The 115343-nt window shown below is 62.9% G+C and carries 101 protein-coding genes and 1 riboswitch (1 of these 102 running past the window's edge); of the genes, 69 read left to right on the top strand and 32 right to left on the bottom strand.

All coding sequences use genetic code 11. The features are described from left to right. The 8 genes from GQB00_RS20785 to GQB00_RS20750 all read left to right on the top strand — a co-directional run. Positions 1–327: the 3' end of a stealth family protein gene (locus GQB00_RS20785; protein ID WP_165857709.1), read on the top strand. The gene continues 651 nt to the left of window position 1, outside the view; only the last 327 of its 978 coding nucleotides appear in the window; its start codon lies off the left edge, out of view; the stop codon is at positions 325–327. Positions 328–524: 197 nt separating this feature from the next. Further along, positions 525–1580 (top strand): O-antigen ligase family protein, encoded by a 1056-nt coding sequence (locus GQB00_RS20780; protein WP_165857685.1) that lies wholly within the window; start codon positions 525–527, stop codon positions 1578–1580. Between the two features lie 128 nt (positions 1581–1708). Next, positions 1709–2416, top strand: coding sequence for a lipopolysaccharide core heptose(II) kinase RfaY (locus GQB00_RS20775; RefSeq protein WP_165857684.1), 708 nt, complete (start codon positions 1709–1711; stop codon positions 2414–2416). A 123-nt stretch (positions 2417–2539) separates the two neighbouring features. Then, positions 2540–3622: a glycosyltransferase gene (locus GQB00_RS20770; protein WP_165857683.1), complete on the top strand. Its 1083-nt coding sequence runs from the start codon at positions 2540–2542 to the stop codon at positions 3620–3622. Between the two features lie 243 nt (positions 3623–3865). Further along, positions 3866–4333 (top strand): hypothetical protein, encoded by a 468-nt coding sequence (locus GQB00_RS20765; RefSeq protein ID WP_228276973.1) that lies wholly within the window; start codon positions 3866–3868, stop codon positions 4331–4333. Positions 4334–4438: 105 nt separating this feature from the next. Continuing rightward, positions 4439–7531 (top strand): PEP/pyruvate-binding domain-containing protein, encoded by a 3093-nt coding sequence (locus GQB00_RS20760; protein ID WP_165857681.1) that lies wholly within the window; start codon positions 4439–4441, stop codon positions 7529–7531. Position 7532: 1 nt separating this feature from the next. After that, positions 7533–8165 (top strand): gamma-glutamyl-gamma-aminobutyrate hydrolase family protein, encoded by a 633-nt coding sequence (locus GQB00_RS20755; RefSeq protein ID WP_165857680.1) that lies wholly within the window; start codon positions 7533–7535, stop codon positions 8163–8165. Beyond that, positions 8162–8941, top strand: coding sequence for an NTP transferase domain-containing protein (locus tag GQB00_RS20750; RefSeq protein ID WP_111498254.1), 780 nt, complete (start codon positions 8162–8164; stop codon positions 8939–8941). The genes GQB00_RS20755 and GQB00_RS20750 overlap by 4 nt, the downstream gene beginning before the upstream one ends. A gap of 55 nt (positions 8942–8996) precedes the next feature. On the opposite strand, the gene GQB00_RS20745 is transcribed toward GQB00_RS20750, so the two are convergent. From GQB00_RS20745 to GQB00_RS20720, 6 genes are all read right to left on the bottom strand, one after another. Then, complete coding sequence (locus GQB00_RS20745; protein WP_165857679.1) at positions 8997–9917, bottom strand: sulfotransferase; 921 nt, start codon at positions 9915–9917, stop codon at positions 8997–8999. Continuing rightward, positions 9914–11068 (bottom strand): glycosyltransferase, encoded by a 1155-nt coding sequence (locus GQB00_RS20740; RefSeq protein ID WP_165857678.1) that lies wholly within the window; start codon positions 11066–11068, stop codon positions 9914–9916. Before GQB00_RS20740 ends, GQB00_RS20745 begins: the two co-directional genes overlap by 4 nt. 19 nt (positions 11069–11087) lie before the next feature. Beyond that, complete coding sequence (locus GQB00_RS20735; RefSeq protein ID WP_111498251.1) at positions 11088–11927, bottom strand: glycosyltransferase family 2 protein; 840 nt, start codon at positions 11925–11927, stop codon at positions 11088–11090. 101 nt (positions 11928–12028) lie between these two features. Further along, complete coding sequence (locus GQB00_RS20730; protein WP_165857677.1) at positions 12029–13150, bottom strand: glycosyltransferase family 4 protein; 1122 nt, start codon at positions 13148–13150, stop codon at positions 12029–12031. 107 nt (positions 13151–13257) lie between these two features. Further along, a complete protein-coding gene (locus GQB00_RS20725; protein WP_165857676.1) occupies positions 13258–14163 on the bottom strand; it encodes a lysophospholipid acyltransferase family protein in 906 nt (301 codons plus the stop codon). Positions 14164–14237: 74 nt separating this feature from the next. Further along, positions 14238–14903, bottom strand: coding sequence for a YrbL family protein (locus GQB00_RS20720; protein ID WP_165857675.1), 666 nt, complete (start codon positions 14901–14903; stop codon positions 14238–14240). A gap of 72 nt (positions 14904–14975) precedes the next feature. On the opposite strand from GQB00_RS20720, the gene GQB00_RS20715 reads away from it, so the two are divergent. After that, positions 14976–15650 (top strand): SGNH/GDSL hydrolase family protein, encoded by a 675-nt coding sequence (locus GQB00_RS20715; RefSeq protein WP_165857674.1) that lies wholly within the window; start codon positions 14976–14978, stop codon positions 15648–15650. Here the strand turns inward: GQB00_RS20715 and GQB00_RS20710 are convergent. The 4 genes from GQB00_RS20710 to lpxL are packed head-to-tail and all read right to left on the bottom strand — an operon-like array spanning position 15613 to position 19724. Further along, complete coding sequence (locus tag GQB00_RS20710) at positions 15613–16686, bottom strand: glycosyltransferase (protein WP_165857673.1); 1074 nt, start codon at positions 16684–16686, stop codon at positions 15613–15615. The genes GQB00_RS20715 and GQB00_RS20710 overlap by 38 nt on opposite strands. Beyond that, positions 16683–17801 (bottom strand): glycosyltransferase family 4 protein, encoded by a 1119-nt coding sequence (locus GQB00_RS20705; protein WP_165857672.1) that lies wholly within the window; start codon positions 17799–17801, stop codon positions 16683–16685. Before GQB00_RS20705 ends, GQB00_RS20710 begins: the two co-directional genes overlap by 4 nt. A gap of 16 nt (positions 17802–17817) precedes the next feature. After that, complete coding sequence (locus GQB00_RS20700; protein ID WP_165857671.1) at positions 17818–18750, bottom strand: ELM1/GtrOC1 family putative glycosyltransferase; 933 nt, start codon at positions 18748–18750, stop codon at positions 17818–17820. Continuing rightward, positions 18747–19724, bottom strand: a complete 978-nt coding sequence (lpxL, locus tag GQB00_RS20695; protein WP_228160716.1) for an LpxL/LpxP family Kdo(2)-lipid IV(A) lauroyl/palmitoleoyl acyltransferase — start codon at positions 19722–19724, stop codon at positions 18747–18749. Before lpxL ends, GQB00_RS20700 begins: the two co-directional genes overlap by 4 nt. A gap of 196 nt (positions 19725–19920) precedes the next feature. Here lpxL and waaA point away from each other — a divergent pair, with 196 nt between their 5' ends. Then, positions 19921–21180, top strand: coding sequence for a lipid IV(A) 3-deoxy-D-manno-octulosonic acid transferase (waaA, locus tag GQB00_RS20690; RefSeq protein ID WP_165857670.1), 1260 nt, complete (start codon positions 19921–19923; stop codon positions 21178–21180). Between the two features lie 31 nt (positions 21181–21211). On the opposite strand, the gene GQB00_RS20685 is transcribed toward waaA, so the two are convergent. Next, complete coding sequence (locus GQB00_RS20685; protein WP_165857669.1) at positions 21212–22594, bottom strand: TolC family outer membrane protein; 1383 nt, start codon at positions 22592–22594, stop codon at positions 21212–21214. A gap of 198 nt (positions 22595–22792) precedes the next feature. After that, a riboswitch (TPP riboswitch) is annotated at positions 22793–22895 on the top strand. Between the two features lie 170 nt (positions 22896–23065). Here GQB00_RS20685 and thiC point away from each other — a divergent pair. The 7 genes from thiC to GQB00_RS20650 all read left to right on the top strand — a co-directional run bounded on the left by thiC (position 23066) and on the right by GQB00_RS20650 (position 29550). Continuing rightward, complete coding sequence (gene thiC / locus GQB00_RS20680; protein WP_165857668.1) at positions 23066–24946, top strand: phosphomethylpyrimidine synthase ThiC; 1881 nt, start codon at positions 23066–23068, stop codon at positions 24944–24946. Positions 24947–25050: 104 nt separating this feature from the next. Next, positions 25051–25680, top strand: a complete 630-nt coding sequence (gene nudF / locus GQB00_RS20675) for an ADP-ribose diphosphatase (RefSeq protein ID WP_165857667.1) — start codon at positions 25051–25053, stop codon at positions 25678–25680. Beyond that, positions 25680–26168: a DUF1249 domain-containing protein gene (locus tag GQB00_RS20670; RefSeq protein WP_111498238.1), complete on the top strand. Its 489-nt coding sequence runs from the start codon at positions 25680–25682 to the stop codon at positions 26166–26168. Before nudF ends, GQB00_RS20670 begins: the two co-directional genes overlap by 1 nt. 142 nt (positions 26169–26310) lie before the next feature. Beyond that, positions 26311–27141, top strand: coding sequence for a 3',5'-cyclic-AMP phosphodiesterase (cpdA, locus tag GQB00_RS20665; protein WP_165857666.1), 831 nt, complete (start codon positions 26311–26313; stop codon positions 27139–27141). A 47-nt stretch (positions 27142–27188) separates the two neighbouring features. Further along, positions 27189–27779: a YqiA/YcfP family alpha/beta fold hydrolase gene (locus GQB00_RS20660; RefSeq protein ID WP_165857665.1), complete on the top strand. Its 591-nt coding sequence runs from the start codon at positions 27189–27191 to the stop codon at positions 27777–27779. A gap of 75 nt (positions 27780–27854) precedes the next feature. Further along, positions 27855–28247, top strand: coding sequence for a glycine cleavage system protein GcvH (gene gcvH, locus GQB00_RS20655; protein WP_111498235.1), 393 nt, complete (start codon positions 27855–27857; stop codon positions 28245–28247). Positions 28248–28356: 109 nt separating this feature from the next. Further along, complete coding sequence (locus GQB00_RS20650) at positions 28357–29550, top strand: class I SAM-dependent rRNA methyltransferase (RefSeq protein ID WP_165857664.1); 1194 nt, start codon at positions 28357–28359, stop codon at positions 29548–29550. A gap of 24 nt (positions 29551–29574) precedes the next feature. Here GQB00_RS20650 and GQB00_RS20645 read toward each other — a convergent pair whose 3' ends face one another. Next, entirely contained in the window at positions 29575–30681 is a 1107-nt protein-coding gene (locus tag GQB00_RS20645; RefSeq protein WP_165857663.1) for an imelysin family protein, read from the bottom strand. A gap of 3 nt (positions 30682–30684) precedes the next feature. Beyond that, positions 30685–31341: an HAD family hydrolase gene (locus GQB00_RS20640; RefSeq protein ID WP_165857662.1), complete on the bottom strand. Its 657-nt coding sequence runs from the start codon at positions 31339–31341 to the stop codon at positions 30685–30687. Between the two features lie 247 nt (positions 31342–31588). Between GQB00_RS20640 and GQB00_RS20635 the strand changes: the two genes are divergently transcribed. From GQB00_RS20635 to GQB00_RS20625, 3 genes are all read left to right on the top strand, one after another. Further along, positions 31589–32110, top strand: coding sequence for an RNA pyrophosphohydrolase (locus tag GQB00_RS20635; protein WP_111498231.1), 522 nt, complete (start codon positions 31589–31591; stop codon positions 32108–32110). A gap of 6 nt (positions 32111–32116) precedes the next feature. Then, a complete protein-coding gene (ptsP, locus tag GQB00_RS20630) occupies positions 32117–34438 on the top strand; it encodes a phosphoenolpyruvate--protein phosphotransferase (protein ID WP_165857661.1) in 2322 nt (773 codons plus the stop codon). A 109-nt stretch (positions 34439–34547) separates the two neighbouring features. Further along, positions 34548–35789, top strand: a complete 1242-nt coding sequence (locus tag GQB00_RS20625) for a patatin-like phospholipase family protein (protein ID WP_165857660.1) — start codon at positions 34548–34550, stop codon at positions 35787–35789. A gap of 3 nt (positions 35790–35792) precedes the next feature. On the opposite strand, the gene GQB00_RS20620 is transcribed toward GQB00_RS20625, so the two are convergent. From GQB00_RS20620 to GQB00_RS20595, 6 genes are all read right to left on the bottom strand, one after another. Next, a complete protein-coding gene (locus GQB00_RS20620; protein WP_165857659.1) occupies positions 35793–36182 on the bottom strand; it encodes a gamma-butyrobetaine hydroxylase-like domain-containing protein in 390 nt (129 codons plus the stop codon). Between the two features lie 62 nt (positions 36183–36244). Beyond that, the gene (gene hslU / locus GQB00_RS20615) at positions 36245–37573 is read right to left on the bottom strand and encodes an ATP-dependent protease ATPase subunit HslU (RefSeq protein ID WP_111498227.1); all 1329 of its coding nucleotides are present in this window, start codon (positions 37571–37573) and stop codon (positions 36245–36247) included. Positions 37574–37584: 11 nt separating this feature from the next. Further along, positions 37585–38115: an ATP-dependent protease subunit HslV gene (gene hslV / locus GQB00_RS20610; protein WP_111498226.1), complete on the bottom strand. Its 531-nt coding sequence runs from the start codon at positions 38113–38115 to the stop codon at positions 37585–37587. Between the two features lie 179 nt (positions 38116–38294). Continuing rightward, a complete protein-coding gene (locus GQB00_RS20605; protein ID WP_111498225.1) occupies positions 38295–38948 on the bottom strand; it encodes an SPOR domain-containing protein in 654 nt (217 codons plus the stop codon). A 31-nt stretch (positions 38949–38979) separates the two neighbouring features. Next, positions 38980–40665: an arginine--tRNA ligase gene (gene argS / locus GQB00_RS20600; protein WP_165857658.1), complete on the bottom strand. Its 1686-nt coding sequence runs from the start codon at positions 40663–40665 to the stop codon at positions 38980–38982. 109 nt (positions 40666–40774) lie between these two features. After that, positions 40775–42946, bottom strand: coding sequence for a primosomal protein N' (locus tag GQB00_RS20595; protein ID WP_165857657.1), 2172 nt, complete (start codon positions 42944–42946; stop codon positions 40775–40777). A 208-nt stretch (positions 42947–43154) separates the two neighbouring features. On the opposite strand from GQB00_RS20595, the gene rpmE reads away from it, so the two are divergent. Beyond that, the gene (gene rpmE, locus GQB00_RS20590; RefSeq protein WP_111498222.1) at positions 43155–43373 is read left to right on the top strand and encodes a 50S ribosomal protein L31; all 219 of its coding nucleotides are present in this window, start codon (positions 43155–43157) and stop codon (positions 43371–43373) included. Between the two features lie 339 nt (positions 43374–43712). Next, complete coding sequence (locus tag GQB00_RS20585) at positions 43713–44978, top strand: malic enzyme-like NAD(P)-binding protein (RefSeq protein WP_111498221.1); 1266 nt, start codon at positions 43713–43715, stop codon at positions 44976–44978. A gap of 75 nt (positions 44979–45053) precedes the next feature. Here GQB00_RS20585 and GQB00_RS20580 read toward each other — a convergent pair whose 3' ends face one another. After that, positions 45054–47519: a penicillin-binding protein 1A gene (locus GQB00_RS20580; RefSeq protein WP_165857656.1), complete on the bottom strand. Its 2466-nt coding sequence runs from the start codon at positions 47517–47519 to the stop codon at positions 45054–45056. A 190-nt stretch (positions 47520–47709) separates the two neighbouring features. Between GQB00_RS20580 and GQB00_RS20575 the strand changes: the two genes are divergently transcribed. From GQB00_RS20575 to GQB00_RS20520, 12 genes are all read left to right on the top strand, one after another. Next, on the top strand, positions 47710–48777 hold the full coding sequence (locus GQB00_RS20575; protein ID WP_165857655.1) for a pilus assembly protein PilM: 1068 nt from the start codon (positions 47710–47712) through the stop codon (positions 48775–48777). Continuing rightward, positions 48777–49340, top strand: a complete 564-nt coding sequence (locus tag GQB00_RS20570; RefSeq protein ID WP_111498218.1) for a PilN domain-containing protein — start codon at positions 48777–48779, stop codon at positions 49338–49340. The genes GQB00_RS20575 and GQB00_RS20570 overlap by 1 nt, the downstream gene beginning before the upstream one ends. Beyond that, a complete protein-coding gene (locus tag GQB00_RS20565; RefSeq protein ID WP_165857654.1) occupies positions 49340–49951 on the top strand; it encodes a type 4a pilus biogenesis protein PilO in 612 nt (203 codons plus the stop codon). The genes GQB00_RS20570 and GQB00_RS20565 overlap by 1 nt, the downstream gene beginning before the upstream one ends. A 2-nt stretch (positions 49952–49953) precedes the next feature. Continuing rightward, a complete protein-coding gene (locus GQB00_RS20560) occupies positions 49954–50505 on the top strand; it encodes a pilus assembly protein PilP (protein WP_111498216.1) in 552 nt (183 codons plus the stop codon). Positions 50506–50570: 65 nt separating this feature from the next. Then, positions 50571–52643, top strand: coding sequence for a type IV pilus secretin PilQ (gene pilQ / locus GQB00_RS20555; protein WP_323127312.1), 2073 nt, complete (start codon positions 50571–50573; stop codon positions 52641–52643). Positions 52644–52784: 141 nt separating this feature from the next. Continuing rightward, positions 52785–53351, top strand: a complete 567-nt coding sequence (gene aroK / locus GQB00_RS20550; RefSeq protein WP_111498214.1) for a shikimate kinase AroK — start codon at positions 52785–52787, stop codon at positions 53349–53351. Beyond that, positions 53344–54432 (top strand): 3-dehydroquinate synthase, encoded by a 1089-nt coding sequence (gene aroB, locus GQB00_RS20545; RefSeq protein ID WP_165857653.1) that lies wholly within the window; start codon positions 53344–53346, stop codon positions 54430–54432. The genes aroK and aroB overlap by 8 nt, the downstream gene beginning before the upstream one ends. A 36-nt stretch (positions 54433–54468) precedes the next feature. Continuing rightward, on the top strand, positions 54469–56190 hold the full coding sequence (locus GQB00_RS20540) for an AAA family ATPase (RefSeq protein WP_165857652.1): 1722 nt from the start codon (positions 54469–54471) through the stop codon (positions 56188–56190). A 270-nt stretch (positions 56191–56460) separates the two neighbouring features. Next, positions 56461–60909 carry a glutamate synthase large subunit gene (gene gltB / locus GQB00_RS20535; protein WP_165857651.1) on the top strand — a complete coding sequence of 1483 codons (4449 nt, stop codon included), beginning with the start codon at positions 56461–56463 and terminating at the stop codon, positions 60907–60909. Between the two features lie 71 nt (positions 60910–60980). Then, positions 60981–62399 carry an FAD-dependent oxidoreductase gene (locus tag GQB00_RS20530; protein ID WP_165857650.1) on the top strand — a complete coding sequence of 473 codons (1419 nt, stop codon included), beginning with the start codon at positions 60981–60983 and terminating at the stop codon, positions 62397–62399. A 32-nt stretch (positions 62400–62431) separates the two neighbouring features. Then, positions 62432–63496 (top strand): uroporphyrinogen decarboxylase, encoded by a 1065-nt coding sequence (gene hemE / locus GQB00_RS20525; protein ID WP_111498209.1) that lies wholly within the window; start codon positions 62432–62434, stop codon positions 63494–63496. A 116-nt stretch (positions 63497–63612) separates the two neighbouring features. Next, on the top strand, positions 63613–63978 hold the full coding sequence (locus GQB00_RS20520; RefSeq protein ID WP_207950901.1) for a PilZ domain-containing protein: 366 nt from the start codon (positions 63613–63615) through the stop codon (positions 63976–63978). Between the two features lie 34 nt (positions 63979–64012). Here the strand turns inward: GQB00_RS20520 and radA are convergent, their stop codons facing one another. Further along, the gene (radA, locus tag GQB00_RS20515; protein WP_111498207.1) at positions 64013–65392 is read right to left on the bottom strand and encodes a DNA repair protein RadA; all 1380 of its coding nucleotides are present in this window, start codon (positions 65390–65392) and stop codon (positions 64013–64015) included. Between the two features lie 70 nt (positions 65393–65462). Then, complete coding sequence (gene ettA, locus GQB00_RS20510; RefSeq protein WP_111498206.1) at positions 65463–67124, bottom strand: energy-dependent translational throttle protein EttA; 1662 nt, start codon at positions 67122–67124, stop codon at positions 65463–65465. Between the two features lie 277 nt (positions 67125–67401). Between ettA and glyA the strand changes: the two genes are divergently transcribed. From glyA to GQB00_RS20470, 8 genes are all read left to right on the top strand, one after another. Then, complete coding sequence (glyA, locus tag GQB00_RS20505) at positions 67402–68658, top strand: serine hydroxymethyltransferase (protein ID WP_165857648.1); 1257 nt, start codon at positions 67402–67404, stop codon at positions 68656–68658. A gap of 60 nt (positions 68659–68718) precedes the next feature. Continuing rightward, a complete protein-coding gene (gene nrdR / locus GQB00_RS20500) occupies positions 68719–69237 on the top strand; it encodes a transcriptional regulator NrdR (protein ID WP_111498204.1) in 519 nt (172 codons plus the stop codon). A gap of 51 nt (positions 69238–69288) precedes the next feature. After that, positions 69289–70392: a bifunctional diaminohydroxyphosphoribosylaminopyrimidine deaminase/5-amino-6-(5-phosphoribosylamino)uracil reductase RibD gene (gene ribD, locus GQB00_RS20495; RefSeq protein ID WP_111498203.1), complete on the top strand. Its 1104-nt coding sequence runs from the start codon at positions 69289–69291 to the stop codon at positions 70390–70392. An 82-nt stretch (positions 70393–70474) separates the two neighbouring features. Then, positions 70475–71587, top strand: coding sequence for a bifunctional 3,4-dihydroxy-2-butanone-4-phosphate synthase/GTP cyclohydrolase II (ribBA, locus tag GQB00_RS20490; RefSeq protein WP_111498202.1), 1113 nt, complete (start codon positions 70475–70477; stop codon positions 71585–71587). Positions 71588–71630: 43 nt separating this feature from the next. Then, entirely contained in the window at positions 71631–72107 is a 477-nt protein-coding gene (ribE, locus tag GQB00_RS20485; RefSeq protein ID WP_111498201.1) for a 6,7-dimethyl-8-ribityllumazine synthase, read from the top strand. Continuing rightward, a complete protein-coding gene (nusB, locus tag GQB00_RS20480) occupies positions 72107–72586 on the top strand; it encodes a transcription antitermination factor NusB (protein WP_111498332.1) in 480 nt (159 codons plus the stop codon). The genes ribE and nusB overlap by 1 nt, the downstream gene beginning before the upstream one ends. A 38-nt stretch (positions 72587–72624) precedes the next feature. After that, a complete protein-coding gene (gene thiL / locus GQB00_RS20475; protein WP_165857647.1) occupies positions 72625–73584 on the top strand; it encodes a thiamine-phosphate kinase in 960 nt (319 codons plus the stop codon). Positions 73585–73596: 12 nt separating this feature from the next. Continuing rightward, positions 73597–74124, top strand: coding sequence for a phosphatidylglycerophosphatase A (locus GQB00_RS20470; protein WP_111498199.1), 528 nt, complete (start codon positions 73597–73599; stop codon positions 74122–74124). Between the two features lie 12 nt (positions 74125–74136). Here GQB00_RS20470 and GQB00_RS20465 read toward each other — a convergent pair whose 3' ends face one another. Beyond that, a complete protein-coding gene (locus tag GQB00_RS20465; RefSeq protein WP_165857646.1) occupies positions 74137–74340 on the bottom strand; it encodes a DUF6316 family protein in 204 nt (67 codons plus the stop codon). Between the two features lie 76 nt (positions 74341–74416). On the opposite strand from GQB00_RS20465, the gene GQB00_RS20460 reads away from it, so the two are divergent. Both GQB00_RS20460 and GQB00_RS20455 read left to right on the top strand, forming a co-directional pair. Continuing rightward, positions 74417–74728 carry a hypothetical protein gene (locus tag GQB00_RS20460; protein ID WP_165857645.1) on the top strand — a complete coding sequence of 104 codons (312 nt, stop codon included), beginning with the start codon at positions 74417–74419 and terminating at the stop codon, positions 74726–74728. A gap of 58 nt (positions 74729–74786) precedes the next feature. Further along, complete coding sequence (locus GQB00_RS20455) at positions 74787–75389, top strand: DUF2057 family protein (RefSeq protein ID WP_165857644.1); 603 nt, start codon at positions 74787–74789, stop codon at positions 75387–75389. 74 nt (positions 75390–75463) lie between these two features. Here GQB00_RS20455 and GQB00_RS20450 read toward each other — a convergent pair whose 3' ends face one another. Both GQB00_RS20450 and GQB00_RS20445 read right to left on the bottom strand, forming a co-directional pair. Further along, a complete protein-coding gene (locus tag GQB00_RS20450; RefSeq protein WP_165857643.1) occupies positions 75464–77002 on the bottom strand; it encodes a WS/DGAT/MGAT family O-acyltransferase in 1539 nt (512 codons plus the stop codon). A gap of 134 nt (positions 77003–77136) precedes the next feature. Beyond that, the gene (locus GQB00_RS20445) at positions 77137–78078 is read right to left on the bottom strand and encodes a LysR family transcriptional regulator (RefSeq protein WP_165857642.1); all 942 of its coding nucleotides are present in this window, start codon (positions 78076–78078) and stop codon (positions 77137–77139) included. A 138-nt stretch (positions 78079–78216) separates the two neighbouring features. Between GQB00_RS20445 and GQB00_RS20440 the strand changes: the two genes are divergently transcribed. Beyond that, complete coding sequence (locus GQB00_RS20440; protein ID WP_165857641.1) at positions 78217–79218, top strand: glutathione S-transferase family protein; 1002 nt, start codon at positions 78217–78219, stop codon at positions 79216–79218. A gap of 14 nt (positions 79219–79232) precedes the next feature. Here GQB00_RS20440 and ispB read toward each other — a convergent pair whose 3' ends face one another. Next, positions 79233–80201 carry an octaprenyl diphosphate synthase gene (ispB, locus tag GQB00_RS20435; RefSeq protein WP_165857640.1) on the bottom strand — a complete coding sequence of 323 codons (969 nt, stop codon included), beginning with the start codon at positions 80199–80201 and terminating at the stop codon, positions 79233–79235. 309 nt (positions 80202–80510) lie between these two features. Here ispB and rplU point away from each other — a divergent pair, with 309 nt between their 5' ends. The 4 genes from rplU to proB all read left to right on the top strand — a co-directional run bounded on the left by rplU (position 80511) and on the right by proB (position 83646). Further along, complete coding sequence (rplU, locus tag GQB00_RS20430; protein ID WP_111498192.1) at positions 80511–80822, top strand: 50S ribosomal protein L21; 312 nt, start codon at positions 80511–80513, stop codon at positions 80820–80822. A 31-nt stretch (positions 80823–80853) separates the two neighbouring features. Further along, positions 80854–81114 (top strand): 50S ribosomal protein L27, encoded by a 261-nt coding sequence (gene rpmA, locus GQB00_RS20425; RefSeq protein ID WP_111498191.1) that lies wholly within the window; start codon positions 80854–80856, stop codon positions 81112–81114. Positions 81115–81249: 135 nt separating this feature from the next. Continuing rightward, positions 81250–82443 (top strand): Obg family GTPase CgtA, encoded by a 1194-nt coding sequence (gene cgtA, locus GQB00_RS20420; protein WP_165857639.1) that lies wholly within the window; start codon positions 81250–81252, stop codon positions 82441–82443. A gap of 78 nt (positions 82444–82521) precedes the next feature. Then, positions 82522–83646, top strand: a complete 1125-nt coding sequence (proB, locus tag GQB00_RS20415; protein WP_165857638.1) for a glutamate 5-kinase — start codon at positions 82522–82524, stop codon at positions 83644–83646. An 85-nt stretch (positions 83647–83731) separates the two neighbouring features. Here the strand turns inward: proB and rpsT are convergent, their stop codons facing one another. Continuing rightward, a complete protein-coding gene (gene rpsT, locus GQB00_RS20410) occupies positions 83732–84001 on the bottom strand; it encodes a 30S ribosomal protein S20 (protein ID WP_111498188.1) in 270 nt (89 codons plus the stop codon). 237 nt (positions 84002–84238) lie between these two features. On the opposite strand from rpsT, the gene murJ reads away from it, so the two are divergent. The 12 genes from murJ to GQB00_RS20350 all read left to right on the top strand — a co-directional run bounded on the left by murJ (position 84239) and on the right by GQB00_RS20350 (position 98417). Further along, positions 84239–85819 carry a murein biosynthesis integral membrane protein MurJ gene (gene murJ, locus GQB00_RS20405; protein ID WP_165857637.1) on the top strand — a complete coding sequence of 527 codons (1581 nt, stop codon included), beginning with the start codon at positions 84239–84241 and terminating at the stop codon, positions 85817–85819. Between the two features lie 94 nt (positions 85820–85913). Beyond that, on the top strand, positions 85914–86864 hold the full coding sequence (gene ribF / locus GQB00_RS20400) for a bifunctional riboflavin kinase/FAD synthetase (protein WP_165857636.1): 951 nt from the start codon (positions 85914–85916) through the stop codon (positions 86862–86864). A gap of 54 nt (positions 86865–86918) precedes the next feature. Next, a complete protein-coding gene (gene ileS / locus GQB00_RS20395) occupies positions 86919–89738 on the top strand; it encodes an isoleucine--tRNA ligase (protein WP_165857635.1) in 2820 nt (939 codons plus the stop codon). Between the two features lie 2 nt (positions 89739–89740). After that, positions 89741–90259, top strand: coding sequence for a signal peptidase II (lspA, locus tag GQB00_RS20390; RefSeq protein ID WP_165857707.1), 519 nt, complete (start codon positions 89741–89743; stop codon positions 90257–90259). 5 nt (positions 90260–90264) lie between these two features. Beyond that, the gene (fkpB, locus tag GQB00_RS20385; RefSeq protein ID WP_111498184.1) at positions 90265–90717 is read left to right on the top strand and encodes an FKBP-type peptidyl-prolyl cis-trans isomerase; all 453 of its coding nucleotides are present in this window, start codon (positions 90265–90267) and stop codon (positions 90715–90717) included. 36 nt (positions 90718–90753) lie between these two features. After that, positions 90754–91707 carry a 4-hydroxy-3-methylbut-2-enyl diphosphate reductase gene (gene ispH, locus GQB00_RS20380; protein ID WP_111498183.1) on the top strand — a complete coding sequence of 318 codons (954 nt, stop codon included), beginning with the start codon at positions 90754–90756 and terminating at the stop codon, positions 91705–91707. Between the two features lie 239 nt (positions 91708–91946). Continuing rightward, positions 91947–92405, top strand: coding sequence for a GspH/FimT family pseudopilin (locus GQB00_RS20375; RefSeq protein WP_165857634.1), 459 nt, complete (start codon positions 91947–91949; stop codon positions 92403–92405). A gap of 11 nt (positions 92406–92416) precedes the next feature. Further along, positions 92417–92827 (top strand): type IV pilus modification protein PilV, encoded by a 411-nt coding sequence (gene pilV, locus GQB00_RS20370; protein WP_165857633.1) that lies wholly within the window; start codon positions 92417–92419, stop codon positions 92825–92827. Beyond that, complete coding sequence (locus GQB00_RS20365) at positions 92824–93900, top strand: PilW family protein (protein WP_165857632.1); 1077 nt, start codon at positions 92824–92826, stop codon at positions 93898–93900. Before pilV ends, GQB00_RS20365 begins: the two co-directional genes overlap by 4 nt. A 1-nt stretch (position 93901) precedes the next feature. Continuing rightward, on the top strand, positions 93902–94444 hold the full coding sequence (locus GQB00_RS20360) for a pilus assembly PilX family protein (protein ID WP_111498179.1): 543 nt from the start codon (positions 93902–93904) through the stop codon (positions 94442–94444). 3 nt (positions 94445–94447) lie between these two features. Beyond that, entirely contained in the window at positions 94448–97885 is a 3438-nt protein-coding gene (locus GQB00_RS20355; RefSeq protein ID WP_165857631.1) for a pilus assembly protein, read from the top strand. Positions 97886–98003: 118 nt separating this feature from the next. Continuing rightward, positions 98004–98417 carry a type IV pilin protein gene (locus tag GQB00_RS20350; protein ID WP_111498177.1) on the top strand — a complete coding sequence of 138 codons (414 nt, stop codon included), beginning with the start codon at positions 98004–98006 and terminating at the stop codon, positions 98415–98417. A gap of 19 nt (positions 98418–98436) precedes the next feature. Here the strand turns inward: GQB00_RS20350 and GQB00_RS20345 are convergent, their stop codons facing one another. The 3 genes from GQB00_RS20345 to GQB00_RS20335 form a co-directional block, all read right to left on the bottom strand. Next, positions 98437–98994 (bottom strand): GspH/FimT family protein, encoded by a 558-nt coding sequence (locus GQB00_RS20345; protein WP_111498330.1) that lies wholly within the window; start codon positions 98992–98994, stop codon positions 98437–98439. 138 nt (positions 98995–99132) lie between these two features. Then, complete coding sequence (locus GQB00_RS20340; protein WP_111498176.1) at positions 99133–100512, bottom strand: sigma-54-dependent transcriptional regulator; 1380 nt, start codon at positions 100510–100512, stop codon at positions 99133–99135. A gap of 55 nt (positions 100513–100567) precedes the next feature. Next, positions 100568–102199, bottom strand: coding sequence for a sensor histidine kinase (locus GQB00_RS20335; protein WP_407657900.1), 1632 nt, complete (start codon positions 102197–102199; stop codon positions 100568–100570). Between the two features lie 97 nt (positions 102200–102296). Between GQB00_RS20335 and GQB00_RS20330 the strand changes: the two genes are divergently transcribed. Beyond that, positions 102297–103952, top strand: a complete 1656-nt coding sequence (locus GQB00_RS20330; RefSeq protein WP_165857630.1) for an NAD+ synthase — start codon at positions 102297–102299, stop codon at positions 103950–103952. Positions 103953–104001: 49 nt separating this feature from the next. On the opposite strand, the gene GQB00_RS20325 is transcribed toward GQB00_RS20330, so the two are convergent. Then, positions 104002–104835, bottom strand: coding sequence for an outer membrane protein assembly factor BamD (locus GQB00_RS20325; protein WP_111498174.1), 834 nt, complete (start codon positions 104833–104835; stop codon positions 104002–104004). Between the two features lie 100 nt (positions 104836–104935). On the opposite strand from GQB00_RS20325, the gene rluD reads away from it, so the two are divergent. The 3 genes from rluD (at position 104936) to clpB (ending at position 109417) form a co-directional block, all read left to right on the top strand. After that, entirely contained in the window at positions 104936–105907 is a 972-nt protein-coding gene (gene rluD / locus GQB00_RS20320) for a 23S rRNA pseudouridine(1911/1915/1917) synthase RluD (protein ID WP_165857629.1), read from the top strand. Continuing rightward, complete coding sequence (gene pgeF / locus GQB00_RS20315) at positions 105904–106644, top strand: peptidoglycan editing factor PgeF (protein ID WP_165857628.1); 741 nt, start codon at positions 105904–105906, stop codon at positions 106642–106644. Before rluD ends, pgeF begins: the two co-directional genes overlap by 4 nt. A gap of 190 nt (positions 106645–106834) precedes the next feature. Further along, positions 106835–109417, top strand: a complete 2583-nt coding sequence (gene clpB / locus GQB00_RS20310; RefSeq protein WP_165857627.1) for an ATP-dependent chaperone ClpB — start codon at positions 106835–106837, stop codon at positions 109415–109417. 108 nt (positions 109418–109525) lie between these two features. Here clpB and GQB00_RS20305 read toward each other — a convergent pair whose 3' ends face one another. After that, positions 109526–109972, bottom strand: a complete 447-nt coding sequence (locus tag GQB00_RS20305) for a DUF4124 domain-containing protein (RefSeq protein ID WP_165857626.1) — start codon at positions 109970–109972, stop codon at positions 109526–109528. Positions 109973–110502: 530 nt separating this feature from the next. On the opposite strand from GQB00_RS20305, the gene GQB00_RS20300 reads away from it, so the two are divergent. The 4 genes from GQB00_RS20300 (at position 110503) to pssA (ending at position 114785) form a co-directional block, all read left to right on the top strand. After that, positions 110503–112221: an acetolactate synthase 3 large subunit gene (locus GQB00_RS20300; RefSeq protein ID WP_111498169.1), complete on the top strand. Its 1719-nt coding sequence runs from the start codon at positions 110503–110505 to the stop codon at positions 112219–112221. A gap of 5 nt (positions 112222–112226) precedes the next feature. Continuing rightward, positions 112227–112718, top strand: a complete 492-nt coding sequence (gene ilvN / locus GQB00_RS20295) for an acetolactate synthase small subunit (RefSeq protein WP_111498168.1) — start codon at positions 112227–112229, stop codon at positions 112716–112718. Positions 112719–112784: 66 nt separating this feature from the next. Next, positions 112785–113801, top strand: coding sequence for a ketol-acid reductoisomerase (gene ilvC / locus GQB00_RS20290; protein ID WP_111498167.1), 1017 nt, complete (start codon positions 112785–112787; stop codon positions 113799–113801). A gap of 150 nt (positions 113802–113951) precedes the next feature. Further along, positions 113952–114785, top strand: coding sequence for a CDP-diacylglycerol--serine O-phosphatidyltransferase (gene pssA, locus GQB00_RS20285; RefSeq protein WP_111498166.1), 834 nt, complete (start codon positions 113952–113954; stop codon positions 114783–114785). Positions 114786–115343: the final 558 nt, after the last annotated feature.

Genomic DNA, 115343 nt, shown 5'->3' with positions numbered 1-115343 from the left:
AGCGATTACTTTGCCAGTCACCCCCAGCCGATGCGTCGCAATGCCTCTTATCCATTGCGCAACATCAGGCAGTTCTGGACGGTGGCTCTGGCCAATAATCTGGAATGGCTCAAGGGAACGGCCAGACTGTCGGAAACGCCCGAGTCCCTGTATTTGGGATCGGCACCAGGGGCACGGGAGATCGAACTGGTGGAAAGTATTGATGAGCGTCCCGAATGCCGTTTTTTATGCGCTCAGAGCTTGGATGGGGCCAGTGAAGAATTCATGGCGTTCTGGGTGTCGTGGATGGATCGAACCGTTGGCCGTTTTCAGGGGGATCAGTATTGAGTGAAGTGAGCCTGCCGTGGGCGGGGCGTCGGGGTGTTTCAGGGAGTCTCCGAGCTCCGCGTTGGGTCAACGTATCCCTGCTGCTTTTCCTGTCTTTTTCGTTGTTACTACCCTGGAAGGCCGTTTACGGCGTTTTTCTGTTCGCGGGTGTGTTTCCTGGCGTCCTCTGGGTTTGCATCGCGCCCCGGACGCGGCGGTTGGTCAACGACAGAACGATCTGGCTGGCCCTCGCCATGCTTGGCTACATGACGGTGAGCACTTTTCTGCCGGATGGCCTGAAGCAAGACGAGCAGTTTCAGGTTGTGCGCTGGGCACTGAGCACGTCGATCTTCATGCTGGCGGTTTTCGTGGCCGCACAGCGATGGCTCGATCAACCCCGTTACCATGCCCGCCTGATCGTGAGTGTTGCGTTTGTGGCGTCCCTGCTGGCCATTGCCCATTATTTCTGGGCGGGCCAGTATCCATCCCGGATCAGCGGTTTTGGCTATTTGAGCCATCCCATTCTGGGGCCGTCGGCGCTGATTGCCTTCTGGGCGGTCGGCATGGTGACGTACCGCCTGGATGAAACCCGCGAGCGCTTTGACCACCTCGTCATGGGGCTGTCGGCCCTGAGCATCCTGATCCTGGCGATTCTCTCGCAGAGTCGTGGGCCGCTGGGGGCGCTGCTTGCCTTTATGGTGCTTTACTCGGCCTCGGTACTGCTGGTGAGTCGCCGCGCCCGGGCGCGTCAGTACCTGGTCGGCGGCGTGATTCTCGCGCTTGTGTTCGCAGCGGCGGCCTATCCCTTTCTCAGTGACCTGCTGGCGGGCATGGTGGCGCGCGGGTTTTCCCATCGTCCGCAGATCTGGATGACCGTGATCCAGAACCCGCCTGAATCCATCTGGATCGGCGCCGGAGCGGCTTCCGATTTCAGGAATTCCGAGGCGGGCCTGTTGCTCCATGAGCAGATGGGCGTTGCGATCAAGCACCCTCACGACCTGCTGCTCAGCGCCTGGCACTACTCCGGGTTCATCGGCGCCGGCCTGTTGCTGCTGCTACTGGGCTGGGTGCTGGTGCGCATCGTGAAGCAGCTGGGCACGGCGCATCGCCGCCTCGTGCCGTTCGCCCTGTTGCTGCTCCTGCTGATTGGCCTGCTCAACCTGACCGACGGCCACATGGTGATTGCGCCGCCCAGTCCCGACTGGCTGTTTTTCTGGCTGCCACTGGCGTATCTGATGGCACTCGCCCGATGCTGCGAGTCTCGTGGCGAGTGAATCGGGTAGGGCGGCCCGCCTGTATGACGAAGAGCGCATCAGCCCGCTGGGGCTTTCGTCCCTGTAACGGCGCTGGCTGGTGTCGCCGCCCATTCGCTTCCAGGCCTTTTGCTGGCTAAGGTTTTGATATGTCCCTTTCCTTTGATCACGGGGAGTACCGGGTTGTTTCCCGTTTGAACGAAGCCCAAAGCGGCCGGCTGGTTGAGACCGTGGTGGCGGGAGACGTCGATCGCGAGACGGTGTTTCGCGATAACTGGCGCACCCTGAGCGCCCGCGTGCGGTTTGAAAACCAGTCTTTGTTGCTGAAAGTGCCGAGGGCACGGAACGGACGGCGTTGGGAACGTTTCCTGACGCGGTTTCGCGGAAGCGATGCGGTGCGGACGTTCCGGCATCTCGAGCGCATGGCCGCGATGGGGTTTTCGGCACCGGAGCCGGTGCTGGCCTGCGAGCAGAGACAGGGAGGCGCTGTGGTCGATTCCTTTGTCTGCTACCGGTTTGTCGATGGGCGTCCGGCGCGGCCGGAAGATGCGCCGAAGGTCATCGCGGCTCTGCAGGCCCTGCACCAGAAAGGGTACCTGCGGAGCGATGCGCAGATGGCCAACTTTATCGTGAACGGGGAGCGCATCACCTTCATCGATTTTAGACTGAAGAAACCCCGGTTCCTGCCCGCCTTGCAGAAAGCGCGAGAGCTGGACCGCTTCCTGAGGAGCTGTCCCGAGGCAAGGCGCAGCCTGGACCCATCGCTGGCGTCGTCGGGATGGCTGAGGCTGGCCACGCGATTGGAAGATGCCCGGTTTGCCCTGAGAAACGTGAAGAGACGGCTCCGGAAGCGATAGGTTCGATCGTCAGGACGCCAGAGCGGATCGTGGAAAAGACGGATACTGGAAGCGACAGCCAGCGAATAAAAAGGGTGGTGAATGAGACCCCAGTGGATAGACCCGGAAGGACCCTGATTGGCCATGAAAAAAGCGGTATTGTTTTGCCCGTCCCGTGTTTGGGGCGGCATCGAAAAAAACGTACTCCTGAGAGCCCGTTTTCTGGCTGAGACCGGTGTTCAGGTCTACGTGATTCTGCTCAAGGGGTCGTTTGCCGAGCGTTTCGCCGGTATCCCCAATGTCGATGTTGTCGAGGTCAAGTCCAGGGGCGGGGATTTCAATCTCTCGGTGGTGACGAACTACGTCCGGATTCTGAAGCGCATCCGGCCGGATGTTGTTTTCGCGGCGCTGAAGAAAGACTGGTGGCTGGTCTCGCTGGCCTCGACCTTGGCCGGTGTCGATCGCGTGATCCTCTACCTGGGTATTTCCCGGCGCGTCAAAAGCCCGATCAAGTACTTCGCGATCTTCCGGCTGATGAAGTCGGTGCTGATGGTCAACAGCGACTCCCTCAAGCAGGAGATGCTCAAGCATCGGCTGTTTTTTCACGACGGCAATGTGTTCCGGGTTTATAACGGATTCGACGTCGACGCGAAGACGCCGGACCGGACGGATTACCGCAGGCTGTTTGACCTGCCGGACGATGCCGTGATCGTTGGTTGTGCCGGACGTTTCAGCCCCCAGAAAGGGTTTGATCAGTTGCCGGATGTGTTGGCGGCACTGCCCGGCAACGTCCATATCGTGCACGCCGGGGAAGGGGAGTACGAGGACGAGATCAAGGCAGGGATCATGGCCCGTGAGGAAGCGAGCCGGATTCATTTTCTGGGCTACCAGAAAGACATGGCGTCGTTTTTCAGCGGAATCGACCTGTTCCTGCTGTGTTCGCGTAATGAGGGCATGGCCAATGTGCTCAATGAGGCCATGAGTTACGGCAAACCGGTTGTCTCGACACGGGTACCGGGCAGTGAAGAACTCCTGGCCAATGGTCGCTACGGCATACTCGTCGATATTGACGACGTGCCGGCCATGGCCGCCGGAATACGATCGCTCGTCAACCGTGAGCAATCGTTTGACCCGTCAGGCCTGCAGGCGTGGATTCGCGAAGAGTTCGGCATGCAGAAGATGGTTCGCGAGACCAACCGGCTCTTTTTTGAAACGGATCTGGGGTGATGTCGAGTTTGGGCGTGTGGGCGTAGCCCGGACATCACGGTTATTGGGCGCCTCTCGATATACGGGGTTGTTTTGGCAGTAAAATATCACCTCAGGGCTTTCTGGATAGATTCCTGGAACCGGCTTCGTTTTGGCGCGGATGCGCCGCGTTACGCCGAACGAATCTGGGTGCCCCCCGGCGCCTGCAAACGGTACGTTGAAGCGGCGGACCTGGCGAGTTTCTTTGGCGCACGGGTTCGCCAGATGTCCGGCCGCGTCGTGCGCGATTGGCCGGAGCACCTCGAACAGCCCTTCGAGAATCATCCCAAGCTCACCTATTGCTGGGGGCACTGGCGCGATGGCAAGGACTGGCAGGCGTCCGGCGCTATCGACTTCATGCTCAGCCGGATCGCGGTGTCTCCCACCGGGGTGACGGACAAATGCCGCACGCCTGAAGACGTCGAGCGGCGTTACGCTGCGCTGGATGACATCTGGGACGACGTGCGATCCCGCGGCCGGCTACCCACGCGGCAGGAGCTGGAGCCCGATACCTTCCGTGAAGTGGGCGGCGTTCTCATGCACCTGGGCCCAGGAGGCGAACCGATTTTCTCCGGAGCCGGCTGCCATCGCTTCGCCATGGCGATGCTGCTCGATGCGTCGTTCCCGGCCCAGCTTGGTTGCGTCCACGTCTCCGCCCTGGAACAGATGGCCGAGTGGCGAAGCCAGCGCTGAACCGCGCTGTCGAACCCTTCGCGGATAGGGTTGCCTGAACACAATCGTGTAAACTGGGCGCCGCCCGAAAACCCGGCGGCCGGCCTGCGCTGCAGGCCAGCCCGAATGCCGGACCGTTCACCCTTTGATTCTGGTCACGTTTTGAAAAACGATCTCGCGAAGCTGGTTATCCTGGGAGCCGGTCGCCCGTTCCGGGGCGATCAACACAGTGTATTGCGCAGCGCCTCCGGCCAGAGCCGGGTGCTGGACTGGGTGCTGCAGGCGGCACGTTCCGTTGTGGACGACGTGCACTTCGTGGGCGGCTATCAATTGGACGAAATCTGCCGGGTTTATCCGGACATCCAGTATTCGGTCAACCCCGCCTGGCAAAGTACCGGCGCCGCGGCATCGTTGCTGACCGCGCCCTTGAGCGCGAGCGGACGCTATGTGGTGTCCTACGCCGATGTGCTGTTCCGCTCGTCCTCGATCCAGACCCTGGCGGCCAGCGACGCCGATGTGGCGGTGGCGGTGGACAGCCAGTGGCGACAGCGTTTCGAAGGGCGCTCGCAGGCGGACCTGGAACGCTGCGAGAAGGTGAACCTGCACGGCTCGCAGATTACCCGCCTGGGGCGGGACATCCTCCCCGCCACGGCGGACGCCGAGTTTGTGGGGCTGGTGTCGTTCGGATCCCGGGTGGCGGAGTACCTGGCGGCCCAGGGCGCGTCTTTCCCGGAAGAAATCCGTCGTGGCAACCTGAGCCAACTGCTGGAACTCCTGCGCGTGCGCGGGTTCAGCATTGAGGCGGTCGATGTCGAGGGTGATTGGGCGGAAATGAACGAGCCGCAGGACCTGACACGCTTCATCATGGGCACCAAGGCCCAGACCCTGAGGCGCCTGCAGGGCCTGATCACCCACAGCCGCATTGAGGACCAGGTCAGTTTCACCGTGGCTGAGTGGCAGTCCGAACCACAGGGCGTGCTCGAACGTATCCGGCGCAAACTGGGCGCCCGGGCTTTGGTGGTGCGTAGTAGCGCCTTGACGGAGGATGGCTTTGCCTCGGCCAATGCCGGCGCCTACACCAGCGTTCTGGGTGTGGACGGCGCATCGCCAGAGGCGGTCAAAACGGCGATTGCCGAGGTGGCCGCGTCCTACCCGGATAACGATCCGCGCAACCAGGTGCTGGTCCAGCCCATGGTGGACAAGGTATGCGCCAGCGGTGTGGCCTTCACCCGTACCCTGGCCCATGGCGCGCCTTATTACGTCATCAATTATGACGACATCACCCGCAGCACCGAGTCGATCACCAGCGGCGCGAGCCGCGATCACAAGACGTTGCTGGTCTATCGCGGGGATGGCGTGGAGGGGGCCCGGTTGCCGCGGCCGGTCGATAAACTGTTGCCGGCCCTGCGGGAACTGGAAGGCCTGCTCGATTACGATTCCCTGGATGTGGAGTTCGCCATCAGCGAGGGCGGCCAGGTTCACGTCCTGCAGGTGCGCCCGATCGCGGTGGAGCACGAAGAGAACGACGCCGGAGCGGTGGACGCCGTGCTGCAACAGGCGATGGCCCGTTTCCGCCGGGCCCAGGCGCCGTCGCCGTTCGTCGTTGGTGAGAAGGCCTACTTCGGCGTGATGCCCGACTGGAACCCGGCGGAGATCATTGGCACCCGGCCGGGGCGGCTGGCCATGAGCCTGTACCGCTTCCTGATCATGGACGACATCTGGGCCACCCAGCGCGCCGAATACGGCTATCGGGATGTCCGTCCGCAGCCGCTGCTGACGGCCTTTGCCGGGCATCCTTACGTGGATATCCGCGCCAGCTTCAACTCCTTTATTCCCGCCACCCTGGGCGACGACCTGGCGGGCCGGCTGGTGGATTTCTACCTGGACTGGCTGCGAAAGCACCCGCACCTGCACGACAAGGTCGAATTCGACGTGGTGCCCACCTGCTTCGCCCTGGACTTTGAGCGTTGGCGCCAGCGGCTGACGAACGAGGGCGGTTTCGCCGGCGCTGAGGTGGAGGCGCTGGAATCCGGACTCAAAGCCGTCACGGCCGGTGCGTTTGAACGCACGCCGGCCGACCTGGCCGCGGTGGACACCCTGGAGGCGCGATTCCAGCGCATCACGGAGCGAGACCTGCCGCCGCTGGAGCGGGCCCTGGTGTTGCTCGAAGATTGCCGCAGCCTGGGCACGCGTCTGTTCGCGCATCTGGCCCGCAGCGCGTTCGTCGCGGTGACCTTGCTGCGCTCAGCGGTCAGCGCTGGCCTTCTTGATCAGGAGGCGGTCGACGCCTTCCTCAACTCGATCCGCACGGTCACCCATCGATTCACCGACGATGCGGCGCAGACGGCGTCGGGCGCGTTGGCGTGGGAAACGTTCGTCGAGCGGTACGGTCACCTGCGCCCGGGCACCTACGACATTACGTCGCTGAGCTACGCTGACGATCCGGAGCATTTCCTGCGTCCGGTGGTGGAGCGCGCCAGCGGTGACACCGCCGTGCATGCCGACACCGCCGCCTGGGACCGGTCCCGTTCGGCGTTTGCCGAAGCCCTGGGTACGGTGGGGCTGCCGGGCGATATCGAGGTGGTGGAAGGTTTCATGCGAGCGGCCATCGAAGGGCGCGAGTACGCCAAGTTCGTGTTCACACGCCACCTGTCGGCGGCGCTGGACGCACTGGTCGAGTTCGGCCAGTCCCGCGGGCTGGATCGCGAGGCGCTGTCGCACATCCCGCTGGGGGCCTTCCGGGACGTGTCTGCCGGTACCGTCAGTGAAGTGGACGAAACCGCCTGGCTGACCGGCGAAGCGGAGCGTGGGCGTCATGCCCAGCAGCGGGCCGGCCTGGTGGAGTTACCGCCGCTGCTGTTGGACGAGTCGGATTTTCGGGTGTTCCTGTACCCGTCCAGTCAGGCGAACTTCGTCGGCAGTGGTCGCATCACCGCGTCCTGCCTGGCGCTGAACAAGACGTCCCCCGAAAGCGGTGCGCTGGAAGGCAGGATCGCCCTGATTCCCCAGGCGGATCCGGGCTACGACTGGCTATTCGGCCAGGGCATCGCCGGCCTGATCACCATGTACGGCGGCGCCAACTCGCATATGGCGATCCGGGCCGCGGAGTTCGGCCTGCCGGCGGCCATCGGCGTGGGTGAGGCCCGCTACGAGGCATTGGCGGTCGCCTCCGTGCTGGAACTCGATGCCGCCAACCGCCGTATCCAGGTGGTGCGCTGAGATGCGGATCGGGATCACCCAGCGTGTCGAGGTCGTGGCCAGCTATGGCGAACGCCGCGACTGTCTGGACCAGGCCTGGACGGTGCTGCTGGGGCGTCTGTCGCTGGTGCCGGTTCCCGTGCCCAACAGCCTGGAGCGCATCGACGACTGGCTGCTGGCCAACGACCTGGACGGTTTCGTCCTGACCGGCGGCAACGACATCGCCTCCCTGCCGGGCGCGCGCAATACCGCGCCGGAGCGGGATCGCACCGAGACGGCCATCCTCGACCACGCCGCCGCCCGCGCCAAGCCGGTGCTGGCGGTGTGCCGCGGTTTCCAGATGCTGGTGCTGCACGAGCACGGCCAGCTGGCACCGGTGGAGGGGCACACCGCCGTGCGTCATCCGGTCCGGCCGGTGGCCGATGAACCTCTGTTCCAGGCGTTTGCTGAGGTCAACAGCTTCCACGACTGGGGCGTGGTCAGCGTGGGCGACCGGGGCCTGGTGGCGACGGCGTTCTGTGACGACGGTACCATTGAGGCGGTCCGCCACCGCCAGCATCCCTGGATCGGCACCATGTGGCACCCCGAGCGGGAACAGCCCTTCGCTGAGGCCGATCTGACACTGATTCACACTCTGTTCCGAGGTCCTTCGTGAGAACCATTATCCTGGCTGCCGGACAAGGCACCCGACTGCGCCCCTACACCGATCACACCCCCAAGTGCATGGTCGAACTGGCCGGCACGCCGTTGCTGCACCGGCAATTGGCGACCCTCGACGCCGCCGGCCTGGGTGACCGGCGCGTACTGGTGGGCGGCTACTGCGCCGACAGGCTCGACGGGCAGGGCGCCGATGTGGTGCTCAACCCCCGCTACGACCAGACCAACATGGTCGCCACCCTGTTCTGCGCCCGCGACAATATGGTCGACGGCGAGGATCTGCTGGTCTGCTACGGCGACATCATCTACGAGCCCAACGTCCTGCAGGCCATCCTCGACGGTGACGCGCCCCTGTGCCTGGCGGCGGACCGGGAATGGCGCCGGCTCTGGCAGCTGCGCATGGAAGAGCCCCTGGACGACGCCGAGACCTTCGTCATGGACGCCGACCGGCGTGTGGCCGAGTTGGGCAAGAAGCCGCAGTCCTACGACCAGGTGCACGCCCAGTACATGGGCCTGATCAAGGTGCGCGGCGACCGGGTCGCCGACTTCAAGGCCGCCTACGATGCCCTGGATCGAGACGCGATCTACGACGGCAAGGACTTCGACAACATGTACATGACCAGCTTCATCCAGCACCTGATCGACAGCGGCTGGGACACCCGCGCCTGTCTGGTGGACAACGGCTGGCTGGAAGTGGATACCGCCGACGAACTGGAGACCTACCAGCGCATGGCGGAGGACGGTTCGTTGCAGGACTACTGCCGGCTGGCCTGATCGGTACAGCGGCCGGCTTTTTGATGGGGGTGTCCCATCCCGAAGGAAGGTCGGGCTAGAGGCGGTCGCGCAGGGCCTGCATGACGGCCAGCCGCTCCCGGTGCGGCGCCAGCAGGGACTGGATCTCTTCGGTCCGGCCGATGCCGATGTTGCGCACGGACTTCGACGGATCGAAGGGGGCGCCCTCGCGCTGGGCATTGTTCAGCCCGAGGAAGCGGCCAATGCGCTCGGCCTCGCGCTCGTGGCGCTGCACGAAGGATTCGAAAGACACTGGCAGCACCAGTGATTCGCCCAGCTGTTCGCGCAGCGCCAGCAGGCTTTCCAGCTTGCGCTGGATGCCGTCCAGCACGTAGGCCACGGGATCACTCATGTCGCCCTGGAAGGCCGGGTCGGATTTGCGCTTGCCCAGCTTGCCCTGGCGCACCACCTCGGCGAACTGGTCCTGCAGATCACGGTGCACCACTATCAGCCTGACTGGCGCAAACACCTGCGGCCAGATATCGGCGTGCTCGCCGACCCAGACTGGCTGGTCCCAGACCACGGCTCGCTTGCCGGGCGCGTAGGCAGTGCCCAGGGCGTGCATCCAGTCGTTCCAGATCGCCGGGTCGCGGTGGTCGCCGCCCCGCGCCAGATGGCGCCGGTAGCGGTTGATGTAGTCGCGCTTCAGGCGGTTGTGGTGAACCTGATTCTTCAGCGGCAGTTTGCCGGTGTCGGCACCCCGCCACTGTTTCAGGTAGGCCTGGGGCAGGCGGCCGAACACCGTTTCGATCCACAGCAGTCGGGCCATACGCCGCGCGCTGGCTCGATCGGGTGCCGACAGCATGCTGGCGATGCGGCCGTGACGTTTGAAATCGGTGAATTCGCCGCGGAAGGCGACGCAGTCCGGGTGGCCCTTGAGGTAGTCCACCACCGCGCCGGAGCCGGACCAGTAGATGCCGGCCACCAGAATGTTGGCGGGACTCGCGTTTGCCGTCATGCCGGGCCCCGGTCCTGCCCCAGGAACTGGGCGACGACCGTATCGCTGTTAAACGGCGCCAGCCACTCCGGCTTGACCTCGATGGGCAGTTGCGCCAGCGCCCGGGTCATGCCCTCGGCCAGCCCGCGCGGCGTGCGCGGCGTCAGGTATTGCGCTAAATCGCCCCGGAACACGTCGGTCACGCCGCCGCGGCTTTCCACCGACAGGATCGGCGTGCCACAGGCCAGGGCTTCGGTCAGCACGATGCCCAACCCCTCGTATTCCGAAGCCAGCACGAACAGGTCGGCCTGACGCATCCAGGGGTAGGGGTTGGCGCGTTTGCCGGCAAAGAACACCCGGTCGGCAATACCCAGCTCCTGCGCCCGGGTTTCCAGCGCCGATTGGCGCTCGCCCTCGCCGACAATCACCAGATCCTGCTCTGGCTGGGCCAGGGCATAGGCGTCCAGCAGCAGGTCCTGGCCTTTCTGCGGGACCAGCCGCGCCACGTTCAGAATGTAGGGGCGCTGTGGCAGGTCCGGGTCCTCCTGCCGGGCCAGCTTGCGGATCGCGCCGGTCGGGCAGGGGTTGGTAACCACACGCAGGGACAGCGGCCGGATCCGGCCCTGGGCGAAGGCGTCCTCGGCGGAAGCCTGCACGCCGGAGGAGACGCACACCAGGTGGCGGCGATCGAACACCCGTTTCCATTCCAGGCGTTTCTGCCAGGCGGGCCGGTCGTGGTGGATCACGTTTTCCAGCACGTAGATGTTGCGATCGTCGCGGAAGGACCAGAAGTACTTATAGGTGCCCAGGCCGCGGAAAATGATGCGGTCGAAGCGTCCGTAGCGTTTTTCGATGCGACGGATCCTGCCCTTCAGCAGCCAGCCCAGCAGCCAGCCCACCCACAGGAAATGGGATTTGGGCAGCAGCACGCCCAGCAGCAGCCGCGACAGCAGGAACACGGGAATGCCGATCACCGACTTGAGCAGCGCCTGTAACTGGTCGAAATGATGCAGGATCACTCCCGGCTGGGCGGGCTGCAGGTCATTGGGGCGGTTGCGGCAGGCCATCAGGTGGCTTTCATGACCTTCCTCGGCAAAGGCGTCGGCCAGGTTGACGGCGACCCGTTCCATGCCGCCCATCTTCAGGCTGTGAACGATGACGAGTGTTCTCATCGGATGTCCTGTCCCTGGATCAGTTCTGCGCGGGCGCGCCGTCCTTGCGGATGCCGTTGGCGGCCCAGAAGGTGCGTTGCTCTTTCACCGCCTTGCGGATGGCCTTGTTGCGGGCCCAGATGTCCGGTTTGGAGTAACCCCGGGCGTGATCCAGGTGCAGGCATACGGTGCTGTAGCGGATCTGCTTCGACTTGTGGCCGTAGTTCCAGAGGCGCTCGCCCAGCTCCCGGTCGAGGCCGCCGTACTGCATGTCTTCGTTGAAGCCGTTGACGGCGATCAGGTCGCGGGTCCAGGTGGAGCTGTTCATGCCATTCCAGCTGGCGGCCGCCGGCGTGATGGCGTTGAGCAGGCTGCGCTTGAATTCGCTGGGGGTCAGCTTCCACAGCTTGTGGGTCCGGGGCTGGCCATGGGCGACCAGCCACTCGGGATCGAAGATGGCGCCGGAGCGGATGGCGGCCTCGTCGATGGTCTCGCTGACCGGCATGGTGAGCTTGATGTAGCCCCCGGACAGGAAATAGCCCGGCTCGGCCAGGGCCCGGTGGGTGGCGATGAAGTGCGGCTGTGGGATGCAGTCGCCGTCGGTGAAGATCAGGTAATCGCACTCGGTCTCGGCGATGGCCTTGTTGAGGATCTGGCATTTACGGAAGCCGTCGTCCTCGTGCCACACGTGGTCGATGGTCAGCCTGCCCGCAGCCTTGAACTCGTCGATCAGCGCCCGGGTGTCGTCGGTGGAGCCGTCGTCGGCAACGATAACCCGGAAATCCGGATCGGTCTGGGCCTCATAGCCAATCAGGACCTTGCGCAGCCAGACTGGGGAATTGTAGGTGGTGATAACAACGCCAATGTGTGTCGGGGACATGGAATCGACCAAATTCGTGGGTAATACGGTGGACTCCGGGACGGCCCGGAATGGGCCAGATTATACAGATTTTACGGGGAAAGGGGCGTTTGCCGAGCGTTTCAGGCAGGGTGCCGACGCCGACTGGAGCGTGCCAGACGCGCGGCGCCGGGCCGACCGGCCTGGTGCAGAGGCTGGCAGGCTTCCAGGGTGCGCTCGACGGTGCGTTCGTGGGAGAACAGACGGGCCAGTTGGCGTTGCCCTTCCAGCCCCAGGCGCCGGCGTTGGACGGAATCGCCATGCAGGGTCTGCAGGGTGCGGGCCAGGGCGTCCGGATCGGCGGGCGGGATCAAGGCGCCGCAACGTTGATCGCTGATCAGGTCGCGGTTGCCCGGGATGTCGGTGGCGATGACCGGCACCGCCACGGCCATGGCTTCCTTGATGGCCCGGGGCAGACCTTCCCGCAGCGACGGCTGGATGTAGATATCGGCCCGGTGCAGCCATTGGGCGGCTTCGTGCTGACGGCCGGCCAGGGTGATGGCGCCGGCCGCCGGGCCCTGGGCGACCCACTCTGGGGCTTGCGGGTCATGATCCCCGAGGACGACCAGGTGGGCCCCGGGCAGATTGGCGCGGTGGAAGCCTTCAATCAGCGATTGCAGCCCCTTGTAGGGGCGCCCGGCGGTGTTGCCGATGAACATGCAGACGCAGGTGTCTTCGGGCAGGTTAGCCAGGATTGGATGGCTGGGTGCGGACGCCTCGGGCAGCCAGGCCGGGTCGAAACCCTTGGGGTTGAGCACCAGTTTGCGACGCGGCACGAAGCGGCTCATGTAGTCGTAGACACTGCTGCTGACGCAGAAAATACGGGCCACCCGCGGGTTGAGAATACCCAGCCAGAAGGTGGGGTCGAGTTGGCGGATGCGCGACAGGGTGCCCCGATAGCCCACCACGTGCACGCCGCTGAACAGTGTGGCCCAGAGCGCATTGGCCAGCGACGACGAATCGATGGCGTAGATCAGGGAGATGCGGTCCTCGCGGATAACGCGGCGCATCTGGCGAATCAGGGCGGGGCGCAGTTTGCCCTTGATGGCCGCCATTTCCTCGAACAGCCCGCGGCGCTCCAGTTCCTCTCGTCCCTGAGTGGTCCGCGCCGCCAGTACCCGCACGCACAGCCCCCGGTCATGGAGACTGAGTGCCAGGGCCAGCTCGGACTGGTCCAGGTGGGGTTTGCAGATGAGAATGCGCATGCGGGCCGCTCGATCGGGGATTTGACCCGACTCTGGCCGAACCGTGTGACGCGGCGGTTAAGGTCGCATGACGATTGTTTTGCGAAGCGATCGATTGGCGGGGCGAATTACTTGCAGAGCTTGCCCGGATGGTACGGGTTCGGCAGCCCGGTGGGGCGATGGCGGAAGCGTTTGTATTCCCACTGGTACTGGTCCGGGATACGCCGTACGCAGCGTTCCACCGAGGCGTTCAGGGCGGTTGCCGCGATGACCGGGTCGTTCTCCGCCATACCCGGTTCGCATTCGCGGATCACGATCCTGTAGCCCGCCGCATCCGGCAGCCGCTCGGCGTAGGTGATCAGCACGGCGGCGCCGGATTTCTGCAGCAGCTTGGCGGCCAGGGTCATGGTGCGCACATCCATACCGAAGAAGGGCGCGTAGGCATTGCCTTTGCCGCGCGGGCTCTGGTCCGGGAGGATGCCGGCCACGCCGCCTTCGCGCAGCAGGGTGATCAGGCGCGCCAGCCCGCGGCGGTCGCCGCGTACCAGCTCCGAGCCCAGCCGGCCGCGCACGCGGATCATGTAGTCCTCGAACTCCGGCATGTGAGGCGGGCTGTACAGCGCGGCCATCTTGTAGCGCGAGGAGAAATAGAGCCCGGCCAGCTCCCAGTTGCCCAGGTGCGGCGCCAGCAGAATCAGGCCCTGGTTCGGGTCACGGCGACTGAGCAGCTCTTCGCCGTCAATCTCTTTAATCAGGTCCAGGCAGCGTTCCACCGGCCATTCCCACATCAGCGGGATTTCCATGAAGGTGCGTCCGGTCTGCTTCATGCTGGCCCGGGCCAGGTCACGGCGTTGATCTTCGGGCATGTCCGGGAAGCCAATGCCCAGGTTGATCTCCGTCACCCGCCGGGATTCGCTGCGGCACCACCAGCCCAGCAGGCCCAGGCCGGTGCCCAGAGCCTGGGCGACACGCAACGGCAGCTTGCCGGCGAGCTTGAGCAATGTGGTCAGGATCGAGATTTTCGACAGGGCCATGTGCCTTGCTTCCTGGGTGGGTACGGACAGGGCTGGAAACTACATGATCCGTGCGTTGAGTGCCAGTATCCGGCTCACGGTGAGCGGCGGATGCGCGAAGCGTCCTCCCAGGAGCCGGATCGACCGCCGGCCTCCCAGGCAATGCGCTGGTGGAAGCGGGTGATCTTGCGGTCGATGTAGCGGTCCCGGTAGGCGGGGAGTCGCGCCAGCGCGTTGGGGACCGACGGCGCGCCCAGGCCGTCCACCAGGAACAGCTCCGGCTGGTCGTCGCGGGTGACCACGACCAGGTTGTGAGGCAGCAGGTTACGGGTCAGCACGCCGGTCTCGCGCAGCCAGTCGCAGAAGCGGGCCACGGCGCCGTCGATGGCGGCGGTCTGTCCCCGCTCCTTGAGATACTGCTCCAGGGTCTGGCCGGGGCGGCCGTCTGCCTCGAGAATCAGGTCGCTGACGTTGGCCTCGCCCAGGGAGGTGACCACGCTCGGGTACAGTTTCGGCAGATGGCGCCAGGCTTCGTCTCCGGCGTGCTTCAGGGCGGGTTGCTGGTAGGCCAGCCATTCCTGTCTATTATCATTGATGCGTTGCTTGCCCAGCAGCTTCTTGTACCAGGCTTGCCGGGCGTAGCGGGCGTCGATGTTTTCCGGGCGCAAGACCTTCAGGCAGCGTCGCGGGTCGTCCGGGTGGACGTAGCAGTATCGGTTGAAGCCCGCGGCGAAAGGGGCGAGCTGGCTCAGGTCAATCATTCGGGCGCATCCAGTCAGTGTGCCGCCAATGTACCATGATGGCAGAGGCCTTCGGGCCCGGGAGTTGATCCGATGTCAGGCGCTGGCTGCGTGGCCTACGGCGACTGCAACACCGAAGGTGTCGACGGCTATGCCGGCGCGCTCTGGGCCGGGCTGGTGGCGGATGCATGGGGGCTCCGCCTGACCAACTGCGGCCACACGATGAGCACCACCCGGGAGCTGCGTCGCTACGCTGAGTTCTTTCCGCCGGCGAACTATTCGCTGGCGCTGATCCAGTACGGCCTGGTGGACGCCTGGCTGACCTTCCGCGGCGCGCCCTACGTGCTTTACTACCCGGACAACCCCTGGCGCAGGTTCCTGCGCAAATGGGTCAAGAAGATCAAGAAACGGGCTCGACGTTTCCGGTTGCACGAGCGGCTGGGATCGGTGGAGCAGGTACCCCTGCCCGAGTACCTGGCGCATATCCGTCAGGTGGTGACGTCCGCGCCAGACACCCTGTTCGTGCTTGTGGCCACGGCGCCCAATCGCGATGAGTCGCGCAATCCGCACATCCGGCGCTATAACGCGGCGCTTGAAACCCTGGCGCGGGAACTGGACAACGCCGTCTATGCCGATGCCTACGAAGCGATCTGGGCGCAGCGGGACCGGACCCTTATGGCGGACGGCACCCACCTCACCGAAGCCGGCCACCGCTTGCTGGCGGACCGGGTTATCCGCGCTCTGCGTCAGCGCCAGCAGGCGGCGTGAGGGCCTTGAGGCGTTCGTAGAAGGCCAGGGTACGCTGCACCATGCCATCCAGCGTCAACTCGCGTTCGGCCTTGGCGAAGGCTTCTTGTTGCTGGTCTCGTAGCGCGTCCGGATCGGCCAGCGCGCGGCGCAGCAGCGTGGCGAGCGCCTCGGCGTCGTGTCCCGCCGCCAGTGCCGACTCCGGCAGGAAAGCACCCACGCCGCTGACCGGCGTCGACAGCACCGGGCAGCCCTGCAGCAGCGCTTCGATCAGAATGTAGGGAAACCCCTCGCGCTCGGAGCTGATGATGCAGGCGTCGGCCCGGGCCAGCCAGGGGGCGATGTTGGCCTCGTAACCGGGCAGGGCGATGCGGGCTTGCTGGCCGGTGTCTTCAATCTGCCGGGCCAGGGCCTCGCGCTGACCGCCATCCCCGAGGATGACCAACTGGCCGGCGTCGTCCGGCAGCCGGGCCCAGGCGTCGATCAACGAGTGGAAGCCCTTCACCGGTTCCAGGCGCCCGGCGGCAACGGTCAGCGGGTGTCGTGCCGGAATCGGCCAGGTGGTGCGGGCGTCGGGGCCGGCTGGCGCTGCGCCGTTGTAGATCACGGTGGCGTTGGGATGGTCGAGGCGGGCGGCGAGCTCGTCGCTGACGGCGATGACGCCGTCCATCTTGGCGAAGGCGCGATGGGAGGATTTGGTGCCGTGCAGCGTGCCGACGTAAGTACACTGGGCCGCATCGCGACGGCGCTTGACGTTGCCCAGCAGTTGCGCGGCCTTGTTGCCCTGGGCGTGAACAATGTCCGGGCGAATGCGCCGCAGCAGGCGCCGGATACGCAGGCCCAGCCACGGGTGGCGGCGGCTGAAATGGACCGGGATCGGGTGGACGTGGGCCATCTCCTGGAAGCGTTCGGAATAGTCCGGTGCCGCCAGGATATGGATCTCGTGCCCCGCCTGGGCCAGGCCCCGCGCCAGTTCCAGGGTGTGTTTCTCCATGCCGCCCCAGGTGGTTCCGGGGGTGGCGAGTATGAGAGCGATCCGCCGCGTCGGGCCCGTCACGCGGCCGACTTCCCGTGTCTGGCCAGCAGCTGGCGATAGACCACCAGGGTCGCCTCGGTCTGGGCTTCCAGGCGGAAGCGCTCGGGGATCTGGATGGCCGGCTCCGTTTTGCCCAGCAGTGCCTGGATCTTGTGCACGAAGGCGGTGGTGTCGTCCGGCGGCACCAGGCCGTCGGGAAAACAGGCCTGCAGGGTCTCGGCGGCTCCCCCGCGCTCGTAGGCGACTACCGGCGTGCCGGAGGCCAGGGCTTCGGTCAGGGTGCGGCCGAAGGGTTCGGGCTTGGTGGACAGGTGGCACACCAGGTCGGCAAACAGGTAGAGCTCGTGCATGTCGCTGCGCTGCCCCAGGAAGGTGACGTGCTGTTCCAGCTTCAGGTCGCGCACGCGCTGTTCCAGTTCCCGCATGAAGTGCACCTTGCCGCCTTCCAGTCCGCCGGCGATAACGCCGTGGATACGGTCGTCGTCGCGCACCAGGCGGGCGACGATGTCGAGGAACGTGAGCTGGCCTTTCCAGCGGGACAGCCGACCGGGCATGAGCAGGATCCGGCGGTCATCCAGCTGTGGGTAATCCGCCAGCAACGCGCGACGCCATTCCGGGGCCAGCGGGGCCTCGCGGAAGGTCCGGGTATCCACGCCGCGTTGGATCACGGTGACGTCGTCGGGCTTGACCGGGTAGCTGTCCAGAATGTACTGGCGCACGCAGTCGGACACGGCGATCAGGTGCTCAGCCTTGCTCATGATGGCGCTGTAGCGGTTCACCGAGTACATGCCGTGGAAGGTGCTGACCAGGGCCGGACGCTGCTCCGGAGGCAGCTTTTTCCAGGCCAGGTAGACAATCCACGCCGGCAGGCGCGAGCGCACGTGAATGACGTCCGGCTGCAGTTCCCGGATCAGACGGCGCACCGGTCGCACCTGCTTCAGCGACGCCAGCGACTTGCGGTGCACCGGGCGGGTGATGTGATGCGAACCGCGCGCTTCGAGCGCCTGCACCATGGGCCCGCCGGACGACAGCACGTAGGACTCGTGGCCGCGCTTGACCAGCTCGCTGGCCAGTTCCACGGTGCCACGTTCGACGCCGCCGCTGGTCAGGGCCGGCAGAACCTGGAGGATCCTCATGTCCCGCCTCCCAGCATCATGGTCGGGCTCCGTCCGCTTGCGACAACAGCCAGCGTGCGGCGCGGTCGGCCTCCCAGAGGGGCTCAGGCTGCGCTGCGCCCTCGGTCATGATGGACGGGGCCCGCGTAAAGGGCGCAACGCGATGCTCGTCCAGTAATTGCGTCACGCCGTGCGCCACGCGACTGCTGTCGCGGGGGGGGAGGTCGAACACCCCGGTGGGAATGCCGGCCGTGAGGGATTCGTAGACCATGGACACGCTGTCCGGCGTGATCCAGCAGGCACGGCTGTCCGCCAGCGCATGGCTCAGCCACAGGCTGTGGGTGTCGCGATGATCCCTGAAGGTGAAGTGCGCTCCGGCTCGGCTCCTGAGTGCCACGATAACCTCCTCCGGTGTACGGCGGCTGGATGAGACGGTCCAGTGCCACTGAGGATAGCCTGTGCGAAGTCGGTCCACCTGGTCCAGTATCGGGTCCGCATTCCAGGCGAAATGTTTGGACGGCCCGCCGATCAGCATCAGGCCGTGACGCTTCTGCGACAGTCGTGCCATGGGCGTCATGGTGTTGAGGGCGCCGATGGTGACCAGCGTACGGTCGTCGGCCTGCGGCTCGTCGTGGGCCGGGATGATGGCGTAATCGACCCAGCGTCGCGGGAAACCCGGGCGCATCAGCACCACGGTGCGAGCCCGTCGGCGCAGGGACAGCAGCAGCCGATGGGTGCCGCTGCCGGCGGCAACGATCCAGTCGGGACTTTCCAGCTCCGGATCCGGCATGATCGGCGCCCGCCCCAGCCAGGCCCGCCAGCGGCTGACTCTTATGGCGCTGGCGTCGATCCAGTAAACGCGCGCGCCGGCCAGGGCCTGCAACCGATTGGCCAGACCCCGCAGCTGGTTCTGGTGACCGGGGCGGTCGTCGTGCAGGCACCAGACGATCGGCGGCGCGCGTTCACTCATGATCGCTTCTTGCGCTTTTTGCGTTTGCGGTAGAACCCCGGATCGTCCCGCGATGGCCGCGTCTTGAAGCGGCGGTGCATCCACAGGTACTGGTCCGGGTGCCTGCGGATCTCACGCTCGATGGTCTGGTTGATGCGTGTGGCATCGGCCAGGTCATCCCCGGAGGGAAATTCCTCGAACGGAGCGTGGAAATAGATGTCGTAACCGATGCCATCCTCGCTCCGGAAGTGGCTGAACGGGATCACGGCGCAGTCGCTGCGTTCGACGATGCGGGCGGTGGCGGTGATGCTGGCGGCCGGCACATTGAAAAAGGGCGCGAAGACGATGCCCTTGCGGCCGTAGTCCTGGTCGGTGGCGTACCAGACGATGCGGTTGGCCTTCAGGCGCCGGAACAGGCCGCGCAGGTCCTTGCTGTCCAGGGCCACGCCGTAGCGCCGTTCCCGGGCCCGGGTCATGATGGCGTTCATCAGCGGGTTGTTGTGATCGCGCTGCATCACGTCCGCCTCGATGAACATGCACACCAGGCTGCCACCCAGGTCCAGCGTGCTGTAATGTCCGCCCAGCAGCAGGATGCCCTTGCCCCGGGCGAGGGCGGCATCGACGTGTTCCAGGCCATGCACGCGGGTGATGGGGCGCAGGTCTTCCGGGTTGCGGAACCAGGCCAGGCCGATTTCCATGACACCAATGCCGTTGGAGTGGAACGACTTGCGGACCAGGGCCTCGCGCTCGGCGGCGCCCAGCTCGGGGAAGCACAGGTCGATGTTGGTGCGGGTGATGTGGCGGCGGCTGGACAGGGTGCGGTAGGCCAGCTCGCCGATCAGTTTGCCGATCGCCCACTGCAGGCGCATGGGCAGGCGCGACAGCAGCCAGATCAGCCCAATGGACAGCCAGGTGGGCCACCAGCGTGGATGCCGGTAATGGGACAGGTCCGTGTCACGGACGCGTTTGCGTTTCCTGGTTTTCGTCGAACTCACATCGGCTCCGGTCGATTCAGTCATCGGCGAAAGTTTATCAGCAAATCCGGCATTTAGCCGGGTAACGTCTTGATAACGGCGGCGCACGGGTGGTCTATGCTGTTGCTGTCACTCCGGAGACGGGGTGTGGAGGGGCGTAATGTGCGGCACGATTCGTTAGAATCGCCGCCAATCCTGATTCCGGCCTGGAGTTCCGATGCTTCGTTTTGTCTATTCCGTGACCTTTCGCCTGATCCTGCCGTTTGTGCTGATACGCCTGTGGTGGTTTGGCAGACGGTCCCCGGACGCACTGAAGCACTGGCAGGACCGGATCGGCCTGATTCCGTCGGTCGAGGGTCCGGTCATCTGGGTGCACGCGGTCTCCGTGGGGGAAACCATCGCCGCGGCGCCGCTGATCAAAACCCTGCTGGCGCGCCGCCCGGATGTCACCGTGCTGATGAGCGCGATGACGGCCACCGGTCGGGCGCGGGCGCAGGCACTGTTCGGGGACAAGGTGCGTTACGCCTACTCCCCCTACGATACGCCCGGTTCGGTGCGCCGCTTCCTGAGGCGTGCCCGGCCCGAGGCACTGGTGATCATGGAAACCGAGCTGTGGCCCAACATGATCTATGAAACCGCCACGGCGCAGACGCCGATCTTTCTCGTCAACGCGCGCATGTCTGAACGCTCCGCCCGGGGCTACAAGCGCTTTGGCCATGCCAGCCGCCGCCTGTTGCAGCAGATTAACTGGATCGCCGCCCAGGCCAGCAGTGATGCCCGCCGTTTTGTGGATATCGGTGCCGAAGAGGATGGCGTATCGGTGACCGGCAGCATCAAGTTCGACGTGCGCGTTACCGAGGCCCTGCGCGAGCAGGCGGCGGCCCTGCGCGAAGCCCTGGGGCGGGAGCGGCCGGTCTGGATCGCGGCCAGTACCCACGACGGCGAGGATCGTCAGATTCTCGAGGCCCATGCCCGCCTTCGCGAGCGGATGGACGATGCCTTGCTGATCCTGGTGCCGCGCCATCCGGAGCGGTTCGACGATGTGGCGGATCTGGTCGGGCAGCAGGGATTCAATCTCCTGCGCCGTTCATCCGGTACCGTAAACCACGATTGCCAGGTGTACCTGGGCGATTCCATGGGAGAGTTGATGCTGCTCTACGGCGTTGCGGATGTGGCCTTTGTGGGCGGGTCGCTGATCGAGCGGGGCGGGCACAATCCGCTGGAGCCGGCGGCCTGGGGCATGCCAGTGATGACCGGACCGCATGTGTTCAACTTCGACGACATCTACGACCGCCTGGAGCGCGGCGAGGCGCTGGTCCGGGTTGGCGACAGTGGGGAGCTGGCCACGGCGGTGGCCGACTGTTTGCAAGACGAGGCCCGGCGCGAGGCGCTGGGACGCCATGCACTGGCGGTGGTGGACGCCAATCGGGGAGCTCTGGAGAAGGTGGTCAACGGCATCCTCGCCAAGCTCGACTGAACCTGGGGATGCCGTTGGGTGCGCCTACTGACTACTGACCCTGCATAGGATCGACGGTCTTGCTCTCGTCGGCAATCGCTTCGATGCCGGGTGCGGAGGCGCTGAGCCAGCGGTTAAGGTCCACCAGGTCCTGCGGGCTCAGGGTGCCGGCGGTCAGCTTCAGGTTCAGGGTGTTCACCACATAGTCGTAACGGGCGTTGGCGTAGTCCCGCAGGGCTTCGTAGTAGTTCCGCTCGGCATCGAGCACTTCCACGATGTTGCGGGTGCCCACCTCGTAGCCGGCCCGGGTCGCATCCAGGGCACTGCGCCGGGACACGATCGTCTGCGCCTGGGAGTTCACCGACTCGATGTTGGTGTTGACCGTGCGGTAGAAGCTGCGAGTGTTGACGCTGACGTCGCGCCGCACGGTGTTCAGGCTCTCCTGGGCGGCCACCACCTGCGCCCGCTGCTGGCGGATGCTGGCTTCGGTGCCGCTACCCTCGTACAGGGGCACATTCAGGTTCAGCGCAATCACGCCCTCGGTGTAGGTCCCGTCCTGGGTACCCTGAGTCGGCGACTGCTGGTTGATGCCGTCGTATTCCGTGTTGCCGTAACTGGCACTCAGGTCCAGGGTCGGGTAGTGGCCCGCTTTGGCCACATCCAGCAGCGAGCGGTTGGACTGCAGCTGGTAGGCGGCGGACTGGATGCGCCAGTTCTGTTGCAGGGCGATGTTTTCCCAGGCGGCCGGGTCCATGGGCTGTGGCCGCGACAGAGGGAAGTCCTGTTCCAGGTTCTGCAGGTCTTCGGCGTTCTCGCCGATCAGGCGGCTGAGCTGTTCCCGCGCCACGTCCAGGTCGCCTTCGGCGGCGATGCGCTCGCTCTTGCTGGCGTCGTAGGAGGCGCGTGATTCGTACACCTCGGTGATGGCGATCAGGCCCACCTCGAAACGTTCCTGGGCCTGGTCGTACTGGCGTTCGAAGGCGGCTTCGGCGGCCTTGACCGTGGTCAGGTTGTCTTCCGCCCGCAGCACGTCGAAGTAGGCGGTGGCGACATCCAGGATCAGCTGTTGCTGGGCCAGGCTATAGTCGGCCCGGGCGCTTTCGCTCTGGAACTCGCTGGCGTCCAGGTTGAACCAGGCGTCCAGGCGGAACACCGGCTGGGTCAGCTCCAGGCCGTAGGTGTAGCTCTTGTACGACTCGTCCGTGGCCGGCCCGTCGGTGTCCGTGTGGCTGGCGGTGCCGACTGCGTCCAGTTGGGGCAGGAGGTTACTGCGGGTGACGTCAACGTTGGCCTGCTGGGCCTCGTAGGTGGCTCGGGCCGAGGCGATGCCGGAATCGTAGGCCAGTGCTTTCTCGTAGGCGTCGATCAGGTCGAGGGCCATCGACGGCTGGGCGACGAACAAGCCTACCAGGCCGGTGAGCAAGGGTTTCTTCATGAATTCTCCTGCCTGCACATTTTTTTGGTGAGCGTCCTGTCTGCCGACCCGGGCGTCGGCCAGATGGGGGAAGAGCCCCGGCGCTGGACATTATGGACAATAATACAGCGTATCTCTACACTCCGGATGACCACCGGAGACATATGGGGCGCTCGGCTTGGTTCCGCGTCCCGATCGAATGCCTCCGATGATCCAGTTTGCGTCTTGACGGGGTGCCGGCGTGCCGGCTGAGATTGCCTCAGGCAAAACCCGAGAACCTGATCCGGTTAGTACCGGCGTAGGAATCACAGACACGCTTCTCTATGTAGCGGCTCAGTTGTGGCAGTTGTTCAACGGTCCTGCCCGTTTCGGGCGCCGGGATCGGCCAGACCGCCACCTCGTCATACGCGCTCCGTCCAGAAGGGCATTCCGCCTCGATGGATTTCAGTTCGCCGCCGGCTTCTCCGGCGGGCAACGAAAGAGGACGCTACCATGACGAGTACCAAGCCCACGTTCCTGAGCGAAGCCGCCCGGGTCGACCAGGCCGCGGTGGACCCGCTGCCCAGTTCCCGCAAGATCTATGTCACCGGCAGCCGGCCGGACCTGCGCGTGCCCATGCGCGAGATTCGCCTGAGCGATACCACCACATCGGACGGGCCGCAGCCCAATGCCCCGCTGGTGGTTTATGACACCTCCGGCCCTTACACCGACCCGGCCGCCGACATCGACCTGCGCCGGGGCCTGACGCCGGTGCGTTCGGCCTGGATCGCCGAGCGTGACGACACCGAAGAGCTGCCCGGTTACAGCTCCGACTACACCCGCCGCCGCCTGCGCGATCCGGCGCTGGACACCCTGCGGTTCGACGATCATCGCAAGCCGCGCCGGGCCCGTGCGGGTCGCAACGTCAGCCAGATCCACTACGCGCGCCAGGGCATCGTTACGCCGGAAATGGAGTATGTGGCCATCCGCGAGAACCTGAAGTTGCAGGAGGCGCGGGAGCAGGGTTGGCTGGACGACCAGCACCCCGGCCAGTCTCACGGTGCGGCGATCCCCAGTGAGATCACGCCGGAGTTCGTGCGCGAGGAAATCGCCCGGGGCCGGGCCATCCTGCCGGCCAACATCAACCATCCGGAAGTTGAGCCGATGATCATCGGCCGTAACTTCCTGGTGAAGATCAACGGCAATATCGGCAACTCGGCGGTCAGCTCGTCCATCGAGGAAGAGGTGGAGAAGCTGACCTGGGGCATTCGCTGGGGCTCGGACACGGTGATGGATCTGTCCACCGGCAAGAACATCCATGAGACCCGCGAGTGGATCATCCGCAACTCGCCGGTACCGATTGGCACGGTGCCCATCTATCAGGCCCTGGAAAAGGTCAACGGTGTGGCCGAGGACCTGACCTGGGAGATCTTCCGCGACACCCTGATCGAACAGGCCGAGCAAGGCGTGGATTACTTCACCATCCATGCCGGCGTGCGTTTGCACCACGTGCCGCTGACCGCCAAACGCGTCACCGGCATCGTCTCCCGCGGTGGCTCGATCATGGCCAAGTGGTGTCTGGCCCATCACCGCGAAAGCTTCCTCTACGAGCACTTCGAGGACATCTGCGAGATCATGAAGGCGTACGATGTGTCGTTCAGCCTCGGCGACGGCCTGCGCCCGGGCAGCATCGCCGACGCCAACGACGCCGCCCAGTTCGGCGAGCTGGAAACCCTGGGTGAGCTGACCAAGATCGCCTGGAAGCATGATGTCCAGTGCATGATTGAGGGGCCGGGCCACGTGCCCATGCACCTGGTCAAGGAAAACATGGACAAGCAGCTGGACTGCTGCGACGAGGCGCCGTTCTACACCCTCGGGCCGCTGGTCACCGACATTGCGCCGGGCTACGACCACATCACTTCAGGCATCGGCGCGGCGATGATCGGCTGGTACGGCTGCGCGATGCTCTGTTACGTCACGCCCAAGGAGCACCTGGGACTGCCCAACAAGGACGACGTCAAGACCGGGATCATCACCTACAAGATCGCGGCCCATGCCGCCGATCTGGCGAAGGGGCATCCCGGCGCCCAGCTGCGGGACGACGCTTTGTCGCGGGCGCGCTTCGAGTTCCGTTGGGAAGACCAGTTCAACCTGGGCCTGGACCCGGACACCGCGCGCGCCTACCACGACGAGACCCTGCCCAAGGATTCGGCCAAGGTGGCGCATTTCTGTTCCATGTGCGGGCCCAAGTTCTGCTCCATGAAAATTACCCAGGAAGTTCGGGATTACGCCAGTGAGCAGGGGCTGGAAACCCGTGACGCGATCGATCGCGGCCTGCGCGAGAAGTCCTCCGAGTTCAAGGACGGCGGCGCCCGGCTTTACGATCGGGTCTAGCCCCGGGCGACATCGCTGACCTGACCTGTCGACAGGGGCGGGGCTTGAAATATCGGCCTCGCGCCCTCTATTGTTCTGCTTCACTCCCGCAAACAGGCAGGCTCATGTCCGAGACGACCCGCAAACCCTTCCAGTTCTCCCAGGATGACGTTCGCATCGACAAGCGCGAGACCGTCTTCCAGGGCTTTTTCCGCATGGAGCGGCTGCACCTGAGCCACGCCCTGTTCGCCGGCGGTGAGACCGGGGCGTTCGAGCGTGAGCTGTTTCTGCGCGGCGATGCCACCTGCGTGCTGCCGTATGACCCGGTGCGCGACGAGGTCGTGCTGCTGGAGCAGTTCCGGCCCGGGGCTCTGTGGCGCGATCAGTCGCCGTGGCTGCTGGAACTGGTGGCTGGTATGAACGAGCCGGGGGAAACGCCGGAGGATGTGGCCCACCGCGAGGCCGATGAGGAAGCCGGTCTGACCTTCCGGCGTCTGGAGAAAATCTGCCAGTATCTGGTGTCACCGGGTGGGACGACCGAGATGGTGTCACTGTACTGCGGACACGTCAGTACCGAGGGCGCCGGCGGCCTGTACGGGCTCGCCGAAGAGAACGAAGATATTCGCGCACATGTAATGGCGGCGGAGGATGCTTTGCGTATGATAGCGGATGGACGGATCAATAACGCCGCCGCGATCATCGCGCTGCAATGGCTGGCCATGCAGCGCAACCGACTGAAGGAAGAGTGGAGCTGATGGCTCAGGACACCGGCACGACATTACAGCGCAAGAAGGCCTATGTGCCGGACCTCCGGCGTTTCGGGGCGCTTTGCGAGGCCAACTACGGCCGCATCCGGCGCCTGCGCCTGTTGGCGGAGGAACATCCGGACGTGGCGGAGTTCGAGTTGCGTGACGGCGATGCCTATTTCGGACGTGTGCGTATCGAGCAGCTGCAGCAGTCGCGCTTTACCGAGACCCTGCTGCTGGAGCAAATCCACAACGCCGGCCGCTGGCTCAACAACCCGCACCTGACGGTCCGGGTCTACCACGACGCCGGACTGGCGGAAGTCATCAGCTGCTACCGCTACAACCGGATCGAGGCGATCAACGACTACCCCAACCGGTTCATGCATCACCCGGACGAGAAAACCCAGGTCAACGCCTTCCTGGCGGACTGGCTGGCGTTCTGCCTGCGTTTCGGGCACGTCCCCGCCGGGCGCATTGCCTGGCCGGTCGCCGACTGACAGCGCCATTCACGTCAGGGCGTTGATCTCCCGTCGAATGTGACAGGTTTTCAGGAAAATCCGCGGTGGATCGGTTACTGTATACACAATCGAAATTGTGTACCGTTATGGATCAGATCCGTCCTGGAGTTGCGGCCCTGTCATGCACACCCCATTCACGCCTTCGTTAACAGAACGTCCTGCCGGCGCGCCGCTGCGTGTCCTGCAGGTGACGGATCCGCACCTGATGGACGACCCCGATGGCGTCCTGCTGGGCATGAAGACCAGCGAAAGCCTGCAGGCGGTACTGGACCTGATCGACCGTGCAGAGGACGCGCCTGACCTGGTGCTGGCCAGCGGCGATATCTCGCAGGACGGCAGTGAGGGATCGTATCGCCAGTTCCAGGCGATCATGGCGCGGTTTGCCTGCCCGGTCATCTGGATGGCCGGCAACCACGACGATGCCGCGGTGATGGCAAAGGTGATCGCCGGCACGGACGCCGCCCAGCGCCGGATCATGGCGGGCGGCTGGCAGATCGTGTGTCTCGACTCGTCGGTGCCCGGCCAAGTGCATGGCGAGATCGCACCGCAGGAGCTGGCTTTTCTGCGCGACTGCCTGGACGACGCTCCCGACACCCCGACGTTGGTGGTTTTCCATCATCACCCGGTAGACATCGGTTGCCCCTGGATGGAGCGGATTGGTCTGGTCAACCGCGCCGAGCTGCGGGTCGCCATTGCCGGCCATGCCCAGGTGCGCGGGTTGCTGTGGGGGCATGTCCACCAGGAGTGGGACGACCGGCGTGACGGTATGCGCCTGATGGCCACGCCGTCCACCTGCATCCAGTTCGAGCCCGGATCCACCGACTTCTCCCTGGACGACAGGGCGCCCGGTTATCGCTGGCTCGAACTCTATCCCGACGGCGGGCTGGTCTCCCATGTGCGCCGTACGACCGACTACCAATACAACATCGAGCGTGATAGCCACGGTTACTGATGTCCCGCTAACCGGCGTCGCTGAGCGTCGTTACGATTGAGAGCCTTATGTCCCAACAGCCCCGTCTGATCTACCTGCACGGTTTCCGGAGTTCGCCGCAGTCCCAGAAAGTCACCGAGCTGCGCGAGTGGCTGGCGGCGCGTGACGTGCCGGTGGAGCTGGTGACGCCCGAACTCGGTTTTGCCCCCGACGAGGCGGTCGCCCGGGTGACGTCGCTGGTGGATGAGGCCGGTGATCGCCCGGTGGGGCTGATGGGCAGCTCGCTGGGTGGCTATTACGCGACCGTGGTGGCCGCGCGCAGCGGTCTCCCCGCGGTCCTGGTCAATCCGGCCGTGGCGCCTTACCGGCTGCTGCGGGGCTACCTCGGCGTGCAGGAGAATCTGTACACCGGTGAACGCTTCGAAGTCACCGAGACGCACATGCACCAGCTCAGTGACATGGATCCGGGTCCACTGGCGCACCCGGAGCGGTTCCTGGTGTTGCTGCAAACCGGCGACGAGACCCTCGAGTTCCGGGAGGCGGTGACCCGCTATACCGGCGCCAGCCAGTGGATCCAGCCTGGCGGTGACCATCGCTTCCAGGATTTCCCCCGGGTATTGCCCGCGGCCCTCGCTTTTTTGGGCATGGGAAGCTTCTGAAGCCCGATGTGCGGTTCTTTGAGCCGTATGGATTGAGGTAAACTGGCACAAAATTCCCTCAAAGGACATGCAACCATGAGTCAGATCCCTGCGGACCTGAAGTACATCGAAACGCACCAGTGGGTCCGCGTGGCGGCCGACGGCACGGCGACGGTGGGCATCACCGACTTCGCCCAGGACCAGCTGGGTGACGTGGTTTTCGTGGAACTGCCGGAAGTGGGCGCCCAGGTCAACGGCGGCGAAGAGGCCGGCGTGGCGGAATCGGTGAAATCCGCGTCCGACGTGTTCAGCCCGGTCAGCGGCGAGGTGATCGGAATCAACGAGTCCCTGGAAGAAGCGCCGGAGCTGCTCAACGAAGATCCCTATGGTGAAGGCTGGCTGTTCCGGGTGCGCCTGAAGGACGAAGGCGAGCTCGATGGCCTGATGGAGGCCGACGCCTACGGTGAGCTGATCGCCGACACCGAGTAACCGATTCGGCGGGGTCGGCCAGATCGTCTGGTGACGGCCCGCCTGCTTTCCTGTCCCTGGCCGGGCCCCGTATAATTCCCGCCTTTCCCCTCTCTTAAATGGTCTGTTTATGTTTCCCCAGCTTTATCTTCGCAAGGGGGCCGAGCGCCGTGTTCGCGCCGGTCATCTCTGGATCTACAGTAATGAAGTCGATACCCGGCGCACGCCGCTGACCGGCTTCGAGGCGGGGACGCAGGCCTGTCTGATGGCGGCCAACGGTAAGCCGTTGGGCACGATTTTCGTCAATCCCCACGCACTGATCTGTGGTCGCCTGATCAGTCGCAACCCGGATCAGGGCATGACGCCACAGCGGCTGACGGAGCGGCTGGAGACCGCGCTGTCGATCCGCGAGCGGCTGTTTGAACGTCCGTTCTACCGCTGGGTGTTCGGCGACGGGGACGGCCTGTCCGGTCTGGTGATCGACCGGTTCGGCGACGTGGTGGTGGTGCAGGTCTCCACCGCCGGCATGGAAACCCTGCGCGACTCGCTGGTGCGCGCCATACAGAAGCTGGTGCACCCGCGCTGCATCGTGTTCAAGAACGACGGCAAGATGCGCCAGGTGGAAGGGCTCGACAGCTACGTCACGGCTGCCCTGGGCGAGTTGCCCGAACAGCTCGAGGTGGAGGAGAACGGGGTCAAGTTCCTGGCGCCGCTGGCCGGCGGGCAGAAGACCGGCTGGTTCTACGACCACCGCATGAACCGCCAGCGTTTGCAGGCTTACGCGCCGGGCAAGCGGGTGCTGGACGTGTTCAGCTATGTCGGCGGTTGGGGCGTGCAGGCGGCCGCGGCCGGGGCCAGCTCGGTGACCTGCGTGGACAGCTCCGCGCAGGCGTTGTCCGCCGTGCGTGAAAACGCCGGACTCAACGGCTTGCAGAACGTGGACACGCTGGAAGGGGACGCCTTCGCAGTGCTCAAGGAGCTGTGCGACCAGAAGGAAAAATACGATGTGGTGGTGCTGGACCCGCCAGCGCTGATCCCGCGGCGTCGTGACCAGAAAGCCGGTGAGCAGGCCTACGCCCGGCTCAACCAGCTGGGCCTGCGGTTGTTGTCCCGGGACGGGCTGCTGGTGTCCGCATCCTGTTCCATGCACCTGTCGGGCGAACGGCTGGTGGACATCATTCGCGGCAGCGGCCGGCGCATCGACCGGTTCGTGCAATTGCTCGAGCAGGGCCATCAGGCGCCGGATCATCCGGTCATCCCGGGCATTCCGGAAACCGACTACATCAAGAGCTGCTTTGTGCGGTCGCTGACCGGGTTTCTTTGATCCGGCGAGCCAGCGGGCGGGACACTAGCCAGCGTCTCCGCCCGCGCTCAGGCGCTGGCTGACTCTGTCGAGTTGTTGCCGGGCGGCCGTCAGCGCCTCGGTATCCAGGGGGCGCTGCATCGGATCGATGGCTTCCAGCCGCGTCGCCAGCTCGTCCAACGCCTGGTCGATGGGCGCGCGGACCTCGCTGTTGGGCAGGCCCATCGGCAGCCACTGCTGGCGGATGTCGGCGATCAGGCGACGATACTCCGTGATATCCGTCCCGGCCTGGGGGCTGTGCAAAAGCGGCATGCCGTTGCGGTCTTCGGCGTCGGGGTTTGAGATCAGTGCGTCCAGCGCAGTCCCCAGGGTGGCACCCAGCGCTTCGTCAAGCGACGCCATAAACCGGCGTGGATCTTCCAGTAGCGGCGCCAGGCCTGTCACCAGATAGGCTTCATTGCCGGTGCTGCATAGCGCGCTGGCATCCCGCTTGAGTTCCCCCGCGATGACGCGCAGCAAGGCCTGGCGCCGGGCCGGCGCATCGACCACCTCATCGCTTTCCGGTGCCGTGCTGCCGGTAAATCGTTCCACCGTTGCCTGGGGATCGCTCTCCCCCGCGGGCCAGAGCAGGGCTTCCAGCGGGTGGAATCCCAGCGTCAGGTAATAGAAGTCAATGGACTGGTGTTCCTTGCGCAGGTGGGCCGGTGTCAGCGGCACTTCGGAGTAGGCAAGGCCGCTGTGGGGGTAGCCGGGGACCTGGTCAAGGTAGCCGGGCAACTGCGGGTGGGCATCGATGGGGTCCCGGTCATTCTTTTCCTGCGGCATGGCCAGGCCCGCCAGGCGATAGCCGAACGCCAGCGATTGATAGCGGGCGTGCGCCGTTTGCCAGTGCTGCCGTGCTGTTTCCAGCTTGGCGACGTCCGGTGCATCGACGAAAGCCTGGCTGGCGCCGGTCAGCGCGGCGGTGGTGTCACAGGTCTGCCGGGCGAGCAGCCGGACCTGTTTCCGGAGTCCGTCGGGGACGCGGGTCGCGTGCTCCATCGGTGCCGACGCTTCCCGCTCGCCAGCCGGCTCCTGCTTGGAGCAGCCGGCGGCCAACAGCAGCGCGCCGAGCAGGCAGGGCAGGGCGCTTTTACCCATCCTTGGCATCATGGATCAGTCCCGCAGCGTGATGATCGGCCAGTCGCGGTCTTTGGCCAGGGCGCCGAGCTTGGGATCGGGGTCCACCGCGACCGGGTGGGCGACCTGCTCCAGCAGTGGCACATCGTTATGGGAGTCACTGTAGAACCAGGCGTCGCCGGCACTGCGGCCCTGAGCGTCGAGCCACTCCGCCAGCCGCGTGACCTTGCCGTCCTGGAAGCTGGGGACGCCGGCCACACCGCCGGTGTAGACGCCGTTGACCATTTCCGGTTCGGTGGCGATCAGGTCGTCCACGCCCAGCAGGTCGGCGATGGGCTGGGTGACGAAGCGGTTGGTGGCGGTGATGATCAGCAGGAAGTGCCCCTGGCGCCGGTGCTTTTCCAGCAGGTCGAAGGCGGCGTTCAGCAGCATCGGCCGCACCCGCGTCTCGACAAACCGCTGACGCAGGGTGTCGAGCGTGTCCAGATCGTGCCGGGTCAGCGGCTCGAGAGAGAACTCCAGGTAGCGCCGGATGTCCAGGTCGCCGTTGAGGTAGTCCTGGTAGAACTGGTCATTGGCCTTTTCGTAGACCGTCGCGTCGACGACGCCCTCATTGACGAGGAAGTCGCCCCAGGCGTGGTCGCTGTCGCCCCGGATCAGGGTGTTGTCGAGATCGAAGATTGCCAGGGTCACTGTTCGCTGTCCTTTCCGAAAACTGAGGCATTCGGGACCCGTCGATGGCGAGTCCGGGAGGCGGATTCTAGCATGGCCGGCGGCATAGGGTCTGGTTTGCCCGCCGGTACGCTTTCTGCAAGAATGAAGGCAACTTAGGCAAATTGCGGTTTCTCGTTGTCCGTCCGGGCAGGCGCCGTGAGCGGGCAATACAGGGCGCCGCGAGAGGACGAACGAGCCGCTGCTGACAACATTACAGGACAATAAAGTGATCGACTCCGACGGCTTCAGACCCAACGTCGGAATCATTCTGGCCAATGATCGGGGTGAAGTGCTCTGGGCAAGACGGATCGGGCAGGACGCATGGCAGTTTCCCCAGGGCGGGATCAACAGCAACGAAACGCCAGAGGAAGCGCTGTATCGTGAGCTGGGCGAAGAAGTCGGACTGGTGCAGCAGGATGTGGAAATCATCAGCTGCACACGAGGCTGGCTGAGATACCGTCTACCCCGGCGAATGGTTCGCCATCATTCGCACCCGGTCTGTATCGGGCAAAAACAGAAATGGTTCCTGCTGCGGTTAGTGTCACCCGACGCCCACGTCTGCGTCGACCGGACAGACTCGCCGGAATTCGACGGCTGGGAGTGGGTGAGTTACTGGTACCCGCTCGGTCAGGTCGTTTCCTTCAAGCGGGAGGTTTATCGGCGGGCCCTGCGGGAGCTGGCCCCTCGATTATTCCACAATATGGAGCGCTGGCAGGGAAGGTCGGCGTTCACGGACAGGACGGATTAACTGCGTATGTTGAGCACGCTGCGAACGATCGTTCAGGAAGTCAATGGTGCCCGGGATCTTCAGGAAGCCCTGGATATCATCGTCTCCCGCGTGCAGCGTGCCATGAACACGGAAGTCTGCTCGGTGTACCTGCTGGATCCGGATTCCAACCGGTATATCCTGATGGCCACCGAGGGCCTCTACAAGAAGGCAGTGGGGCACGTCAGCCTGGCGCATTCCGAGGGGCTGATCGGCCTGGTGGGCTCCCGGGAGGAGCCCATCAACCTGGAAGACGCCACCGCCCACCCGCGCTACCGCTATTTCCCCGAAACCGGTGAAGAACGTTTCCGCTCTTTCCTCGGTGTGCCCATTATCCACCACCGCCGTGTGCTCGGCGTGCTGGTCGTGCAGCAGCGCGAGAGCTCGCGCTGTTTCGACGAGGGCGAGGAAGCCTTCCTGGTCACCATTTCCGCCCAGTTGGCCGGCGTCATCGCTCACAGTGAGGCCACCGGCGCCATCAGCGGGCTGTCGCTGACCGGTCAGGAAGCCCAGGACGTCAGCTTTAAAGGGGTGGCCGGGGCGCCTGGCGTGGCGATCGGCAAGGGCGTGGTGGTCTATCCCCCGGCCGACCTGGACGCGGTGCCGGACAAGACCGTCGAAGACGTCGCCGCCGAGGAGGAGCTGTTCCGCCATGCCGTCAGCGCGGTGCGCGAGGATATCCAGTTGGTGGCGGAGCGCCTGGCGCCGCAGTTGCGACCGGAGGAGCAGGCCCTGTTCGAGGTCTACCTGCGGATGCTGGACGACAACGCGCTGCCCGGAGAGGTCATGCACCGCATTGCGGAAGGCCACTGGGCCCAGGGCGCCCTCAAGCAGGTGGTGCAGCAGTACGTGCGCCACTTCGAGATGATGGGGGATCTCTACCTGCGTGAGCGCGCCGTGGATATCCGCGACCTGGGCCGGCGCCTGCTGTCGCATCTGCAGGAAGGTGGCCCGCAGGATGTGGCCTACCCCGAGCAAACCGTGCTGGTCTCCGACGAGCTGACTCCGGCGATGCTGGGTGAGGTGCCCCGCGGGCAGCTCGTGGGGTTGGTGTCGGTGCGTGGCTCCAGCAACTCCCACGTGGCCATCCTGGCGCGGGCCATGGGGGTGCCCACGGTGATGGGCATGATCGACATGCCGGTCAACCAACTGGACGGGCGCGACCTGATCGTCGACGGCTTCGAGGGGCAGATCTACGCCTCGCCCTCCGCCGACCTGCGCTCCTTCTACCAGGAGATCTGCGACGAGGAAGCGGCCCTGTTCCGTGGCCTCGAGGAGCTGCGTGACAAACCCTGTGTCACCACCGACGGCGTACGGGTGTCGCTGCTGGTGAACACCGGCCTGATGACCGACGTGGTGCGCTCGCTCAGCCACGGTGCCGAAGGCATTGGCCTGTACCGGACCGAAGTGCCGTTCATGATCAACGAGCGCTTCCCGTCGGAGCAGGAGCAGCGGGAATACTATCGCGAGCAGCTTGAGGCCTTCGCGCCCAATGAAGTCACCATGCGCACACTGGATATCGGCGGTGACAAGGCGCTGACCTATTTCCCCATCAGCGAAGAGAACCCGTTCCTGGGCTGGCGCGGGATCCGGGTGACCCTGGATCACCCGGAAATCTTCCTGGTGCAGGTGCGCGCGATGCTCAAGGCCAGCGAAGGACTCAATAACCTGCGCATCATGCTGCCCATGATCAGCAATATTTCCGAGGTGGAGGAGTCCCTGCACCTGATCTATCGCGTCTACCACGAGGTGCGCGAAGAGGGCTACGACATCCAGATGCCCAAGGTAGGGGTGATGATCGAGGTGCCGGCGGCGGTGTACCAGATCCGTGAGCTGTCCAACCGGGTCGATTTCCTGTCCGTGGGCTCCAACGACCTGACCCAGTACCTGTTGGCGGTGGATCGCAACAACCCTCGGGTGGCCTCGCTCTACCATTCGTTCCACCCGGCGGTGCTGCAGGCGCTGTTGCGGATCGTTGACGATGCCCATGCGGTCGGCACGCCGGTGAGTATCTGCGGCGAATTGGCGGGAGACCCCGGCGGTGCCGCACTGTGCATGGCCATGGGCTATGACGCCCTGTCGATGAACGCCGCCAGCCTGCCCAAGGTGAAATCCGTGATCCGCAGCATCGATTCAGCCTGGGCCCGTCAGTTGCTGGAAGACGTGCTGGAGCTGGACTCCCCCCATGTCATCAAGAGCTGCGTTGACCTGGCGCTGCGCAATGCCGGTTTTGGCCGCTACCTTCGGCCCGGGCGGGCGTTGCCCGAGGCGGCGGCACCCAGTCAGGTGCGGCAGTCGCGAGGGGCCTGATTGGCTGCCCGACTAGGGTGTTTACTCTAGGCGAGACTGTTAGCTTGGACGCATCCTGATCCAACAGGCGGCGGCACGGTTCCTGTCGCCCAGCAACGCGCGGAGTTCTATGGCGGCCACTCAGACAGACATCAAACAGAAACCTCGCATCGGCCTGGCGCTTGGCGGCGGCGGTCCGCTGGGGGGCATTTATGAGATTGGTGCATTGCGGGCGCTGGATGAAGCCCTCGACGGCATCAACTTCAACGATCTGGATGTCTACGTCGGGGTGAATGCCGGCTCGTTCGTGTCCGCCAATCTCGCCAACCAGATGACCACCGCCCAGCTGTGCCGGATTTTCGTGAAGAACGAGTCGGAGGTGCACCCCTTCCATCCGGAGGTTTTCTATCGGCCGGCGTTCCGGGAAATCGGCAACCGCCTGCTGGCGGTGCCCGGGCTGGTGGCCAGCGCCCTGGGCCGTTTCGTGCGTAACCCCTACGACCAGAGTTTCCTGGAGGCCATGACCATCCTGGCTCAGGCGGCACCGGCCGGGCTGTTCGACAACGAAGGGCTGCACGATTACCTGGCCCGCGCCTTCAGCATGCTCGGGCGGACCAATGATTTCCGCCAGCTGCGGCGCAGTCTCTATATTGTCGCGGCGGATGTGGAAAGTACCGAAGCGGTGTGTTTCGGCGCGCCGGGCTTCGACCACGTGCCGATTTCCCGGGCCATCCAGGCCAGCACCGCGTCGCCGGGTCTCTACGTGCCGGTTCAGATCGACGGCCGCTATTACGTGGATGGCACGCTGCGCAAGGGGCTGCACGCCTCGGTGGCGTTCGAGGACGGTGCGGATCTGGTGCTGGCGATCAATCCCCAGGTGCCCATCGACGCCAGCGCGGCGGTGCGGGCGGGTACCATGCAACCCGGTGTGTTGACCCGCTCGGGCATGCCCAACGTGCTGGCGCAGACGTTCCGCACCATGGTGTATTCGCGAATGCAGTCCGGCATTGCCCAGTACGCCCGGGAATACCCGGACAAGGACATCCTGCTGTTCGAGCCCACCCGGGACGACGCCAAACTGTTCTTCTCCAACGTGTTCAGCTTCCAGTCCCGGCGGATGGTGTGCGAGCACGCCTACCAGATGACCCGGCGTGATCTGTTGGCCCGTGCGGACCAGATCGAGTCGGTTCTCGCGCCCTACGGCATCGAGCTGCGCCGTGATCGCCTGGAAGACGATCAGCGCACCATCAGTACCAGTCTCTACGGGGAGTTGCTGCCGGTGTACGTGGCGAAGAAGAACCGCCGTTCCGCCCGGGACCGGTTGTCCTCGGGGCTGGATAACGTCAGCGATATCCTGCAGAAGGCGCTGTAAGGGTCAGGGCGTCCAGCCCGAGACGTTGGCCGGGTCGCGGGAGCCACCTTCCCGCTCCAGCCGGTCGAGATAGTCCTGCCAGAAGCGGGCTTTCTGTTCGCCCAGCTCCTCCAGATAAGCCCAGCTGAACAGGCCCGAGTCGTGGCCGTCGTCGAAGCTCAGCTTGAGCGCGTAGTTGCCCACCATCTCGGCGCCGGTGACCAGCACGTTCCGCTTGCTGGTCTGCAGGGTGCCCGGTCCTGCGCCGTGGCCCCGCACTTCGGCCGACGGGGAGTAAACCCGCAACAGCTCAAACGGGAGCTCGTGAACGGCGCCGTTGGCGTAGCTGAGCTGGAGGATGCGGCTCTGACGGCGGATCCGGATGTCGGTGGGGCGAGGGGTGGAGGTGGTCATAAGGTCTCCAGTGGCCCGTGAAAGGGCCGGGGCGCGACTGACGTCTCGCCCCGGCGAGGCCGTTACAGGATATAGCGGCTCAGGTCTTCGTCTTCGGACAGGTCGCCGAGCTTTTCGTCCACGTAGGCGGCGGTCACCTCAAAGTCGCCGGTCACGCCGTCGCCGGCATCGAAGGAAACGCTTTCCAGCAGGCGCTCCAGTACGGTGTGCAGACGGCGGGCGCCGATGTTCTCGGTGCTCTCGTTGACCTTCCAGGAGACCTGGGCCAGGCGCTCGATGGCGTCTTCGGTGAAGTTCAGCTTGAGGCCTTCTGTTTCCATCAGGGCCTCGTACTGCTGCACCAGGGAGGCATCCGGTTCGGTCAGGATGCGCTTGAAGTCTTCCGGCGTCAGGGCCTGCAGCTCCACGCGGATGGGCAGGCGGCCCTGCAGCTCCGGGATCAGGTCCGACGGTTTGGACAGGTGGAAGGCGCCGGAGGCGATGAACAGGATGTGGTCGGTGCGCACCATGCCGAACTTGGTGCTCACGGTGCTGCCCTCGATCAGCGGCAGCAGGTCGCGCTGCACGCCCTCGCGGGACACGTCCGCGGAACCGGTTTCCGAGCGCTTGGCCACCTTGTCAATCTCGTCGACGAAGACGATGCCGTTCTGCTCGACCACTTCGATGGCTTTCTGCTTGATCTCTTCCTCGTTCACCAGCTTGGCCGCTTCTTCCTCGCGGACCCGGACCAGTGCATCGGCGACCTTGATCTTGCGGGTCTTCTTGCGGTCCTTGGACATGTTGGAAAACATGTTCTGCAGCTGGTTGGTCATTTCCTCCATACCCGGAGGCGCCATGATTTCCACGCCCGCGCCGCTGTTCTGCAGCTCGATTTCGATCTCTTTGTCGTCCAGCTGGCCTTCGCGCAGCTTCTTGCGGAAAAGCTGGCGGGTGGAAGAGTCTTCAGAGCGTTGGCTGTTCTCCTCGAAACTGCGAGCCGGCGGCAGCAGGGCATCTAGGATGCGTTCCTCGGCGGCGTCCATGGCGCGATGCTCGTTACGCTTGATCTCTTTCTCGCGCAGCATTTTGACCGCCATGTCCGCCAGGTCGCGAACGATGGATTCCACGTCGCGGCCCACATAGCCCACTTCGGTGAACTTGGTGGCTTCCACCTTGATGAACGGCGCGTCGGCCAGCTTGGCCAGGCGGCGGGCGATTTCGGTCTTGCCCACACCGGTGGGACCGATCATCAGGATGTTCTTGGGCGTGATTTCGTCACGCAGGGCCGGTTCCAGCTGCATGCGGCGCCAGCGGTTGCGCAGGGCCACGGCGACGGCCCGCTTGGCCTCTTCCTGGCCGACAATGTGTTTGTTGAGTTCGTGTACGATTTCGCGTGGGGTCATTCCAGACATGGGAACTCCAATCAGTCTTTGCCGGACAGCACTTCGAGGGTGCGGTTGTGGTTGGTGTAGATGCAGATGTCGGCCGCGATATCCAGGCCCTTCTCCACGATGTCTTCGGCGTTCAGTTCGGTATTTTCCAGCAAGGCCCGGGCTGCGGACTGGGCAAACGGGCCCCCGCTGCCGATGGCGATCAGGCCCTGTTCCGGTTCGATCACGTCGCCATTGCCGGTGATGATCAGCGAGGCGGTTTCGTCGGCCACGGCGAGCAGGGCTTCGAGTCGTCGCAGTGCCCGGTCCGTGCGCCAGTCCTTGGCCAGTTCCACCGCCGCCCGGGTCAGGTTGCCCTGGTGTTTTTCCAGCTGCGCCTCGAAGCGTTCGAACAGGGTGAAGGCATCCGCCGTACCGCCGGCAAAACCGGCCAGCACCTTGTTGTTGTACAGGCGCCGGACCTTCCGGGCATTGCCCTTCATGACGGTGTTGCCGAGGGAAACCTGGCCATCGCCGCCCATGGCAACTTCATCACCACGGCGAACGGAAAGAATCGTTGTCATACCTGCTCCAAATACGGGTGAGCTCGTTGGGGAAATCAGATTGTCTTAGATATGGCAGTGAAGGCGCCGATTTCAAGGGTTTGGCCCGATCGGGCCCGGGTGACATTTTGGCAATGCGAGCGGAGGCGGGGAGAGGGCGGAAAAGCCGTGCCGGGGTTGCCCGGCACGGTGTCGACTGGTCAGCCTTCTTTCGGGACTTTGCGCACCAAGGGCTCGATGTTGATGCTGACGAGCTTGTCGACGGCGCTGTTCATCTTGCTGCGGTTTTCGAAGGGGCCGACGTTCACCCGGTACCAGATGCTGCCGCTGTCCAGGTGCACTTCTTCGATGCTGGCGTGCAGGCCCTGGAAGGCGATCTGGGCGCGTTGGCGTTCGGCGTCCTTCTCGCCACGGAAAGAGCCGGTCTGGACCAGATAGCGGTATTTGCGCTCAGCCGGGGCGGGGCCGGGATCGTAGGCTTCCACCTTGGGCGGCACCACTTCGGATTCCGGCAGCATTTCGTAGAACTCGAATGACTGCTTCTGCTCCGTTGTGCCGCTCCCGGGCTTGGCCGATTCCGGCTGGGCCGGTTTCGGGGCGGGTTGGGCCGCTTCACTCTGCGCGGCCTGCTGTGCCGGCGTTGGCAGCGAGTTCAGGTAGGCGATAAAGCCGATGAAGCCGCCCACCAGTGCCAGGGACAGAATCCAGCGCAGGGACAGGCCGCCGGACTGCTTGGGCGGTGCACTCTTGCGCTTGGCCGGGGCTCGCTTGGCGGGTTTGGCCTTTTTGCCGCTGCTGGGGGTGGACGTCGCCGCCCCGCCGGAGCGGGACTTCTTGGCGTAATCACGGGACATCGATGGGCCTCGCGCTCAGTCTGCTCTGCGGTTACATCTCTTCCGGGGCGCTGACACCGATCAGGTCCAGGCCGTTGACCAAAACCTGCTTGACCGCGAGGCACAGGGCCACGCGGGCGTCGCGAATCGCGGTGTCTTCCACCAGAACCTTGTGCGCGTTGTAGTAGGTGTGGAACTGGCCGGCCAGGTCGCGCAGGTAGTGCGTCAGGTGATGCGGCTCACGCTGCACGGCGGCGTTGGCGATCAGCTCCGGATATTGGGCCAGGCGGTTGGCCAGGTCGCGCTCTTCCTCCAGGGTGAGCCCGTCCAGGTTGCCGGCCAGGGCCTGCGGGTCCGGCGTGACGCCTTCGGCGGCCAGTTTGCGCAGCACGCTGCAGATCCGCGCATGGGCATACTGGATGTAGTAGACCGGGTTTTCATTGGTCTGGGAGCGCGCCAGATCGATATCGAAGGTCAACTGCGAATCGACGCGCCGCGCGGCCAGGAAGAAACGGGTGGCATCACGGCCCACTTCGTCGATCAGGTCGCGCAGAGTGACGTAGCTGCCGGCGCGCTTGGACAGTTTCACTTCAACGCCGGAGCGGGTGACCAGCACCATCTGGTGCAGCACATAGTCCGGCCAGCCTTCGGGGATGCCTTTCTGCAGGGCCTGCAGGCCGGCCCGCACCCGGGTCACGGTGGAGTGGTGGTCGGCGCCCTGTTCGTTGATCACGGTGGTGAAGCCGCGCTGCCATTTGTCCAGGTGGTAGGCCACGTCCGGCAGGAAGTAGGTGTAGCCGCCCTCGGACTTGCGCATCACCCGGTCCTTGTCGTCGCCGAACTCGGTGGTGCGCAGCCAGGTGGCGCCGTCCTGCTCGTAGGTGAAACCGTTGTCGGTCAGCGCCTTGACCGTCGCCTCGACCTTGCCTTCCGTGTACAGGGAGGATTCCAGGAAGAAGACGTCGAAAGCCACGCCGAAGGCTTTCAGGTCCAGGTCCTGCTCGTGGCGCAGGTAGGCGACGGCGAACGCCTTGATGGCGTCCAGGTCGTCGGCGTCCGCCTTGGCGGTGACTTCGCGGTCGTCGGCGGTGACGGTATCGCCGGCCAGGTAGGCCTTGGCCACGTCGACGATGTAATCACCGCGGTAACCGTCGGCGGGCCAGCCGTCGTCTTCCGGCGTCATGCCCTTGGTGCGGGCCTGGACGGACAGCGCCAGGTTGTCGATCTGGGCACCGGCGTCGTTGTAGTAGAACTCGCGGGAGACGTTATAGCCGTTGGCCTCCAGCAGCCGCGCCAGGCAGTCGCCAATGGCGGCACCACGGCCGTGGCCCACGTGTAGCGGCCCGGTTGGGTTGGCGGAGACGAACTCGATCTGCACCGATTCGCCCTGGCCACTGTCGTTGCGACCATACTGCGCGCCGGCCTCGATGATGGTGCGTACCACGTCGAAGCTGCTGGCGTCGCTCATGAAGAAGTTGATGAACCCGGGGCCGGCGATGTCCACCTTGGTGACGGCGGCGCTTTCCGGCAGGCGCTCGATCAGGGCTTCCGCCAGCTGTCGCGGCGGTTTTCCAGCGGCCTTTGCGGTGGCCAGGGCGACGTTGGTGGCGAAGTCACCGTGGGCCTTGTCGCGGGTGTTGTCGACATTGGGCGTAAAGGTCTGGTCCTCGGGCAGAATGCCGTCGGCCTGGAGCGCCGAAATGGCGGCTTCGAGTAGCTGGGTTACCGTATCTTTCATGCTGGCAGATGACTCTGTCGGATCGGAGCATTGATGGGCGCACGCGCCCGACTTTTCGGGGATCGCGTATTATCGCGGAAAGCCCCTCCTTTCTCAATGCGGCATACCGTTACCCGGTTTCCAGCGGGTCCACGTCCACCTGCCACTTGAGCGACGCGGGCTGTTTCTCGGCCTCCAGCGTCATGCACAGTTGCGACAGGGCCTGTTGCAGGGGCGCCTTGCGCTCGCTGAGCAGGATCAGTTGGGCCCGGTGGCGGTCGGCGCGGCGGGCGATGACGGCCGGCAGTGGCCCCCAGACCTCCAGGGTGTCGGCCGGTAGTCGCGCCTTGGCGTTGTCGAGCAGCGCCAGGCTCTGCTCCATGGTGGGCGCCTCGGCCCGCAGCAGGGCCATGGCGCGGTAGGGGGGCATCTGCACGCTGGCGCGCTCGGTCAGGATGTGGTCCGCCATGGCGAGGTAGTCGCCGCCGCACAACTGGTTCAGCAGCGGGTGCTCGCTGTGGCAGGTCTGGATCAGGACGGAGCCGGGAATGCGCCCGCGCCCGGCGCGCCCGCTCACCTGCAACAGGGTCTGGACCAACTGCTCCGGGGCACGGAAGTCGACGCTGAAGAGCCCGCCGTCGGCGTTGACCACCACCACCAGGGAGACGTTGGGGAAATCGTGCCCCTTGGCCAGCATCTGGGTGCCCACCAGGATGCAGGGCTCGCCGCTGTTCACGGTTTCGAGGATGCGGTCGATGCTGCCCCGGGTGCGGGTGCTGTCCCGGTCGACGCGAATCACCGGTGTGTCCGGGAAGCTGGCCTGTAGCACGTCCTCGGTGCGCTCGGTGCCCTGGCCGATGGGCTTGTAGGCCTCGCTTTGGCATTCCGGGCAGGTGTCGGGCGCGGCGGTCTGGAAATCGCAGTGGTGGCAGCGCAGGGCGCGGTCGCGGCGATGATAGGTGAGCTTGGAGTCGCAGCGTGGGCATTCGCTGAGGTGGCCGCAATCGAAGCACATCATGACCGGGGCGAAGCCGCGCCGGTTCACGTACACCAGCACCTGCTCGCCACGTTCGATCCGTTCGCCGATGGTCTGCAGCGCTCGGGGCGACAGGCCGCCCTCCAGCGGGCGGCTACGTATGTCGAGCAGTCGCATGGCCGGAGGTCGGGCGTCGCCGACCCGTTCCTCGAGCTTGACCAGTCGGTATTTGCCGGACTGGGCGTTGTGGTAGCTCTCGATCGAAGGCGTGGCCGAGCCGAGGATCACCGGGCAGTCGTTGCGGTGGGCCCGCAGCACCGCCAGGTCCCGGCCCGAATAGCGAAAGCCTTCGCCCTGTTTGAACGAGGTGTCGTGTTCCTCGTCGACGACGACGGCGCCCAGATCTGTAAAGGGCAGCGTCACCGCGGAGCGTGTGCCGATGACGATGACCGGCTCGCCGCGGCGGATGCGCAGCCAGGTTTTCAGACGCTCGCTGTCGTTCAGGGCCGAGTGCCAGACCGCGATGCGTGCGCCGAAGTAGCGGGTGAAACGGCGCACGGTCTGCGGTGTCAGGTTGATTTCCGGTACCAGCACCAGCGCCTGGCGGTCATTCGGCAGGTACGCCTGTAAATAATGAAGATAGAGTTCGGTCTTGCCGCTGCCCGTGATGCCGTAGAGCAGGGTGGCGTTGAAGCCGTCGCCGGCACGGGGCAGTTGGTCGAAGGCGGTCTGTTGCGCTGGCGTCAGGTCCGGCAGCGTGTCCAGGTTTCCGTCGTCCGTACGCTGTGTGCCGGGGGAGGCCGGTTCGATCAGTCCGCGTTCGGCGAGCCCCTTGATCTGGGCGCTGGTAAAGCCAGCGTCGCGGATGCTGCGTTCACTGGCCGCTGTGGGTTGGTGCCGCAGCCATTCCAGCAGTTCCTTCTGCCGCCGGGCCTGGGTCGGCAGGTCGCCGGCATCCGCCGAAGGCGGCGCTTGCCAGGCTTTTTCCTGGGGAATCTCGGCCGGCCGGCCGCGGCGCAACGCCGGTGGCAGGCCCATGAACAGGCACTCACCCAGTGGATGCTGGTAGTAGGCGGCGGCCCATTCCAGCAACTGGCGGGTTTCCTCCGGCAGGACGGGCCAGTCTTCCAGGACCTGCGCTATCGGCTTCAGCGCAATATGGGCCGGCGGTTCGACGCCGGTTTCCACGACAATGCCGACCAGGCTCTGACGCCCGAAGGGTACCCGGACCCGTTGTCCGGGTGTTACGGTCATGCCGTCCGGGACAAGATAGTCGAATAGCCGGCGCAGGGGGCGCGACAGCGCAATGCGTGCCGTTTGGCTCACAGAGACTCCATGCAGTTGGTCCTGAATTCGGGGATCAGTGGCGCAGTATAGGGGAAGCTTGCTACAGCCTCATCTATTGCGAAACGGTGCAGTTCTGCTATAGTTCGCCGTCTGATTTTGGCAGGGGCCCTCCTGTCAAGGCGTTTACTTTATAATGCGGTGCCTGGCAAAAGATCAGGTGGCGGCATGACCTAGCGAGGTTTTTCTCATGAGAGAAGGTATCCACCCCAAGTACGAAGACATCACCGCGACCTGCAGCTGCGGTAATGTCATCAAGACCCGTTCCACCATCGGTCGTGACATGCAGCTGGACGTTTGCTCCCAGTGTCACCCGTTCTTCACCGGTAAGCAGAAGGTGATGGACACCGCGGGTCGTATCGACCGTTTCCAGAAGCGTTTCGGCGGCCGTATCAAGAAAGGCAGCTGATCCGTTCATTGCAGCCGGTCTCCTCAGGGTGGTCGGTCACTGCGAAAAAGGCGCCTTCGGGCGCCTTTTTTTGTGCCTGGCTGTTTTTTTGTTCCACGCTATTCAAGCGACTTCGAGCTGTTCAGTAATTGTTCAGGAGCCCTTGTTTGCTCTGGGTAGGCGAGCCATAATGTCGCGCTCCCGTCAGCGCTGGCGGGGCTAAAATAAAGCGAGAATAAAGTCGAAGTTTCCGCCGTGCGATGCGGCGGTATAATGGAAAAAACCTTATAAAGCAGGTTACGTCTTCGACGGCAATAACGTATCTCCACTCTTTTAAACGTGACAAACGGAACAGTGGCAATGTCTCAAGATCTGAAAACAGCGGCCCTCGATTATCACGCCAACCCGCGTCCGGGTAAGCTGAGCGTCGAAATCACCAAGCCGACCCGGACATCCCGCGATCTCTCCCTGGCCTACAGCCCGGGCGTGGCTGAGCCGGTTCGCGAGATTGCGAAGGACCCCGAGAACGCCTACAAGTACACCGCCAAGGGCAACCTGGTGGCGGTCATCTCCGACGGTTCCGCCATTCTGGGGCTGGGCAACCTCGGGCCTCTGGCGAGCAAGCCGGTCATGGAAGGCAAGGGCGTCCTGTTCAAGCGTTTTGCCGGCATCGACGTGTTCGACATCGAGGTGGATTCCGAGAGTCCGCAAGCGTTCATCGAAACCGTTGCCCGCATCGCGGATACCTTCGGTGGCATCAACCTGGAAGACATCAAGGCGCCGGAATGCTTCGAGATTGAGCGTGCCCTGAAAGAGCAGTGCAACGTGCCGATCTTCCACGACGACCAGCACGGCACCGCGATCGTCACCGCCGCCGGCATGCTCAATGCGCTGGAACTGCAGGGCAAGACGCCGGAAGAGGCCAAGGTGGTCTGTCTGGGCGCCGGTGCGGCGGCCATTGCCTGCATGAAGCTGCTGATCAGCTGCGGCATCCGTTCCGAGAATATCTTCATGCTGGACCGCAAGGGCGTGATTCACGCCGGTCGCGACGATCTCAACCAGTACAAGGCGATGTTCGCCAACGAGACCGACAGACGCACCCTGGATGACGCTATCGATGGCGCCGACGTGTTCCTGGGTGTCTCCGGTCCGGATCTGCTCAGCGCCGAGCAGCTCAAGAAGATGGCGCCCAACCCAATCGTGTTTGCCTGTTCCAACCCGGATCCCGAGATCAGCCCGGAAGTCGCCCTGGCGACCCGTGATGACCTGATCATGGCCACCGGCCGCTCGGACTACCCGAACCAGGTCAACAATGTGCTTGGCTTCCCGTTCATTTTCCGGGGCGCGCTGGACGTTCGAGCCACCGCCATCAACGAGGAAATGAAGGTGGCGGCGGTTCATGCCATCCAGAAACTGGCCAAGGAGCCGGTGCCGGCGGAGATCTGCGAGGCTTACGGTGTGGACAGCTTCGAGTTCGGCAAGGAGTACATCATTCCCAAGCCGATGGATGTGCGTCTGCTGGAGTTCGTTCCGGCGGCGGTAGCCCAGGCGGCGGTAGACTCGGGTGTGGCGCGTCACGCCTACCCGGCCCATTACCCGCTGAAGTCTCTGGACGACATCAAGTAAGGCTGCCGGCAGCCACAAAAAAACCCGCCAGATCGCTGGCGGGTTTTTTTATGCCCGGAGTTTCCCTTCCCTAAGTCAGAACAGCTCCTGGGGCAGGACCGTATCGCCGTTGGCGTCGTTGCGAATGGTTTCGCTGGCCTGCTGCTCGGGGACGTTCTCTTCCCGGAACAGTTCGAATACCGCGTTGGTGTTGCCCGGGGCGGCGCGTTCACCGGTTTCCGGATCAATCTTGACCGTCACGATGCCGTTCGGGCGGGGCATGAACTCCGAAGGCGTGTCCTTGAGCGCGACTTTCATGTAGTCGAGCCACACGGGCAGGGCGGCGACGGCGCCGTATTCACCGCGCCCCATGGGTTCCGGCGTGTCGAAACCGACGTAGGCGGTGGTCGCGATGCGGTGGTTGAAGCCGGAGAACCAGGCGTCGCGCTGCTCGTTGGTGGTGCCGGTCTTGCCAGCGATGTCGTCCCGGTTCAGGGCCAGGGCGCGCCGGCCGGTGCCGCGTTTGATAACGTCGCGCAGGATCGAATGCATGATGTACACCGCCCGCTGGTCAGCCAGGCGCGGTGCGGTGCGTATGGCGGGAAAGCCTACTTCCGGCGTGGGCGACTGGTCGGCGATCTCGGCGCAGTTGTCGTCACACTGGATGACACTGGGCGCGGCGTAAACGATGTGGCCCCGGCTGTCTTCGATCCGGTCGATCAGGTAGGGGGCAACGTCATAGCCGCCGTTGGCGATGACCGCGAATCCGCGGGCGACGTCCATGGGCGAGAAGGTCCCGCTGCCCAGCGCCAGGGTCAGGTCGTGGGGCAGGTTGGACGTGTCGAATTTCAACTGGTTGAGGTAGTCGATGGTGTAGTCGATGCCGATCGAGCGCAGCAGACGGATCGAGACCAGGTTGCGCGACTGGTACAGCGCCTTGCGCAGGCGCGTGGGGCCGGCAAAGCGGCTGCCGGAGTTTTCCGGACGCCAGGAGGTGTCCATGTTGGTGTCGTTGAGAACGATGGGCGCGTCATTGATGACCGTCGCGGCCGTCTTGCCTTTCTCCAGGGCGGCCAGATAGAGGAACGGCTTGAAGTTGGAGCCGGGCTGGCGGCGCGCCTGGATGGCCCGGTTGTACTTGGACTCCTGGTAGCTGTAACCGCCGGACAGGGCCAGAATGCCTCCGTTCTGGGCGTCCAGGGATATCAGTGCGCCCTGGACGTCGGGCAGTTGCGACAGGGCCATTTTTGGCGTGACCGGCGTGGAGGTCTCGCCATTGTCTGATGGATTGGCGTCGTTGTCGCCGGACGGTGCTGGGGTGATGGTCTTGGCGTAGACGATGTCGCCCACCTTGAGGACGTCGGCGGGTTTCTTCGGTGCCGGACCTCGACGATCCTGATTGCGGTACTCGCGGGCCCAGGTCATGGTGTCGAACGGCATGTCCGTCTGCCCCAGCGACTGAGCGTAGACCGTTGCGGAATCATCATTCAGGGCGGTGACCACTACCGGCTGCAGGGCATCGTAGGATGGGTAGTTGCCCAGGAGTTTGTCGAACTCGCCACTCTCCAGCGTGTCCTCGTCGGCGGTGCCAAGCGGGCCACGATAGCCGTGGCGGTGGTCGAAGCTTTCCAGGCCGGCCTGCAGGGCATTGCTGGCGGCGGCCTGCTTGTCGCTGTCGATGGTCAGGTAGACCTTGTAGCCGTCGGTGTAGGCGTCATCGCCGAAGCGGCGGACCATCTCCGAGCGCGCCATCTCGGCCACGTAGTCGGCTTTGAGTTCGGTTTCAGCGCCATGGTAGCTGGCGGTCACCGGGGTGTCGGTGGCCTGACTGTACTCCGTATCGGAGATGAAGCCCAGTTCGTGCATGCGCTGGAGGATCCAGTTGCGCCGGATCAGGGCGCGTTCCGGATTGGCCAGCGGATTGTAGGCGGAGGGCGCTTTGGGCAGGCCGGCCAGCATGGCCATCTGTGCCACTTCCAACTGATCGACCGGCTTGCCGTAATACACGTTGGAGGCGGCCTGGATGCCGTATGCCCGATTCCCGAGATATATCTTGTTCAGATACAGTTCCAGGATCTGCTGTTTGGAAAGTTCACGTTCTATCTGAAGGGCAAGCAATATCTCATTGAACTTTCGAATAAACGTCCGATCACGTGTCAAAAAGTAATTTTTTGCAACCTGCATCGTGATGGTACTGCCCCCCGAACGGATCGATCCGGTGGTCACCAGTTCCACGGCAGCCCGCACCAGGCCTTTGATGTCGACTCCGGCGTGCTCGTAGAATCGCGAATCTTCGGCCGCCAGGAAGGCATGTAACTGAGTTTTAGGGATCTGTTCGATTGTGATCGGGGCCCTTCTCTTTTCACCGAATTCTGCTATTAATCTGTGGTCGCTTGAATAGACCCGAAGCGGTGTCTGGAGTCGGATGTCGACCAGCTGGTCCACAGACGGTAATCCCGGCCTCAAATAAAGGTAGAAGCTGGAAAGCAGCATGGCGCCTATGGAAAGACCCAGTAAAAACAGCCATGTGGTGACGCGAGTAAAGCGGATCATTCGGGACATTTTTTCTGACAACTGTAGGATATAGGTCTATCATCTGAGAAATTGCTTTAGAAGGATAAGGCATCCTCAAAGTTCAACATGCCTTTCTTCTAATCACGAAGAAAGAGCATTGTAGACGCAAAGCAAAACAAATTCTCTCTGAATAAAAAATACGTAACCGGGTGCATTAAACCAGGTATAGGGTGAGCGCGTGTTCGGATTGTTCGGTAAGAAGTCCAGTGCCGTACTGGGCATCGACATCAGTTCTAGCTCGGTCAAGCTTCTGGAGCTCTCCAGACTGAGTGGCGAGCGGTATAAGGTAGAAAGCTATGCGGTTGAACCGCTGCCTGCCAATGCTGTTGTCGAAAAAAATATCACGGATGTGGAAGCTGTCGGCGACGCCATAAGGAAAGTGGTGAGCAAGGCCCGGACCGGGTGCAAGCAGGCAGCAGTGGCCGTATCGGGTTCGGCGGTGATCACCAAGGTGATCCAGATGACCGGCGGCCTGAACGAGTTTGAAATGGAAGACCAGATCGCACTGGAAGCGGATCAGTACGTTCCCTATCCCCTCGATGAAGTCGCCATCGACTTTGAGGTCCAGGGGCCTTCCGAAACCAACCCCGATCAGGTGGACGTCCTGCTTGCGGCCTGCCGCAAGGAGAACGTCGACATCCGCGAGGATGCGCTGTCCATTGCCGGACTGTCCGCCAAGGTCGTGGACGTGGAAGCCTACTCCCTCGAGCGGGCCTACACGCTCATCGAGTCGCAGCTGGACGCCCAGGGTGAAGAGCTGGTTGTCGCCATTGTCGACGTGGGCGCGACCATGACCACCCTGAGCGTGCTGGCCGATGGCAAGACGGTCTACACCCGCGAACAGATCTTCGGTGGCAAGCAGCTCACCGAGGAAATCCAGCGTCGCTACGGTCTGTCCCTGGAAGAGGCCGGCCTGGCCAAGAAACAGGGCGGCCTGCCGGATGACTATGAGTCCGAAGTCCTCTCGCCGTTCCGCGAGGCCGTCGTCCAGCAGGTCGCGCGGGCGCTCCAGTTCTTCTTCGGCGCAAGCCAGTACAACGCCGTGGACTATGTCGTCCTCGCCGGTGGTACCGCGTCTATCCAGGGGCTGACTGAAATGGTCGAGGAAAAGACCGCGACCGCCACGCTGGTGGCCAACCCCTTCGCCGATATGGCCGTGGGGTCCCGGGTAAACGCATCGGCTCTGAGCAATGACGCGCCGTCGTTGATGATTGCCTGTGGTCTGGCGATGAGGAGTTTTGACTGATGGCGAAGATTAACCTCAGACCCTGGCGGGAAGAACTACGGGCGGAGAAGCAGCAGCAATTTGTGGTGATGCTGGTGGGTGCCGTGATCGTAGCGGCGGGCCTTGGGTTCCTGTGGAAGACCCAGGTCGATAACCAGATCAACTACCAGGAATCGCGTAACGCCTACATCAAGAATGCCACCAAGGAGCTGGATTCCCAGATCAAGGAAATCGAGAATCTGCGGCGCCAGCGCGACGAGCTGATCGCCCGCATGAAGGTCATCCAGGATCTGCAGGGCAAGCGCCCGGTGATCGTTCGGGTCTTCGACGAGCTGGTCAAGACGCTGCCGGATGGGTTGTTCTATACGGATCTCAAGAAAGCCGGGGACACCGTTGCCATCGTCGGTATGGCGGAATCCAACAGCCGGATTTCCAGCCTGATGCGTCAATTCGACGAGTCCGAGTGGTTTGCCAATCCCAACCTGACCAACGTGTCAGCGGCCGACAGCCGTCGTGCCGGGTACAGCCAGTTTAACCTGTCGGTCCAGCAGAAGACGCCGGAGCCCGAGGAGGAGGATAAGTAATGAGCCTCGCGGACTCACTGAAAAGCCTGAACGAATTCGACATCAACGATCTGGATGTCAACAACGCCGGCATCTGGCCGATGCCGGTGAAGATTATTGTGGCCCTGCTGCTGTTCGGCCTGATTCTCGGCGGCGGCTACTGGTTCTTCATCAAGGATCAGTACGCCCAGTTGGATCGGGTGGAGAAACAGGAGGTCGAGCTCAAGGGTGATTACGAGCAAAAGGCCTACAAGGTGGCCAATCTGCCGGTGTTCAAGAAACAGATGGCGGAAATGGAGGAAACCTTCGGCGCGCTCGTTAAACAGCTGCCCAGCGACACCGAAGTGCCGGGTTTGCTCGAAGATATTACCAACACGGCGCGGGGCAGTGGCCTCGAGCTCCAGGAGATCAAACTGCAGCCGGAGCAGCAGCGCGATTTCTACATCGAGCTGCCGATCAATATCCAGGTTCGCGGGACCTATCACGAGCTGGCGTCGTTCGTCAGCAGCATTGCAGGGCTGCCTCGTATCGTGACCCTGCACGACTTTACGATCAAACCGACAGGTGGTGAGGGGGATCTGCTGGACATGCAGGTTCAGGCCCGTACCTACCGTTACCGGGCTGGGGAGTGAGCATGATGAAACAGCATGCATGGAAAGCCTGGACCTGTGTCTGTATGGCGTCGTTACTCTCGGCCTGTTCGCAGAGCAGCGGCTTTTCCGATCTGGACCAGTTCATGGCTGAGGCTCGTGCAAAGCCGCGGGGCCACGTCGAACCGTTGCCGGAATTCAAGGCATACGAAGCGTTTACCTATTCGGCATCGGATCGTCGTGCGCCTTTCGAGGTGCCGATCGAAGTGCAGCTGACCATGGTGGATGATCAGCCGCAGAGCAACATCGAGCCGGACCTGGATCGGCCCAAGGAGGTTCTCGAGAGCTTCCAGCTGACCGATCTGAACATGGTGGGCACGCTCAAGCGGGCCGACGGCGGTAACGGTGGGCTGTACGCGCTGATCAAGGACAACACGGGTGGTATCCATCGGGTTCACAAGGGAAATCACATGGGACAGAACTACGGTCGCGTCATCGGCGTCAATGAGACGCGCCTAGAGCTTGTGGAAATTGTTCCCAACGGCCGTGGCGGTTGGGTAGAGCGTCCCCGAACCCTATCGCTGGATGAGGGCTAAGGAGCGGCAGAATGAACAAACAAAGAACAGGTTGTAAGCAAAACAGGTTGGGGTCGAGGCTAACGATGTTCAGAAAAATTGTAATGATGTTCGGCATGGCAGCGCTCGGCATGGCGTCCGGGTTGGCCCATGCCGTCAGCCTGAATGATGTCGAGTTCACTTCCCTGCCCGGAGAGGGGACGGAAGTGGTGCTGAAATTCGATGGCACACCGCCCCAGCCGACGGGTTACACCATCGAGCGTCCGGCGCGGATCGCGATCGACCTGAAAGGTGCCAGCAGCGCGCTGGAATCGCGTAGTCTCTCGCTGGGCAGCGGCAACGCGCAGAGCATGACGGTGGTTGAAACCAAGGATCGAACGCGCCTGATCTTCAACCTGGTGGAACTGGTTCCCTACAGCACCGACGTTGAAGGCGACGCGATTGTCATGAAGATCGGTGGCGAGTCGGGCTCCGGCAGCGCCGCCTCTGCAGCGACCGCGGCGGCCTCGACGTCCAGCGCGTCTTCATCATCGCGCGCGATCAAGGGCGATGCGATCTCCAACGTCGACTTCCGTCGCGGAGCCGATGGCGAAGGTCGTGTCGTGGTGTCACTGAGCAACCCCAAGGTGCCGGTGGACCTGTCCGAGAGCGGCGGCCGTATCCGTCTGGTCATGGACGGTGCCAATGTGCCCGAAGCCCTGCGCCGTCGTCTGGACGTTACTGACTTCGCCACGCCGGTCACCCGCGTGGATACCTTCATGCAGGGCGACAACGCGGTGATCGAGATCCGCCCGGAAGGCAACTACGACTACCTGGCTTACCAGGCCGGCAGCGAGTTCACCGTCGAGGTGGAGCCCCTGACCGAGGAAGAGGCGGAGAGCCGCCGCGAGGATAAATTCCCGTACACCGGTGAAAAGCTGTCCCTGAACTTCCAGGACATCGAAGTGCGCTCCGTCCTGCAGCTGATCGCGGACTTCACCGGCCTCAACCTGGTGGCCAGTGATACGGTGAGCGGCAGCATCACCCTGCGCCTTCAGAATGTGCCCTGGGATCAGGCGCTGGATCTGATTCTCAAGACCAAGGGTCTGGACAAGCGTCAGATCGGCAACGTCCTGCTGGTTGCGCCGGCCGATGAAATTGCCGCCCGCGAGCGTCTCGAACTGGAAACCTCCAAGCAGATCGCCGAGCTGGCCCCGGTGCGTCTGGATATCATCCAGGTGAACTACGCCAAGGCCGCGGACATCGTGGCGCTGATCCAGGCGGACGACGAGCTGATTTCCGATCGTGGCTTTGTGTCTTCCGACGCACGTACCAACACCATCAGCGTGCGGGAAACCAGCGAGAAGCTGGAGCAGATCCGTCGACTGATCTCCACCTGGGATGTGCCGGTGCGTCAGGTGCTGATCGAGGCGCGAATCGTGCGGGCCCAGACCAACCTGGCGGAAGAGTTCGGTGTTGAGTGGGGCTTCAGCGGTCGTGGTGACGCCAATGGCGGCGACAACAACGCGGTTGTGGGCGGCTCTGGAAGTGGCCTGTCCGGTATTACCGGAGGCGGCGCACTGGATCTGGCCAATAACGACCTGAACGTAAATCTGGGTGTTTCCGATTCCAACGCGTCCTCCATCGCGTTTGGCTACGTGGGTACCGACTTCATGGTCGACCTGGAGCTGTCAGCCTACGCCAGCGACGGCAAGGCCGAGATCGTGTCCCAGCCCAAGGTCGTGACGGCCGATCGCCAGACCGCCAAGATCCTGTCCGGTGAGGAAATCCCGTACGAAGAGGCGTCTTCCAGCGGTGCTACGTCCGTATCCTTCAAGGAAGCGGTACTGTCTCTGGAGGTGACGCCGCAGATCACGCCGGACGACAAGATCATCATGGATCTGCAGGTCAACCAGGACTCCCGCGGCGAAGAAACCACAGCCGGTCCGGCCATCAACACCAACGAAGTGGCCACGCAGTTGCTGGTGCGCAATGGCGAAACGGTCGTGCTGGGCGGTATCTTCCAGTCTGAGCAGTCGGTGACCATCACCAAGACGCCGTTCCTGGGTGATATTCCCTACCTGGGCGCGCTGTTCCGCAACACCAATACGGTGGACGAGCGTAGCGAACTGCTGGTGTTCATTACACCGAAGATCCTCAAGGGCGACCTGATCGACTGATCGCCTGGGTTGATCCGAGAGCCGTCCCGATGGGGCGGCTTTTTTGTGCCTGAGTGTTTTGTGGGAGCCCGTGGCGCTTGAGTTATCCGTACTCAGTCGCCTGTGCTATGCTCAGCGCCCTGTACCGAATTGAGTGGAACTATGTCGTTGCCAGATCGTATTGTTCTCGTCGGTCCGATGGGTGCGGGGAAAAGCACGATCGGCCGACTACTGGCCAGGGAGCTCGGATACCGCTTTATCGATTCCGATCGTCTGATCGAAGAACGATGCGGTGCCAATATCCCCTGGATCTTCGACGTTGAAGGCGAGAGCGGTTTCCGCAAACGCGAGACCGGCATCCTGGAAGAGCTGTCTCACGAACACGGCGCGGTCATTGCGACGGGAGGCGGTGCCGTGATGCTTGACGAGAACCACGGCCACCTGTGCCGGGACGCCGTCGTGGTTTACCTGAAAACCTCCGTAGACCAGCAATACGAGCGCACCCGTCGCGACCGCAATCGTCCCCTGTTGCAGCAGGAAGATCCGCGCGGCGTCCTGCAGGCATTGTTCCGTACGCGGGATCCGATCTACTCCCGCCTGGCGGATGTGGTCATGATGACCGATCGCAAGAGCCCGCGTCTGGTGGTGCGCCAGCTTTTGAACCGCATCAAACCGCGCGTACCGCGCAAAAAGCGTCAGTTGAGGAAGGAAGGGCAGCACAATGTCTGATTTGACCCGTCGGCTCACGGTGGCGTTGGGTGAGCGCAGCTATCCGATCATCATCGGCCAGGGCCTGATCGGCCGCGAAGACCTGAGCGACTACGTTGTTGGCGAGCAGGTCCTGATCGTGACCAACGAGGCGGTGGCGCCGCTTTATCTGGAGCAGGCTGTGGCCAACTTCCCGGGGAAGTCGGTCGATCACGTGATCCTGCCCGACGGTGAAAAGTTCAAGAACTGGGAAATCCTCAACCGTATATTCGACGCCCTGCTGGAAAAGCGCCATACCCGCAAGACCACGCTGGTCGCTCTGGGAGGCGGGGTGATCGGGGATATGACCGGTTTTGCCGCGGCCTGTTACCAGCGCGGTGTGCCGTTTATACAGATTCCCACAACGCTGCTGTCCCAGGTGGACTCGTCGGTTGGAGGCAAGACCGGCATCAACCATCCCCTGGGCAAGAACATGATCGGCGCCTTCCATCAGCCGGAAGTGGTACTGATCGATACCGATAGCCTGAAAACCCTGCCGTCCCGGGAACTGCCTGCCGGGCTGGCCGAGGTGATCAAGTATGGCCTGATCCGTGAGCCGGAGTTCCTGGCCTGGCTGGAGCAGCGGGTGGATGACCTTCGGGCGCTGGAACCGGCGGCGATGGTGGATGCGATCTATCGGTCCTGTGCCTGCAAGGCGGACGTGGTAGCGGTGGATGAGCGCGAAGGAGGGCTTCGGGCCATTCTCAACCTCGGGCATACCTTCGGTCACGCCATCGAGACTTTTACCGGCTATGGCACCTGGTTGCATGGTGAAGCGGTGGGTACCGGCATGCTCATGGCGGCAGACCTTTCCCGGCGTTGCGGGCACCTGTCCGAGACCGACGTGGCCCGCATCCGGCTGTTGCTTGAGCGCGCCGGCTTGCCGCTCGAGCCGCCGGCGGGAATGACGCCCGATGATTTTCTGCGATTGATGGCGGTGGACAAGAAGAATGTCGATGGCGCGTTGCGCCTGGTGTTGCTCGAGGCCATGGGAGAGGCCGTTGTGACATCGGATTTTCCGTTCCCGCTGCTGGAAGAAACCCTCTCTGCATACTGTCATTGACCCGGCCGATGACGCCGGTCACGGATGAAGTGACGCATGATCGACGATAGGCTTACCAGCGACCCCGGCAGTCTGTTTCAAAAACTGCAGGAGCGCTATGGCCTGGGGCAGGATCCCCTGGCCATGGAACACCCCTTCTTTCCCGGTGCACAGCGCCAACATACTCTTGAAACGCTGCGGCACCTGTCGGCGTTCGGCGATATGGCCCTGGTGGTGACCGGGGCGCGCGGGTCCGGCAAGACCCGGTTGCTGGCCGAGCTGGTTCGTGGCGAGTCGGAGCGGCTGGACTTCCAGCGTCTGGAGGTCGCCGATTGCCACAGCGAGCAGGCCCTGTGTGATCGATTGCTGCGTATCGCGCATCACGGGTTGGGGGCAGGGCGCTCGCCTCGCGACGCTATTTTTGGCTTCTTCCGCTGGAGCGAAACCGCCACATCCAGGGGGCGCCGGATAGTCCTGCTGATTGACGACGCCGATCACATGCCGACCGCGCTGATTCAACTCCTGCTGACGGCCTATTGCCGTGGTGATCGGAGCCAGGGAGCGCTGCCGGTTCTGGCGGGGGCGGAATCCCTGGTGACCGATCTGGCGGAGGCGTCGGGCCTTGAATCGTATGTCCACCCCTTGCGCCTGCGGCCCCTGAACCGGGAGGAGTTGGCCGACTATTTGCGGCCCCGGCTGCAAAAAGCCGGTGGCGATACGGCCGACTTGCTCAGCGGCACCCGCCTCAAGAAACTGCATGAACTGAGTCAGGGCAGTTTTGGCCGGCTCAAGCGAACGGCGCCTGCGGTCTGGCTCGACATGGCGGGGCATCAACCCGCTGCAGTGGCGCGTCGCCGGTCGTTCAACGTCCGATCGTTGCTGATCCCTCTGGCCCTCGTCGTCTTGTTGGGCGTGTCATGGCTGGTGGTGTCCTGGCAGTATGATGCAACCGTGGCGTCCCAGGAGACGGCATCAGAGCCGCCGGCGGAACGGAAGACGGTACGACTGGGGCCGGGCGCGGAAGAGTGGGCGGAGGCCGCCGATCACCCGGCCGATGCCGACGCCGCTGAGTCCGGAGCTGCGGGGACGATGGCACGTGCGAATCCGGAGGCTCCAGGCACGTCCGCCGCCGATGCGGGCGCGGATGGGGAGTCCGCGACCCCGGTTCCGGTTGAGTCTGACGACGATGTCCAGAGGGCGTCGCCGGTGGACGAATCTGCGGTGTCGTCTGAGGGGGCGGCAACGGACGTTGCCGAAGATGCGAGTGCGCTGTCGGGCGCAGCTCCGGGAGCCGCCGATGACGAGGCAGCCGTCGGTGAGCCATCGGAAACGTTGTCGGAAACCGTGCCGACGCAAGGACCTTCGGGCCCTGACGCGGAAGAAGAGGATGCCGTTACACCGGAAGCGTCCCGGCCGGCTGAGGCGCCGCCAGCGGACGGGGCTCAGTCGAACGATTTGTCACAACCGGCGGAAGAGGCACCCGCTTTCCAGCCGGACCTGCCGCAGCGCTTCCGGGATGTCGCGCCGCTCAGAACGGAATCCGGCGTGACCGCGCAGTTCATTGCCGGCTTCGAAGAGGCCACGGCCATCGACTTCCTCAACCAGCACCCGGACGTGACCGAGCTCGTCTATACACGCTCTACACGGCAGGGTAAACCGTGGTATGTTGTGATTTACGGACGGTTCCCCAGTCGTGAAGAAGCGCGCGCGGCCATTGCGCGCCTGCCGGGGAACCTGGCCCGGCACGACGTCTGGATTCGTTCATTATCAGGCCTCTAGCCGGGTAGGGCTGGCCCGGCCGAGGCTGCTCGGGCCGTATTCCGGAGTGACGTGAAACCGTTTGCGTTACCGGATTGATCTTATTCTTTTTTGTTCTTTTCACGCCGCTTTGTTATTTCCGTAGTCTCGCTAAAAATTGCTCAAGAATTTGAGTACGTACTAGCACGCATGTAAAATGGCCAGCCCCCATTTTCAGGGTCGGCGGGTGATGTGCCTGGGCTCGGCATCTATCCCGTTGATTGAAAAGAATTTTTATATGAGAGAACGCTTATGATGACAGGTTTGTATCATCCCAGTGAGTTCCGGGACAACTGTGGATTTGGCCTGATTGCCCACATGAAGGGCGACGCCAGCCACAAGTTGCTGCAAACTGCCATCGAGTCGCTGACCTGCATGACCCACCGCGGTGGGATTGCGGCGGACGGCAAGACCGGTGACGGCTGTGGCTTGTTGCTGCAGAAACCCGACGCCTTCCTGCGCAAGGCTGCCAAGGCAAGCCTGGGCAAGGAACTGGGTGACCTTTACGGCGTCGGCATGATTTTCCTGGATCAGGACGACGCCAAGGCGGATCGCGCCCGAAAGGTTGTGGAAAAACACCTGGTGGACCAGGGGCTGGACGTTGTGGGCTGGCGTGAAGTCCCCACCGACAGCGAGTGCCTGGGGCCAATGGCGCTGGACTGCCTGCCGCGTATCGAGCAGATTTTTGTGGAGCCGGCGGGCAAGAGCGAGCGGGAATTCGGTATCGGGCTGTTTCTGGGGCGCCGCCACGCCGAGCGAGAACTGGCCGACGACAGCGAGTTCTACATCTGCAGCCTGTCCCACAAGACCATCGCCTATAAAGGCCTGATGATGCCGGTGGATCTGCCCACCTTCTATAAGGACCTGGGCGATCCCGATCTGCAGACCGCGATCTGCGTTTTCCACCAGCGCTTCTCCACCAACACCATGCCGCGCTGGCCGCTGGCGCAGCCGTTCCGTTTCCTGGCCCACAACGGCGAAATCAACACCGTTGACGGCAACCGCAACTGGGCCATCGCCCGGGCGTCCAAGTTCAAGTCACCGGAGCTGCCTGACCTGCAGACCCTGCAGCCGCTGGTCAACCGAACCGGTTCGGACTCCTCCAGCATGGACAATATGCTGGAAATCCTGCTCGCCGGCGGTGTCGACCTGTTCCGGGCCGTGCGCATGATGATTCCGCCCGCGTGGCAGAACGTCGACACCATGGATTCCGACCTGCGCGCCTTTTACGAATACAACTCCATGCACATGGAGCCCTGGGACGGTCCCGCCGGTCTGGTGTTGTCCGATGGCCGTCATGCGGTCTGTATGCTGGACCGCAACGGTCTGCGCCCGGCGCGCTGGGTGATCACCAAGGACGATTTCATCACATTGGCGTCCGAGATCGGCACCTACGGCTACAAGCCGGAGGACGTGGTGGCCAAGGGCCGTGTCGGACCGGGTCAGATGCTGGCGATTGATACCGAATCCGGCGAAGTCCTGCACACCAGGGACATCGACCAGCGCCTCAAGACCAGTCAGCCCTACAAGCGCTGGCTGCGCGAGAATGCGCTGCGCGTTGAGGCCACGCTGAATCAGGACACCCCCGAGTTCCGCTTGATGGAAAGCGACGACCTCAAGGTGCACCAGAAGATGTTCCACGTGTCGTTCGAGGAGCGCGACCAGGTGCTGCGCCCCCTGGCCGAAAGCGGCCAGGAAGCGGTGGGCTCCATGGGTGACGATACGCCCATGGCGGTGCTGTCCAGCAAGGTGCATCACGTGGCGGACTTTTTCCGCCAGAAGTTCGCCCAGGTGACCAACCCGGCGATTGACCCGCTGCGCGAGTCCATCGTGATGTCCCTGGAGACCTGTCTGGGCGCTGAACGCAACGTGTTTGAGGAAACCCCGGATCACGCCAACCGGATCATCCTGTCGACACCGGTGCTGTCTCCGGCCAAGTTCCTGCGCATCGAGAGCAACGATCGCCCGGGCTTCGAAGTAGCCCGGATTCGCCTGAGTTACCGGCCGGAAGTCGGCCTCAAACAGGCGGTCGAGGCCGTCTGTGCCGAGGCGGAGCAGGCGGTACGCGATGGCCGGGTGTTGCTGATCCTGAGCGACAAGGATCTGAAAGAAGGTGAAGTGCCGGTCAATGCCCTGATGGCAACCGGCGCGGTTCATCATCACCTGGTCCAGAAGGGGCTGCGCAGCGATGCCAACCTGATCGTTGAAACTGGTTGGGCGCGTGACTCCCACCACTTCGCGGTGCTGTTCGGCTTTGGCGCGACGGCGGTCTATCCGTACCTGTCGTATCAGATCCTCAACGACCTGATCCGCACCGGCGAGGTGATGATGGATCCGATCGAGGCCAAGAACAATTACCGCAAGGGCATCAACAAGGGGCTGCTGAAGATCCTGTCGAAGATGGGTATCTCCACCATTACCTCGTATCGCGGTGCCCAGCTGTTTGAAGCCATCGGTCTGGCCGATGAGGTTGTGGACCTGTGCTTCTGCGGTGTGCCCAGCCGTATCCAGGGTGCTGGTTTCTACGATTTCCAGCAGGACCAGGAGCTGTTGGCGCGCCTGGCCTGGAAGCCGCGCAAGCCGATTTCCCAGGGTGGTGTACTCAAGTACGTCCACGGTCAGGAATACCACGCGTTCAACCCGGACGTGGTCAACACCCTGCAGCGGGCGGTGACCGACGGTAGCTATGGCACGTACCGCGAATACGCGGCGCTGGTCAATGAGCGCCCGGTAGCGACGCTGCGCGACCTGCTGGGTTTCCGCGACGGCATCGCGCCGATCGATCTGGACAAGGTGGAGCCGGTGGAAGCCATCTTCCCGCGCTTCGACTCGGCCGCCATGTCCCTGGGGGCGCTGTCGCCGGAGGCGCACGAGGCGCTGGCGGTGGCCATGAATACCCTGGGCGGGCGCTCCAACTCTGGTGAGGGCGGTGAAGATCCGGCCCGTTACGGCACCGAGAAGCGTTCCAAGATCAAACAGGTGGCTTCCGGCCGCTTCGGTGTCACCGCCGAGTACCTGCGCAGCGCTGACGTCATGCAGATCAAAGTGGCCCAGGGCGCCAAGCCAGGCGAGGGCGGCCAGTTGCCCGGTGGCAAGGTCAACGAGCTGATCGCCCGTCTGCGCTACTCTGTGCCGGGTGTGACCCTGATCTCTCCGCCGCCTCACCACGACATCTATTCGATTGAGGACCTGGCGCAGCTGATCTTCGATCTCAAGCAGGTCAATCCGCAGGCACTGGTGTCGGTCAAGCTGGTTTCCGAGCCGGGCGTCGGCACCATTGCCGCTGGCGTGGCCAAGGCCTACGCCGACCTGATCACCATTTCCGGCTACGACGGCGGTACCGCGGCCAGCCCGCTGACTTCCATCCGCTATGCCGGTTCGCCGTGGGAGCTGGGCCTGAGCGAAGCGCAGCAGGCGCTGCGTTCCAACGACCTGCGCGGCAAGATCCGCCTGCAGACCGATGGCGGCCTGAAGACCGGGCTGGACGTGGTCAAGGCCGCGATCCTGGGCGCCGAAAGTTTTGGCTTCGGCACCACGCCGATGGTGGCGCTGGGCTGCAAGTACCTGCGCATCTGTCACCTGAACAACTGTGCAACCGGTGTCGCCACCCAGAATGATCACCTGCGTGAAGAACATTTCAAGGGCACGGTCGAGATGGCAATGAACTTCTTCCGCTTCGTGGCGGAGGAAACCCGCGAGTGGATGGCCAAGCTGGGTGTGACCAACCTGGAAGAGCTGGTCGGCCGCACTGACCTGCTGGAAGTCCTGCCGGGCGATACCGCGCGTCAAAAACAGCTGGACCTGGCGCCGATCCTCGGCAATGACCTGATTCCGGCGGACAAGCCGCACACCTGCCAGGTGGAGCGCAACAAGCCGTTCGATGAGGGCGCCCTGGCAGAGCAGATGGTCAAGGACGTCACCGGCGCCATACAGAGCAAGTCCGGTGGTCACTGGCAGTACCGCGTGACCAACTGCGACCGCTCGATCGGCGCCCGCCTGTCTGGCGAGATTGCACAAGTGCACGGCAACAAGGGTATGGTGGACGCCCCCATCACGCTGGACCTGAACGGTACTGCCGGCCAGAGTTTCGGGGTGTGGAACGTCGGCGGCCTGAACCTGATCCTTGAGGGCGACGCCAACGACTACGTGGGCAAGGGCATGACCGGCGGCAAGCTGGTGGTCCGTCCGCCTCGCGGCAGCAGCTTCGAGACGCAGGACACGTCCATCATCGGCAACACCTGCCTGTACGGCGCCACCGGCGGCAAGCTCTTCGCCGCTGGCACCGCGGGCGAGCGCTTCGGTGTGCGTAACTCCGGCGCCCACGCGGTGGTCGAGGGAGCTGGCGATCACTGCTGCGAATACATGACCGGCGGCCTGGTGACCGTGCTGGGGACCACCGGCCACAACTTCGGTGCCGGGATGACCGGCGGTTTTGCCTACGTGCTGGACCAGCAGAACACCTTTGTCGACAAATACAACCACGAACTGGTGGAAATCCAGCGTATTTCCAGCGAAGACATGGAGCCGTACCGCAACCATCTTCGCAGTGTGATCCGCGAGCATGTGGCTGAGACCCAGAGCGAATGGGCCGAACACATTCTCGACAATTTCGACGACTACATTGGCCGTTTCTGGCTGGTGAAACCGAAGGCCGCGAGCCTGCGGACACTGCTGGCCAGCACACGGGCCCGGCCGGAGTAAATCTCCGGCCCAGCCCGCAGGCGCGGGCACTGTTGAATCGTTGTCGAAGTTGAATCCTTGAGAGTGATGTGATGAAAGAGAGACTGAATAACGACTTCCAGTTCGTTGAAGTCGGCCGTATCGACCCGAAAAAAGTACCGGCTAGCAAGCGCAAGAAGGAATTCCAGGAAATCTACCACCCGTTCAAGCAGGAACAGGCGGCCAGCCAGGCGCACCGCTGCCTGCATTGCGGGAACCCTTATTGCGAGTGGAAGTGTCCGGTTCACAACTACATTCCCAACTGGCTCAAGCTGGTGTCCGAAGGCAACCTGCTGGAGGCCGCCGAGCTGTGTCACCAGACCAACTCTCTGCCGGAAGTCTGCGGCCGGGTGTGCCCGCAGGACCGTTTGTGCGAAGGGGCCTGTACCCTGAACGACGGCTACGGCGCGGTCACCATCGGTTCGGTGGAGAAGTACATCACCGACACTGCCTTCGCCCTTGGGTGGCGTCCGGACCTGTCCCACGTGAAGTGGACAGACAGGAAAGTCGCCGTGATCGGCGCCGGTCCGGCCGGGTTGGGGTGTGCCGACATCCTGGCGCGTAACGGCGTCAAACCGGTGGTTTTTGATCGCTATCCGGAAATCGGCGGCCTGCTGACCTTCGGCATCCCCGAGTTCAAGCTCGAGAAGAGCGTGATGAGCCGTCGCCGGGAGATCTTCGAGTCCATGGGCGTCGAGTTCAAGCTGTCCACCGAGGTGGGCAAGGACGTGTTCCTGGAAGACATCATCGATGAATACGATGCGGTCTTCATGGGGATGGGCACCTACACCTACATGAAGGGCGGCTTCCCGGGCGAGAACCTGCCGGGCGTTTACGACGCGCTGCCGTACCTGGTGTCGAACGTGGATCGTCGCCTGGAGCTGGGCGCCACCGATGGCGAGTTCATCGATATGAAAGGCCAGCGTGTGGTGGTGCTCGGGGGCGGTGACACCGCCATGGACTGCAACCGCACGGCGATCCGCCAGCAGGCGGCCAGTGTGACTTGTGCCTATCGTCGGGATGAGCAGAACATGCCAGGCTCCGTGCGAGAGGTAGCCAACGCCAAGGAAGAAGGCGTCAAGTTCATGTTCAACCGCCAGCCGATCGCCATCATTGGCGAGGATCGGGTGGAAGGGATCAAGGTCGTGCAGACCCGCCTGGGCGATCCCGACGAGAACGGTCGTCGTCGTCCGGAAGTGGTGCCCGGCAGTGAAGAAGTCATTCCGGCCGATACGGTTTTGGTGGCCTTCGGTTTCCGGCCCAGCCCGGCGGAATGGTTCGACAAGCTGAGCGTGAACGTCGACGATTCCGGTCGTGTGACCGCACCGGAGCAGGCAGAATTCGCTTATCAGACGTCCAACCCGAAGATTTTTGCCGGCGGTGACATGGTCCGTGGGTCGGATCTGGTCGTAACGGCTATCTGGGAAGGGCGCCAGGCCGCCGAAGGGATCCTCGACTACCTGGACGTCTGAACACGACGTATCGAGCCAGCGACGGGAGCAGTATGACAGAACTCAGAAACGACCGGTTTTTACGGGCCCTGCAGCGCCAGCCGGTAGACCGCACGCCGGTCTGGATGATGCGCCAGGCAGGGCGTTACCTGCCGGAATATCGCGCGACACGGGCCCAGGCCGGGGACTTCCTGAGTCTGTGCAAGAACACCGAGCTGGCCTGCGAGGTCACGCTGCAGCCGCTGGAGCGCTTCCCGCTGGATGCGGCGATCCTGTTCTCGGACATCCTGACGATACCGGATGCCATGGGCCTGGGGCTCTATTTCGAGACCGGCGAAGGGCCGAAGTTCAAGCGCACAGTGCGTTCCGCGGCCGATGTGGAGGCGCTGCCGACGCTGAGCGCTGAAACCGACCTCGATTACGTGATGGCTGCCGTATCCGCCATCCGCGGGGCGCTCAACGGCCGTGTGCCGCTGATCGGCTTCTCCGGCAGCCCCTGGACGCTGGCCACCTACATGGTGGAAGGCGGTTCTTCCAAGGACTTCCGCGAAGCCAAGAAGCTGATGTACAGCGAGCCGGACGTCATGCACGCGTTGCTGGGCAAACTGGCCGATGCGGTCACCGATTACCTCAACGCCCAGATCCGCGCCGGTGCCCAGGTGGTGCAGATCTTTGACACCTGGGGCGGCGCCCTGTCCAGTTGGGCTTACCAGGCTTTTTCCCTCGATTACATGCAGCGGATCGTCGATGGCCTGATCCGTGAGCACGACGGCCGCTACGTACCGGTGATCCTGTTCACCAAGAATGGCGGGCAGTGGCTTGAGTCCATGGCGACAACCGGGGCGGACGCCCTGGGTCTGGACTGGACGACAGACATCGGTCGCGCCCGCGCCCGGGTGGGCGACCGGGTGGCCCTGCAGGGCAACATGGATCCGGCGATGCTGTACGCGCCGCCGGAGCGCATCCGGCAGGAAGTCGCTGACATCCTGGCCCGCTATGGGCGTGGCACTGGCCATATCTTCAATCTGGGACATGGCATCACGCCGGACGTGGATCCCGCGCATGCCGGCGCCTTCATCGAGGCGGTGTGCGAGCTCAGCGGTGCCTATCACGATTAGGTGAGCATCCGCGCCGGATGGCTGTCCGGCGCGGTGCGAACTATAGTGTCAGAAGGAACTGGACACGATCCGGGCAGAGTCCGGGAAAGGAGCGCGGCACTGTGAGCGAAACCAGCATGGCCCACAATCGGCGCCGATTCGAGCGCATCTTGTTCGACGCGCCCTGTGACATCTACGTCGGCGACAACGCCTGGTCCAGCCAGGTCATGGATATCTCCCTCAAAGGGGTGCTGGTCCGGCGCCCACCGGACTGGACCTCCCGTCTGAACGATCCATTCGAGATTACGATTCACCTGAACGACCAGGACACCGGCATCGTGATGTCCGTGGCCTTGCGCCACGTCGAGGATGAGGTGCTGGGGTTTCAGTGCCAGTACATCGATCTGGACAGTGCCGCCCACCTGCGTCGTCTGGTGGAACTCAATCTGGGGGACCCGGCCTTGCTGGACCGGGAGCTGCGCCATCTCGGTGAGCAGCGATAGGTGATGGCGGGCGTCGTCCGTGAACGCCCGCTCGTTACATGTCGAGCAGGGCGTCGAGCGCTTCACTCAGTTTGGTGATGGCTTTCACCTTCATATTCTCGATCGGTTTGCGCGGCACGTTGGCCTTGGGCACCAGGGCGCGGGTGAAGCCGTGTTTGGAAGCCTCGTAGATCCGTTCCTGGCCGCTGGGCACCGGGCGGATCTCGCCGGACAGGCCCACTTCCCCGAAAATCACCAGATCCTGCGGCAGTGCCTTGTCACGGAAGGACGAGACGATGGCGGCCAGTATCGCCAGGTCGGCGCCGGTCTCGTTGACTTTCACGCCGCCGACGACATTGACGAACACGTCCTGATCCGCCACGTGCATGCCGCCATGACGATGCAGCACCGCCAGCAGCATGGCCAGCCGGTTCTGGTCCGTGCCCACCGCCACCCGGCGCGGGTAACTGCCCTGTGAGATGTCCACCAGTGCCTGGACTTCCACCAGGATGGGGCGGGTGCCCTCCCAGACCACCATCACCACACTGCCGGGGGCGGCGTCCTCGCCCCGGTTGAGGAAGATGGCGCTGGGGTTCTTCACTTCTTTCAGGCCCTGCTCCAGCATGGCGAACACGCCCAGTTCGTTGACCGCGCCAAAGCGGTTCTTGATGCCGCGCAGGGTGCGGAAGCGGCTGTCGCTGGAGCCTTCCAGCAGGATCGAGCAGTCGATCATATGCTCCAACACCTTGGGCCCGGCCAGGCTGCCGTCCTTGGTGACGTGGCCCACCAGGAACAGGATGGTGCCGGTCTGCTTGGCGAAACGGGTCAGCAGGGCGGCGCTCTCGCGTACCTGGGACACGCTGCCCGGCGCCGATTCCACCTCGCTCATGTGCATCACCTGGATACTGTCCACCACCAGCACCTTGGGCTTTTCCGCTTCCGCCACCTGGATAATGCGCTCGACGCTGGTTTCCGACAGCATCTTCAGATCCCGGGTAGGCACGCCCAGGCGTTTGGCCCGCAGCGCCACCTGCTGCATCGATTCCTCACCGGTGACGTACAGTGCCGGGAGCTGGCCGGCCAGATGGCAGACGGTCTGCAGCAGCAGGGTGCTCTTGCCGGCGCCGGGGTGCCCGCCCATGAGGATTGCCGAGCCTTCCACCAGGCCGCCGCCCAGGACCCGGTCCAGCTCCTTCATGCCGGAGCTGACGCGTTCCTGTTCCGCCAGGCTGATGGAGTCCAGCGACTGCACGCCGGACAGGCTGCCGGCAAAGCCCTCGAAGCGGGCGCCGCGGCTGCCGCCGCCGGACACTGAGCTGACACCGCGGACTTCGCTGATGGTGTTCCAGGCGGAGCAGGCGGAGCACTGGCCCTGCCATTTGGAGTAATCCGCACCGCATTCGGTGCACACGTAGGCGGTCTTGGTCTTGGCCATGGAAGCTCGGTGATTGCAGGTGGAAGGGAAAGGGCAGCCGACCGGATGGCCGGCTGCCGGGAAGCGCGGCTTACGCCAGCTTCTTGTACTTCATGCGCTGGGGCACCATGGCGGAGTCGCCCTTGCGCTGTTTGTGGTCCTCGTCGTACTCGGTGAAGTTGCCTTCGAAGAAGACGGCTTCACTGTCACCCTCGAAGGCGAGGATGTGAGTGGCCACACGGTCGAGGAACCAGCGGTCGTGCGAGATCACCAGCGCCGCGCCCGGGAAGTTGAGCAGCGCCTCTTCCAGTGCCCGCAGGGTTTCCACGTCCAGGTCGTTGGTCGGTTCGTCCAGCAGCAGGACGTTGCCGCCCTGCTTGAGCAGCTTGGCCAGGTGCAGGCGGTTGCGCTCACCGCCGGACAGGTCGCCGACGCGCTTCTGCTGGTCGCCACCCTTGAAGTTGAAGCGGCCGACGTAGGCGCGGGACGGCGTCTGGTAGTTGCCCACCTGGATGATGTCCTGGCCGTCGCTCAGCTCTTCCCAGACGGTCTTGTCGCCGTCCAGGTCGCGCATCTGGTCGACGTAGGACAGCTCGACGGTCTCGCCCACGGTGATGGTGCCGGAATCCGGCTGCTCGGTGCCGTTGAGCATGCGGAACAGGGTGGATTTACCTGCCCCGTTACCACCGATGATGCCGACGATGGCCCCCGGCGGTACGCGGAAGTCGAGGTTTTCGTAGAGCAGGCGACCTTCGAAGGCCTTGCTCACGCCTTCCACCTCGATCACCTTGTCACCCAGGCGCGGACCGGGCGGAATGTACAGCTCGTTGGTTTCGTTGCGCTTCTGGAAATCCTGGGAGCTCATTTCCTCGAAGCGGGCCAGACGGGCCTTGCTCTTGGACTGGCGGCCCTTGGCGTTGCTGCGCACCCATTCCAGCTCGTGCTTGATGGTCTTCTGGCGCGCGGCTTCCTGCTTGGCTTCCTGCTCCAGGCGTTTCTCCTTGGCTTCCAGCCACTGACTGTAGTTGCCTTCGAAGGGAATGCCCTGGCCGCGGTCCAGTTCCAGGATCCAGCCGGCGACGTTGTCGAGGAAGTAGCGGTCGTGGGTGATGGCGACCACGGTGCCGCTGAAGTCGTGCAGGAAGCGCTCCAGCCAGGCCACGGATTCGGCGTCCAGGTGGTTGGTGGGCTCGTCCAGCAGCAGCATGTCCGGGCCGGACAGCAGCAGGCGGCACAGGGCGACACGGCGGCGTTCACCACCGGACAGGTTGACCACCTTGGCGTCCCACGCCGGCAGGCGCAGGGCGTCGGCGGCGACTTCCAGCTTGCGCTCGATGTCGTGACCGTCGGCGGCCTGGATGAAACTTTCCAGCTCGCCCTGTTTCTTGGCCAGCGCGTCGAAGTCGGCGTCCGGCTCGGCGTAGGCGGCGTAGACCTGATCCAGCTCGGCCAGAGCATCGTGGATACCGGATACGGCTTCGTCGACGATTTCCTTCACCGTTTTGCTGTCGTCCAGTTCCGGTTCCTGGGGCAGGTAGCCAACGTTGATGCCTGGCTGCGGGCGCGCTTCACCGATGTAATCGTTGTCGATGCCGGCCATGATGCGCAGCAGCGTCGACTTACCGGCGCCGTTGAGACCCAGTACGCCGATCTTGGCGCCGGGGAAGAAGCTCAGGGAAATATCCTTGAGGATTTCGCGTTTGGGCGGAACCACTTTGCCCACGCGATTCATGGTATAGACGTATTGAGCCATGGTCAGGCAATGTCCTCTCGATTCGAACGATTGAAATGGGGACGATCCGGGGCCTTTAGGGAGCCTCATGAGAGGCGCTGGATTTACCCCGGTAAGACCGGATTCTGAAGGCCCCCTACGGTAGCGAAACCGGGTCACTTTGGCAATTCGGCGGGACCGGCGCGGTGGGCGCGAAAAACCCGTATCATGCGGGTTAAAAGATGATTTTGGAGGGCCATCTGGGCTAGAATACGGGCCCTTCAAATTTCTGATCAGCCATTACAGGGGCAGCGCATCCATGTTTAATCGTGAAATGAAAATCGCCGGCTTCGACGATGATGTCTGGAGTGCCATCCAGGCCGAGAACCAGCGCCAGGAAGAGCACATCGAACTGATTGCTTCGGAGAACTACACCAGCCCGCGAGTCATGGAAGCGCAGGGTAGTGTGCTGACCAACAAATACGCCGAGGGCTACCCCGGCAAGCGCTACTACGGCGGCTGCGAGCACGTCGATGTGGTCGAGAATCTGGCCATCGAGCGCGCCAAGGAACTGTTCGGCGCCGCTTACGCCAACGTCCAGCCGCACTCCGGTTCCCAGGCTAACAGCGCCGTCTACATGGCGCTGGTCAAGCCGGGCGACACCGTGCTGGGTATGAGCCTGGCCCACGGCGGTCACCTGACCCACGGTGCCTCCGTCAACTTCTCCGGCAAGATCTACAAGGCGGTCCAGTATGGCCTGAACCCGGAAACCGGCCTGATCGACTACGATGAAGTGGAGCGCCTGGCGGTCGAGCACAAGCCGAAGATGATCGTTGCCGGCTTCTCCGCCTACTCCCAGCACCTGGATTTCGCCCGTTTCCGCGAAATCGCCGACAAGGTCGGTGCCTACCTGTTCGTGGACATGGCCCACGTCGCTGGTCTGGTGGCCGCCGGCGTCTATCCGGACCCGATGCCCCACGCCCACGTAGTGGCGACCACCACCCACAAGACCCTGCGCGGTCCGCGTGGAGGCCTGATCCTGGCGTGCGCCGACGAAGACATCCAGAAGAAGCTGAACTCCGCCGTATTCCCGGGCGGCCAGGGCGGCCCGCTGATGCACGTCATCGCCGGCAAGGCGGTGTGCTTCAAGGAAGCCATGAGCGCCGAATTCCGCAGCTACCAGCAGCAGGTCATCAAGAACGCCCAGGCCATGGCCAGCGTGTTCGTTGATCGCGGCTACGAGGTGGTGTCTGGCGGTACCCAGAACCATCTGTTCCTGCTCAGCCTGATCAAGCAGGACATCACCGGCAAGGATGCGGACGCGGCGCTGGGCAAGGCGTTCATCACCGTCAACAAGAACGCGGTCCCGAATGACCCGCGCTCGCCGTTCGTCACCTCCGGTCTGCGCATCGGTACCCCGGCGGTCACCACCCGTGGTTTCGGCGAAGGCGAGTGTCGCGACCTGGCGGGCTGGATCTGCGATATTCTCGACGATCTGGAAAACGAGGAAACCATCAGCCGCGTACGCAGCCAGGTCAAGGCGCTGTGCGAGCGTTTCCCGGTCTACGCCGGCTGATAGCCACTGAAATTTTCGGGGCGCCGTTGAGGCGTCCCGCGTTGTCTGGGAGCGGACGACATGCATTGTCCTTTTTGCGGTGAGGCAGATACCAAGGTGATCGACTCGCGACTGGTGGCCGATGGCGACCAGGTGCGGCGGCGCCGTGAGTGCCTGTCGTGCAAGGAACGCTTCACCACCTTCGAGTCGGCGGAACTGGTGTTGCCGCGGGTCGTCAAGCAGGACGGGACCCGGCAACCCTTCGACGAGGACAAATTGCGCTCGGGCATCATGAAGGCGCTGGAAAAGCGTCCGGTCAGCATCGAGGAAATCGAGGCGTCGCTGAACCGGATCAAGTTCCGGCTGCGTTCCCGCGGCGAGCGGGAAGTGAAGTCCATGGAGCTGGGCGAGGAAGTGATGACCGAGCTGCGCCAGCTCGACCAGGTGGCCTTTGTGCGCTTTGCGTCGGTCTACCGCAGTTTTCAGGATATCAACGAATTCAAGGAAGAGATCGAGCGCCTGACCGTGCACATGGGCGACAACGCCGACCCGGTGGATGTGGCCAAGGCCCTGACCGCGCCGTCGAAATCCAAGGACTGAAGGCGTCTTCCATTGAGTAGAACAGCGAGCCCGGCCCCGAGCGACGCCGAGATGATGGCGCGGGCCATCCGCCTGGCCTGGAAAGGCCGTTATTCGACCCACCCTAATCCCCGTGTCGGTTGCGTTATTGCCCGTGACGGCCAGGTGGTTGGGGAAGGCTGTCACGAACGGGCCGGTGAGCCCCATGCCGAAGTGTATGCCTTGCAGGCGGCTGGCGATGCGGCGCGGGGCGCGACCGCTTACGTCACCCTGGAGCCCTGCAGCCACCACGGTCGCACACCGCCCTGCGCCGACGCACTGGCGACCGCAGGGGTCGCCCGGGTGGTGGTGGCCATGACCGATCCCAACCCGGCCGTGGCGGGGCGAGGGCTGCAGCGCCTGCGCCAGGCCGGCATTGAGGTTGTCGAAGGTGTGCTGGCCGACGCCGCCGAATCGCTGAACCCGGGATACCTGCAGCGCATGCGCCGGCAGCGACCGTTCATCCGGGTCAAGGTGGCCGCCAGCCTGGATGGCCGCACGGCCATGGCCTCCGGTGAAAGCCAGTGGGTCACCGGGGCGGCGGCGCGACGCGACGTCCAGCGCCTGCGGGCGATGAGTGGGGCCATTGTTACCGGCGTGGGAACCGTGCTGGCGGACGATCCCTCGCTGACCGTGCGCCCGGACGACATGGGGGCGCTGGGCGACGCAGTGGCACCGGGCGCGCAGCCCCGGCGGGTGATCCTGGACCCGTCCCTGAAGACGCCGCCGGGAGCCCGGATCCTGAGCACCGGCGAGGTCTGGATTCTGTGCGATCCGGCGCAGCTCGACAGCGACCGTGCCGAGGCCCTGTCCGCCGCCGGTGCACGCCTGCACGGATTGCCCGTCGAAGACAGCGGCATGGCGTTGTCGGCACTGAGTGGATGGCTGGCCGGAGAAGGCGTGAACGACGTGCTGGTGGAAGCCGGCCCCCGGCTTGCCGGCAGTTTCGTGGCCGGAGGCCTGGTGGACGAGTTCTGGCTGTATCAGGCGCCGGTGTTCCTTGGCAGTGAGGGGCGGCCTACCGTGACCCTGCCCATCGACCGGATGGCGGACCGGAAGCACTGGCGCGTACTCGATCGCCGTCAGGTTGGCGACGACCAGCGGCTTATACTGGTACCGGATACAGCGTCCGCCTGACGGCATCGGGCGGCGGCAAGTTCAGGACGAGGCCGGTCATTCGAAGGGCGGCCTGTCATTTTAATCAAGGGTGCAATGTCTTATGGCACTGAACACGATCGAAGAAATCATCGAGGACATCCGTCAGGGCAAGATGGTGATCCTGATGGACGACGAGGATCGCGAGAACGAGGGCGACATCGTCATGGCAGCGGAGTTCTGCACGCCCGAGGCGATCAACTTCATGGCGCGTTACGCCCGCGGCCTGATCTGCATGCCGATGACACGCCAGCGCTGCGAGCAGTTGCAGCTGCCGTTGATGGTGCGCCAGAACGACTCTGGCTTCGGTACCAAGTTCACCGTCTCCATCGAGGCCGCCGAGGGTGTGTCCACCGGTATTTCCGCCGCCGACCGTGCACGTACGGTGCTCGCCGCGGTGGCTCGCGATGCCCAACCCACCGACATCGTCCAGCCGGGTCATATCTTCCCGCTGATGAGCGATCCCGGCGGTGTGCTCAGCCGGGCCGGGCACACCGAGGCGTCCTGCGACCTGGCGTCACTGGCCGGCGCCGAGCCGGCCGGTGTGATCTGTGAGGTGATGAACGACGACGGCACCATGGCCCGTCGTGAGGACCTTGAGACGTTCGCCGCCGAGCATGACCTCAAGATCGGCACCATCGCCGACCTGATCCACTACCGCACGCTGCATGAGCGCACCATCGAGTGCATCGAGGAGCATGATCTGGACACCGAATATGGCGTGTTCCGGCTGCGTACGTATCGCGACACCATCCACGGCGGCACTCATCTGGCGCTGACCATGGGTGACGTGGGTCAGGATGATCCGGTATTGGTGCGGGTGCATATTACCGATACCCTGCGTGACCTGCTGGGCGCCCGTCGCACGGGGTCTCACAGCTGGCCGCTGCATCGCGCCCTGGAAAAGGTGGGCAGCGAAGGGCGCGGTGTGGTCGTCATCCTGAACAGCGGCGAGGACAGCTACAATCTGGATGACCGGATCCACGAATTCTTCGACGAGGGCGCGCGGCCTGCCGCCAAGGGCAGTTCCGGTGTCTACTTCACGGTCGGTACCGGGTCCCAGATCCTGCGGGACCTGGGCGTGGGCAAGATGCGCCTGCTGAGCGCGCCGATCAAGTTCTCCGCCATTTCCGGTTTTGACCTGGAAGTGGTGGAGTATCTACCGTTTAACCCATAATCGCCGGCGTCCGTCGAGACGGGTCCGGAAACAGGAGTCAGAGATGTCTGGAATCAAGACGCTGGAAGGGGATTTTACCCAGTGCAGTGGTCGCTATGCGCTTGTCGTCGGCCGGTTCAACGCTTTCGTCGTTGAGAGTCTGGTGGACGGGGCGATCGATACCCTGCGTCGTTACGGCATTGCCGAGGACGATATCACCGTCGTGCGTGTGCCCGGTGCCTACGAGATGCCGCTGGCCGTCAAGCGTGTCGCCGAGACCGGCGAATACGACGCCATCATTGCCCTGGGCGCGGTGATTCGCGGTGGTACGCCGCACTTCGACTATGTCGCCGGCGAAGCCTCCAGTGGTCTGGGCGCGGTGAGCCTGGACACCAACGTGCCCGTGGCCTTCGGTGTCCTGACCGTGGACTCCATCGAGCAGGCCATCGAGCGCTCCGGCACCAAGGCCGGCAACAAAGGCGCCGAGGCGGCCGTCACCGCGCTGGAGATGGTCAGCCTGTTCAAGAAGATAGGTGAATGATGAGCGACCAAGAAGGTACTCCGGTCGAAGGTGCGGCCACTCCGGGAGCTCCCAAGGCCGGTGAACGGCGCCGCGCCCGCGTTCTGGCGATGCAGGCGCTCTACCACCGCCATTACTCCAAGAGCTCCATCAGTGCCATCGAAGCGGAGTTCATGGTGGACAACGACATGTCCAAAGTGGATTCCGCCTATTTCCGGGATCTGTTGCGCGGCGTCCACCGGGAGCAGGACGACCTGGACCGCACGTTCGAGCCCTATCTGGATCGCCCCCTGGGCGAAGTGGACCCGATCGAGCTGGCCATCGTGCGTCTGGGCACCTACGAGCTCAAGCACCGGATCGACGTGCCATACCGGGTGGTGATCAACGAAGGGATCGAGCTGGCCAAGCGTTTTGGCGGCACCGAGGGCCACAAGTTCGTCAACAGCCTCCTGGACAAACTCAGCCGGCGCCTGCGGCTCGCGGAAACCCGTCCGCGCTAGCGGGCGGCGTTGCTGGACGGTCCGGGCCGGAGTTGTCGATGGGCGAATTCGAACTGATCCGACAGATTTTCGAACCCGTTGCCCGATCGGTCACGCACCCCGACCTCCGGCTCGGCATCGGCGACGACTGTGCGATCCAGCAGGTCGGCCCCGGTCGCGAGCTGGTTTTCTCCGTCGATACCTTGGTGGAAGGTGTCCACTTCCCCGCCAATTATGATCCCCGCCATCTGGCGACCCGGGCGCTGGGCGTGGCGGTCAGTGACCTGGCCGCCATGGGCGCCGATCCCGTCTGCTACACGCTGGCCCTGACGCTGCCGGAAGCCCGTCGACACTGGCTAGAGGCGTTTGCTGAAAGCCTTGCCAGCGCCAGCGACGATTTCCGGATTGCCCTGGCCGGTGGCGATACCACACGCGGGCCGCTGACGCTGACCCTGCAGGTTCACGGTACGGTGCCGGCGGGGCAGACGCTGCGTCGCAGCGGTGCCGCGCCGGGAGACCTGATCGTTGTTTCCGGCAGCCTGGGCGACGCCGCCGGTGCGCTGGCGTGTCTGGAGCAGCCCTCTCCGACACTGGCCCAGGAGCACTTACTGGCACGCTACCATCGACCGTTGCCGCGTCTGGCCCTGGGCACGGCGCTGCGCGGGCTGGCCACATCGGCCATCGACGTGTCCGACGGCTTGCTGGCGGACGTGGCACACCTGGCCCAAGCCTCCGGCTGTCGCGCCGATCTCGACGCGGCGAGCATTCCGTTGTCTTCGTCATTGCGCGAGGTCTGCGGCGAACAGGCGCTGTTGCATGCGCTGTCCGGCGGCGACGACTACGAACTCTGTTTCACCCTGCCGCCGCGGCACTGGCAATCCCTGCAGGCAGCCGTTGATGTTCCTCTGGCCCGGGTCGGTGAGATGGTTGCGGGGCAGGGTGTCCAGGTCCACAACGACGGTACGTCGATTGCCAGCGGAATTGGCGGATACGACCATTTTGGAGTCCCGGGTGACTGATTGGAGCCATGCATGACTGATCCCTCCCTCGAGCAGGAACCGGAACAGATTGAACCGCTGCTGCCGCCGCACTTCCTCAAGGATCCGGTGCACCTGCTGGCCTTCGGCTTTGGCAGCGGTGCCATCAATCGCGCGCCCGGCACCTGGGGTAGCCTTGCCGCCATTCCGCTGTATTTCATCCTGTTCTGGTTGCCACCGGTGGCCTACTGGGGCGTGGTGCTGGCCGCCTTCCTGGTGGGGATCTGGCTGTGTGGCAAGACCGCCCGGGACCTGAAGGTGCACGACCACGGCGGGATCGTCTGGGACGAGTTCGTGGGCATGTGGATCGTGCTGGGTCTGCATCCACAGACCCTGGAAGGGGTCTTGCTGGCGTTCGTCGCCTTCCGTTTCTTCGATGTGCTCAAACCCTGGCCGATCAATTGGATCGATGATCGCACGCCTGGCGGTCTGGGGATCATGATCGACGACGTCATCGCCGGCTTCATGGCCATGGCGCTGGTCTACGCGCTGGATAAGACGCTGATCCCGTTCGCCCTGTAACCCGACGGGACACTAGTGCAGGCGTTCCGGGGCCGGCAGCAGGCGCACCACGTGAAGGAAGCGTTTGAGACCGGTTTCGGCGCGATTGCGGGTGGCGAAGGGGCCGCTGTCGAAGCCTTCGCGCGTGGTAAAGTACCACTCGCCGCTGACGCAGAAGAAGCGGCTGCTGCGGAACGGCACCGGGCCCTGTTCTCCCTGGCGATTGCTGGTGTCCATGTCAGTGTCTCCTGCCACCGGCTCGTCACGTCATTATTGTGTCGCTGCAGTTGTGTCGAGGCCGGAGCAAAACGGTTTGCTGGATGCCGATGCGTTCAATTTAATCGATCCGCACGGCAAATCAACTGAAAATCGACGTCATTGCAAAGCGTTGCGAACAGCCTCGCAGAGTATGTCGGCCATGGTCGAGACGGGACGACGCCTTGCGCTCGGCCGGACCAATCGTCAAAATGCCGAATCGGTTGCCGCGAATCCCCGCGGCCATCTCCTCATTTCCGAATCATCGTCGCGAGGTTTTCATGTCTTCTGGTCAAAACGGACAGGGATTCAAGCAGTGTCTGAAATTGGCTGCGCTTTTGGTCACGGCCTTGGTTGTGGCGGGCTGTAGCAGCTCGTCACTCAGGAGTATCCAGACCTGGGATGGCCCTTCCGCCCAGGCCGGGCAGGTGGCGATTCTGGAAAAGCCCGAATCGATCAAGATCCTTTCCGTCAATGGCCGGGAGGTGAACAGCTACCTCATGGACGATATCGAGCTTCGCTATGAGCTGCTGCCGGGGCAGAACACGGTGGCGTTTACCTACAAGACGGTGTGGGCGAATCAGAGGTCCTCGCAGGACGAGGGCTCCAAGGTCAATGTGATCGAGACCGATCCCCTGCAGGTGGTGATCAATGCCCAGGCCGGACGCACTTACCAGTTTGTGGTGCCCAAGGCCTCTTCTCAGCGTGAAGCCGAGCGGATGGCCCAGAACATGCAGATTCGTGTGGTGGACGAGCAGAACCGTCAGGTGGCTGTGTCCGGCGACTACGTTGCGCCCAAGCCGCAGCTGCCCCAGTTACCGCAGGCACCGGCATCGGATACCGCGCAGACGGTTGCGCCTGCAGCAACGGCCGGAGCCGCTGTGGGTGCGGCAGCCGCCTCTTCGTCTGGTTCCGCGCCGGCGGTGCCGTCGGCCGCCGAGGGACTGCCCACACTTGAGGGTCTCAAGCTGCTGTGGGAACGCGCCTCCAAGGAAGAGAAGAAGAATTTCCTGCGCTGGGCGTTCCAGTAAGCCAAGCGACTGAGCGATTAGAAAGAACCGGGCTTTTGCCCGGTTTTTTTATGTCTGCCGGTCGGGAGGGAGTCTCATCCTCGCAGCCGTTTGATCGATTTCTGCAGCGTGCTTTCGATCAGGTTGAGGGTGTCGTCCAGCAGCGTCGAACCGTGCCCCTCGCCGGGCAGGTCCGGTGGTTGATCGGCCGGCATGGACTCCGCGGCTTCCTCGATCGCCTGCAGACTCTCCTCCACCAGCTCGACCAGGCGTTCGCCGTCCGGGACCACATCGGGACACAGGGTGAAGTTCAGGGTGAGCTGACCTTCGTAGCTGACCGCGACGATCACCAGCCCCATGCTGTCGAACAGCGGCGCCAGGTTGTACTGGTGCGCCAGCTTGGCGCCCTGCAGATACATCGGTACCTGGGGGCCGGGTACGTTGGTGATCGGCACGTTGAACACCGGACGGTAGCGCTGGGCCAGTTGCAGCTCGCCGTACAGACGGGCCGACAGGGCCAGCATGGTGGATGGCACGAGTTCCGTCAGGCGATCGGCGGCGATGGCTTCCTGGTAGGGTTCGGACGCCACTGCGTTCCAGTGGATGCGGCGTATCCTTGAGGCCGGGCACGGAATGTCGGTGGCCAGGTTCAGCAGCATCGCCGACATCTGGTTGCCGGTGGGGCTGCGCAGGCTTTTCGAACGCACCGACACCGGGGTCATCGCCACCAGCGGCCGTTTGAGGTCACCGTCGTGCTCCGCTATGTAGCGGCGCAGGACTTCCGCGCAGAGGCCCAGTACCACGTCGTTGAGAGTGACATCCCCGATGCTGGTCTTGACGCCCTTGAGCCGCGACAGAGACAGCGTTTTTCCCAGCACCTGGCGGTTGGCGGTGATCTGGCGGTTGAACGGCGAATGGGGGGCCGAGAACAGCGGGAGTGGCAGGGGCAGTTTGCTCAGTTGGCGCTGGATGACGCCGCGGGTGGCGGCTTCCGCCGCGTGGGCAGCCAGCGAGGCGATCCGGAATGGCTTTCGGGCCAGGTTGCTTCCCACCTGCAGCAGGGCGCGCCGTTCGCTGGGGGCCGCTTTCGGGTACCAGGGCTGGGGTGGACGTATGGGCTCCGGGGTGGCGCTGTACTCAAGCAGCTTGCCCATGATTTCCTCGCCGCTGAAGGCATCGATCGCCGCATGGTGCAGGCGCACGATCAGGGCAAAGCCACTGGCGGATTCATTGCCGGTTTCCGCATCGGTCGCAGCCAGCCCATCGACGAAGGTAATGTGCCACAGCGGGCGGTCGCGCTTGAGCGGCTCCTGCATGATGCGCGAGGCCAGCGCCAGCAGGCTGTCCTGGTCGTTGCGGGCGCCCATCTTGACGTAGGCCAGGTGGCGTTCGATGGAGAAGTTGGCGTCGTCGACCCAGTAGGGGGCGCCGAGCCGGAGTGGTACCTGCTTCAGCTTCTCACGGAAGAAAGGCACCAGGTGCAGCCGGCTGCGCAGGTAAGATACGAATCGGCTGAACGTCAGCGGCTGGTCACAGGATTGACCGTCGAAAATATAGATCCCTCCGATGTGCATGGGCGCGGTATCGGATTCCAGGTAGAGAAAGGACGCATCCAATTCGGACAACTGCCGCATCTGGGACTCCCTGCGTTAACAGCCTAGGGTCTATGGGGAACGTTGGCCATTGTGCGTTCCCGGTCCGGCAGCGTCGAGGCGCATACCGGCCTGATTTCTGGCTTCTGGGGCCTTTCCGGGCTCAACTGTTTCGGCTATTGGGTGTGTGGATCGATCCAGCGGCTGAACTGGTGCGGTTCCGAGAGTTTGTCCCAGAACCATTTCAGGGCGTTGCCCTGGCACCTGGGTTCGCCGTTCTGGTTGTCCTGATGCCGGGCCAGGTGAATGACGGCTGGCTGGCGCACGGCCTCCACATTCAGCTCCACCAGTTCACCGCTGGCGAGCGATTCTCTGATCAGTGGCTCGGGTAGCCAGCCTACTCCCAGTCCGGCCTTCTGCGCACTGATCTTTTGCGCGATGTTGCTGACGGTTATGGTGCGCTGGCGCGAAAAAATGCCGGTCGTGCCCGGTTGCAGGTGGCGTGCCGAGTCGGCGGCGACCACCGCCGGGTAGGCCGATACCACCTCCTCGTTGATCGGGCCCTGATGCCGCGCCAGCGGATGATCCGGCGCCACGGCATAACGAAACGGAATCTGCCCGAGAATACGGGTCATGAACTGGCCGGCAGGACGGCTCATGGCGTCGGCGCCGAAGACCAGATCCACTCGGCGACACTGCAGCGCATCCCAGGCTCCTGTGAACACCTCCTCGACCAGTTGGATTTCCACCGGCACGCCCAACGCCTGGAACTCGCGAATGGCGGGGTACAGTGCTTCCATGGGCAGCAGGCTGTTGACGGCGATCTTGATCCGCGTTTCCCAGCCCTGTGCCACCTGTTTGGTGGCGTGGGCCAGGGCATCGGTGGCGTCCAGCAGGGCGCGTCCCTCATCCAGCAGGTAGCGCCCGGCGGGGGTGAGCCTGGCGCGATGACCGGTCCGGTCAAAAATATCGATGCCCAGATCGTCTTCCAGTTTCTGCACGGTGTAGCTGATGGCCGAGGGCACGCGAAACAACTCGCTGGCCGCGCCGGCAAAACTGCCCTTCCGCTCAATGGCGTCCAGGACTTTGAGGGCATCAATGGTGATGGCGTTATGCATGTTCAGTCAGTTTGAAGGAGTTGGCCAGAATTCATCGTTTGAGTCCCTGTCAGTGTAATCGTAGTCTGCGGAAAAGGGCCAGCCGGGCGGACTCGATTCCCGGAGCCCAAGTACGAATCCATTGAAACGGGAGGCCCCATGGGATTGCTGATTGACGGCCAATGGCACGACCAGTGGTACGACACGTCGAAAACCGGCGGCAAGTTCGAGCGGGAAAGCGCGCGGTTTCGCAACTGGGTGACGGCCGATGGCGAGCCGGGGCCCACGGGTGAGGGCGGCTTTCCGGCGGAGTCGGGTCGCTACCACCTGTATGTCTCCATGGCGTGTCCCTGGGCGCATCGCACACTGGTATTCCGCGCCCTGAAAGGATTGGGGCGCCATATCTCGGTCAGCGTGGTGCATCCTCACATGCTGGACAATGGCTGGGAGTTCCGGCCCGACTCCAGCGACCATCGGGATGACATCAACGGAAAGCGGTTTATGCACGAGGTGTACACGCAAGTTGCGCCGGACTACACCGGCCGCGTGACCGTGCCTGTGCTCTGGGACAGGCATCGCCAGACGATCGTCAGTAACGAATCGGCCGAGATCATCCGCATGTTCAATCGCGCTTTCGATGGTCTCGATGGCGTACGATCGGACCTGGATTTTTATCCCGCCGGCTTGCAGGGCGAGATCGAAGCCGTCAACGAGCGGGTCTACCACACCGTGAACAATGGCGTTTACAAGGCGGGCTTCGCCACGTCCCAGGCCGCCTACGAGAAAGCCTTCGGGGAGCTGTTCGATTCACTGGACTGGCTGGACGAGCGGCTGGCGTCATCGCGTTTACTGGCGGGTAATCGGTTGACGGAAGCCGACTGGCGCCTGTTCACCACGCTGGTTCGTTTCGACGCGGTTTACTTTGCTCACTTCAAGTGTAACCGCCAGACCCTGGCGAGCTTCCCCCACCTGGCCGGCTACCTGCGGGACCTGTACCAGGTGCCGGGGATCGCCGGGACGGTGGACATCGAGCAGATCAAGCAGCATTACTACGTCAGTCAGCGGACCGTGAACCCGACCCAGATCGTGCCCGTCGGCCCGCGGTTGAACTTCGAGTTGCCCCACGGTCGTGAGGCATTGGGAGAGATGCCGGCGTTCTGACGCCGGCCGGATTTTCAGGCGGTGCGAGCGACCGCCACTTCCGTCAGCAGGATCAGCGCGTCGCGGTGGTCCGACGCGGGCAGCGACTCGGCGCAGGCGCGGGCCTGTGCCGCTTCGTCGTGGGCTTTCCGAACGGTGTAGTCCAGCGCGCCGGAGGTCTCGACGATCTCGATAATGCGCGACAGATCGTCCAGACCACCCTTGCGAATCGCCTGGCGGATCAGCTGCGCGTCGGCTTCCGGCGCATTGGCCATGGCATGGATCAGCGGCAGGGTGGGTTTTCCCTCGGCCAGGTCGTCACCGACGTTCTTGCCCATTTCGGCGGCGTCGCCCCGGTAGTCGAGCACGTCGTCCACCAGTTGGAACGCCATGCCCAGGTGCTTGCCGTAGGCTTTCAGGTTCTCTTCCTGTTCCTCCGTGGCGCCGGCCAGCAGGGCGCCGGTATGGGAGGCGGCCTCGAACAGCATGGCGGTCTTGTTGTGGATGACCGTCATGTAGTGACTTTCCGAGACGTCCGGATTGCGGGTGTTCATCAACTGCAGGACTTCGCCCTCGGCAATCACCGCCGTGGCGTTGGACAGGATGTCCATGATGCGCATGCTGTCGAGCTCGACCATCATCTGGAAGGCGCGGGCGTAGAGGTAGTCGCCCACCAGCACGCTGGGTGCGTTGCCCCAGCGGGCGTTGGCCGTCGCCTTGCCGCGACGCAGGTCGGACGTGTCCACCACGTCGTCGTGCAGCAACGTCGCCGTGTGCAGGAATTCGATAACCGCGGCCAGCTTCAGGTGGTTGTCCTGGCCGTAGTCCAGGGCCCTGGCGGAAAGCAGGACCAGCAGCGGGCGCAACCGCTTGCCGCCACTCTCCACGATGTACTGGGCAATCTTTTCGACAAGGGGAACATCCGAGGAAAGGCGGTGCCTGATGAGGTCGTTGACGCGGGAAAAGTCGTCCGCGACGGTGTCGTAGATACGCTGCGCTGTCATGCAGATGATCCGGTCTGAAAGGAGGGAGAACGCGGCAATGCTAGGTTTTGCTCCGGGGACTGTCAACTTGAGCGGCCCATCGGCTTCGGGCTGGATGGCGTTGTTGGCCCAATGGGGCGATTACGTGCGAAGAGTGCTTGTCACCGGCGGCTGGTTTTCGTACAATTGCGCGCCCTAACTCATCCCAACCTGCGCTCCCTGCTATAGGGTTGCCGAAGCGCTTCCCTTAGAACCAGGTGGATTCAAGAGCAGGGATGGGTCAATCGCGGCCCCGTCAGTTATCGGGGCGGCCGACAAGCGGAGAAGACCATGTACGCAGTTATTGTCAGCGGTGGCAAGCAGCACCGCGTCGCTGAAGGCGATGTCCTGAAGCTGGAAAAGATCGAAGTTGAAACCGGAAGCAACGTCGAATTCGACCGCGTCCTTCTGGTTGCCGATGGCGACAGCGTCAAAGTGGGTGAGCCGGTGGTTGACGGTGCAACCGTCAGCGCGGAAGTGGTTCGTCACGGTCGCGGCGACAAGGTGAACATCATCAAGTTCCGTCGTCGCAAGCACAGCATGAAGCGTCAGGGCCACCGCCAGTGGTTCACTGAGGTCAAGATCACGGGTATCAAGGGCTGAGGCTCTGAAACCCCATTAAAGGAGGCTAGTCATGGCTCATAAAAAGGCAGCAGGTAGTACCCGTAACGGTCGCGATTCCGAGTCGAAACGACTTGGGGTCAAGAGCTTCGGTGGTCAGTCCGTCAGCGCCGGCAGCATCATCGTGCGTCAGCGTGGCACCCGTTTCCACGCTGGTGTCAACGTCGGCCTGGGTCGCGACCACACGCTGTTCGCCAAGGCGGACGGTGTTGTCAAGTTCGAGACCAAAGGTCCGGAAAACCGCAAGTTCGTGAGCATCGTTCCAGCCCAGTAAGGGGCTCGACGCTTACCAGGCGAAAGCGGTTACAAAAAGCCCCGCAAGCTTGCTTCAAGCCTGCGGGGCTTTTTCGTATGGGTTATCCGGTTTTCTTTATAATGGCTGTGCATTCACTCCAGACGGGCGGGAATCATGAAATTTGTAGATGAGGCGACCATTCGGGTCCAGGCGGGCAACGGCGGTCACGGCTGCCTGAGTTTTCGCCGCGAAAAATACGTGCCCAAAGGCGGTCCCGATGGCGGTGATGGCGGCGATGGCGGATCGGTGTACCTGGAGGCCGATTCGGCCCTCAATACCCTGGTGGACTACCGTTTCCAGCGCTCCTACAAGGCGCAGTCCGGCGAGGGCGGTGCCGGGCGGAACTGTTCCGGTCGCAAGGGCGAAGAGCTGGTACTGTCAGTGCCGGTGGGGACGACCGTGGTCGACATGGATACCCACGAAGTGCTGGGCGATCTGACCCGCGCCGGTGAGCGCCTGAAAGTGGCTCAGGGTGGTTTCCACGGACTGGGCAATACCCGCTTCAAGTCCTCGGTCAACCGGGCGCCGCGTCAGACCACCAACGGTACCCCGGGCGAGGTGCGTAACCTGCGTCTGGAACTGAAGGTCTTGGCGGACGTGGGGCTGCTGGGGCTGCCCAATGCCGGCAAGTCCACGTTCATCCGTGCGGTGTCGGCAGCGCGTCCCAAGGTGGCGAACTATCCCTTTACCACGCTGGTGCCCAATCTGGGTGTGGTCAGTGTGCAGGCCCACCAGAGTTTCGTGGTGGCCGATATCCCCGGTCTGATCGAGGGGGCGGCCGAAGGCGCGGGCCTGGGCATCCGCTTCCTCAAGCATCTGGTGCGCACACGCTTGCTCCTGCACATGGTGGACGTGGCACCTTATGACGGTACGTCACCGGTTGAGAGTGTGCGAGCCATTGCCGGCGAGCTGGAAAAGTTCAGCGAAACCCTGGCCGGTCGCGAGCGCTGGCTGGTGTTCAACAAGGTGGACGTGCTGCCGGAAGACGAGCGCGAATCCGTGTGCCAGTCGATCGTCGACGAGTTGGGCTGGGAGGGCCCGGTGTTCCGTGTTTCGGCGTTGAGTGGTGAAGGTACCAAGCCGTTGTGTCAGGCGGTGATGCGCTGGATCGAGCGGCGTGCCGAGGAAGAGGCGGACAACCCGGAGTTGGCCGAGCGTGAAGCGGAATTGCGCCGGCAGATGGATGACGAGGCGCGTGAGCAGATCGAGGCGATCAAGGCCGCCCGTCGTGCCGATCGCGAGAACGACGACTTCGATGACGACGACGATGATGATGACGGCGTCGAGGTGGTGTACGCGCCGGAGTAAATGGCGCCAAGCAGGTGGCCGTCCGTCAGTCGGGCGGCCGGTAATGACCGCCAGGTTTGGGGAGTAGGCAGGTAGGCTATGTCAGAACGTCGACGGATTGGGGGCGCCCGGCGCCTGGTGGTGAAAATTGGCAGCGCCCTGCTGACCAACGATGGCCGGGGTCTGGACGTACCGGCGCTGGCCGGTTGGGTCGACCAGATGGCCGCTCTGATCCTCAGTGGCGTCGAAGTGGTGCTGGTTTCCTCCGGTTCCGTGGCCGAGGGGATGAGCCGGCTGGGGTGGTCGGCCCGTCCGCAGCACCTGCATGAGCTCCAGGCCGCCGCCGCCGTTGGGCAGATGGGGTTGGTCCAGACCTGGGAGGCCCAGTTCAAGCGCCACGATTTGCACTCCGCCCAGATCCTCCTGACTCACGACGACCTGTCCGACCGCAAGCGCTATCTCAATGCACGCAGCACGCTGCGAACCCTGCTGGATCTGGGGGTGATTCCCATCGTTAACGAGAACGACACGGTGGTCACCGACGAGATCCGTTTTGGCGACAACGATACGCTTGGTGCGCTGGTGGCGAACCTGGTCGAAGCCGATGGCCTGGTCATCCTCACCGACCAGGATGGCCTGTTCGACCGGGATCCCCGCAAGCATCCCGATGCGCAGTTGGTGGATGAGGGCCTGGCCAGCGACGGCGAGTTGGATGCCATGGCGGCCGGCGGGGCGGGCATGCTGGGGCGTGGCGGTATGCAGACCAAGGTCCGCGCGGCGCGTTTGGCGGCGCGCTCCGGTGCCTTTACCGTGATCGTGGGAGGTCGTCTCGAATCCGTGGTGCAGCGCTTGCGCGACGGGGAGGCGCTGGGCACGCTGTTGTTGCCCGAGCAGGAGCGTCTGGCGGCGCGCAAACAATGGCTGGCGAGTCATCTGAAAACCCGCGGGCAACTGGTCCTGGACGCCGGTGCGGTGCGGGTGCTGTGCAAGGGTGGGCGCAGCCTGTTGCCGGTAGGGGTGCGTTCCATTTCCGGCCAGTTCCGGCGGGGCGAAATGGTGTCCTGCGTTGACGAGGCGGGGCGCGAAGTGGCTCGTGGCCTGGTGAATTACGACGCGGATGAGGCCCGGGCGATTGCCGGGCGTTCCAGTGACCGGATCACCGAAGTGCTGGGCTACGTGTCCGACGAGGAGGTTATCCACCGGGATAATCTGGTCATTGTGTGATCTGACATCGCGTGGCGTAAGGTCGCGCCACTGAATTTCAGGCATAAAAAAACCGGCCATTGGCCGGTTTTTTCAGACTGCAGGATCAGGCGCTTTTCAGGGCTTTGATCTTGGTCGACATGCGGCTCTTCAGGCGGGCCACCTTGTTCTTGGTGTAGATGCCCTTGTTGACCATGCTGTCGAGAATCGGCTGGGCAGACGTGAAGGCCGCCTGGGCTTCTTCGTAGTTGCCAGCTTCGATCTTGCTTTGTACTTTCTTCACGTAGGTGCGCGACATGGAACGCAGGCTAGCGTTGTGCTTGCGGTTGTTCTCGTTCTGACGAGCGCGCTTACGGGCTTGGGGAGAGTTTGCCACCGTATAACTCCTGAAATTCGTTTCTGAACAATAACGGGCGCGCCAACAATCAGCGCCTCAAAATAAATGACGCGGAACTATGCCGTTTAAGGGGCGTGATGTCAAGTGAAATCCCCCTCAAATCCCCGTCGCGCGGGGCTGTGGTAGACTGCCGTGCGCCGGCGGTCGGAGGCCCTGAAAGGGGCCGTCCAGAGGTCGTCAGCGTCCCATGATTCCGTGCGAAAAGGAAGTGCATTGATGGCGTCCGAGCCAGCCCAGAAGGTTTCCAAGGAGTCTGCTCCCAAAGCGCCCGGTCTGCTGCGCTCTTCCGGCGTCGTCGGTGTCATGACCATGTTGTCCCGGGTGTTGGGGCTGGTGCGGGACATGGTGATTGCCCGCTACTTTGGCGCCGGCGCCGGGGCGGATGCGTTCTTCGTCGCCTTCAAGATTCCCAATTTCCTGCGTCGCCTGTTTGCCGAGGGTGCGTTTTCCCAGGCGTTCGTGCCGGTGCTTTCGTCCTATCGGGAGAAAGAAGCGATCGGCGCCGTGCGCCAGCTGGTCAATGCCGTAGCGGGCAGCCTGGGTCTGGTGCTGCTGGGGGTGACGCTGGTGGCGATGCTCGGTTCGCCGGTGCTGACCATGGTGTTTGCGCCCGGGTTTATTGACGAGCCTGAAAAATTCGCCCTGGCCAGCGACATGCTGCGCATTACCTTTCCCTATCTGTTACTGATTTCGCTGACCGCCTTTGCCGGGGCGATCCTCAACAGCTACGACCGCTTTGCCGTGCCGGCCTTCACGCCGGTCCTGCTTAATCTGGCGATGATCGGCGCGGCGATTTTCCTGTCGCCGCTGATGGAAACGAAGGTGATGGCACTGGCCTGGGGCGTCTTCATCGCCGGGGCGCTGCAGCTGTTCTTCCAGCTGCCGTTCCTGATGCGTCTCGGGCTGTTGCCCAGACCGCGGGTGGATTATCGCCACGAAGGCGTGCGGCGCGTGCTCAGGCTGATGGCGCCGGCGCTGTTTGGCGTCTCGGTCAGCCAGATCAATCTGCTGCTGGACACGGTGCTGGCCTCGTTCCTGCAAACCGGCAGCGTGTCCTGGCTGTATTACTCCGACCGCCTGTCCGAGTTGCCGCTGGGGGTGTTCGGCGTGGCGATCGGCACCGTCATCCTGCCCAACCTGTCGCGCAAGCACGCGGCGGAGGCGCCGGATCAGTTCGCCCGCACCGTTGACTGGGCGATTCGTGCCGTCCTGCTGATTGGTGCGCCCGCGGCGCTGGCGCTGGCGATGCTGGCGGAGCCGCTGATAGCCACGCTGTTCCACTACGGTGAGGTGACCGGGCGCGATGTGGTGATGTCGGCCCAGAGTCTGCGAGCCTATTCCGCGGGCCTGCTGGCGTTCATGCTGATCAAGGTGCTGGCCCCGGGATTCTTCGCCCGTCAGGACACGCGCACGCCGGTGAAGATCGGGGTCATCGCGATGGTGGCGAATATGGTTTTCAATCTGGCGCTGGTGCTGCCGCTGGCCCACGCGGGACTTGCGCTGGCGACGTCGCTGTCGGCCTGGCTCAACGCAACCCTGCTGTGGCGCGGGCTGCGCCGGGAGAAGGCCTGGCAGGTGCAGGCCCGTTGGTGGCGCTTCCTGCTGCAGTTGCTGGTGGCCAATGGCGCCCTGGCGCTGGTGGTCTTCTGGCTGAACAGCCCGGTCGATCAGTGGCTGGCCATGAGTGGGCTGCAGCGGGCGCAGCAGATGGCGTTGTTGGTGGTGGCCGGCGCGGCGGTTTACTTCCTGGTGCTGGTGCTGGCCGGTGTGCGCTTGCGTCACTTCCGGCTGAAATAGGTCCATGCCTCGGTATGGCGCATCTTATCCCGCTGCGCCAGATCGTTTATAATCGCGTGTTTTATCACCAAGACCCGCCAAAGGTGCGTAGTTCATGCGTCTCATCAGAGGCCTCTCCAACCTGAGAAGACTCAAGGCCCGGGCCGATTCACCGTTGAGGAACGGTTGTGTGGCCACCATCGGCAATTTCGACGGGGTGCACGTCGGCCACCGGACCATCATCGAGCAGGTAAAGACCCGCGCCCGCGATCTGGGTGTGCCCAGCCTGGTGATGGTGTTCGAACCCCAGCCCCGCGAGTTCTTCCAGGGTAACGAAGCGCCGCCGCGCCTGACCGGCTTTCGCCAGAAAATGGAAGCCCTGCGTGAGGAAGGCGTCGACGTGGTGCTGTGTGTCCGTTTCGATGAACAGTTTCGTCAGTATTCCGGGATGGGGTTCATCGAGGACATCCTGATCGATGGCCTGGGCGTGCGTCATCTGGTGATCGGCGACGATTTCCGGTTCGGCTGCGACCGTGCCGGCGATTTCGAGCTGCTGGAGCGCGTCGGGCAGCAGGAAGGGTACAGCGTGGAAAGTACGCGTACCGTGGAAGTCCGGGGCGAGCGCGTCAGCAGTACCCGGGTACGCCAGGCGCTGCAGGCCAATCGCCTGCGCGAGGCCTCGGACCTGTTGGGCCGGCCCTACGCGATCGGCGGCCGGGTGGTGTACGGGCGCCAGTTGGGGCGCCAGATTGGTGCGCCCACCGCGAACATCAACCTGCAACGGCTCGCGGCCCTGCGCGGTGTCTACGTGGTGCGCGCCGAGCTGGAAGACGGGCGCGCGTTAGACGGCGTTGCCAACATCGGCCTGAGGCCCACCGTTGACGGCCGCCAGCCGTCCCTGGAAGTGCACCTTCTGGACTTTACTGGCACACTGTATGGCCAGCATATGCGGGTGGTTTTCCGCCATCCGCTGCGGGACGAGATCAAGTTCGATTCCGTTGATGCGCTCAAGGCCCGAATTGAGCAGGATTTCCGTGACGCCCGCACCTGGCTGGCCGCACACTGAAACCACCCGAGTCGCATTTCAACTGCATGATTCACCATTGACCGATAGAGCACTATGAGCGATTACAAGCACACCCTGAATCTGCCGGAAACCGGGTTTCCGATGCGTGGCAACCTGGCCAAGCGCGAGCCGGACATGCTCCAGCGCTGGCAGGACGCCGATATCTACGGGAAACTGCGTCAGGCCCGTCAGGGCCGGGATCGCTGGATCCTTCACGACGGTCCTCCGTACGCCAACGGCAGCATTCATATCGGTCATGCGGTCAACAAGATTCTCAAGGACATGATCGTCAAATCCCGCAGCTTCATGGGCTACGATGCGCCCTACGTGCCGGGCTGGGACTGTCATGGCCTGCCGATCGAACACAAGGTGGAGCAGGAAATCGGCAAGGCGGGCGTGAAGGTGGATTACAAGACCTTCCGCCAGGCCTGTCGGGATTACGCGGCCAAGCAGATTGAAGGGCAGAAAGCCGACTTTATCCGTCTGGGTGTGTTCGGATCCTGGGACAAACCCTACCTGACCATGGACCCGCAGGTGGAAGCGGACATCATCCGGGCGCTGGGTCGCATCGTCGACAACGGCCACCTGGTGCGTGGTTACCGGCCGGTGTACTGGAGCGTCGTGGGGCAGTCCGCGCTGGCCGAGGCGGAAGTCGAATACCAGGACAAGACGTCCACCCAGATCGACGTGCGTTTCACCGTCGCCGATCCGGACGCCGTGCTGTCGGCGTTCGGCGTCTCCGGCGGCGAGGGCGCTGTCTCCGTTGTGATCTGGACCACCACGCCCTGGACCATCCCGGCCAACCAGGCGGTGTCGCTCAACGCCGAACTCTCCTACGCGCTGGTGCAGGTGGATGCCGGCAACGGCCCCGAGCGCCTGGTGCTGTCCAGCGATATGCTGGAAGACATCATGACCCGCTGGTCCATCGAGGATTACCAGGTCCTGGGCACCTGTGAGGGCGCGGCGCTGGAGGGTCAGAAGCTGCAACACCCGTTCTACGACAAGCAGGTGCCGGTGGTACTGGGCGATCACGTGACCACCGACGCCGGTACCGGCGCGGTGCATACGGCGCCGGACCACGGTATGGAAGACTTTGAGGTGGGTAAGGTCTACGGCATCGATACCCTCAACCTGGTCCAGGCCGACGGCACCTACACCAGTGCGGCCGGCGAATTTGCCGGTGTGCATGTCTACAAGGCCGACGATCCGATCTGCGCCGCCCTGGAGCGTGAAGGCAAGCTGGTGCGTAAAGAGAAGTTCCAGCACAGCTACCCGCACTGCTGGCGCACCAAGACGCCGCTGATCTACCGCGCCACGCCGCAGTGGTTCATCAGTATGGAAGCCAAGGGGCTGAAGGAAGGCGCCCTGGAAGCCATCAAGGGTGTGCGCTGGGTGCCGGCCTGGGGCCAGAACCGGATCGAGGCGATGGTGGAGCAGTCCCCGGACTGGTGCATCTCGCGTCAGCGGACCTGGGGTGTGCCCATTGCGCTGTTCATCCACAAGGAAACCCAGGAGCTGCATCCGGAAACCCCGGACCTGATCGAAGCGGTCGCCAAACAGGTGGAAGAGGGCGGCATCGACGCCTGGTACGACCTGGACGCGGCCAGCCTGCTGGGGTCCGACGCCGAGCACTACGACAAGGTGACCGACACCCTGGACGTCTGGTTCGACTCGGGCGTGACCCACGCTTCGGTCCTGTCCAAGCGTGAGGACCTGGGCCAGTTCCCGGCCGATATGTATCTGGAAGGCTCCGATCAGCATCGTGGCTGGTTCCAGTCGTCCCTGAAAACCTCCATCGCCATCAACGGCGTGGCGCCGTATCGCCAGGTGCTGACCCATGGCTTCACCGTGGACGGCAAGGGCCGCAAGATGTCCAAGTCCCTGGGCAATGTGATCGCGCCGCAGGAGGTGATGAACCAGTTGGGCGCCGATATCCTGCGGCTGTGGGTGGCGGCGACCGACTACAGCGGTGAGATGACGGTCTCCAACGACATACTCAAGCAGACCGCCGACGGCTACCGCCGCATCCGCAATACCGCACGCTTCCTGCTGAGCAACCTGACCGGCTTCGACCCGGCGCAGCACGCCGTGGCGCCCGAGGACATGCTGGCCCTGGACCGCTGGATGGTGGATCAGGCGCTGGCGATGCAGCAGTCGCTGGACGAGGATTTCCAGAACTACGCCTTCCTCAAGGTCTACCAGAAGCTCTACAACTTCTGCGAGGCGACCCTGGGCGGCTTCTATCTCGACATCATCAAGGACCGCCAGTACACGACCCAGGCCGACAGCCTGGCGCGGCGTTCCTGCCAGACCGCCCTGTACCATGTGGCCGAGGCGCTGGTGCGCTGGATCGCGCCGATCCTCAGCTTCACCGCCGACGAGATCTGGCAGCACCTGCCGGGCGAGCATGGCGAGAGCGTGTTCCTCGAGGAGTGGTACGACAAGCTCGCGCCGCTGCCGGACGATCTGACCATGGGCCGCGATTACTGGGCCGTGATCCAGGGCGTCAAGGAAGCGGTCAACAAATGCCTGGAAGACGCCCGTAATCGCGGCGACATCAAGGGCTCGCTCAGTGCGGAAGTCACCCTTTATTGCGAAGGCGACCTCAAGGCGGACCTGGAAGCACTGGGTGAAGAACTGCGCTTCGTGCTGATCACCTCCGGCGCCCGGGTGGCGACGCTGGCCGAAGCGGGCGAGGCGGAAGTGTCCGCCTACGAAGGCCTGCGCGTTAGCGTGTCGGCCAGCTCGAACGAGAAGTGCGACCGCTGCTGGCACCATCGCGAAGACGTCGGCCAGCATCCGGCGCATCCCAAGCTGTGTGGTCGCTGCATCGAGAACATCGATGGTCAGGGTGAACACAGGGCGTTTGCCTGATGATGGCGCGGGCAGAAGAGGCGAGCGTAACCCGCTCGCCGTTGAACTGGCTGTGGCTGGCGGTCCTGGTGATCGCCCTGGATCTGGGCACCAAGGCGCTGGTTTCGGCAACGCTGACGTATGGCGAGCCGGTACCGGTGCTGCCGTTCTTCAACCTGACACTGTTGCATAACACCGGCGCCGCGTTCAGCTTCCTGGCGGGCGCTGACGGCTGGCAGCGCTGGTTCTTCGTGGTGCTGGCCGTGGTGGTCAGCGTGGTGCTGGTGCGCTGGTTGGCGCACCTGAAGTCCGACGAGCGGTGGCTGGCGGTTGCCATCACCCTGATCCTCGGCGGCGCCATCGGCAACCTCTACGATCGCGTTGTGCACGGCTACGTCGTGGATTTCCTACACTTCTACTGGAATCAGTACCATTTCCCCGCCTTCAACCTGGCGGACACGGCGATCACCATCGGCGCCGTCATGATGGTGCTGGACATGTTTCGCAAACCGTCCGATGCGTCGGCGGACCAGGGGGAATAGCAAGCATGAGTGCGCTTCCTGTTGAAAAGGGCACCCGGGTAACGCTGCATTTCGCGCTGCGTTTGCCCGATGGCAGTGAAATCGATTCGACCTTCGGTAAGCGACCGGCGACCCTGGAAATCGGGGACGACAACCTGCCGGCGAACTTCGAGGCGTACCTGATCGGCCTGACCGCCGGCGACCGGCAGACCTTCGAAGTGCCACCGGAGAAAGCGTTCGGCCAGCACAACCCGTCCAACATCCAGACCTTCAAGCGTTCCGAATTCGGTCCCGACATGGTGCTGGAACCGGGCGCGGTGATTTCATTCGCGGACGCTCGCCAGGGCGAACTGCCGGGCGTGGTTCATCACGTGGAAGGCGATCAGGTGGAGGTGGATTTCAATCACCCCCTGGCGGGGCGTACACTGACCTTCGAGGTGGAAATCGTCAGCGTCGAACCGGCGCAGACGACCCACTGATCAGCGCAACTGACATCGAGCAAATCAGGACAGGCAATGCAAATCCGACTGGCCAACCCCCGTGGCTTCTGCGCCGGCGTCGACCGCGCCATTGAAATCGTTAACCGGGCGCTCGATGTATTCGGCGCGCCCATCTACGTGCGCCACGAAGTCGTGCACAACAAGTTCGTGGTCAACAACCTGCGCGAGCGCGGCGCGATTTTCGTCGACGAGCTGCACGAAGTGCCCGACGACCATCTGGTGATCTTTAGCGCCCACGGCGTCTCCCAGGCGGTGCAGAATGAAGCCAAACGTCGTGGTCTCAAGGTGTTTGACGCCACCTGTCCGCTGGTCACCAAGGTGCATCTGGAAGTCATGCGCTACAGCCGGGACGGCCACGAGTGCATCCTGATCGGCCACGAGGGCCACCCGGAAGTGGAAGGCACCATGGGGCAATACGACCGCAGCAACGGCGGCGACATCTACCTGGTCGAAGACGTCGAGGACGTGGCGAACCTGGACGTCAAAGACCCGTCCCGCCTCGCCTACGTAACCCAGACCACCCTCTCCATGGACGACACCGCCCGCGTCATCGACGCCCTGCGCGAACGCTTCCCCGAGATCCAGGGCCCGCGCAAGGACGATATCTGCTACGCCACCCAGAACCGTCAGGACGCGGTTAAACAGCTGGCCGGCGACTGCGATCTCATGCTCGTGGTGGGCTCCCCCAACAGCTCCAATTCAAACCGCCTGCGCGAACTGGCCGAGCGCATGGGCACTCCCGCTTACCTGATCGACAACGCCGACCAGATCGACCCGGTCTGGCTGGAAAACCGCCAGTCCGTCGGCGTCACCGCCGGCGCCTCCGCCCCGGAGGTGCTGGTACACGACGTCATCAAGAAGCTGCAGGACCTCGGCTGCAACGCGCCGGAAGAAGTGCCCGGGCGGGAAGAGAATATCGTGTTCTCGATGCCGAAGGAGTTGCGGATCAAGGCGGTGGAGGTGAGCTGATAAGCCCGCCTCGCCAGCCTTGAGTTCCTGGCCCGACCTGAAGCGCCTTCCAGCCCCACCATACCGCGAAGCGATTTCTTCGCTCTCGACTAGCTCCCCTGATACCCGAATTGTGCACCGGTTCACGAGACCCATGGGGCGTGTACCGGTTATCCGGCATTCCTGACCGTTCGTCGCTATGCGCTTTCTGCTGCACCATCGATTCCTATACTGGAACCATGAAAATAGGATCGGTGGCTATGAAGTCTAAGCGTGGTTTTACCTTGATCGAGCTGTTGGTGCTGATCATGTTGGTGGGGATTGTGGCGGCGATCGCATTGCCCGGTTTCGGGCGTCTCGTCGAAAACAACCGTATCAGTTCGCTTTCCAACAGTGTCATCGGTGTTCTGAATTATGCCCGTTCCGAGGCGGTTCGCCGTGGAACCATCGTCAACGTTGTACCTACGGACGGTAGTTACGACGACGGCATCACGGTACAGGACGCTGGCGGCAATTCCCTGCGTGAGATCGAAGGGCCGGGCGGTGGCGTTTCCCTTGCCATGACCAGTGGAGCAGCCCTCTCGTTCCGGGCCAACGGAATGAGTGGCCAGGGGAATACGGTGCAGTATCAGGTCTGTGCTGATTCCGGTGAGGATGGCACGGAAATCAGTGTGACGGCTGGCGGTTTGGTCCGTTCAGCGCAGATTGTATGTCCCTGAGGAATGGAATGATGCGAAAGACAGTCCCCCGTCGCAGGGGCGCTCAAGTGGGGCAGCGCGGCTTTACCATGATCGAGGTTCTCGTCGCCGTGCTGATTCTTGCGATCGGCCTGCTCGGTGTTGCCGGTGTCCAGTTGCTCTCGATGCAGCAGACGTCGAACTCCAATATGCGTTCCGTTGCGACGATCTATGCCCAGGATGTGGCTGAGCGAGTTCGTGCCAATGGTGGTGCCAACCTGGGCGCGAGCGACCTGACCGCTATAGAAAATAACATGCAGAAGACGCTTGGCCCTGATGGCGACCTAACCGTGGAGATGGACGGGGATTTCGTGGATGTTCAGGTCCAGTGGAACGAGCGGGATCCGTTTGGTGGCAGCGATGGCGAAAGCGCTCAATCAATCACCCTGAGAGCCAGACTGTGAGTTTGAATATGAGGTTAAGTCGACGTTTCGGATTGTCTGGCCAGCAGGGCCTCTCGATTATTGAGCTCATGGTGGCGCTTGCGCTTGGGGCCTTGTTGACCATTGGGCTGGTGCAGATTTTTACGTCCAATAGCCAGACGTTCCGGCTGAACGAGGCCGAAGCCCGGGCGCAAGAGGCCGGGCGTATTTCGACCGACATCGTTTCACGAGCTTTGCGGAATTCGGGCTATTTTGGCTGTTACCCGATTAACCCGGTCACGAACAATCTCGATACCACGGACGATGATTACCAGCCCGGTCTGTATGACTATGAATTCGACGGTTTGTCCGCGGAGAATGCATTCCGGCCCAACGATGCGGTCGCAGGAACGGATTTCTTCGCCGTATCCGGTCTCCGTTCCAGTGGAGGCGTCGCCGCGGAAGCAGACGTGGTGTCTGCGTCCATCGAAGTGGACGACGAAGGGAATCTCGAAGCTGGCAGTATCATCATGATCAACGACTGTGAGAATGGCGATATTTTTGAGATTTCGGAGGTTCAGAACGACGGCACGACCATCACGCTGGTCGGCAACAATCAGGACAATGTTGATGGCCAGCCTGGCAACGACTTTTCCGCCAACGCGCCTGCGGCCTGCCCGGCAGGAGAGGATTGTTTGGGGTCGAGCTATGACGAGGGTGTGCAGATCCGCAATCCATATACCGAAATCTACTACATCGGGACGGGGCCTACCGGCAATCCTGCCCTGTTTTTCCGCGATGCGTCAGGCTCGGCCGTGGAACTGGTGGATAACGTTGTCGATATGGCCGTGCGATTCGGCGAGGGTACGGTAAATGGTGGAGTCACGAACTGGGAGGACAATCCGGCGTCCGTTGCCGACTGGGGGGGCGTCATGGCTGTGCAGACCAGCTTTCTCGTTCGTGCAGGACAGAACAATGTGATCGCGCAAGCAATGAGCTACTGCTTTCCGGGATGGCTTGATTGTACCGATGACAACAACCTCACGACGGCGCCGGATCAACGGCTCTACCGGGTATATACCCTGACCACAACGCTTCGAAACAGGATTGACTGAGATGAGCATCAAACGTCAGCAAGGGGTGGCCTTACTGTTGTCACTGGTAATCCTGCTGGTTCTGTCCCTGTTGGCCATATCCGGGATGCAGGGCAGCGTTATGCAGGAGCGCATGGCGACGGCGCAGCGGGATGGGGTAATGGCGCTTGAAGTAGCGGAAACCGCGTTGGCCGAAGTTGAAGGGCAGTTGGATCAGATGACCGACCTGGGTGGTTTCGGTTCGGATACCGGGTTCTACGACGTCAATGACGCCCCGAGCCCGTTTGACGAGGATACCTGGACGGCTGACGGCTCCGCGACCGCCAGCTCGGTTGACGGCATGACGCCTCGCTATTTCGTGGAGTATCTGGGCAAGGTTGTACTGGACGAAGAGGGGCAACTGCCTCGGGACCAGGGGCAGTACGGGAGCTCGGATCAGGTCGAGATGGATTACGCGCGCATAATTGTCATGGCTCAGGGACCGTCGGGGCAGAGTCGCCGGTTGCTGGAGAGCTATTACGTATTCGAGCCCGAAGGACTGGCGGGTGCCGGGGCAGGAGGTTAAATCATGAAGTGGATGGTTGAGAAGTTCAGGGTATTGCTGGTCGGGATGGCCATGGTGCTGCCGACGGCCGGTTATTCCGCCGCGCCGGATCTGGCTCAGGAGCCGCTTTTTGTGGGCTCTCCGGTGGCTCCTAACTTGCTGTTTATTATTGATGACTCTGGCTCGATGGAGCGAGAGTACATGCCAGATAGCATCTCTCGTTATTCAGGCGTGGAATACACTTGTAATGAGTGGACAGGACGTGGGCGCAATCGGCGCTGTGTGGATGGAGAGTACTCGGGTGATAAGGCCTACTATCCGTTCTACTATTCCGCGAAAGTTAACAAAGTCTACTACAGCCCAAGTATTACTTACCTGCCGCCCTTCAAGAAAGATGGGTCCGGGAGGATGTCTGGTTCCTCGTATACCAATGCATCTGAAAACGGTTATTACTCAAGTAGCAACAATAATGACTTGAGTGATGATGAGTTTGAGTTCGGGAACTACGATTTCAAGAATGGCTTTTATTACGCTTTTGATTCTAGTAACTCAGGCTGTGGCGGAGCAAATGATGTTTATGAAAGTGACTGTTACGACTATGTCGACGTCAATAATCTGAGTGCGTCTGATAAGGCTAATTTCGCGAACTGGTATTCATACTATCGAACGCGGATGATGATGAGTAAGGCAGGCATCGGCGAGGCTTTCAATTCGTTGCCGGAGTATTTTCGACTCGGTTGGGGTGCGATTAACAATGGTCGCCAGGACGTCGATGACGCCGATAACATTCGAGCCGTCGAACAGGGCGTTCGCGAGTATTCATCAAATCACCGGACCAATTTCTATGATTGGTTGTATGGCGAGTATGGCAATGGGAGCACTCCGTTACGACGGGCCCTTGAAGGTGCTGGAGAATATTACGAAGAAAGCCTTCATGCCTGGCGTGACAAGCCCGAGAACGGCAACTCGTCTGGTAATCCCGCGAGGGAATGTCGGCGTGCCTACACGATCTTGATGACTGATGGGTATTATAACGGGAGCGATCCGTCCGATAACGTAGAGAAGTCGGATGACGAGAGTGGTAAATCCATAAATAACCCGAAAGGCGAGAACTACCAGTATTCCCCGGTAGATCCGTTTAAGGATGGTCGTAACGATATTACGCTGGCCGATGTGGCCATGCACTACTGGAAGCGTGATTTGCGGTCGGATTTGGAGAATTTTGTACCAACCAGCGGTTCAGACCCAGCCTTCTGGCAACACATGTCCGTTTACGGCGTCGGGTTGGGGGTTACGGGCTCTGTTGACCCAGACTCGGCGTTTGATGCGATATCAACGGGTGATTACGTTGACTGGTGGGCTGGTAGCAGCGGTGAAAACAAGATCAATGACTTGCTTCACGCCAGTGTCAACGGGCGCGGTGGCTTTTTCAGTGCTGATGACCCAGAGACCTTTGCCACTCAGTTGGCGGGGACCATTGGCGATATTACGGCCGATGCAGGCTCGGCAACGGCGGTAGAGTTTGACGTGTCTTCGTTCCAGGAAGGGGCGCTGATTTTTTCCGCACAGTTTGACCCCAATGGCTGGTCGGGTGATCTCCAGGCTCTGGAGCTGGAAGGTGAGGATGAGCCGACCGTTCCCGACGCTGAAACCGCCATAGAAAACGGCGACGGGTGGTCGGCCAAAGCCATCCTGGACAACCGTGATCTCACAACCGACGATCGAACGATCATTACCTACTCGGATGACAGTTCGAAAGCCGTTGCTTTTCGTTGGGCCAACCTGGACACCGATCAAACCGATGACCTCAGCTACGGTGGCTCGGCGACTTTCGGTCAGCAGATTCTGAGCTTCATTCGAGGTGACCGAAGTAACGAGGATGGGTCGAAGATCCGGGAGCGCAGCAGCCGGCTTGGCTCGATCGTCAATTCGTCTCCGGAATATGTCGGTAAACCTGATGCCGGCTGGCCCGAAAACGCGCCGTTTGGCGTTGACGGCGAGCGCTATGCGGCATTCGCCAGTGCCAATGAGAATCGTACTCCGATCGCCTATGTGGGCTCCAACGACGGCATGTTGCACGGGTTCAATGCGACGGCCGATGGCGGTAATGAGGTGCTGGCCTATATTCCCAATTTTGTCTATTCCGACGGTGCCGACGACCAGGGGCTGCACTACTTGGCTGATCCGGACTATCAGCATCGGTATTTCGTGGATTTGTCGACTCGTCAGCAGGATATTTATACCAAGGGGCGTGCGGCGGATGGCAGTGTGACTGCCGATAAAAGCTGGCGTAGTGTCCTTGTCGGCGGCGGCCGGGCCGGCGCCAAAGGTATCTACGCGCTCGATGTGACGGATCCGTCAGCCTACTCTGAGACGGATGCTGGGAAATTCGTGCTGTGGGAGTTCACAGCGGAAGACGACAACCGTCTTGGCTATGTTACCCAGCCTCCCATCGTGAGCATGGCGAAGTGGGGAACTGATGACGTGCGCTGGACAGCGTTTGTCGCCAATGGCTATGACAGCACTGCTGGAACCACGGGCTTCTTTATGCTCGACGTTGAAGGTGGGCTTGATGGTTCCTGGGATAATGGGGACTACCGTTACATTGAGTTTGAGAACGGTGGGGATGGCCTCTCACCGCTCACGGTTCTTGATACCACCGGTGATTATCTGTCTGACCGTATCTATGCCGGAGACCTGGATGGGAACGTTTGGGTAGCTACCGTGTCCACCGACGGAACCTGGGCATCCGACTATACCGTGTCTGCCCAGGACGACACGCCACAACCGCTGTTTACGGCGAGCCTCAACCAGCCGATCACTGCGGAGCCCAAAGTGGTAGCGCATCCCGACATGCCACGAGCCGGAAACGTACCGAACCTGTTGATCTTCTTCGGTACGGGAAAATACCTGGAAACGACGGATGTCTCCAATACGGATGGTCAAAGCGTCTATGGGGTCTGGGACCGGGGAGAGTCATCGCTGGACCGTGATGATCTCGCGTCGCGGACGTTAACGGAGGGGACTCAGACTGTTGATGGTGAAGTGCTCACCGTCCGGCAGTCTGGTGGCGATGACATTACCTATGGAAACGGCCAGTACGGTTGGTATGCGGATATGACTGACAGCGGCGAGCGGGTGATCGTCAGCGCCCAGACGCGCGGAGAGTTTATGTATATCAACTCGATGGTCCCCGATCTGGATCCTTGCCAATCGGGGGGCAGCGGCTGGCTGATGGCGTTTGGCCTGGATGGCCGGACACCGGAAGCAAAGGCGTTTGTGGATTTGCCTGAGAGCGTCGTGGGCTACAAGGTAAATGGGTTGCCCAACCAGTCAACCATCCTCGGAACCTTCCGTTTCACTCCGACTTCGGATGGAAACGTCGATGTTACTAAAATTCCGCCGCTCAGCGGCAGCGTAGCCGGTGCCGGTCGCCGCGGCTGGCAGGAGCTGGTCGAGTAATATCCGGTTCCTTTGGGCCGGTCCGATCCCATACGGACCGGCTCTTCCAGAAAGACCGACGCATTGCATAAAGGGCCGGCAGCTTGATGGCAGCCCATCAACGAGTAAGGAAGTAGTAATGAATCACCGATCACCAAGCCGTGGGTTTACCTTGATTGAACTGATGATCGTCGTGGCGATCATCGGCATCATTGCGGCCATTGCCTACCCCTCATACATGAACAACGTGCGGGACACTCGAAGAACAGCAGCCCAGGCTGACCTGATGGATTTGGCCCAGTGGATGGAACGGCAGTATTCCGCTGACTATAGCTACCTGGAAGGCGGGAATACGCCAGCTCTGCCGTTCACCGCGTCTCCCCAGAGCGGTACCAGCTTCTATAACCTCAGCCTGGTGGCCGGCGATATGACCCAGACCACGTATACGCTGCAGGCCGTGCCTACGGGCGACCAGGCCAACGACGACTGTGGAACGCTCACACTTAACCATACAGGTGCCCGGGGAAGCGCGGGCGGCGGTGACTGCTGGTAAGCCTTTAGCAGCGAATCGCTCAGCAATCGACGGGAGCGCCGTCGGAACCCTCCGGTATCCCGTCGCCGTCACTGTCTGGGGCAATGCGGATACGGCCGCCGCGGCTGATGATTAGCTGGGCGGCTTGCGTTCTGTCCCGGTTTTCGGGGCACCAGGTGATGTTGCCCAAATCGCTGTAGATGAGTCCGCTAGGCTGATACTGGAAGTAGCTGCTGTGTAGAGATCTTGCCTTTAGAGTGCCTGTTTCCGGTGAAGGCAAGGTGCGAAGGATGTGGGTTGCCGCGCTCAGCCCGCGCTCGTTGTATGGATCCACAAACAACGAAAGCGGGCCATTCCAGTCGTTTCCACAATGATTGGTTTCGTCCAGGGGGCAAACCGTAACAATCCGGCTGGAGTCGATGGCATAGTGGCGTGCGAAAGACATGAATGACAGCAAGTCGTGAATCGAGCTACGGCGTTGCGCTCCATCGATTAAATCGCTCATGGAGGGGATAGCGAAAGAGAGGAGTATCGCGGCAAGGACGAGCGTCAGTAATAATTCGACCAGGCTAAAGCCTTGAGCGAAATAAGTCTTCATTCCTTTGAGTCCTTATTTCCATAGATTTCGAGAAATGTTCAGCGATTGGGCGCTTCCTGCGCCTCGCTTCATATCGACGTTATCGGAAAGAGCAGTACGGGTTCAAGCCTTTTGACGCATTTGGCGACAGGTTAGGTCTCACTCCATCCCCAACTTCTTCAACTTATACCGCAACGCCCGAAAGCTGATCCCCAGCTTTTTAGCCGCCGCCGTCTTGTTCCAGCGGGTGGCTTCCAGCGCTTTCTCGATGGCCTTGCGTTCAATCGACTCCAGGTAGCTTTCCAGGTCCAGCTCGCCGTCTTGTGGTAATTCGACGGTGATGTCCCGTTCCTCGTCGGCGATCACCTCCACCTGGGGCGTGGGCACCGGGGCGCCGCCCATCTGCAGGTCGGCGGCGTCGATGCGGTCGCGGTCGCACAGGGTGAAGGCCCGTTCCAGGACGTTCTCCAGTTCCCGCACGTTGCCGGGGAAGGCGTACTGGCGCAGTTTGTCCAGAGCGGCGCTGGTGAGCGTTGCGGCGTCGCATTCGTAGTCCCGGGCCAGTCGATCGAGAATGTGTTTGGCCAGCAGTTCGATGTCTTCCCGGCGCTCGCGCAGAGGCGGGACTTTCAGTTCGATAACGTTGATGCGGTAGAACAGGTCCTGGCGGAAACTGCCGTCCTGGACCAGTGCCGGCAGGTCGCGGTGGGTGGCGCTGAGAATGCGCACGTCCACCGGCACTTCCCGGGAGTCACCCACCGGCCGTACGGCTTTTTCCTGGATGGCCCGCAGCAGCTTGACCTGCATGTTCAGCGGCAGGTCGGCAACTTCGTCGAGGAACAGGGTGCCGCCGTCGGCGGACTGGAAGAGGCCGGGTTTGTTGTCGGTCGCCCCGGTGAAGCTGCCTTTTTTATGGCCGAAGAACTCGCTTTCCATCAGCTCCGAAGGAATGGCCCCGCAGTTGACGGCGATGAACGGGCCGTCCTGGCGTGGCCCCTGCAGGTGGATCGTCCGCGCGACCAGTTCCTTACCGCTGCCGGATTCACCGCTGATGAACACGGGCGCCTGGCTGCGCGCCAGTTTGCGCGACTGGTTACGCAGGCGACGGATGGATTCCGACTGGCCGAGCAGCAGGCCCGGTTCGTCCTCGGCCGTCTCGTCCGCAGCCGGGCCGGAGAGTTTGAGCGCGCTGTTGACCAGTTCCCGCAGGCGCGGCAGTTCCACCGGCTTGGACACGAAATCGAAGGCGCCGGCCTTGAGCGATTCAATGGCGGTATCCATGCTGCCGTAGGCGGTGATCACGGCGACCGGTGTTTGCGGACAGGTCTGCTGAATCCAGTGGACCAGGTCGATGCCATTGCCGTCCGGCAGGTTCATGTCGGTCAGGCACAGCTGCGGCGGCTCGCTCTCCAGCTGCCGTTTGGCGGAGGTCAGGTCCGCGGCTGTGCGCACCTCAATGCCCATGCGCATGAGGGTGATTTCAAGCAGCTCGCGAATATCCGGTTCGTCGTCGATGATCAGCGCTGTTGGAGTGGTCATTCTTGGCTCTCGTTAAGGTCGTTGACGTCGATCGAGATCAGTCGGTTATCCCGCATCAGATCAGGCGGCGATGATGCGCGAAGGTAATGCGGAAGCAGCAGCCCGGCTGTTCATTGTCGAGTAGCGCCAGGTGGGCCTGGTTGGCTTCGCAGAGTTCCCGCGCCAGGTAGAGCCCCAGACCGGTGCCGCTCTGGTCGGTGGTGAAAAAGGGCTCGAAAATATGCTCTTTCTTTTCATCGTCGATCCCGGGGCCCGCGTCCTGGATATCGATGTAGCTGCGCTCGCCGTCGCTGGTCACGCCGACCGTAATGCCCAGGCAGGCCTTTCCGCTGTGTATCTCGCTGTAGCGCAGGCCATTGTCGCAGAGGTTGACCAGCACCTGCGCCATCTGACTCCGGTCGAAGCGGGCCGGAGGGGCATTGTCCGGCAAAACGAGGGTAATGTCAGGGCTCCGTTCACGGTCTCCACCGACGCCCTGGCGGTAGTCGTCCACCAGTTCGGCCAGCCACTCGTTGATATCGACCAGTTCGGTGTTGGCCGGGCGCCGCCGGGACAGGTCCAGCACGTTCTCAATGATGCCGTTCACGCGACGCGAGTGACGCTGGATGATGTCCACCATCTTGCGGTCTGCGGCGTCGCAGTTGGGGGATTCGTTCAGCAGTTGGGCGGCGTGGCTGATGGCGCCCAGTGGATTGCGGATCTCGTGGGCAATGCCCGCTGTCAGTCGGCCCAGGGAGGCGAGTTTCATTTGCTGGGCCTGGAGCGTCACCTTGCTCATGTCCTCAATGAAGATCAGGATCAGGTCGCCGCGTTCCTGGTGCAGCCGGGTAAAGTTGGCCTGCAACATGGGCGCGACCGGGGCGGCCTGGAACGGCTCGGTCCGCGTTCCGGGGAACTCGAGCCACTGGTCCAGGCGTTCCTTGAGCGGTTCCGGCAGGTGCTGGACGGGTTGGGTCTGTCCGCTGTCGCCAAACAGCAGTTCGTGGGCCGCCGCGTTGGCCAGACGCAGTTGGCCGAACCGGTCGGTCACCATGATGCCGGTGCGCATGCGCTGGATGATCTGCTGGTTGATCTGCTCCAGCTCGTGCAGGCTGCGTGCCCGTGAGCTGGCGAGTTGTTCGCTACGGATCATTCGCCGGGTGATGCTCTGGAGCAGGAATGCGGCGGCGAAATAGAGGATGCCCAGGGAGCCTGCGCGGACCACTTCGTCGGCGTTGGTGTCGAGGGTGAGGGCGGCCCAGCCGGCGACGCCCAGCGACCCGATGGCGGCCAGGGCCGCATAGAACAGACCCACGCGGCTTGGCGTCAGGATGTTACCGGCCGCTACGGTGACAATGATCAGGTTGGCCAGGCCGCTGGTCATGCCAACGCTGAAGAAAAGCAGGCTGTGCAGCGCGACGATGTCGATCAGTATCGACAGCGTGATGTGCCGTTGCCGTGGCCGGAAACCGGTGAACAGCATCAGCGCGGTGAAAACGTTCAGCGTGAGGTAGATCAGCACGCAGATCTGGTAGATCTCGGGCAGGCGGAATTTGGTGTCCAGGGTGCCCGGGTCGATGAACAGCAGCCCGGTCAGGATCAGGCTGATCACCAGCCGGTAATGGTTATAGATGCGGAACAGGCGCGGGCGCTGGCTTTGCTGGAAAGGGAAAGAGTCGGTCTGTGCCGTGGGCGGACTGTCCGTCATCATCATGGGTTGCTGGATAAGCCGGTCGGTGGTCGAAGCGATTCAGGATTCGCAGGTATAATAGCGGTTTAAACCCGCTTGTGGACAGGAGAGAGGCATGAATTCCGGTCAGACTGATACGCCGCCCGGCCAACGTTTGCGAGTCACCATGGCCCAGGTGGATTTCCTGGTGGGTGATATTCCCGGTAACGCCGACCGCATGCTGGCGGCCGCGCGGCAGGCGGTGGACGAGCAGCAGGCGGACATCGTGGTGTTCCCGGAGCTGTCGCTGACCGGCTACCCGCCGGAAGATCTGCTGTTGCGCCCGAGTCTGGATGGCCGGGTGGCGGAGGCGCTCGACCGTCTGGCCCAGGCCCGCCTGCCGGCGGCGCTGGTGGTGGGCACGCCAATCCGGCGCGGCGGACTTCTGTTCAACGCGGCCGTGGTCATTGAGGAAGGAGCTGTTCAGGCGTCCTATCTCAAGCAGCAACTGCCCAACTATCAGGTCTTTGACGAGGTGCGTTATTTCGCGGCAGGCACCGAACCCTGTGTGACGATGATCAAAGGGGTGCCGGTGGGCCTGACCGTGTGTGAGGACATCTGGACCGACGGCCCCGTTGAGCAGGCGGCCGCGGCGGGCGCCCGGCTGATCCTCAACCTCAATGCCTCGCCCTACGACATGGGCAAGCAGGCCCGCCGCAAGGCGCTGCTGGAGCGCCGCTCCCGGGACAACAACGTCAGTATCGTTTACGTGAATCTGGTGGGTGGCCAGGACGAGCTGGTCTTCGACGGTGGCTCGCTGGTCTATGACCACTCCGGTGAACTGGCGGTGGAGGTGCCGCAGTTCGCCGAAGGGCTCTACCCGGTCGATTTCCTGGTGGATCACCATTGCCAGCCGACGACTCGCTCGCCGATCCCGGAGCCGAGCCTGGAAGAGAACGTCTACAAGGCGCTGGTGCTGGGCGTTCGGGATTACGTCAACAAGAACGGCTTCAAGTCGGTGGTGCTGGGGCTTTCCGGCGGCATCGATTCGGCGGTGACCCTGGCGGTGGCGGCCGATGCCCTCGGCAAGGACCGGGTGAGGGCGGTGATGATGCCGTTCCGCTACACCTCCGATATGAGTCTGGAGGACGCCGCCGGACAGGCCAAAGCCCTTGGCGTCCAGTACGACGTGTTCTCCATCGAGCCCATGTACGATGCCTACATGCAGGCGCTGTCGGCACCGTTCGAAGGGACGCAGCCGGACACCACCGAGGAGAATCTGCAGGCCCGTCTGCGCGGTGTGCTGCTGATGTCCCTGTCCAACAAGTTCCGTTCACTGGTGCTGACCACCGGCAACAAGAGCGAGATGGCGGTGGGCTACTCGACGCTGTACGGGGATATGGCCGGTGGTTTCGATGCGCTCAAGGACGTGCCCAAGACCCTGGTCTATCGATTGGCGACCTACCGAAATACCCAGTCGCCGGTGATCCCTGAGCGGGTGATCACCCGTCCGCCGTCCGCGGAGCTGGCGCCGGACCAGAAGGATGAGGACAGCCTGCCGGGCTACGACGTGCTGGATGACATCCTGCACCGCTACATCGAGCGGGACCTGAGCGCGGAAGCGATCATTGCGGACGGTTTCGAGCGCGCCGACGTAGAACGGGTCGTACGACTGGTGGACATCAACGAGTACAAACGCCGGCAGGCGCCGATCGGCGTGCGGATTTCAGAGCGGGGATTCGGTAAGGATCGGCGCTATCCGATCACCAACGGCTGGAAACTGGGCAAGTAAGGTGGGGCCGGGGGCCGGTCCTGGCCGGCCCCCGGAACACTGACGGCTTTTATTCGTCGCCCACCAGGCCGAAGGTGATGACGCTGGTCAGCGAGCGCTCTTCGTGCTTGATGGTGCTTGGCTGATAGGTCATGTTTTCGTCAAAGGCATCGCTGTTGGGGTAGTTGATGGCCAGCAGCGCGGTGGCGTCTTCGGCCGCCTTGTTCAGGTCCAGGTAGCGATAGGTGTCGATCAGCATCTTCAGGGCGTCTTCCACCACCGGGGTGTTCGGGAAGTTCTCGACAATGTAGCGTGCCCGGTTGTTGGCCGCGATGTACGCCTGACGCTTGATGTAGTACTGCCCGGCGTTCAGTTCCAGTTTGGCCAGGCGGTTGCGGATGGCAATCATGCGCTGGCGGGCATCGGGCGCGTAGTCGCTCTGAGGGTAGCGGTTGAGCAACTCGGAAAAATCGCGGAAAGCCTGGCGCTGTTCCCCCGGGTCGCGCTCGCTGATGTCGATGGGGAAGAATTTGCCCGCCAGACTGATGTCCATGTTGTAGGAGGCCAGACCGCGCATGTAGAGCGCGTAGTCCGCGTGCTCGCTCTGCGGGTTCAGGCGCAGGAAACGGTCGGCCGCCGCGCGGGCGCCTTCCAGGTCCAGGTTCTGGAAGCGGGCGTAGATCAGGTCCAGTTGAGCCTGTTCGGCGTAGCGGCCGAACGGATAGTAGGTTTCCAGGTACTCCAGGTTCTGCTCGGCTTCATTGAAGTTGCCGGAGTTCATGGCCGAGCGGGCCTCCTCGTAATAGGTCTTTTCCGGCAGGACCTCTTCCTGGGGTGAGTTGGAAGCACAGCCGGCTGTGACCAGCACGATCGACAGCAGCAACAAGCGAAAACCTGATCTCATGCCTGAATCCCGTATAATGAGTGACCGAGCGCCATTGTAACGACCCTTCCCGGTGTTGTGCAGGGTGCAAACATGTTTTAGCAGAACTTCAGGGGATTGAATGACCGCAGCAGACCGAATCAGCGGCGAATTCGAAGTGCCGGCCGAACTCAGCGACCGCAGGCTTGACCAGGCTGTGGCCGAGCTCATGCCGGAGCATTCCCGCTCCCGCATCCAGGGCTGGATCAAGGACGGCAACCTCACCGTCAACGGCCGCACGCGCAAACCGCGGGACAAGGTCATGCTGGGGGACGTCATTGCCGTGGACGCCGAACCCGAAGTCCAGGTGGCCTGGGAGGCGGAGTCCATCTCGCTGGACATCGTCTACGAAGATGAGCATTTGCTGGTGATCAACAAGCCGGCGGGCCTGGTGGTGCATCCCGCAGCGGGCCATGCGGCGGGGACGCTCGTCAACGCCGTGCTGCATCACGCGCCCGAGGTGGACAAGCTGCCCCGGGCCGGCATCGTTCACCGCCTGGACAAGGATACCAGCGGTCTGATGGTGGTGGCGCGCAGCCTCATTGCCCACACCTCACTGGTGGACCAGTTACAGGAGCGCACCATGGGGCGCGAGTATGACGCCGTCATGGTGGGAACGGTCACCGGCGGGAGCGTGGTGGATGCGCCGATTGGTCGCCATCCGACCCAGCGCAAGAAAATGGCGGTGGTGCCCGACGGCAAGCCGGCGGTGACCCATTACCGGCTGGTTGAGCGTTTTCCGTCTCACACGCACGTCCGCTGCAAACTGGAAAGCGGGCGCACCCATCAGATCCGCGTCCACATGGCGCACATCCGTCATCCGCTGGTGGGTGACCCGGTCTACGGCGGTCGCATGCAGCTGCCGAAAGGCTGTACGCCGGAGCTTCAGGATGTGCTGCGTGGATTCCAGCGCCAGGCCCTGCACGCCCGCCGGCTTACGCTGATGCACCCGGCAAGCGGCGAGGAAATGACCTGGGAGGCACCTTTGCCCGAGGATATGACGGCGCTGGTCGAGGCCTTGCGCGCTCACGCCCTCGAGCAGGAGGCTTTATGAGCCTGCCGCTGTTGATCCCGGACTGGCCGACGCCGCCCGGAGTTCGCGCTGTGGTGACCACGCGCTTTGGCGGTGTCAGTGAGGCTCCGTTCAAATCCCTGAACCTGGGCGACCACGTGGGCGACGAGCCGAAGTCTGTGGCTGAAAACCGTGCCCGCCTGGCGGACGCTCTGGGGATGCCGAACGATTCGTTTGGCTGGATCCGGCAGGTTCACGGCACCGACCTGGTGCAGCTTCCCGGCGACGCGGGGAGCGAAGCTGACGCCGCCTGGACGCGCGAGCGCCGGACGGTTTGCGCGATCCTGACCGCCGACTGCCTGCCGGCGCTGTTCTGCTCCCAGGCCGGCGACCAGATTGCCGCCGCACACGCCGGCTGGCGCGGGCTGGCCGGTGGGGTTTTGGAGAACACGCTGGCGGCGTTCCCCTCACCGGGGTCCGTCCGGGTCTGGCTGGGGCCAGCCATTGGGCAGGATGCCTTCCAGGTGGGGCCGGAAGTCCGGGATGTCTTTGTCGAGGAAGATCCGGCACTGGCGCGAGCCTTCCAGCCCTCGGTGCGTCCCGGGTATTTCCTGGCGGACCTGTGTGCACTGGCCCGTGCGCGGCTGCTGAAAGCCGGTGTTCCAGAGGGCCAGATCTACGGCGGTGAATACTGCACCTACAGCGATATCGAGCGTTTCTACTCCTACCGTCGAGACGGTCAGACCGGCCGGATGGCGAGCCTGATCTGGCTCGAGTGATGTCCTCTTTCCGGGCTTTGTGCCGGCCCTGCCACCTCCGGGATTGACAGGGCGCAAAGCCCGGCCAGTTTTCTTCCTTCCCTGCTTGAAGTCCTCACCCCCGCCCCTACATTTAAGACAAAGCTAAGCGCCAGAGGCCGACTGTGAGGCCTCCTGCAACCGGCGCGTCATGACGAATTGAGGACACATCATGCGAATCGACAAATTAACCAGTCGTCTGCAGACCGCGCTGGCGGACGCCCAGTCCATTGCGGTCGGCAAGGATCACAATTTCATTGAACCGCTGCACCTGATGCAGGCCATGCTGGATCAGGATGCCAGTGCCATCAAACCGTTACTCAAGCAGGTGGGCGCCGATCCGGCGCGCCTGACCCAGGCGGTCGCCCGGGAAATCGAGAACCTGCCGGAGGTCAAGGGCTCGGCGGGCGATGTCGCCATGTCGAACGATCTGGGCCGGCTGTTCAACATTGCCGACAAACTGGCCCAGCAGCGCAAGGACCAGTTCATTTCCAGCGAACTGGTACTGCTGGCGGCCCTGGAGGATCGGGGCACGCTGGGAAGGGTGCTGCGTGAACACAACATCGACCGTAAGGCCCTGGAAAAGGCCATCGATGAGGTGCGCGGCGGCGAGTCCGTCAACGACGCCTCGGCCGAGGAAAATCGCCAGGCCCTGTCGAAATACACCATCGATCTGACCGAGCGCGCCGAGGCCGGCAAGCTGGATCCGGTGATCGGCCGGGATGATGAGATTCGCCGCACCATCCAGGTCCTGCAGCGTCGTCGCAAGAACAACCCGGTGCTGATTGGCGAGCCGGGCGTGGGCAAGACCGCCATTGTTGAGGGGCTGGCGCAGCGCATCGTTAACGGCGAGGTGCCCGACGGCCTGAAAGACAAGCAGGTGCTGGCTCTGGACATGGGCGCCCTGATCGCTGGCGCCAAGTTCCGCGGCGAGTTCGAGGAGCGGCTGAAGGCGGTGCTCAACGAGCTGTCCAAACAGGAAGGTCAGATCATCCTGTTCATCGACGAGATCCACACCATGGTGGGGGCCGGCAAGGCGGAAGGCTCCATGGATGCGGGCAATATGCTCAAGCCGGCGTTGGCCCGGGGCGAGCTGCACTGTGTCGGCGCCACCACCCTGGACGAGTACCGTGAGAACATTGAGAAGGACGCGGCCCTGGAGCGCCGGTTCCAGAAGGTGCTGGTTACCGAGCCCAACGAAGAAGACACCATCGCTATCCTGCGCGGGCTGAAAGAGCGCTACGAAGTGCACCACGGTGTGGAAGTAACGGACGGCGCCATCATCGCTGCCGCCAAGCTGTCGCATCGCTACATTACCGATCGCCAGTTGCCGGACAAGGCCATCGACCTGGTGGACGAGGCGGCCAGCCAGATCCGCATGGAGATGGACTCCAAACCGGAAGCGCTGGATCGTCTGGAGCGCCGGCTGATTCAGCTCAAGATCGAGCGGGAAGCGTTGAAGAAAGAAACCGACGCCGCCTCCAAGAAGCGGTTGACCGAGCTGAGCGACGTTATCACCGGGGTCGAGCGTGAATACGCGGACCTGGAAGAGGTCTGGAACACCGAGAAAGCGGCGTTGCACGGCTCCCAAAAGATCAAGAGCCAGTTGGAGCAGGCCCGCATCGACCTGGAGAACGCGCGCCGTACCGGCGACCTGGGCAAGATGTCGGAGCTGCAGTACGGCCGCATCCCGGAACTTGAGCGCCAGCTGGATATGGCGAGCCAGGCCGAGATGATGGAAATGAAGCTGCTGCGTAACCGCGTCACTGACGAGGAGATCGCGGAGATCGTTTCCAAGTGGACCGGCATTCCGGTGTCCAAGATGCTGGAAGGCGAGCGCGACAAGCTGATGCGCATGGAAGAGGCGCTGCATCAGCGGGTGATCGGCCAGGACGAGGCGGTGGAAGCGGTGGCCAACGCGGTGCGCAGATCCCGGGCCGGCCTGTCCGACCCGAACCGGCCCAACGGGTCTTTCCTGTTCCTGGGACCGACCGGCGTGGGCAAGACCGAGCTGTGCAAATCGCTGGCCTCGTTCCTGTTCGATACCGAGGAGGCCATGGTGCGCATCGACATGTCGGAGTTCATGGAGAAGCACTCCGTAGCCCGACTGATCGGCGCGCCTCCCGGCTACGTCGGCTACGAGGAAGGCGGCTACCTGACCGAGGCGGTGCGCCGGCGGCCGTATTCCGTCTTGCTGCTGGATGAAGTGGAGAAGGCCCACCCGGACGTGTTCAACATCCTGTTGCAGGTGCTGGAGGACGGCCGTCTCACCGATGGTCAGGGACGCACCGTGGACTTCCGCAACACCGTGATCGTGATGACCTCGAACCTGGGCTCGGACCTGATCCAGACCATGGCCGGGGAAGAGGAATATGAGCCGATGAAGAACGCGGTCATGGAAGTGGTCGGCAACCATTTCCGGCCGGAGTTCATCAACCGTGTGGATGAGGTGGTGGTGTTCCACCCGCTGGCGCAGGATCAGATCCATGGCATCGCCCGGATCCAGATCGACTCGCTCAACCGCCGTCTGCGCGAGCAGGAGATGACATTGACGCTGACCGATGCGGCCATGGACCGGCTGTGCGAGGTGGGCTACGATCCGGTCTACGGTGCGCGGCCCCTGAAGCGGGCTATCCAGCGCCTGATCGAAAACCCGCTGGCGCAGCGTCTGCTCAACGGCGAATTCAGCGCGGGCGCGCAGATCGTCGCCGAGGTGGAGGGCGAAGGTCTGGGATTCACCGCCCAAGTTCACTAGCCGCGGTTGTTAATTCAACCTGAAACCAGAAAGGGGCCTTGCGACAAGGCCCCTTTCTTATGGTTCGGAAGAGGTTGCGAGGCGGTCTATCACCCGCCCCGGGGCTGATCAGTCCTGGCAGTCCTCGTTCGCGATCTTCTCGAACTCGGCTCTCTTCGTCTGGATTTCTTCCGGCGTCAGGAAACGCTCCTCGCCACCTTCCCGGACCTTGATGCGCGCGTGGCTGTTCAGGGTGTTGAGGTTGGCCTTGGCGATTTCGCAGTTCTTCTGGCGCTGTTTGGCAATCGCTTCTTCCTGACGGGTCAGCTTGTCTTTCTCGGCCTGCTCTTCGCGAGCCTCGTCCATGGCTTGTACCTGTTCCTGCGGGCTGGCCTGGTCGCTGGAGCGGCTGGTGCCCGAGCGCACATCGACCGTTTCGCTGGTTTTGCCGGTCGGCTGGCGGTCGCCGAAGTGGGTGACGCCTTCGTCGTCGGTCCACTTGTAGACGGATTCGGCCTGGACGCTCGTGGCGCCGAAGGCAATGATCAAACTGAGCAGAAGTCCTGAAATTTTCATGCGGGTACTACCTGTTTTCTGTGAGCCCGGTAATCCATTGCGACCGATGGCTACCCATCGACTGGCCCCATTCTGCCACGGGTTGTCGCCTTGTGCTCAAGATTAGCTGAAATCTGTGCGTTGGCTAACGGCTCCGCCGCTGGAAACGGAATGAACGAATCGCCGGGAAAGCGCGTGTTGCGCGCCTTTTGGCGATGCGGCGCTATTGACAGGACATTTCCCGCTGTCACAATTGGCGATTGCCTGAAAACAGGGGTGAATACGGCAGGCAATCCCGAGCAGTATCCCCGTTGATTACCACACTGAACTTAATTGCGCGTCCCGCGTGACAGGGCTGTTCAGCATCTCGCAACAGTCCGTTGATTGGCCGTCCTCCGGCACCCTCAGGAGGTTCGGTTGGCCAGGAGACAACCTCTGCGTCACTCGGTGTGGTGGAATGTCCGGTCCGGCTTCCACAAGAAGCGATGCATCGGATCCCCAGGCAGACCGGCTCAGTCCGGCACATTCACTCTATAGAGAGGGTAGAGAAAGTGGAGTTATTGTCTGGCGCAGACATGCTGATTCGTTCCCTGCAGGATGAGGGGATCGAGTACATCTACGGTTATCCGGGTGGAGCAGCGCTGCATATCTATGACGCCCTGTTCAGGCAGGACAAGGTCAAACACATCCTGGTTCGTCATGAGCAGGCCGCCGTACACATGGCGGACGGCTACGCACGAGCCAGCGGCAAGCCCGGCACGGTGCTCGTCACCTCCGGTCCGGGTGCCACCAATACCATCACCGGTATCGCAACCGCGTTCATGGATTCGATTCCCATGGTCGTGCTGTGTGGCCAGGTGGCGTCCACGCTGATCGGCGAGGATGCCTTCCAGGAAACCGACATGATCGGTGTTTCCCGGCCGGTCGTTAAGCACAACATGTCCGTGCGGCATCCGTCCGAGATCCCCGAAGTCATCCGCAAGGCGTATTACATTGCCGCTACCGGTCGTCCTGGCCCGGTGGTTGTGGATATCCCCAAAGACATGACCACGCCCAACGAGCGTTATGAGTACAGCTTCCCCAAAAAGGTCAAGCTGCGCTCATACAATCCGGCGGTGCGCGGCCATTCCGGTCAGATCCGCAAGGCGGCGGAAATGATGCTGGCGGCCAAGCGCCCCATCATCTACGCCGGTGGTGGTGTGGTGCTGGGGAAGGCGTCCGATCAACTGACGGAACTGGCGCACCTGCTGGGGCATCCGGTCACGACGACGCTGATGGGGATTGGCTGTTTTCCGGCCTCCGACAAGCAGTCGCTGGGTTGGCTGGGGATGCACGGCAGCTATGAATCCAACATGGCGATGCATCATTCCGACCTGATCCTGGCAGTTGGTGCCCGTTTCGATGACCGGGTGACCAATGCCACGGAGAAGTTCTGTCCCGGGGCGCGGATCATCCATATCGATATCGATCCGGCCTCCATCTCCAAGACCGTCGAAGCGGACGTGCCCATCGTCGGCCCGGTGGACACCGTGTTGAAAGAAATGGTGTCGCTGGTCAAGGAGACAAAGGAAAAACCGGACAAGGACGCGCTGAAAGCCTGGTGGAAACAGATCGACGAGTGGCGCGCCTTCCATGGCATGCGCTATGAGAAGAGCGACGAGTACATCAAGCCGCAGGAGGTGGTTGAGGCGCTGTGCCGCATCACCGACGGCAAGGCGTTCGTCACCACCGATGTCGGCCAGCACCAGATGTTCACGGCCCAGTACTACAAGTTCGACAAGCCCAATCGCTGGATCAACTCCGGCGGCCTGGGCACGATGGGCTTTGGTCTGCCGGCTGCGATGGGCGTCAAGCTGAGCTATCCCGATGACGACGTGATCTGCGTGACCGGTGAGGGCAGCATCCAGATGAATATCCAGGAGCTGAGTACCTGTAACCAGTACAATCTGCCGGTCAAGGTGGTCAACCTGAATAACCAGGCCCTGGGGATGGTGAAGCAGTGGCAGGACATGAACTACGAATCCCGTCACTCGCAGTCCTACATGGAATCGCTGCCGGATTTCATCAAGCTGGCGGAAGCGTATGGCCACGTCGGTATCCGCATCGACCGCAAGGAAGATCTGGAGCCGAAGCTGCGCGAAGCCTTTGCGATGAAAGACAAGCTGGTCTTCCTCGACATTTATGTTGACCCACACGAGCACGTCTACCCGATGCAGGTGGCGCGTGGCTCGATGAAGGATATGTGGCTCAGCAAAACGGAGAGGGTCTGATCACCATGCGTCGAATCATTTCTGTTTTGCTGGAAAACGAGCCGGGCGCGCTGTCCCGCGTGGTTGGGTTGTTTTCCCAGCGCAATTACAACATCGAGACACTGACGGTTGCTCCGACCGAGGATGAGACCCTGTCGCGCCTGACGGTCACCACGACTGGCTCGGATCGCGTCATTGAGCAGATCACCAAACAGCTCAACAAGCTGATCGAGGTGGTCAAGCTGGTGGATCTCACCGAAGGCTCACACATCGAGCGTGAGCTGATGCTGATCAAGCTCAAGGCGAGCGGGTCGCAGCGGGCCGAGATCAAGCGAACCGTTGATATCTTCCGTGGCCAGATCGTCGATGTGACCAGCACGGTTTACACCGTCCAGCTGGCGGGAGACAGCGACAAGCTGGATGCCTTCATTCAGGCGGTCGGCGAGACGGGCGTGCTCGAAGTCGTGCGCTCCGGTGTTTCCGGTATTGCCCGGGGCGAGAAAGTACTCAGTATCTGATTGAAATTGTTCATTGAGTCGTGACCGATAGAGACTCGGTCCGATACCTAATAGTAGGGGAATGTTATGCAGGTTTATTACGACAAAGATTGTGACCTTTCCATCATCCAGGGCAAGAAAGTGGCCATCGTCGGCTACGGCTCCCAGGGTCACGCGCATGCCAACAACCTGAAAGAGTCCGGTGTAGACGTCGTTGTCGGTCTGCGCGAAGGCTCTGCCTCCGCAGCCAAGGCTGAGTCCGCCGGCCTGACCGTCAAATCCGTCGCCGACGCGTCCAAGGAAGCCGACATCGTGATGGTGCTGGCTCCGGACGAGAACCAGAAGGCCATCTACGAGGGTCAGATCGAGCCGAACCTGAAGAAAGGCGGCGTGCTGGCGTTCGCTCACGGTTTCAACGTGCACTACAACCAGATCGTTGCGCGCGCCGACCTGGACGTGATCATGATTGCCCCCAAGGCGCCGGGGCACACCGTACGCACCGAGTTCACCCGTGGTGGCGGTATCCCGGACCTGATCGCGATTCACCAGGACGCTTCCGGCAATGCCAAGAACATCGCGCTGTCCTACGCCAGTGCCATTGGTGGCGGCCGCACCGGCATCATCGAAACCACCTTCCAGGACGAAACCGAAACCGACCTGTTTGGTGAGCAGGCCGTTCTGTGTGGTGGCACCGTTGAGCTGGTCAAGGCCGGTTTCGAGACCCTGACCGAAGCCGGTTACGCGCCGGAGATGGCATACTTCGAGTGTCTGCACGAGCTTAAGCTGATCGTCGACCTGATGTACGAAGGCGGTATCGCCAACATGAACTACTCCATCTCCAACAACGCGGAGTATGGCGAGTACGTGACCGGCCCGGAAGTCATCAACGAGCAGTCCCGCGAAGCCATGCGCAATGCACTGAAGCGTGTCCAGAGCGGCGAGTACGCCAAGATGTTCATCCAGGAAGGCAACACGAACTACCCGTCCATGACCGCGCGTCGTCGTCAGAATGCGGCGCACGAGATTGAGACTGTCGGTGAGAAGCTGCGCTCCATGATGCCCTGGATCACGGCCAACAAGATCGTCGATAAGGATAAGAACTAAGCTTCGGCTGGTTCGAGAGAAACGCGACCTTCGGGTCGCGTTTTTTCGTTGGGGCAGGGGATATTCGTCGAATTGCGTGCCCGTCACTTGACGGAGCGGCCACCCGGATCGGCTATAATGCCGTGTGCATTCAAATTGGATAGATGTGGAATGAACGATAAGAGCGGAAAGGAAACCGAATCGGTTTCGACGGAAGAGGCGCTGCACGACGGCGAGGTGGTTGAGGAAGAGGTTGTCGAGGGCGCCCGCGTGCGCCGTAAAGGGATCTACCTGCTGCCCAACCTTCTGACGACGGCATCCCTTTTCTCCGGCTTCTTTGCCATGGTCTCAGCCGCCAACGGCATGTTTGAGAAAGCGGCGATTGCCATCTTTGTGTCCATGATCCTCGACGGTCTGGACGGTCGCGTCGCCCGGATGACCAATACCCAGAGTAAGTTCGGCGAGGAGTACGACAGCCTGGCGGATATGGTGGCGTTTGGTGTTGCGCCCGGTCTGGTGGCCTTTTTCTGGCTGATGAATGGCTTTGGCCAGTTCGGTTGGGCGATCACCTTCATCTACGTGGCGGGTGCGGCGTTGCGTCTTGCTCGGTTCAACACCCAGATCGGCTCCGTCGACAAGAAGTACTTTGTGGGGTTGCCGAGTCCTTCGGCGGCGGCGGTGGTGGCCGGTGTCGTGTGGTGCTTCCACGATGTGACGCCGGAGTTCTGGATCAAGGTGCTGACCGTGCTGGTGGTTGGCGGCGCTGGTGTGCTGATGGTCAGCAACATCTTTTATCGGAGTTTCAAGGACCTTGATCTCAAGGGGAAGGTACCGTTTGCCGCAATCCTGGTGGTCGTCCTGATTTTTGTGGTGATCACGCTGGACCCAGGGACGGTTCTCTTTGCCGGCTTTCTGGTCTATGGGTTATCCGGTCCCGTGCAGGCGCTGTTGCGTAAAGCTCGCAAGCCCAAACCGGTTACTGGTGGCGGGGGCGAGGACGTCTGACCTGCCAGGCTCTAGCGCTATCCGCCAGGGGCGGGTAGCGTTTCCTTCTCCTATCCCCCGCTTAGCCCCCCCCTGCTACAACGATCCTTCTCTGCTCCTCTCCTTCTGTCACCTTTTCTCGTTATCCTGTTCATTGCCGCAAAGGTGTGGAGCCTGGCAGTCATAAAGAAGAGGGTGCTCCCGTAAATGGCGATAGTGGCGAGATGGTTGAAAAATGATCGGTTCACCGGCTTTTTCGGGTGTTTCTGTACACGGCTTGAGCGGCTTGTTTCGGATAACCGAAAGAGCGAAAGAAAATTCGAAAAAAGCGCTTTACAGGTCACCGGTGGCGTGTAGAATGCGCACCACTTCTGAGGCACACAGCGGAAACGCAGCGGCCTTCAGGAGTCCGGTCAACCGCGATGGCGGCGACGCAAAAAGCGTCCTAAAATAACGGTTGACAGGGTGGCGAAACAGCGTAAAATGCGCGCCACCTTGAACGGGTCAGCCGGCAACGATTCGGCGGTTTCGGAAGCATCGAAAACGCTGAAAAATAACGGTTGACAAGGTTGAGAAGCG

This window comes from Marinobacter sp. JSM 1782161, from assembly GCF_011421605.1.
Lineage (GTDB): Bacteria > Pseudomonadota > Gammaproteobacteria > Pseudomonadales > Oleiphilaceae > Marinobacter_A > Marinobacter_A bohaiensis.
This window is presented reverse-complemented; position numbering and strand designations above follow the sequence as displayed.

What these genes read in the sequence shown, in the direction of transcription:
- GQB00_RS20775 (WP_165857684.1), top strand. Translation starts at nt 1,709, where the DNA reads ATGTCCCTTTCCTTTGATCACGGGGAGTACCGGGTTGTTTCCCGTTTG.
- GQB00_RS20770 (WP_165857683.1), top strand. Translation starts at nt 2,540, where the DNA reads ATGAAAAAAGCGGTATTGTTTTGCCCGTCCCGTGTTTGGGGCGGCATC.
- GQB00_RS20765 (WP_228276973.1), top strand. Translation starts at nt 3,866, where the DNA reads ATGTCCGGCCGCGTCGTGCGCGATTGGCCGGAGCACCTCGAACAGCCC.
- GQB00_RS20760 (WP_165857681.1), top strand. Translation starts at nt 4,439, where the DNA reads ATGCCGGACCGTTCACCCTTTGATTCTGGTCACGTTTTGAAAAACGAT.
- GQB00_RS20755 (WP_165857680.1), top strand. Translation starts at nt 7,533, where the DNA reads ATGCGGATCGGGATCACCCAGCGTGTCGAGGTCGTGGCCAGCTATGGC.
- GQB00_RS20745 (WP_165857679.1), bottom strand. Translation starts at nt 9,917, where the DNA reads ATGACGGCAAACGCGAGTCCCGCCAACATTCTGGTGGCCGGCATCTAC.
- GQB00_RS20740 (WP_165857678.1), bottom strand. Translation starts at nt 11,068, where the DNA reads ATGAGAACACTCGTCATCGTTCACAGCCTGAAGATGGGCGGCATGGAA.
- GQB00_RS20735 (WP_111498251.1), bottom strand. Translation starts at nt 11,927, where the DNA reads ATGTCCCCGACACACATTGGCGTTGTTATCACCACCTACAATTCCCCA.
- GQB00_RS20730 (WP_165857677.1), bottom strand. Translation starts at nt 13,150, where the DNA reads ATGCGCATTCTCATCTGCAAACCCCACCTGGACCAGTCCGAGCTGGCC.
- GQB00_RS20725 (WP_165857676.1), bottom strand. Translation starts at nt 14,163, where the DNA reads ATGGCCCTGTCGAAAATCTCGATCCTGACCACATTGCTCAAGCTCGCC.
- GQB00_RS20720 (WP_165857675.1), bottom strand. Translation starts at nt 14,903, where the DNA reads ATGATTGACCTGAGCCAGCTCGCCCCTTTCGCCGCGGGCTTCAACCGA.
- GQB00_RS20715 (WP_165857674.1), top strand. Translation starts at nt 14,976, where the DNA reads ATGTCAGGCGCTGGCTGCGTGGCCTACGGCGACTGCAACACCGAAGGT.
- GQB00_RS20705 (WP_165857672.1), bottom strand. Translation starts at nt 17,801, where the DNA reads ATGAGGATCCTCCAGGTTCTGCCGGCCCTGACCAGCGGCGGCGTCGAA.
- GQB00_RS20700 (WP_165857671.1), bottom strand. Translation starts at nt 18,750, where the DNA reads ATGAGTGAACGCGCGCCGCCGATCGTCTGGTGCCTGCACGACGACCGC.
- waaA (WP_165857670.1), top strand. Translation starts at nt 19,921, where the DNA reads ATGCTTCGTTTTGTCTATTCCGTGACCTTTCGCCTGATCCTGCCGTTT.
- GQB00_RS20685 (WP_165857669.1), bottom strand. Translation starts at nt 22,594, where the DNA reads ATGAAGAAACCCTTGCTCACCGGCCTGGTAGGCTTGTTCGTCGCCCAG.
- thiC (WP_165857668.1), top strand. Translation starts at nt 23,066, where the DNA reads ATGACGAGTACCAAGCCCACGTTCCTGAGCGAAGCCGCCCGGGTCGAC.
- nudF (WP_165857667.1), top strand. Translation starts at nt 25,051, where the DNA reads ATGTCCGAGACGACCCGCAAACCCTTCCAGTTCTCCCAGGATGACGTT.
- GQB00_RS20670 (WP_111498238.1), top strand. Translation starts at nt 25,680, where the DNA reads ATGGCTCAGGACACCGGCACGACATTACAGCGCAAGAAGGCCTATGTG.
- cpdA (WP_165857666.1), top strand. Translation starts at nt 26,311, where the DNA reads ATGCACACCCCATTCACGCCTTCGTTAACAGAACGTCCTGCCGGCGCG.
- GQB00_RS20660 (WP_165857665.1), top strand. Translation starts at nt 27,189, where the DNA reads ATGTCCCAACAGCCCCGTCTGATCTACCTGCACGGTTTCCGGAGTTCG.
- gcvH (WP_111498235.1), top strand. Translation starts at nt 27,855, where the DNA reads ATGAGTCAGATCCCTGCGGACCTGAAGTACATCGAAACGCACCAGTGG.
- GQB00_RS20650 (WP_165857664.1), top strand. Translation starts at nt 28,357, where the DNA reads ATGTTTCCCCAGCTTTATCTTCGCAAGGGGGCCGAGCGCCGTGTTCGC.
- GQB00_RS20645 (WP_165857663.1), bottom strand. Translation starts at nt 30,681, where the DNA reads ATGATGCCAAGGATGGGTAAAAGCGCCCTGCCCTGCCTGCTCGGCGCG.
- ptsP (WP_165857661.1), top strand. Translation starts at nt 32,117, where the DNA reads ATGTTGAGCACGCTGCGAACGATCGTTCAGGAAGTCAATGGTGCCCGG.
- GQB00_RS20625 (WP_165857660.1), top strand. Translation starts at nt 34,548, where the DNA reads ATGGCGGCCACTCAGACAGACATCAAACAGAAACCTCGCATCGGCCTG.
- GQB00_RS20620 (WP_165857659.1), bottom strand. Translation starts at nt 36,182, where the DNA reads ATGACCACCTCCACCCCTCGCCCCACCGACATCCGGATCCGCCGTCAG.
- hslU (WP_111498227.1), bottom strand. Translation starts at nt 37,573, where the DNA reads ATGTCTGGAATGACCCCACGCGAAATCGTACACGAACTCAACAAACAC.
- hslV (WP_111498226.1), bottom strand. Translation starts at nt 38,115, where the DNA reads ATGACAACGATTCTTTCCGTTCGCCGTGGTGATGAAGTTGCCATGGGC.
- GQB00_RS20605 (WP_111498225.1), bottom strand. Translation starts at nt 38,948, where the DNA reads ATGTCCCGTGATTACGCCAAGAAGTCCCGCTCCGGCGGGGCGGCGACG.
- argS (WP_165857658.1), bottom strand. Translation starts at nt 40,665, where the DNA reads ATGAAAGATACGGTAACCCAGCTACTCGAAGCCGCCATTTCGGCGCTC.
- rpmE (WP_111498222.1), top strand. Translation starts at nt 43,155, where the DNA reads ATGAGAGAAGGTATCCACCCCAAGTACGAAGACATCACCGCGACCTGC.
- GQB00_RS20585 (WP_111498221.1), top strand. Translation starts at nt 43,713, where the DNA reads ATGTCTCAAGATCTGAAAACAGCGGCCCTCGATTATCACGCCAACCCG.
- GQB00_RS20580 (WP_165857656.1), bottom strand. Translation starts at nt 47,519, where the DNA reads ATGTCCCGAATGATCCGCTTTACTCGCGTCACCACATGGCTGTTTTTA.
- GQB00_RS20570 (WP_111498218.1), top strand. Translation starts at nt 48,777, where the DNA reads ATGGCGAAGATTAACCTCAGACCCTGGCGGGAAGAACTACGGGCGGAG.
- GQB00_RS20565 (WP_165857654.1), top strand. Translation starts at nt 49,340, where the DNA reads ATGAGCCTCGCGGACTCACTGAAAAGCCTGAACGAATTCGACATCAAC.
- GQB00_RS20560 (WP_111498216.1), top strand. Translation starts at nt 49,954, where the DNA reads ATGATGAAACAGCATGCATGGAAAGCCTGGACCTGTGTCTGTATGGCG.
- pilQ (WP_323127312.1), top strand. Translation starts at nt 50,571, where the DNA reads ATGTTCAGAAAAATTGTAATGATGTTCGGCATGGCAGCGCTCGGCATG.
- aroK (WP_111498214.1), top strand. Translation starts at nt 52,785, where the DNA reads ATGTCGTTGCCAGATCGTATTGTTCTCGTCGGTCCGATGGGTGCGGGG.
- aroB (WP_165857653.1), top strand. Translation starts at nt 53,344, where the DNA reads ATGTCTGATTTGACCCGTCGGCTCACGGTGGCGTTGGGTGAGCGCAGC.
- GQB00_RS20540 (WP_165857652.1), top strand. Translation starts at nt 54,469, where the DNA reads ATGATCGACGATAGGCTTACCAGCGACCCCGGCAGTCTGTTTCAAAAA.
- gltB (WP_165857651.1), top strand. Translation starts at nt 56,461, where the DNA reads ATGATGACAGGTTTGTATCATCCCAGTGAGTTCCGGGACAACTGTGGA.
- GQB00_RS20530 (WP_165857650.1), top strand. Translation starts at nt 60,981, where the DNA reads ATGAAAGAGAGACTGAATAACGACTTCCAGTTCGTTGAAGTCGGCCGT.
- hemE (WP_111498209.1), top strand. Translation starts at nt 62,432, where the DNA reads ATGACAGAACTCAGAAACGACCGGTTTTTACGGGCCCTGCAGCGCCAG.
- GQB00_RS20520 (WP_207950901.1), top strand. Translation starts at nt 63,613, where the DNA reads ATGGCCCACAATCGGCGCCGATTCGAGCGCATCTTGTTCGACGCGCCC.
- radA (WP_111498207.1), bottom strand. Translation starts at nt 65,392, where the DNA reads ATGGCCAAGACCAAGACCGCCTACGTGTGCACCGAATGCGGTGCGGAT.
- ettA (WP_111498206.1), bottom strand. Translation starts at nt 67,124, where the DNA reads ATGGCTCAATACGTCTATACCATGAATCGCGTGGGCAAAGTGGTTCCG.
- glyA (WP_165857648.1), top strand. Translation starts at nt 67,402, where the DNA reads ATGTTTAATCGTGAAATGAAAATCGCCGGCTTCGACGATGATGTCTGG.
- nrdR (WP_111498204.1), top strand. Translation starts at nt 68,719, where the DNA reads ATGCATTGTCCTTTTTGCGGTGAGGCAGATACCAAGGTGATCGACTCG.
- ribD (WP_111498203.1), top strand. Translation starts at nt 69,289, where the DNA reads ATGATGGCGCGGGCCATCCGCCTGGCCTGGAAAGGCCGTTATTCGACC.
- ribBA (WP_111498202.1), top strand. Translation starts at nt 70,475, where the DNA reads ATGGCACTGAACACGATCGAAGAAATCATCGAGGACATCCGTCAGGGC.
- ribE (WP_111498201.1), top strand. Translation starts at nt 71,631, where the DNA reads ATGTCTGGAATCAAGACGCTGGAAGGGGATTTTACCCAGTGCAGTGGT.
- nusB (WP_111498332.1), top strand. Translation starts at nt 72,107, where the DNA reads ATGAGCGACCAAGAAGGTACTCCGGTCGAAGGTGCGGCCACTCCGGGA.
- thiL (WP_165857647.1), top strand. Translation starts at nt 72,625, where the DNA reads ATGGGCGAATTCGAACTGATCCGACAGATTTTCGAACCCGTTGCCCGA.
- GQB00_RS20470 (WP_111498199.1), top strand. Translation starts at nt 73,597, where the DNA reads ATGACTGATCCCTCCCTCGAGCAGGAACCGGAACAGATTGAACCGCTG.
- GQB00_RS20465 (WP_165857646.1), bottom strand. Translation starts at nt 74,340, where the DNA reads ATGGACACCAGCAATCGCCAGGGAGAACAGGGCCCGGTGCCGTTCCGC.
- GQB00_RS20450 (WP_165857643.1), bottom strand. Translation starts at nt 77,002, where the DNA reads ATGCGGCAGTTGTCCGAATTGGATGCGTCCTTTCTCTACCTGGAATCC.
- GQB00_RS20445 (WP_165857642.1), bottom strand. Translation starts at nt 78,078, where the DNA reads ATGCATAACGCCATCACCATTGATGCCCTCAAAGTCCTGGACGCCATT.
- GQB00_RS20440 (WP_165857641.1), top strand. Translation starts at nt 78,217, where the DNA reads ATGGGATTGCTGATTGACGGCCAATGGCACGACCAGTGGTACGACACG.
- ispB (WP_165857640.1), bottom strand. Translation starts at nt 80,201, where the DNA reads ATGACAGCGCAGCGTATCTACGACACCGTCGCGGACGACTTTTCCCGC.
- rplU (WP_111498192.1), top strand. Translation starts at nt 80,511, where the DNA reads ATGTACGCAGTTATTGTCAGCGGTGGCAAGCAGCACCGCGTCGCTGAA.
- rpmA (WP_111498191.1), top strand. Translation starts at nt 80,854, where the DNA reads ATGGCTCATAAAAAGGCAGCAGGTAGTACCCGTAACGGTCGCGATTCC.
- cgtA (WP_165857639.1), top strand. Translation starts at nt 81,250, where the DNA reads ATGAAATTTGTAGATGAGGCGACCATTCGGGTCCAGGCGGGCAACGGC.
- proB (WP_165857638.1), top strand. Translation starts at nt 82,522, where the DNA reads ATGTCAGAACGTCGACGGATTGGGGGCGCCCGGCGCCTGGTGGTGAAA.
- murJ (WP_165857637.1), top strand. Translation starts at nt 84,239, where the DNA reads ATGGCGTCCGAGCCAGCCCAGAAGGTTTCCAAGGAGTCTGCTCCCAAA.
- ribF (WP_165857636.1), top strand. Translation starts at nt 85,914, where the DNA reads ATGCGTCTCATCAGAGGCCTCTCCAACCTGAGAAGACTCAAGGCCCGG.
- ileS (WP_165857635.1), top strand. Translation starts at nt 86,919, where the DNA reads ATGAGCGATTACAAGCACACCCTGAATCTGCCGGAAACCGGGTTTCCG.
- lspA (WP_165857707.1), top strand. Translation starts at nt 89,741, where the DNA reads ATGGCGCGGGCAGAAGAGGCGAGCGTAACCCGCTCGCCGTTGAACTGG.
- fkpB (WP_111498184.1), top strand. Translation starts at nt 90,265, where the DNA reads ATGAGTGCGCTTCCTGTTGAAAAGGGCACCCGGGTAACGCTGCATTTC.
- ispH (WP_111498183.1), top strand. Translation starts at nt 90,754, where the DNA reads ATGCAAATCCGACTGGCCAACCCCCGTGGCTTCTGCGCCGGCGTCGAC.
- GQB00_RS20375 (WP_165857634.1), top strand. Translation starts at nt 91,947, where the DNA reads ATGAAGTCTAAGCGTGGTTTTACCTTGATCGAGCTGTTGGTGCTGATC.
- pilV (WP_165857633.1), top strand. Translation starts at nt 92,417, where the DNA reads ATGCGAAAGACAGTCCCCCGTCGCAGGGGCGCTCAAGTGGGGCAGCGC.
- GQB00_RS20360 (WP_111498179.1), top strand. Translation starts at nt 93,902, where the DNA reads ATGAGCATCAAACGTCAGCAAGGGGTGGCCTTACTGTTGTCACTGGTA.
- GQB00_RS20355 (WP_165857631.1), top strand. Translation starts at nt 94,448, where the DNA reads ATGAAGTGGATGGTTGAGAAGTTCAGGGTATTGCTGGTCGGGATGGCC.
- GQB00_RS20350 (WP_111498177.1), top strand. Translation starts at nt 98,004, where the DNA reads ATGAATCACCGATCACCAAGCCGTGGGTTTACCTTGATTGAACTGATG.
- GQB00_RS20345 (WP_111498330.1), bottom strand. Translation starts at nt 98,994, where the DNA reads ATGAAGACTTATTTCGCTCAAGGCTTTAGCCTGGTCGAATTATTACTG.
- GQB00_RS20340 (WP_111498176.1), bottom strand. Translation starts at nt 100,512, where the DNA reads ATGACCACTCCAACAGCGCTGATCATCGACGACGAACCGGATATTCGC.
- GQB00_RS20335 (WP_407657900.1), bottom strand. Translation starts at nt 102,199, where the DNA reads ATGACGGACAGTCCGCCCACGGCACAGACCGACTCTTTCCCTTTCCAG.
- GQB00_RS20330 (WP_165857630.1), top strand. Translation starts at nt 102,297, where the DNA reads ATGAATTCCGGTCAGACTGATACGCCGCCCGGCCAACGTTTGCGAGTC.
- GQB00_RS20325 (WP_111498174.1), bottom strand. Translation starts at nt 104,835, where the DNA reads ATGAGATCAGGTTTTCGCTTGTTGCTGCTGTCGATCGTGCTGGTCACA.
- rluD (WP_165857629.1), top strand. Translation starts at nt 104,936, where the DNA reads ATGACCGCAGCAGACCGAATCAGCGGCGAATTCGAAGTGCCGGCCGAA.
- pgeF (WP_165857628.1), top strand. Translation starts at nt 105,904, where the DNA reads ATGAGCCTGCCGCTGTTGATCCCGGACTGGCCGACGCCGCCCGGAGTT.
- clpB (WP_165857627.1), top strand. Translation starts at nt 106,835, where the DNA reads ATGCGAATCGACAAATTAACCAGTCGTCTGCAGACCGCGCTGGCGGAC.
- GQB00_RS20305 (WP_165857626.1), bottom strand. Translation starts at nt 109,972, where the DNA reads ATGAAAATTTCAGGACTTCTGCTCAGTTTGATCATTGCCTTCGGCGCC.
- ilvN (WP_111498168.1), top strand. Translation starts at nt 112,227, where the DNA reads ATGCGTCGAATCATTTCTGTTTTGCTGGAAAACGAGCCGGGCGCGCTG.
- ilvC (WP_111498167.1), top strand. Translation starts at nt 112,785, where the DNA reads ATGCAGGTTTATTACGACAAAGATTGTGACCTTTCCATCATCCAGGGC.
- pssA (WP_111498166.1), top strand. Translation starts at nt 113,952, where the DNA reads ATGAACGATAAGAGCGGAAAGGAAACCGAATCGGTTTCGACGGAAGAG.